At 36.1% G+C, this 94,381-nt stretch carries 92 protein-coding genes, 21 tRNA genes, 1 pseudogene and 3 riboswitches; of the genes and pseudogenes, 90 read left to right on the forward strand and 24 right to left on the reverse strand.

Annotation, left to right across the window (positions count from 1 at the left end; genetic code table 11):
• Position 1 precedes the first annotated feature (1 nt).
• The 19 genes from FS802_RS28395 to FS802_RS28485 all read left to right on the forward strand — a co-directional run bounded on the left by FS802_RS28395 (position 2) and on the right by FS802_RS28485 (position 14,327).
• Positions 2-76, forward strand: a tRNA-Asn gene (locus tag FS802_RS28395).
• 4 nt (positions 77-80) lie between these two features.
• Positions 81-153, forward strand: a tRNA-Thr gene (locus FS802_RS28400).
• 22 nt (positions 154-175) lie between these two features.
• Positions 176-250, forward strand: a tRNA-Glu gene (locus FS802_RS28405).
• 5 nt (positions 251-255) lie between these two features.
• Positions 256-331 (forward strand) — tRNA-Val (locus FS802_RS28410).
• A gap of 17 nt (positions 332-348) precedes the next feature.
• Positions 349-432, forward strand: a tRNA-Tyr gene (locus FS802_RS28415).
• A 65-nt stretch (positions 433-497) separates the two neighbouring features.
• A tRNA-Gln gene (locus FS802_RS28420) sits at positions 498-572 on the forward strand.
• A 5-nt stretch (positions 573-577) separates the two neighbouring features.
• Positions 578-653: transfer RNA gene (locus tag FS802_RS28425), tRNA-Lys, on the forward strand.
• A 5-nt stretch (positions 654-658) separates the two neighbouring features.
• Positions 659-730, forward strand: a tRNA-Gly gene (locus FS802_RS28430).
• A gap of 10 nt (positions 731-740) precedes the next feature.
• A tRNA-Ala gene (locus FS802_RS28435) sits at positions 741-813 on the forward strand.
• Between the two features lie 115 nt (positions 814-928).
• Positions 929-2,074: a glycerate kinase gene (locus FS802_RS28440; protein ID WP_144525655.1), complete on the forward strand. Its 1,146-nt coding sequence runs from the start codon at positions 929-931 to the stop codon at positions 2,072-2,074.
• A 209-nt stretch (positions 2,075-2,283) separates the two neighbouring features.
• Complete coding sequence (gene rocF, locus FS802_RS28445; protein ID WP_000711562.1) at positions 2,284-3,177, forward strand: arginase; 894 nt, start codon at positions 2,284-2,286, stop codon at positions 3,175-3,177.
• 249 nt (positions 3,178-3,426) lie between these two features.
• Positions 3,427-4,248, forward strand: coding sequence for a diadenylate cyclase CdaA (cdaA, locus tag FS802_RS28450; RefSeq protein ID WP_001115707.1), 822 nt, complete (start codon positions 3,427-3,429; stop codon positions 4,246-4,248).
• A complete protein-coding gene (locus FS802_RS28455) occupies positions 4,241-5,722 on the forward strand; it encodes a CdaR family protein (RefSeq protein ID WP_098708926.1) in 1,482 nt (493 codons plus the stop codon). The genes cdaA and FS802_RS28455 overlap by 8 nt, the downstream gene beginning before the upstream one ends.
• On the forward strand, positions 5,715-7,061 hold the full coding sequence (gene glmM / locus FS802_RS28460) for a phosphoglucosamine mutase (RefSeq protein WP_000521480.1): 1,347 nt from the start codon (positions 5,715-5,717) through the stop codon (positions 7,059-7,061). The genes FS802_RS28455 and glmM overlap by 8 nt, the downstream gene beginning before the upstream one ends.
• Before the next feature lie 286 nt (positions 7,062-7,347).
• Positions 7,348-7,533 carry a hypothetical protein gene (locus FS802_RS28465; protein ID WP_001208183.1) on the forward strand — a complete coding sequence of 62 codons (186 nt, stop codon included), beginning with the start codon at positions 7,348-7,350 and terminating at the stop codon, positions 7,531-7,533.
• A gap of 12 nt (positions 7,534-7,545) precedes the next feature.
• A complete protein-coding gene (glmS, locus tag FS802_RS28470; RefSeq protein ID WP_000334152.1) occupies positions 7,546-9,348 on the forward strand; it encodes a glutamine--fructose-6-phosphate transaminase (isomerizing) in 1,803 nt (600 codons plus the stop codon).
• Between the two features lie 285 nt (positions 9,349-9,633).
• Positions 9,634-11,604 carry a S9 family peptidase gene (locus tag FS802_RS28475; protein WP_078183753.1) on the forward strand — a complete coding sequence of 657 codons (1,971 nt, stop codon included), beginning with the start codon at positions 9,634-9,636 and terminating at the stop codon, positions 11,602-11,604.
• A 151-nt stretch (positions 11,605-11,755) separates the two neighbouring features.
• A complete protein-coding gene (locus FS802_RS28480) occupies positions 11,756-12,322 on the forward strand; it encodes a DUF4256 domain-containing protein (protein ID WP_098708927.1) in 567 nt (188 codons plus the stop codon).
• 385 nt (positions 12,323-12,707) lie between these two features.
• The gene (locus tag FS802_RS28485; protein ID WP_000028730.1) at positions 12,708-14,327 is read left to right on the forward strand and encodes an S-layer homology domain-containing protein; all 1,620 of its coding nucleotides are present in this window, start codon (positions 12,708-12,710) and stop codon (positions 14,325-14,327) included.
• Between the two features lie 103 nt (positions 14,328-14,430).
• Here FS802_RS28485 and FS802_RS28490 read toward each other — a convergent pair whose 3' ends face one another.
• The 4 genes from FS802_RS28490 to FS802_RS28505 all read right to left on the reverse strand — a co-directional run bounded on the left by FS802_RS28490 (position 14,431) and on the right by FS802_RS28505 (position 18,129).
• Positions 14,431-15,099 (reverse strand): methionine ABC transporter permease, encoded by a 669-nt coding sequence (locus FS802_RS28490; protein ID WP_000527134.1) that lies wholly within the window; start codon positions 15,097-15,099, stop codon positions 14,431-14,433.
• The gene (locus tag FS802_RS28495) at positions 15,074-16,114 is read right to left on the reverse strand and encodes a methionine ABC transporter ATP-binding protein (RefSeq protein WP_000571344.1); all 1,041 of its coding nucleotides are present in this window, start codon (positions 16,112-16,114) and stop codon (positions 15,074-15,076) included. The genes FS802_RS28490 and FS802_RS28495 overlap by 26 nt, the downstream gene beginning before the upstream one ends.
• A gap of 12 nt (positions 16,115-16,126) precedes the next feature.
• Positions 16,127-16,939 carry a MetQ/NlpA family ABC transporter substrate-binding protein gene (locus FS802_RS28500; RefSeq protein ID WP_098708928.1) on the reverse strand — a complete coding sequence of 271 codons (813 nt, stop codon included), beginning with the start codon at positions 16,937-16,939 and terminating at the stop codon, positions 16,127-16,129.
• Positions 16,940-17,024: 85 nt separating this feature from the next.
• Positions 17,025-17,139, reverse strand: a riboswitch (SAM riboswitch).
• 81 nt (positions 17,140-17,220) lie between these two features.
• Positions 17,221-18,129 carry an NAD(P)-dependent alcohol dehydrogenase gene (locus FS802_RS28505; protein WP_000643894.1) on the reverse strand — a complete coding sequence of 303 codons (909 nt, stop codon included), beginning with the start codon at positions 18,127-18,129 and terminating at the stop codon, positions 17,221-17,223.
• A 145-nt stretch (positions 18,130-18,274) separates the two neighbouring features.
• On the opposite strand from FS802_RS28505, the gene FS802_RS28510 reads away from it, so the two are divergent.
• The 6 genes from FS802_RS28510 (at position 18,275) to FS802_RS28535 (ending at position 25,043) form a co-directional block, all read left to right on the forward strand.
• Positions 18,275-19,039 (forward strand): DUF6612 family protein, encoded by a 765-nt coding sequence (locus FS802_RS28510; RefSeq protein ID WP_000750885.1) that lies wholly within the window; start codon positions 18,275-18,277, stop codon positions 19,037-19,039.
• Between the two features lie 112 nt (positions 19,040-19,151).
• Positions 19,152-20,588 (forward strand): FAD-binding oxidoreductase, encoded by a 1,437-nt coding sequence (locus FS802_RS28515; protein WP_000746270.1) that lies wholly within the window; start codon positions 19,152-19,154, stop codon positions 20,586-20,588.
• Positions 20,585-21,118, forward strand: a complete 534-nt coding sequence (locus FS802_RS28520) for an MFS transporter (RefSeq protein WP_000222364.1) — start codon at positions 20,585-20,587, stop codon at positions 21,116-21,118. Before FS802_RS28515 ends, FS802_RS28520 begins: the two co-directional genes overlap by 4 nt.
• 78 nt (positions 21,119-21,196) lie before the next feature.
• Positions 21,197-22,915, forward strand: a complete 1,719-nt coding sequence (locus FS802_RS28525) for a DUF3981 domain-containing protein (RefSeq protein WP_070169275.1) — start codon at positions 21,197-21,199, stop codon at positions 22,913-22,915.
• Between the two features lie 126 nt (positions 22,916-23,041).
• A complete protein-coding gene (locus FS802_RS28530; RefSeq protein WP_001014693.1) occupies positions 23,042-24,292 on the forward strand; it encodes a multidrug effflux MFS transporter in 1,251 nt (416 codons plus the stop codon).
• A 247-nt stretch (positions 24,293-24,539) separates the two neighbouring features.
• A complete protein-coding gene (locus FS802_RS28535) occupies positions 24,540-25,043 on the forward strand; it encodes a hypothetical protein (protein WP_000756531.1) in 504 nt (167 codons plus the stop codon).
• An 18-nt stretch (positions 25,044-25,061) separates the two neighbouring features.
• Here FS802_RS28535 and FS802_RS28540 read toward each other — a convergent pair whose 3' ends face one another.
• A complete protein-coding gene (locus FS802_RS28540) occupies positions 25,062-25,223 on the reverse strand; it encodes a DUF3951 domain-containing protein (protein WP_098656609.1) in 162 nt (53 codons plus the stop codon).
• Between the two features lie 182 nt (positions 25,224-25,405).
• A riboswitch (SAM riboswitch) is annotated at positions 25,406-25,511 on the forward strand.
• A gap of 134 nt (positions 25,512-25,645) precedes the next feature.
• Here FS802_RS28540 and FS802_RS28545 point away from each other — a divergent pair.
• From FS802_RS28545 to FS802_RS28565, 5 genes are read left to right on the forward strand one after another with little or no spacing between them, the layout of a single operon-like run.
• Positions 25,646-26,563: an ABC transporter permease gene (locus FS802_RS28545; protein WP_000289321.1), complete on the forward strand. Its 918-nt coding sequence runs from the start codon at positions 25,646-25,648 to the stop codon at positions 26,561-26,563.
• A 17-nt stretch (positions 26,564-26,580) separates the two neighbouring features.
• Entirely contained in the window at positions 26,581-27,585 is a 1,005-nt protein-coding gene (locus FS802_RS28550; protein ID WP_000501543.1) for an ABC transporter permease, read from the forward strand.
• Positions 27,542-28,552: an ABC transporter ATP-binding protein gene (locus FS802_RS28555; RefSeq protein WP_000531251.1), complete on the forward strand. Its 1,011-nt coding sequence runs from the start codon at positions 27,542-27,544 to the stop codon at positions 28,550-28,552. The genes FS802_RS28550 and FS802_RS28555 overlap by 44 nt, the downstream gene beginning before the upstream one ends.
• A complete protein-coding gene (locus FS802_RS28560; protein WP_070169277.1) occupies positions 28,549-29,322 on the forward strand; it encodes an ABC transporter ATP-binding protein in 774 nt (257 codons plus the stop codon). Before FS802_RS28555 ends, FS802_RS28560 begins: the two co-directional genes overlap by 4 nt.
• A 13-nt stretch (positions 29,323-29,335) precedes the next feature.
• The gene (locus FS802_RS28565; RefSeq protein ID WP_070169278.1) at positions 29,336-30,946 is read left to right on the forward strand and encodes a peptide ABC transporter substrate-binding protein; all 1,611 of its coding nucleotides are present in this window, start codon (positions 29,336-29,338) and stop codon (positions 30,944-30,946) included.
• Between the two features lie 16 nt (positions 30,947-30,962).
• On the opposite strand, the gene FS802_RS28570 is transcribed toward FS802_RS28565, so the two are convergent.
• Positions 30,963-31,430, reverse strand: coding sequence for a YusW family protein (locus tag FS802_RS28570; protein ID WP_001221562.1), 468 nt, complete (start codon positions 31,428-31,430; stop codon positions 30,963-30,965).
• A 172-nt stretch (positions 31,431-31,602) separates the two neighbouring features.
• Between FS802_RS28570 and FS802_RS28575 the strand changes: the two genes are divergently transcribed.
• From FS802_RS28575 to FS802_RS28585, 3 genes are read left to right on the forward strand one after another with little or no spacing between them, the layout of a single operon-like run.
• Positions 31,603-32,502: a helix-turn-helix domain-containing protein gene (locus FS802_RS28575; protein WP_000544212.1), complete on the forward strand. Its 900-nt coding sequence runs from the start codon at positions 31,603-31,605 to the stop codon at positions 32,500-32,502.
• An 11-nt stretch (positions 32,503-32,513) separates the two neighbouring features.
• A complete protein-coding gene (locus FS802_RS28580) occupies positions 32,514-32,705 on the forward strand; it encodes a hypothetical protein (RefSeq protein ID WP_000922555.1) in 192 nt (63 codons plus the stop codon).
• Positions 32,702-33,049: an ABC-2 transporter permease gene (locus tag FS802_RS28585; RefSeq protein WP_000156937.1), complete on the forward strand. Its 348-nt coding sequence runs from the start codon at positions 32,702-32,704 to the stop codon at positions 33,047-33,049. The genes FS802_RS28580 and FS802_RS28585 overlap by 4 nt, the downstream gene beginning before the upstream one ends.
• 41 nt (positions 33,050-33,090) lie before the next feature.
• On the opposite strand, the gene FS802_RS28590 is transcribed toward FS802_RS28585, so the two are convergent.
• From FS802_RS28590 to modA, 7 genes are all read right to left on the reverse strand, one after another.
• Positions 33,091-34,731, reverse strand: a complete 1,641-nt coding sequence (locus FS802_RS28590) for a peptide ABC transporter substrate-binding protein (RefSeq protein ID WP_000731055.1) — start codon at positions 34,729-34,731, stop codon at positions 33,091-33,093.
• Positions 34,732-35,138: 407 nt separating this feature from the next.
• The gene (locus tag FS802_RS28595; RefSeq protein ID WP_000726490.1) at positions 35,139-36,779 is read right to left on the reverse strand and encodes a peptide ABC transporter substrate-binding protein; all 1,641 of its coding nucleotides are present in this window, start codon (positions 36,777-36,779) and stop codon (positions 35,139-35,141) included.
• 132 nt (positions 36,780-36,911) lie between these two features.
• Positions 36,912-37,016, reverse strand: a riboswitch (SAM riboswitch).
• Between the two features lie 153 nt (positions 37,017-37,169).
• Positions 37,170-38,003: an aldo/keto reductase gene (locus tag FS802_RS28600; RefSeq protein WP_000060175.1), complete on the reverse strand. Its 834-nt coding sequence runs from the start codon at positions 38,001-38,003 to the stop codon at positions 37,170-37,172.
• Between the two features lies 1 nt (position 38,004).
• Positions 38,005-38,808 (reverse strand): pyrroline-5-carboxylate reductase, encoded by an 804-nt coding sequence (gene proC / locus FS802_RS28605; protein ID WP_000956271.1) that lies wholly within the window; start codon positions 38,806-38,808, stop codon positions 38,005-38,007.
• 212 nt (positions 38,809-39,020) lie between these two features.
• A complete protein-coding gene (locus tag FS802_RS28610) occupies positions 39,021-39,872 on the reverse strand; it encodes a GRP family sugar transporter (protein ID WP_000353549.1) in 852 nt (283 codons plus the stop codon).
• Positions 39,873-40,172: 300 nt separating this feature from the next.
• Positions 40,173-40,847 (reverse strand): molybdate ABC transporter permease subunit, encoded by a 675-nt coding sequence (gene modB, locus FS802_RS28615; protein WP_002096926.1) that lies wholly within the window; start codon positions 40,845-40,847, stop codon positions 40,173-40,175.
• Positions 40,848-40,852: 5 nt separating this feature from the next.
• A complete protein-coding gene (gene modA, locus FS802_RS28620; RefSeq protein ID WP_001032227.1) occupies positions 40,853-41,659 on the reverse strand; it encodes a molybdate ABC transporter substrate-binding protein in 807 nt (268 codons plus the stop codon).
• Positions 41,660-41,791: 132 nt separating this feature from the next.
• On the opposite strand from modA, the gene FS802_RS28625 reads away from it, so the two are divergent.
• Positions 41,792-42,739 carry a helix-turn-helix transcriptional regulator gene (locus tag FS802_RS28625; protein WP_000657105.1) on the forward strand — a complete coding sequence of 316 codons (948 nt, stop codon included), beginning with the start codon at positions 41,792-41,794 and terminating at the stop codon, positions 42,737-42,739.
• A 65-nt stretch (positions 42,740-42,804) separates the two neighbouring features.
• On the opposite strand, the pseudogene FS802_RS28630 reads toward FS802_RS28625, so the two are convergent.
• Together FS802_RS28630 and FS802_RS28635 are read right to left on the reverse strand one after the other, a co-directional pair.
• Positions 42,805-42,885 (reverse strand): annotated as a pseudogene (locus tag FS802_RS28630) (DUF3948 family protein); the annotation flags it as partial.
• Between the two features lie 427 nt (positions 42,886-43,312).
• Complete coding sequence (locus FS802_RS28635) at positions 43,313-44,179, reverse strand: LysR family transcriptional regulator (protein ID WP_000423062.1); 867 nt, start codon at positions 44,177-44,179, stop codon at positions 43,313-43,315.
• Between the two features lie 128 nt (positions 44,180-44,307).
• Here FS802_RS28635 and FS802_RS28640 point away from each other — a divergent pair, with 128 nt between their 5' ends.
• Both FS802_RS28640 and FS802_RS28645 read left to right on the forward strand, forming a co-directional pair.
• Complete coding sequence (locus FS802_RS28640) at positions 44,308-45,276, forward strand: DMT family transporter (RefSeq protein WP_001225442.1); 969 nt, start codon at positions 44,308-44,310, stop codon at positions 45,274-45,276.
• Positions 45,277-45,297: 21 nt separating this feature from the next.
• Positions 45,298-45,438 (forward strand): YrzO family protein, encoded by a 141-nt coding sequence (locus FS802_RS28645; protein ID WP_000894064.1) that lies wholly within the window; start codon positions 45,298-45,300, stop codon positions 45,436-45,438.
• A gap of 60 nt (positions 45,439-45,498) precedes the next feature.
• On the opposite strand, the gene FS802_RS28650 is transcribed toward FS802_RS28645, so the two are convergent.
• Positions 45,499-45,594 carry a DUF3948 family protein gene (locus tag FS802_RS28650; protein ID WP_001060007.1) on the reverse strand — a complete coding sequence of 32 codons (96 nt, stop codon included), beginning with the start codon at positions 45,592-45,594 and terminating at the stop codon, positions 45,499-45,501.
• A gap of 336 nt (positions 45,595-45,930) precedes the next feature.
• On the opposite strand from FS802_RS28650, the gene FS802_RS28655 reads away from it, so the two are divergent.
• Positions 45,931-46,536 carry a lysophospholipid acyltransferase family protein gene (locus tag FS802_RS28655; RefSeq protein ID WP_000277785.1) on the forward strand — a complete coding sequence of 202 codons (606 nt, stop codon included), beginning with the start codon at positions 45,931-45,933 and terminating at the stop codon, positions 46,534-46,536.
• 73 nt (positions 46,537-46,609) lie between these two features.
• Here the strand turns inward: FS802_RS28655 and FS802_RS28660 are convergent, their stop codons facing one another.
• Positions 46,610-46,705 carry a DUF3948 family protein gene (locus FS802_RS28660; protein ID WP_001060007.1) on the reverse strand — a complete coding sequence of 32 codons (96 nt, stop codon included), beginning with the start codon at positions 46,703-46,705 and terminating at the stop codon, positions 46,610-46,612.
• 305 nt (positions 46,706-47,010) lie between these two features.
• Between FS802_RS28660 and FS802_RS28665 the strand changes: the two genes are divergently transcribed.
• The 6 genes from FS802_RS28665 (at position 47,011) to FS802_RS28690 (ending at position 53,179) form a co-directional block, all read left to right on the forward strand.
• Positions 47,011-47,988, forward strand: coding sequence for a LacI family DNA-binding transcriptional regulator (locus tag FS802_RS28665; RefSeq protein ID WP_070169279.1), 978 nt, complete (start codon positions 47,011-47,013; stop codon positions 47,986-47,988).
• Positions 47,989-48,135: 147 nt separating this feature from the next.
• The gene (locus tag FS802_RS28670; RefSeq protein ID WP_098720803.1) at positions 48,136-48,465 is read left to right on the forward strand and encodes a PH domain-containing protein; all 330 of its coding nucleotides are present in this window, start codon (positions 48,136-48,138) and stop codon (positions 48,463-48,465) included.
• Positions 48,466-48,582: 117 nt separating this feature from the next.
• On the forward strand, positions 48,583-49,419 hold the full coding sequence (locus FS802_RS28675) for a YitT family protein (protein WP_000248056.1): 837 nt from the start codon (positions 48,583-48,585) through the stop codon (positions 49,417-49,419).
• Between the two features lie 139 nt (positions 49,420-49,558).
• On the forward strand, positions 49,559-49,915 hold the full coding sequence (locus FS802_RS28680) for a YxeA family protein (protein ID WP_000728427.1): 357 nt from the start codon (positions 49,559-49,561) through the stop codon (positions 49,913-49,915).
• A 744-nt stretch (positions 49,916-50,659) separates the two neighbouring features.
• Positions 50,660-51,457 carry a TatD family hydrolase gene (locus tag FS802_RS28685; protein WP_098708608.1) on the forward strand — a complete coding sequence of 266 codons (798 nt, stop codon included), beginning with the start codon at positions 50,660-50,662 and terminating at the stop codon, positions 51,455-51,457.
• 216 nt (positions 51,458-51,673) lie between these two features.
• Positions 51,674-53,179, forward strand: a complete 1,506-nt coding sequence (locus tag FS802_RS28690) for a DL-endopeptidase inhibitor IseA family protein (RefSeq protein ID WP_000532160.1) — start codon at positions 51,674-51,676, stop codon at positions 53,177-53,179.
• A gap of 35 nt (positions 53,180-53,214) precedes the next feature.
• Here the strand turns inward: FS802_RS28690 and FS802_RS28695 are convergent, their stop codons facing one another.
• On the reverse strand, positions 53,215-54,864 hold the full coding sequence (locus FS802_RS28695) for a DUF2334 domain-containing protein (RefSeq protein ID WP_088106810.1): 1,650 nt from the start codon (positions 54,862-54,864) through the stop codon (positions 53,215-53,217).
• A gap of 250 nt (positions 54,865-55,114) precedes the next feature.
• Between FS802_RS28695 and FS802_RS28700 the strand changes: the two genes are divergently transcribed.
• A complete protein-coding gene (locus FS802_RS28700; RefSeq protein ID WP_033657844.1) occupies positions 55,115-55,648 on the forward strand; it encodes a transglycosylase SLT domain-containing protein in 534 nt (177 codons plus the stop codon).
• Between the two features lie 11 nt (positions 55,649-55,659).
• On the opposite strand, the gene FS802_RS28705 is transcribed toward FS802_RS28700, so the two are convergent.
• Positions 55,660-56,454, reverse strand: a complete 795-nt coding sequence (locus FS802_RS28705; RefSeq protein ID WP_000381052.1) for a DUF4931 domain-containing protein — start codon at positions 56,452-56,454, stop codon at positions 55,660-55,662.
• Positions 56,455-56,588: 134 nt separating this feature from the next.
• Positions 56,589-56,717 (reverse strand): hypothetical protein, encoded by a 129-nt coding sequence (locus tag FS802_RS28710; protein WP_002096919.1) that lies wholly within the window; start codon positions 56,715-56,717, stop codon positions 56,589-56,591.
• A gap of 421 nt (positions 56,718-57,138) precedes the next feature.
• Between FS802_RS28710 and FS802_RS31275 the strand changes: the two genes are divergently transcribed.
• From FS802_RS31275 to FS802_RS28740, 7 genes are all read left to right on the forward strand, one after another.
• A complete protein-coding gene (locus FS802_RS31275) occupies positions 57,139-57,273 on the forward strand; it encodes an RAxF-45 family protein (RefSeq protein WP_282914464.1) in 135 nt (44 codons plus the stop codon).
• A gap of 124 nt (positions 57,274-57,397) precedes the next feature.
• Positions 57,398-59,278, forward strand: coding sequence for a ribosomal protection-like ABC-F family protein (gene abc-f / locus FS802_RS28715; protein WP_088106812.1), 1,881 nt, complete (start codon positions 57,398-57,400; stop codon positions 59,276-59,278).
• Positions 59,279-59,428: 150 nt separating this feature from the next.
• Entirely contained in the window at positions 59,429-60,622 is a 1,194-nt protein-coding gene (locus FS802_RS28720) for a sensor histidine kinase (protein ID WP_000902009.1), read from the forward strand.
• Positions 60,619-61,275 (forward strand): response regulator, encoded by a 657-nt coding sequence (locus tag FS802_RS28725; protein ID WP_000619340.1) that lies wholly within the window; start codon positions 60,619-60,621, stop codon positions 61,273-61,275. The genes FS802_RS28720 and FS802_RS28725 overlap by 4 nt, the downstream gene beginning before the upstream one ends.
• A gap of 138 nt (positions 61,276-61,413) precedes the next feature.
• Positions 61,414-62,346, forward strand: coding sequence for an ABC transporter ATP-binding protein (locus FS802_RS28730; protein WP_098655189.1), 933 nt, complete (start codon positions 61,414-61,416; stop codon positions 62,344-62,346).
• Between the two features lie 15 nt (positions 62,347-62,361).
• On the forward strand, positions 62,362-63,558 hold the full coding sequence (locus FS802_RS28735; RefSeq protein WP_000834531.1) for an ABC transporter permease: 1,197 nt from the start codon (positions 62,362-62,364) through the stop codon (positions 63,556-63,558).
• A gap of 12 nt (positions 63,559-63,570) precedes the next feature.
• Positions 63,571-64,716 (forward strand): ABC transporter permease, encoded by a 1,146-nt coding sequence (locus tag FS802_RS28740; RefSeq protein ID WP_000758391.1) that lies wholly within the window; start codon positions 63,571-63,573, stop codon positions 64,714-64,716.
• Between the two features lie 11 nt (positions 64,717-64,727).
• On the opposite strand, the gene FS802_RS28745 is transcribed toward FS802_RS28740, so the two are convergent.
• Positions 64,728-64,925, reverse strand: coding sequence for a hypothetical protein (locus FS802_RS28745; RefSeq protein WP_000369258.1), 198 nt, complete (start codon positions 64,923-64,925; stop codon positions 64,728-64,730).
• Between the two features lie 108 nt (positions 64,926-65,033).
• On the opposite strand from FS802_RS28745, the gene FS802_RS28750 reads away from it, so the two are divergent.
• The 6 genes from FS802_RS28750 (at position 65,034) to FS802_RS28775 (ending at position 71,052) form a co-directional block, all read left to right on the forward strand.
• On the forward strand, positions 65,034-65,141 hold the full coding sequence (locus FS802_RS28750; RefSeq protein WP_000483396.1) for a hypothetical protein: 108 nt from the start codon (positions 65,034-65,036) through the stop codon (positions 65,139-65,141).
• A 234-nt stretch (positions 65,142-65,375) separates the two neighbouring features.
• Positions 65,376-67,103 carry an ABC transporter substrate-binding protein gene (locus tag FS802_RS28755; RefSeq protein WP_000730685.1) on the forward strand — a complete coding sequence of 576 codons (1,728 nt, stop codon included), beginning with the start codon at positions 65,376-65,378 and terminating at the stop codon, positions 67,101-67,103.
• A 103-nt stretch (positions 67,104-67,206) separates the two neighbouring features.
• Positions 67,207-68,163, forward strand: a complete 957-nt coding sequence (locus FS802_RS28760; RefSeq protein WP_000860699.1) for an ABC transporter permease — start codon at positions 67,207-67,209, stop codon at positions 68,161-68,163.
• Between the two features lie 12 nt (positions 68,164-68,175).
• Complete coding sequence (opp4C, locus tag FS802_RS28765; protein ID WP_000451061.1) at positions 68,176-69,099, forward strand: oligopeptide ABC transporter permease; 924 nt, start codon at positions 68,176-68,178, stop codon at positions 69,097-69,099.
• A 10-nt stretch (positions 69,100-69,109) separates the two neighbouring features.
• Positions 69,110-70,090, forward strand: a complete 981-nt coding sequence (locus tag FS802_RS28770; RefSeq protein WP_000030797.1) for an ABC transporter ATP-binding protein — start codon at positions 69,110-69,112, stop codon at positions 70,088-70,090.
• Positions 70,087-71,052: an ABC transporter ATP-binding protein gene (locus tag FS802_RS28775; RefSeq protein WP_001294493.1), complete on the forward strand. Its 966-nt coding sequence runs from the start codon at positions 70,087-70,089 to the stop codon at positions 71,050-71,052. The genes FS802_RS28770 and FS802_RS28775 overlap by 4 nt, the downstream gene beginning before the upstream one ends.
• A 37-nt stretch (positions 71,053-71,089) precedes the next feature.
• Here FS802_RS28775 and FS802_RS28780 read toward each other — a convergent pair whose 3' ends face one another.
• Positions 71,090-71,962: a Cof-type HAD-IIB family hydrolase gene (locus tag FS802_RS28780; RefSeq protein ID WP_000766417.1), complete on the reverse strand. Its 873-nt coding sequence runs from the start codon at positions 71,960-71,962 to the stop codon at positions 71,090-71,092.
• Between the two features lie 451 nt (positions 71,963-72,413).
• Here FS802_RS28780 and FS802_RS28785 point away from each other — a divergent pair, with 451 nt between their 5' ends.
• The 14 genes from FS802_RS28785 (at position 72,414) to uvsE (ending at position 85,580) form a co-directional block, all read left to right on the forward strand.
• Positions 72,414-72,521, forward strand: a complete 108-nt coding sequence (locus tag FS802_RS28785) for a DUF3948 family protein (RefSeq protein WP_000664237.1) — start codon at positions 72,414-72,416, stop codon at positions 72,519-72,521.
• Positions 72,522-72,562: 41 nt separating this feature from the next.
• The gene (locus tag FS802_RS28790; RefSeq protein ID WP_000664237.1) at positions 72,563-72,670 is read left to right on the forward strand and encodes a DUF3948 family protein; all 108 of its coding nucleotides are present in this window, start codon (positions 72,563-72,565) and stop codon (positions 72,668-72,670) included.
• Between the two features lie 35 nt (positions 72,671-72,705).
• The gene (locus FS802_RS28795; protein ID WP_000654250.1) at positions 72,706-72,822 is read left to right on the forward strand and encodes a DUF3948 family protein; all 117 of its coding nucleotides are present in this window, start codon (positions 72,706-72,708) and stop codon (positions 72,820-72,822) included.
• A gap of 44 nt (positions 72,823-72,866) precedes the next feature.
• On the forward strand, positions 72,867-72,974 hold the full coding sequence (locus FS802_RS28800; protein ID WP_000664237.1) for a DUF3948 family protein: 108 nt from the start codon (positions 72,867-72,869) through the stop codon (positions 72,972-72,974).
• A 42-nt stretch (positions 72,975-73,016) separates the two neighbouring features.
• A complete protein-coding gene (locus tag FS802_RS28805) occupies positions 73,017-73,127 on the forward strand; it encodes a DUF3948 family protein (protein WP_001083700.1) in 111 nt (36 codons plus the stop codon).
• A gap of 310 nt (positions 73,128-73,437) precedes the next feature.
• Positions 73,438-74,556 (forward strand): 4-hydroxyphenylpyruvate dioxygenase, encoded by a 1,119-nt coding sequence (gene hppD, locus FS802_RS28810; RefSeq protein ID WP_000810916.1) that lies wholly within the window; start codon positions 73,438-73,440, stop codon positions 74,554-74,556.
• Between the two features lie 66 nt (positions 74,557-74,622).
• Positions 74,623-75,579 carry a fumarylacetoacetate hydrolase family protein gene (locus FS802_RS28815; protein WP_000674018.1) on the forward strand — a complete coding sequence of 319 codons (957 nt, stop codon included), beginning with the start codon at positions 74,623-74,625 and terminating at the stop codon, positions 75,577-75,579.
• Positions 75,545-76,717 carry a homogentisate 1,2-dioxygenase gene (locus FS802_RS28820; protein ID WP_000499910.1) on the forward strand — a complete coding sequence of 391 codons (1,173 nt, stop codon included), beginning with the start codon at positions 75,545-75,547 and terminating at the stop codon, positions 76,715-76,717. Before FS802_RS28815 ends, FS802_RS28820 begins: the two co-directional genes overlap by 35 nt.
• Before the next feature lie 230 nt (positions 76,718-76,947).
• Positions 76,948-78,363, forward strand: a complete 1,416-nt coding sequence (gene bcaP / locus FS802_RS28830) for a branched-chain amino acid transporter BcaP (protein ID WP_000809356.1) — start codon at positions 76,948-76,950, stop codon at positions 78,361-78,363.
• Positions 78,364-78,471: 108 nt separating this feature from the next.
• Entirely contained in the window at positions 78,472-79,743 is a 1,272-nt protein-coding gene (locus FS802_RS28835) for an MDR family MFS transporter (protein WP_000799710.1), read from the forward strand.
• A 369-nt stretch (positions 79,744-80,112) separates the two neighbouring features.
• Entirely contained in the window at positions 80,113-81,198 is a 1,086-nt protein-coding gene (locus FS802_RS28840) for a D-alanine--D-alanine ligase (protein ID WP_078183745.1), read from the forward strand.
• 60 nt (positions 81,199-81,258) lie between these two features.
• Positions 81,259-82,635 (forward strand): UDP-N-acetylmuramoyl-tripeptide--D-alanyl-D-alanine ligase, encoded by a 1,377-nt coding sequence (gene murF, locus FS802_RS28845; protein ID WP_000610688.1) that lies wholly within the window; start codon positions 81,259-81,261, stop codon positions 82,633-82,635.
• A gap of 305 nt (positions 82,636-82,940) precedes the next feature.
• A complete protein-coding gene (gene cshA, locus FS802_RS28850) occupies positions 82,941-84,524 on the forward strand; it encodes a degradosome RNA helicase CshA (protein WP_000206597.1) in 1,584 nt (527 codons plus the stop codon).
• Positions 84,525-84,617: 93 nt separating this feature from the next.
• Positions 84,618-85,580 (forward strand): UV DNA damage repair endonuclease UvsE, encoded by a 963-nt coding sequence (gene uvsE / locus FS802_RS28855; RefSeq protein WP_000961178.1) that lies wholly within the window; start codon positions 84,618-84,620, stop codon positions 85,578-85,580.
• Here the strand turns inward: uvsE and FS802_RS28860 are convergent.
• Complete coding sequence (locus tag FS802_RS28860) at positions 85,573-86,145, reverse strand: rhomboid family intramembrane serine protease (RefSeq protein WP_000906923.1); 573 nt, start codon at positions 86,143-86,145, stop codon at positions 85,573-85,575. The two genes, uvsE and FS802_RS28860, sit on opposite strands and share 8 nt — an antisense overlap.
• Positions 86,146-86,237: 92 nt before the next feature.
• On the opposite strand from FS802_RS28860, the gene acpS reads away from it, so the two are divergent.
• The 6 genes from acpS to FS802_RS28890 all read left to right on the forward strand — a co-directional run bounded on the left by acpS (position 86,238) and on the right by FS802_RS28890 (position 92,181).
• Positions 86,238-86,597 carry a holo-ACP synthase gene (gene acpS / locus FS802_RS28865; RefSeq protein WP_000635044.1) on the forward strand — a complete coding sequence of 120 codons (360 nt, stop codon included), beginning with the start codon at positions 86,238-86,240 and terminating at the stop codon, positions 86,595-86,597.
• A 156-nt stretch (positions 86,598-86,753) separates the two neighbouring features.
• Positions 86,754-87,704: a LolA family protein gene (locus tag FS802_RS28870; RefSeq protein WP_002203768.1), complete on the forward strand. Its 951-nt coding sequence runs from the start codon at positions 86,754-86,756 to the stop codon at positions 87,702-87,704.
• A 118-nt stretch (positions 87,705-87,822) separates the two neighbouring features.
• Entirely contained in the window at positions 87,823-88,992 is a 1,170-nt protein-coding gene (gene alr / locus FS802_RS28875) for an alanine racemase (RefSeq protein WP_000398151.1), read from the forward strand.
• A 309-nt stretch (positions 88,993-89,301) separates the two neighbouring features.
• Complete coding sequence (locus FS802_RS28880; RefSeq protein WP_000004570.1) at positions 89,302-89,589, forward strand: antitoxin EndoAI; 288 nt, start codon at positions 89,302-89,304, stop codon at positions 89,587-89,589.
• Between the two features lie 4 nt (positions 89,590-89,593).
• Positions 89,594-89,944 (forward strand): type II toxin-antitoxin system endoribonuclease NdoA, encoded by a 351-nt coding sequence (ndoA, locus tag FS802_RS28885; RefSeq protein ID WP_000635963.1) that lies wholly within the window; start codon positions 89,594-89,596, stop codon positions 89,942-89,944.
• 68 nt (positions 89,945-90,012) lie between these two features.
• Complete coding sequence (locus tag FS802_RS28890) at positions 90,013-92,181, forward strand: Tex family protein (protein ID WP_000426249.1); 2,169 nt, start codon at positions 90,013-90,015, stop codon at positions 92,179-92,181.
• A gap of 59 nt (positions 92,182-92,240) precedes the next feature.
• On the opposite strand, the gene cmpA is transcribed toward FS802_RS28890, so the two are convergent.
• Complete coding sequence (gene cmpA / locus FS802_RS28895; protein ID WP_001143642.1) at positions 92,241-92,357, reverse strand: cortex morphogenetic protein CmpA; 117 nt, start codon at positions 92,355-92,357, stop codon at positions 92,241-92,243.
• A 195-nt stretch (positions 92,358-92,552) separates the two neighbouring features.
• Here cmpA and FS802_RS28900 point away from each other — a divergent pair, with 195 nt between their 5' ends.
• The 13 genes from FS802_RS28900 to FS802_RS28960 all read left to right on the forward strand — a co-directional run bounded on the left by FS802_RS28900 (position 92,553) and on the right by FS802_RS28960 (position 94,302).
• Complete coding sequence (locus FS802_RS28900) at positions 92,553-93,011, forward strand: SprT family protein (RefSeq protein ID WP_000344252.1); 459 nt, start codon at positions 92,553-92,555, stop codon at positions 93,009-93,011.
• Between the two features lie 114 nt (positions 93,012-93,125).
• A tRNA-Asn gene (locus tag FS802_RS28905) sits at positions 93,126-93,200 on the forward strand.
• Positions 93,201-93,203: 3 nt separating this feature from the next.
• Positions 93,204-93,294: transfer RNA gene (locus tag FS802_RS28910), tRNA-Ser, on the forward strand.
• An 8-nt stretch (positions 93,295-93,302) separates the two neighbouring features.
• Positions 93,303-93,377: transfer RNA gene (locus tag FS802_RS28915), tRNA-Glu, on the forward strand.
• A 4-nt stretch (positions 93,378-93,381) separates the two neighbouring features.
• A tRNA-Val gene (locus FS802_RS28920) sits at positions 93,382-93,457 on the forward strand.
• A 24-nt stretch (positions 93,458-93,481) separates the two neighbouring features.
• Positions 93,482-93,558: transfer RNA gene (locus FS802_RS28925), tRNA-Met, on the forward strand.
• 3 nt (positions 93,559-93,561) lie between these two features.
• Positions 93,562-93,637 (forward strand) — tRNA-Asp (locus tag FS802_RS28930).
• A gap of 87 nt (positions 93,638-93,724) precedes the next feature.
• A tRNA-Gln gene (locus tag FS802_RS28935) sits at positions 93,725-93,799 on the forward strand.
• Between the two features lie 5 nt (positions 93,800-93,804).
• Positions 93,805-93,877, forward strand: a tRNA-Lys gene (locus tag FS802_RS28940).
• Positions 93,878-93,893: 16 nt separating this feature from the next.
• Positions 93,894-93,976, forward strand: a tRNA-Leu gene (locus FS802_RS28945).
• 97 nt (positions 93,977-94,073) lie between these two features.
• Positions 94,074-94,150, forward strand: a tRNA-Arg gene (locus tag FS802_RS28950).
• A 3-nt stretch (positions 94,151-94,153) separates the two neighbouring features.
• A tRNA-Pro gene (locus FS802_RS28955) sits at positions 94,154-94,230 on the forward strand.
• A gap of 1 nt (position 94,231) precedes the next feature.
• A tRNA-Gly gene (locus FS802_RS28960) sits at positions 94,232-94,302 on the forward strand.
• Positions 94,303-94,381 lie beyond the last annotated feature (79 nt).

The following is a 94,381-nucleotide window of genomic DNA, read 5'->3' on the forward strand; positions in this document are numbered from 1 at the left end:
TTCCGCAGTAGCTCAGTGGTAGAGCTATCGGCTGTTAACCGATCGGTCGTAGGTTCGAGTCCTACCTGCGGAGCCATTATGCTTCCATAGCTCAGCTGGTAGAGCACTTCCATGGTAAGGAAGAGGTCACCGGTTCAAGCCCGGTTGGAAGCTTGGGAAGAGTTTTGAAATTTTTGGCCCGTTGGTCAAGTGGTTAAGACACCGCCCTTTCACGGCGGTAACACGGGTTCGAATCCCGTACGGGTCACCACTTTTGGAGGATTAGCTCAGCTGGGAGAGCACCTGCCTTACAAGCAGGGGGTCGGCGGTTCGATCCCGTCATCCTCCACCATATATATTTTAAATGTCGGAGGGGTAGCGAAGTGGCTAAACGCGGCGGACTGTAAATCCGCTCCTTCGGGTTCGGCAGTTCGAATCTGCCCCCCTCCACCATTTTCTTTAAAATAACCTGAGAGGGTTTATTTTTTTGAAAAGATAACCATACTAGTAAATATTAATGGGCTATAGCCAAGCGGTAAGGCAACGGACTTTGACTCCGTCATGCGCTGGTTCGAATCCAGCTAGCCCAGCCATTTACGAGCCATTAGCTCAGTTGGTAGAGCATCTGACTTTTAATCAGAGGGTCGAAGGTTCGAATCCTTCATGGCTCACCATTTTCGCGGAAGTAGTTCAGTGGTAGAATACAACCTTGCCAAGGTTGGGGTCGCGGGTTCGAATCCCGTCTTCCGCTTTATTACTAAGGGGCCTTAGCTCAGCTGGGAGAGCGCCTGCCTTGCACGCAGGAGGTCAGCGGTTCGATCCCGCTAGGCTCCATCTAAATAAAAAAGCTTATATCATATGATGTAAGCTTTTTTTGTATTTAAAAAGACAACTTTCATATTTGTCATTTAAAATGGAGAAAACGCGAAAATAAAGGATGGGGATAATTGTGAAAGTTGTTATTGCATCTGATTCATATAAAGAAAGCTTAAAAGCTATAAAAGTATGTGAAGCTATTGAAAGAGGATTTGGAGCAATTTTTCCTAAAGCAGAGTACGTAAAAATACCAATTGGAGATGGAGGTGAAGGAACGGTTGATTCACTTGTGGATGCTACTGATGGAAGAATGATACCTCTTCATGTGACAGGGCCGCTTAGAGAACGTATACAAGCCTTTTACGGTATGTCTAAAGATAAAAAGACAGCGTTTATTGAAATGGCAGCAGCATCAGGATTACAACACGTTCCGGTTAAAAAGCGAAACCCACTTATTACAACGACTAAAGGAACCGGAGAGCTTATACTACATGCGCTAGACGAAGGAGCTGAGCACATTATTTTAGGACTTGGCGGAAGTGCTACAAATGATGGTGGAGCAGGTATGCTGTCAGCTTTAGGGGTCAGGTTTATAAATGGAAAAGGGGAAGTAATAGAGCCATCTGGAGGAACATTACATTCGATTGTCGCTATTGATTTTTCATGCATGGATTCACGCTTACTGCATATAAAGATAGAAGCAGCATGTGATGTAGATAATCCGTTAGTTGGAATAAGGGGAGCATCTTTCGTATTTGGGAGGCAAAAGGGTGCGAATGCAGAGATGGTGAAAGAGTTGGATGAGAATTTAAAGCATTATGCGAATATCCTTAAACAATACTTATCTTGCGACGTATCTAAAATACCTGGCGCAGGAGCCGCAGGAGGAATGGGAGCAGCTGTTATTGCAGTGTTAAAGGGAAACTTGCGGAGAGGAATTGAAATTGTATTAGACTATACAAATTTTGATAAGCATATAGAAGGTGCAGATTTAATTATAACTGGCGAAGGGAGAATAGATGAACAAACAGCATATGGAAAGGCCCCTGTAGGTGTTGCGGAGCGTGCAAAGCATTTTCGTATTCCTGTCATTGCTATTGGAGGATCTGTATCTCCGAATTATCCAGCTGTTCATGAAAAAGGAATCGATGCAGTATTTAGTATTACAGTGAGTCCTATGACATTAGAAGAGGCATATAAAGTAGCGGAAGAGAATATCGAAATGACAGCAAAGAATATTGCCGCAGTATGGAAAATAGCATCAGAAAAACACTTCTAAATGTAGGAGTGTTTTTTATTATTATTTAATAATAATGATGGTAGTTGTTTCATTAAGTTAACTTTATACATAGAATAGTCTTGAAATTGGGTTTTTAAGGCGAATACAAGTGAATAATTTGTATATCCATACAGAAAAATGTTGAGTTGAGTCAGACTATATAAAAGATTTAAAATATTTAGTGAAGGCATAAAAGGGGGATACTATCTATGAAAAAAGAAATCTCAGTTATTGGAGTTCCAATGGATTTAGGACAGATGCGTCGCGGGGTAGATATGGGGCCGAGTGCAATCCGTTATGCAGGCGTAATTGAAAGAATTGAAGAAATTGGATATGACGTTAAAGATATAGGAGATATACGTATAGAGAGAGAAAAAGAAGTAGATGTAAATACAAACTTAAGAAACCTTACACAAGTTGCAACTGTATGTAACGAATTAGCAAGTAAGGTGGATCATATTATAGAAGAGGGACGTTTTCCACTTGTATTAGGTGGTGACCATAGTATCGCAATTGGTACATTAGCTGGTGTTGCGAAACATTATAAAAATTTAGGTGTTATTTGGTACGATGCACATGGTGACTTAAATACAGAAGAAACTTCACCATCTGGAAATATTCATGGCATGTCACTTGCAGCAAGTCTAGGGTATGGACATCAAACGCTTGTAGATTTATACGGGGCATATCCAAAGGTGAAAAAAGAGAATGTTGTAATTATCGGTGCACGTGCATTAGATGAAGGAGAAAAAGACTTTATTCGCAATGAAGGTATTAAAGTATTCTCGATGCACGAGATTGATCGTATGGGTATGACGGCTGTTATGGAAGAAACAATCGCTTATTTATCTCATACTGATGGTGTACATTTATCATTAGATTTAGATGGTCTTGATCCTCATGATGCACCAGGAGTTGGCACGCCTGTAATTGGTGGCCTATCTTATCGTGAAAGCCATTTAGCAATGGAAATGTTAGCGGAAGCTGATATTGTTACATCTGCTGAGTTTGTTGAAGTAAATACGATTTTAGATGAGCGAAACAGAACGGCAACAACAGCAGTTGCTTTAATGGGTTCTTTATTCGGTGAAAAACTAAAATAAATGTAAGAAAAGCAACTGAGAAGTTGCTTTTTTTATTTGAAAATAAGCGTATAATAATGATTTATATTATACTGTACGATAATAATGTTTGACATCTTACCAATTTAGACTAAAGGAGGGTTGTTTGTAATTGTCGTTTGTTTCATGTATGGTATAATTAACTAGTTGTTGGAAATACATACAGATAGAGCATAAAACAATATTTCAATATATGGATAGAATTGCTCGTAAGTAGGAGGAAGGGTTAGCATGCCTTTTGAAGATACGACCATTTTGAAATATCTTAGTACGGTATTAGATATTGCCGTTGTATGGTTTATTATATATAAGCTAATTCTCATAATCCGAGGGACGAAAGCTGTTCAACTTTTAAAAGGGATTACAGTTATTATTGTCGTTCGGATGATCAGTATTTTCCTTGAATTGCATACGCTTTATTGGCTAACTGAGCAAGTATTAACGTGGGGATTTTTAGCCGTTATTATTATTTTCCAGCCAGAATTGCGAAGAGCACTTGAGCAGCTAGGACGCGGGAGTTTATTTTCGCGTGTTGGAACTCATGAGGATGATGAACCTGAAATCGTTGCAACAGCGATAGCGAAAGCAACGGAATATATGGGGAAACGTAGAATTGGTGCATTAATTACTTTGTCAAAAGAGACCGGTATGGGTGATTATGTGGAAACGGGTATTCCGCTAAATGCACACGTATCATCGGAATTACTTATTAATATTTTCATTCCTAATACACCTCTTCACGATGGAGCGGTTATTATGCAAGGAAGTACCATTAAAGCAGCAGCGTGTTATCTTCCGTTATCGGAAAGTCCGTTTATTTCTAAGGAGTTAGGAACTAGGCATCGCGCTGCAATGGGAGTTAGTGAAGTTACTGATAGTATCACAGTAGTTGTGTCGGAAGAAACAGGTCAAATTTCTTTAACGAAAAATGGTAAGTTGCATCGTGATTTGAAGACAGAACAATTGAAAGATATGTTGTTAGCTGAATTTAGTGCGAGCGAAAAAACGACTTCTTCGTCTTTATGGAATTGGAGGAGAAAGCGTCATGGATAAGTTAATGGAGAATCATTGGTTTTTAAAAGGGATCTCATTACTATTGGCGTGTATGCTTTTTATGTCAGCGACTTTAACTGAAAAAAATACGACATCGGGGATAATACCTTTCGCAAATGATGCGAAAGAAACCTTAACTAATTATGCCATTAACCTTAAGTATGATGAAGAGAAATATATTGTAAGTGGTATTCCGTCAGAGGGCGTTAAGGTGAAGTTAGAGGGCCCAAAAGCAGCAGTTGCTACAGCAAAAGCAAAAAAACAATTTGATATACCAGTTGATTTGAGAGATAGCGAAAAAGGAACTTATGAAGTTTCTTTGAAAACGAACGGGCTTCCAGATGATGTGAAAGGAACAGTTCAGCCATCAACAATTAAAATTACTCTACATGAAAAAGCGAGAAAATACGTTCATGTAGACTTAAAATTATCAAATGAGGATCAAATGCCAGCGGGTTCAACTCTTGAAAAATCAAACATTAAACCTGATACTGTTGAGGTAGTTGGGACGAAAGAAGAAATTGAAAGTATTTCATCTGCTAAGGCGTATATTGATTTAAAAGGTGTTAATAAAACTGTTACAAAAACAGCCGAAGTTACATTATACAATAGAGAAGGAAAACGTTTAAATGTAAGAACGAGTCCATCTAAAATTAGTGTAACATTGAATGTGGCGACGCAAGCTACGGCCAATAATACTGAAAAAACTGTTCCTGTAACGTATACGAAAAAGGGGAGTTTACCAGAAGGATTGGCCGTTACAAATATTAGCATTGAGCCGAGAGAAGTAACGATAGCAGGTCCAAAAGATATATTGGATAATATACAATCGATAGAGGGGGTCGAAGTAGATCTTAGTCAATTGACAGAGTCTACAACATTCGATACCTCTGTTTTATTGCCAAAGGGTGTAACAAGTGCAAAACCGAATCAAGTGAAGGTTTCGGTAGGAGTGCAAAAAACAAAACAAACGAAAACAAGAACGATTGATGGTATATCAATTCAAAAAAATGGACTTTCTAAAGATGTTACGGCCCAGCTACTTTCGCCGCAAGATGGGAAGATAAGCGTTGATATTTCAGGAGAAACAAGTATAGTAGATAAAATAACAGCTGCTCAAATAACAGCAGCCATTAATCTGCAAAATGTATCTCCGGGGACGAAGGATGTTTCTATTCAAGTGAGCGGTCCTGGTAATATTTCAATAGAGCCAAAGCAAAAAAGTGCCAAAGTCACAATTGTGAAGAAAGAAAATCCAGATAAAGAAGTACAGGGTAACGGTGAAAAACCAGATTCAAATAATAACCAAGATAATCAAACTGAAAAACCAAAAAATCCTGAACCTGAACATAAGCCTAAGCCTGACCCTGACCCGGAAAAGGAACAGGAACAAAATAAAGAACAAGAAACTAGTCAAGAGCCAACAGTAGATAATCAAAAAGAGCCAGAAAAAGGAGCGAATCATAATGGGTAAATATTTTGGTACAGATGGAGTACGTGGGGTTGCGAACCAGGAGTTAACACCTGAATTAGCGTTCAAAATTGGACGTTTTGGTGGTTATGTATTAACAAAAGATACAGATCGTCCAAAAGTAATTATCGGCCGTGATACACGTATATCAGGACATATGTTAGAAGGAGCTTTAGTAGCAGGTCTATTATCAACTGGAGCAGAAGTAATGCGCCTTGGTGTTATTTCTACACCAGGTGTTGCTTATTTAACAAAAGCGTTAGATGCACAAGCAGGTGTTATGATTTCTGCATCTCATAATCCAGTACAGGATAACGGAATCAAGTTCTTCGGTTCAGACGGTTTTAAATTAACAGATGAGCAAGAAGCAGAAATCGAAGCTTTATTAGACAAAGATGTTGATGAGTTACCACGTCCAACAGGTACGAACCTTGGACAAGTGAGTGATTATTTTGAAGGCGGACAAAAATATTTACAATATATTAAACAAACTGTAGAGGAAGATTTCTCTGGTTTACATATCGCTTTAGATTGTGCGCATGGTGCTACGTCTTCTTTAGCTCCATACTTATTTGCGGATTTAGAGGCTGATATTTCAACAATGGGAACTTCACCAAACGGCATGAACATTAACGATGGAGTAGGTTCTACGCATCCAGAAGTATTAGCTAAATTAGTAAAAGATAAAGGCGCTGATATTGGTCTTGCCTTTGATGGTGATGGTGACCGTTTAATCGCTGTAGATGAAAAAGGAAACATCGTTGATGGCGATCAAATTATGTTTATTTGTGCGAAGTACATGAAAGAAACTGGTCAATTAAAGCATAATACAGTCGTTTCAACTGTTATGAGTAACTTAGGTTTCTACAAAGCACTTGAAGCTAACAATATCACAAGTGATAAAACAGCAGTTGGTGACCGTTACGTAATGGAAGAGATGAAGCGTGGTGGTTACAACTTAGGTGGAGAACAATCGGGTCATATTATCTTACTTGATTACATTACAACTGGTGATGGAATGTTAAGTGCACTTCAATTGGTGAACATCATGAAAATGACGAAAAAACCATTATCTGAGCTTGCAGGTGAGATGACAAAATTCCCACAATTACTAGTAAACGTTCGTGTAACAGATAAAAAACTAGCATTAGAAAATGAAAAAATTAAAGATATTATTCGTGTTGTAGAGGAAGAAATGAACGGTGATGGCCGCATTCTTGTTCGTCCATCTGGAACAGAGCCACTTATTCGTGTAATGGCAGAAGCACCAACACAAGAAGTTTGTGACGCATATGTACATCGTATTGTAGAAGTTGTGAAAGCTGAAGTTGGCGCTGAATAATTCAATAAACATATGAAAAGGGAGCACAAGAAGTGCTCCTTTTTCATATGTTTTATAGACGATGAAAAAAATTTCATTGACGGTTTATCTATGTTTGTTATAAGATGGTCTTGTTCTTTTTCTCAAAGGAAATATTGTAAATTATAGAAGCGCCAGAACTACAAGTAGTGTAGTTGACGAGGTGGAGTTTATCGAGATTTCGGCGGATGACTCTCGGTTGTTCATCACAACCGCAAGCTTTTACTTAAATCATTAAGGTGACTTAGTGGACAAAGGTGAAAGTGTGATGAGAGAAAAGGAACGGATACAAACTAGCTGTATAAGTATATACGGACTTAAACCCAATCGAGAGGAAGGTGAAAGCCGTTACAAGCTTACAGGGCTAGCAATATGTAATCCGTTTTTTAGTATAAATAAAAATGGTATCGGACTATGTCGTTACATGTTCGCAGAGCAATGTAAGCATTTGTAACGGCGACTAAACATGTGTGGAATCGTAGGATTTATTGGAGAGCAAGATGCAAAGGAAATTTTATTAAAAGGTTTAGAAAAGCTAGAATATCGTGGATATGATTCAGCAGGTATTGCAGTACAAGCAGAGAACGGTGTTGTTGTATACAAAGAAAAAGGTCGTATTGCAAAACTTCGCGAAATCGTAGATGAGAACGTAGCAGCAAGCGTGGGAATCGGTCACACACGCTGGGCTACACATGGTGTTCCAAGCAAAGTAAACGCGCATCCGCATCAAAGTACATCAAAACGCTTTACACTAGTTCATAACGGTGTAATTGAAAACTATGAATTAGTGAAAAAAGAATATTTACAAGATGTAACGTTCGTAAGTGAAACGGATACAGAGATTATCGTACAGCTTATGGAACAACAAGTGAGCACAGGATTAAGTGTAGAAGAAGCGTTCCGTAATACGCTATCTCTTTTACATGGCTCTTATGCGATCGGATTACTTGATGCTGAAAATCCAAACATGATTTATGTTGCTAAAAACAAAAGCCCGCTATTAGTAGGTGTTGGTGACAACTTTAATGTTGTGGCGAGCGACGCTATGGCGATGTTACAAGTTACAGATCAATTTATTGAGTTAATGGATAAAGAAATTGTAATCGTAACGAAAGAAAGTATTACAATTAAAAACTTACAAGGTGAAACGATTGAACGTGCACCGTTTACAGCGGAATTAGACGCAAGTGATATTGAAAAAGGAACATACCCTCATTTCATGCTTAAAGAAATCGATGAGCAACCACTTGTAATCCGTAATATAATTCAAAAGTATCAAGATGAAAATGGCGAGATTGAACTGAATGCAGACATCCGCAATGCGATTTTAGATAGCGATCGTATTTACATCATTGCATGTGGAACAAGTTATCATGCAGGTCTTGTTGGAAAACAATTTATCGAGAAGTTTGCAAAAATGCCAGTTGAAGTGCATGTAGCAAGTGAATTCTCTTATAACATGCCATTATTAACAGAAAGACCATTCTTCATTTACATTTCACAAAGTGGTGAAACAGCTGATAGCCGTGCAGTACTTGTGCAAACAAATGAAATGGGTCATAAAGCATTAACGATTACAAACGTACCTGGTTCTACGCTTTCTCGTGAAGCTGATTACACACTTCCGTTATACGCGGGACCAGAAATCGCAGTTGCATCAACGAAAGCTTACACAGCACAACTTGCAGTACTTTCAATTTTAGCTGCGGACATTGCTAAAGCAAAAGGCGAAGTTCTTGATTTCGATTTAACACACGAATTAGGAATTGTAGCAAATGCAATGGTAGAACTTTGTGATCAAAAAGAAGAAATGGACGCATTAGCAAAACAATTTTTAGCAACAACTCGTAACTGTTTCTTCATCGGACGTAGCGTAGACTTCTACGTAGGATTAGAAGGTGCGTTAAAGCTAAAAGAAATCTCTTACATCCAAGCAGAAGGATTTGCTGGAGGAGAATTAAAACACGGTACAATCGCCTTAATCGAAAATGGTACACCAGTTATCGCACTTGCTACACAAGAGCACGTAAACCTTGGAATTCGTGGTAACGTGAAAGAAGTAGTAGCACGCGGAGCTAACCCATGTATCATCTCAATGAAAGGCTTAGAAATGGAAGGTGACAGCTTCGTATTACCAGCTGTACACGAAGCACTAGCACCGCTAGTAGCAGTTATTCCATTCCAACTTATCTCATACTACGCGGCACTTCACCGCGAATGTGACGTTGATAAGCCACGTAACTTAGCTAAGTCTGTTACTGTTGAGTAGGAGATTGGTAGGTTAATAAATATAGTGTGGATTTGAAATAAATTTACGAATTTGTACCCCTTTAGATATGTTATCTAAAGGGGTATTTTTGTGCCGAAAAAGAACATCTAAAATTGCTAAGTGGATAGAATCCTACTAATTAAAATTTTACTTTATCGGATTTGGAATAGAACCACTTTTATTTATCTGAATTTTCCGTTACTATTTTAAGTATCAGTGAACAATTTTCTTTATTATGAAGAGAAGAGACGATAGATTCATGGACATTACAAGGGGGCTTATTATATGAAAGTGAAAGCAAAAACATATTTAAGTATAGAAGAGATTATTTCATTACCGGCCGTATCAAGTGCAAATATAAGTGATGATGGAAAAAACGTAGCATTTGTAAAGAAGACAGCTAACTGGGAAGACAATACGTATAGAAATCATGTATGGATATATGAGAAAGATAAAGGGCAGAGTTACCCACTAACAGATGGGGATATAGATAGTACACATCCAGTATGGTCTCCAGATTCTAAGAGCATTGCATACCTTAGTCCAGGCGGTGACGGAGCTAATAAAAATCAGATCTTTGTTAAGTTAATAGACGGTTGTAGTGAGGTTCAAATTACGGATGAGAAGGAAGGAGTTAATACATTCAAATGGGAGCCTACTGGTAAAGGTTTTTATTATATTGCACAGTCAAAAGAATGTGAGGAGATAAAGAAACGTAAGGAACGATATGGAGATTTCCATCATGTAGGTAAGGAACATCAGAATAATTGTTTATACTACATTGAAATAGAAAAAGTGAAACAAAACGATAAACAGGAACGGAAGGTTAGCGGTGTTTATCAACTAACGGACGGTAAGGATTTTTATATACATAACTTTGATATTTCAAATGATAGGAAAAAGGTTGTATGTATGGCTACACCAAGTTTAAACGATTATATGAATGGTGATCTATACATATTAGATGTTGAAGCTGGGGAACTACAAAAGATGAATATAGATAAGTTGTTAGGAGCGAGCGTCTGCTTTTCTCCTGAGGGCGATAAAATATGTTACTCAGCAAGCATAAGAGAGAAGGATTACTATAGAAATCATATACAAGATAATACATTAGAGATATATGATATGAATACTAGAGAGGTAATTCAACCTTTAACAAATTTTGATAGTACGGTTATGCCATTACAGTGGACAGCTAAAGGAATTTTAATTAGATGGCAGGATAAAACGAATTACCGTATTGGCTTGTTATGTGAGGATGGCACTGTGGAAATGTTAAGCGAAACAGTAGATGGGTTTATAATGGATGCCTCTATAACAAGGGATGGCAATCATATAACATATACTAAGGCTATAACTATAACAAATGAAACCTTTGAAATCTATTTGGATGATAAAAAAGTAACGAATGAAAATAGCTTTTTCGAAGGAAGGCTTAAAAGTAACAGAGAAATCATCTCATGGAAAAGTAGTGATGGTCTTGAAATAGAAGGTGTTTTATCAACCCCAGTAGAGTTTGACGTAAATAAAAAATATCCTTTATTAGTAGTAATCCATGGTGGTCCATCTTGGGCATCCTTTCCGATATTTTCAGACTGTTTTAATGAAAAATATCCGATTGAACAGTTTATCGAAAAAGGCTTTATCGTTTTAGAGCCAAACTATAGAGGAAGTTCTGGTTATGGTAATGAATTTTTAAAAGCAAACTATAGAAAACAAGGAATTGCTGATTATGATGATATTATATCTGGAGTGGATGAACTAGTTGAAAAAGGGATTGTAGATAAAGATAGAGTAGGAGTTATGGGATGGAGTAACGGAGGATATATATCAGCTTTCTGTTCTACATTTAGTAGTAGATTTAAAGCTATTTCAGTTGGAGGTGGAATTACAAACTGGAGTACCCATTATGTAAATACAGATATCCCTTACTTTATTAGGATGTATTTAGGAGATGCTCCATGGAATGATCCAGAGATATATAAGAAAACTTCACCAATGACATATATTAAATCAGCCTGTACGCCTACCTTAATTCAACATGGGGAAAAGGATGTAAGAATTCCAACTACAAATGCATATGAGCTATATGAAGGGTTAAGAGACATGGAAGTCGATACAGAGTTAATTATACTTAAAGGAATGGCATATAGTCCTAATCAGCCAGGAATGAATGTAGCTATTATGAAACAGAATTTGATGTGGTTTTCACACTATATTCTTGGTGAAAGTATGAAAGATTTTCGTACTATATAATGGATATCCACACAGGGATTTTTCGTTGTGCAATCGGATTAGATTGTTGAAAAAGAGATACAACAAATTATATAATTTGTTGTAAACTGTATGCAAACTATTATTGAAAAGATTTAAATGATTATAAGGAAACGTAATTCGGAGGACTAATATGACAGAGAATAAAAATGAGTTATCTGTAGAAAAACGTGAAGAACTATTAAAAGTATTACAAGCTCGTTTTGAGAAAAACGTGAACCGCCATGAAGGTCTTGAATGGGCTAAGATTGAAGCAAAACTGGCTACTAATACTGAAAAGTTGTGGTCAATTCATGAAATGGAAGTAACTGGCGGTGAGCCGGATGTTGTTGGTTATGATGAAGAGAAGGACGAGTATACTTTCTATGATTGTTCAAAGGAGAGTCCTAAAGGCCGCAGAAGTCTTTGTTATGATCTTGAAGCGTTAGAGGCAAGAAAAAAACATAAACCAGAAAATAACGTTATTGATGTGGCAACTGCTATGGGCATTGAATTATTAACGGAAGAACAATATCGAGAGTTGCAACAGTTTGGGGATTTTGACATGAAATCATCAAGCTGGGTACAAACACCTTCAGACATTCGAGAACTTGGCGGTGCTCTATTTTGCGATTATCGCTTCGGACACGTTTTCGTGTACCACAATGGAGCAGATTCCTATTATGCTGCTAGAGGATTTCGTGGTTCGCTAAAGGTCTAAATTTGAAAAAAGTAAGAGTATGTTTTAATTAATCTTTTTAAAACATGCTCTTTTCTATAATTGTTACTTAGAGTTATTCATATTTGTTTAACCTATGTAAGAACTATAATACTATGTAAAATTAATTAATATCTAGCATATTAGTAAACTTATACCCAGAGGTGTAGAAAAAAAGGATTTCTAAAAATAGGAGTTCTTTTTTATTTGTTGTCAGGATTTTTAAAGAATTTAGAGATTTCATAGAAAACAAACGGGATATCGAGTAAAATGTTAAGTATTGTTTTCAACATTCAAAAGGGTATTTTGGAGGTTCTTTTCGCGAATTTTTATAAGTCTATTAAAGGAGGAAGATATATCTAAAATAGCAAGATATATCAAATTAAACATGAGTATTACATTTCATAAAAAGGTAGTAGCATTAACAGCAGGACTAACGGTATTATCTTCATCTATGGTATCGTTCGCAGAGGAACAACAATCAGTAAATAACTATCAATCTATAAGTGCTCTGGAACAAGGTGGAACAGATCAACTTCAGGTATCAGATGAACAGGCTTTAAAAAGTATTGAAGAGAGTTTTGAAGGAGTAGACGGACGTGGTGGAGGTACTGTCGATAATAAGAAAGTGGACAGTCTTCAAGGTTCAGAAGGTATGTATGAAGAAACAGGTACATTAACGGTTCCTAACAATTCAAATAGAACAAAACGTAGTCTTTCTTTTTCAGCTCCTAAAGTTTCTAGTACTATAAATGGCGTCCCATTCACTGAATGGATTGTCCCAACTGGTAACGAGAATATTCGTCCTCAAAACCATATGGTTCCAAAGTATATTACAATTCACGAGACTGACAATAAAAGTGTAGGAGCAGGAGCTAAAAACCACGCTCAATACTTATATAACCAAGCAGTAGGACAAACAGATCGAGCTGCATCATGGCACTTTACAGTAGATGATAAAGAGATTTATCAACACTTACCATTAAACGAAAACGGATGGCACGCAGGAGACGGTGATGGACCAGGTAATAGAGAATCTATTGCAATTGAAATTGCAGTTAACAGTGATGGTGACTATAATAAGGCAGTAGATAACGCTAAGAAACTTGCAGCTTATTTAATGAAAGAAACAGGTGTACCATTAAATAATATTGTAAAACATCAAAAATGGAGTGGTAAAATCTGCCCTGCTATTATGATTAACAGTGGACAATGGGTTCCATTCGTAAATGGTGTTGAAGGGTATTATAATAAATTTTATCAACCAACAGACGATATAACAGGAGGTTGGTATGAGCCAGCTATTCGTGATTTGAATAGAAGAGGTATTATGGTCGGAGAAGGAAACGGTATTTTTGCGCCTAATAGATCTGTAACAAGAGCTGAGTTTGCTCAATTAATCTCTAATTCTCTAAGTCTTCCAGCTGGAGATGCAACGTTTAAAGATTTAAATGATGTAAATCCAACTTTACGAGATGGTATTAAACGTACTGCAAGTGCAGGCATCATTTCTGGTAGAGGAGACGGTAATTTTGACCCTAACACACCTATTACAAGAGAAGAAGCTGCAGTTATTGTAAATAAAGCTTTACAGTATAAAAAAATAAATGGACCATTGGCAAACTTACCATTTGCAGATAAAGATCAAATTATCTATAAAGAAGCAGTACAAAGATTATACGGTTTGGGTATTGTAAAAGGTATGGGAGATAATCTGTATGTGCCTAAAGGAACGACGACTCGTGGTGAAACAGCAGCATTCATTTTAAACATGCTTCAAGTAATTGAAACTGGTAGTGTTCAAAAAGGAATTGGTACAGTTGAAATTAATGGAATTGGGGTAAATGTTCGTAGCGGAGCGGGTGCTAGCTACTCTGTTGTTAGAAAAGCCAGCAAAGGTGAAAAAGCTACAGTATATGAAGAGAAGAGTGGCTGGTTAAGAATTGGTACAGGTGAGTGGGTTTATAATGAACCTAGTTACATGGTATATAAGAAGGATAAAAATTAAGTCGTTAAGAAGCAGAATGGATTACTGGACAAGTTATTCATTTTGAAGGTGGATTTAAAAGATAAAAAAGAAGGTATCTCATTTCGGTGAGATACCTTCTTTTTTAATCTTTCTTCAATCTTCTTGCAACACCATTTCCTAAAGACTGTAGCCCTTGAACGAGGATAATTAAAATAAAGACTGTTGCATACATTATTTCAGGTTCGTAGCGTAAATGTCCGAATCGATATGCTAAATCACCAAGACCGCCAGCACCTACAAGTCCAGCCATTGCTGTTGCACCGATTAAGCCAATTGTTGCAATTGTCAAGCCGAGTACAAGGGAGGGACGAGCTTCTTTCACCATAACGTGCCAGATGATTTTTATAGTAGAAATGCCCATCGCTTGGTAAGCTTCAATAACACCACGATCCACTTCTAATAATGCTGTCTCCATTAATCGTGCAATATAAGGAGCTGTGAATACGACAAGTGGTACGATAACCCCTTGCACGCCAATGGATGTTCCCATTAGAAACTTTGTAAAAGGTAAAATGAAGAATAATAGAATGATAAATGGAAGAGAGCGAATGATATTAATAATTGTATTAAGAATCGGATAAATGATTTTATTTTCGTGCTGCCCACCAGGTCTCGTTAAAACAAGTGTGACGCCAAGTGGTAATGCAATAAGGATAGAGATGAATAGTGAAATAGATGTCATTTGAAATGTTTGAATGGTTGCTTCCCATATGACTTTACCCCATTCATCCAAAAAGGACTTGTTTCCCATAATCTGTTCTACCTCCTTCTACGATGATCCCTTGTTCTTGTAAAAATGATAAAGCACGGTTTACTTCATTTTTCTCACCCTGCATATGAATGACCAGTTTCCCATATGCTTCATGTTTTAGCTGTGTAATATTACCGGATAAAATATTTGGATACACTTGAAAACGTTTTGTAGCAATAGCTAACGCTGGTTCGCCAGAAGAAGTTCCTATAAATGAAAGTGTTACGATTTCTCCGGTTCTTTGTAGTTCTTTTTGTACCTCTTCTGGAATTCTAGCTGCAAATGCACTATTTACGAATTTCTTCGTTGTTATATGTTGTGGGTTGGTGAAAATATCTTTCACAGTCCCACTTTCGATTACTGCTCCATGTTCCATAACAGCAACTCGGTCACATATACGCTGGATGACATTCATTTCATGTGTAATTAATAAAATTGTGATCCCGATTTCTTCATTGATTTTTAATAATAAGTCAAGGATAGAATCGGTTGTTTCCGGATCTAAAGCGCTTGTTGCTTCGTCGCTTAATAACACTTCAGGTTCATGTGATAGTGCGCGTGCAATGGCAACACGCTGCTTTTGGCCACCAGAAAGTTCACTCGGATAGGCATCTTTTCGATTGAAAAGATCGACAATACGTAAGTATTTTTCTACCCTTTTTTCAATTTCCACTTTTGGAATGCCAGCGAGGCGTAAAGGTAATGCGATATTTTCATAAACTGTCACGGTTTTAAGTAAATTGAATCCTTGAAAGATCATTCCGATTTTTTGTCGCGCTTTTGCGAGTTTTTTTGCTGATAAAGTTGTTAAATCTTGGTTGTTTACAATAATATTTCCTGTCGTTGGCTTTTCTAATAAATTTACACATCGAATTAATGTACTTTTACCAGCGCCACTATATCCAATGATTCCAAATACTTCGCCCTTTTTTACTTGAAGGGAGGTAGGTTTAAGAGCTTCCACATTCCCTTTTTTTGTTGTGAATACTTTGGATACATTTTTTAATTCAATCATTATCGTCAGCTCCTACCAAGACGGTAAAACAGAACCATCAAATTTTTTCTCGATAAATTCTTTCACTTCTTTAGATTGATAAGCTTTCTTTAATTTATTTACAACAGCATCATCTTTATTTTCAGTACGAACAACGACCCAGTTCATATATGGTGAATCTTTTCCTTCACGGAAGATAGAATCTTTCGCAGGGCTTAATTTTGCACCTAATGCAAAGTTTGTATTAATCGCAGCTGCTTTTACTTCACTTAGTTGTGTCGGTAATTGAGATGCCTCTAATTCAACAATCTTTAAGTTTTTTGGATTTTCAATTACATCTTTCGCAGTCGCTTTTTCTGTAGCCTTTGGATCCACTTTTAAAACACCGGCTTTTTCAAATAGTTTTAAAGCTCGAAGTTCATTCGTTGGATCATTTGGTACAGCAATTGCGTCGCCCTCTTTTAAACCCTTTACATCTTTTAAGCTTTTCGAATATACACCCATAGGGAATGTTACTGTTGAAAATACTTCAGTTAATTTCATATTACGTTCAGCTTTAAATACGTCTAAATATGATTTCGTTTGATAGCTATTTACATCGAGGCTTTTTTCATCTAGGGATACGTTTGGTGCTACATAATCATTAAATACTTTTACATCAATTTCGAGACCGTCTTTTGCGGCAACTTCTTTTACCTTTTCAAAAATTTGTTCATGCGGCCCGCCGGTTACACCGACAGTAATCTTTTTCTCATCTAACGCTTTTATTTCTTTATCTGAACCCCCGCTACATGCGCCTAATAATAATACTGCTCCACTTACAATGCTCAATAATACTTTTTTCATCTATAGTTCCCCCTCCATATATGTTCCAAAATAAAAAGCACCTCTCAAAAATAAGAGAGGTGCCGAATAGACAAAATAGGTTCCTCTCTTATCTTCCAAAACGAAAACTCGTTTTGCAGGAATTAGCACCTTAGCTTATACATCATAAGCTCGGTTGCCGGGCATCATCGGGCCAGTCCCTCCGCCACTCTTGATAAGAGTATGTGTATGTAGTTTTTTTAATATGGTACTAATAGTAAATCTTACAAAAAGAATTGTCAATGTTATTTTCTGAATATATTTTATTTTAAGGTAATAGAAACATTCCCTTTCTTATGTCCCTTTTCCACATATATATGAGCTTCAGCAATTTCTTCTAATCGGTAGGTTCTATCAATAACAGGTTTTAAATGTTCTGTTTCAGTTAGTTCTTTTAGTAGAATCATATCCTCTTTACTTACCTTTGCCATCATTCCATTGACAGATACATATTTTCCATTGGATGTTAATGTATTTGTACAAAGGGATTTTTTATACTTCCCAACTGCATCAAATATAATATCGTAGCGCTCGCGCCGCTTAGTAAAATCTTCTTTCGTATAATCAATTACTTTATCAGCTCCTAAAGATTGGACGAGTTCAAAATTTGAATTACTACAAACAGCCGTAACGGTCGTACCGAAATATTTAGCAAGTTGTACAGCAGCTGTTCCTACTGATCCGGAGGCACCATATATGAGCACTTGTTGCCCTTTTTTTATACGGCCCTTTCTCAGGAAATGCAATGCTGAAGTTCCACCAAAAGGAATAATGGCCGCTTCTTCATACGTCACATTGGTAGGTTTTAATGTTATTAATCCACTTTCATGTACGCATGTGTACTCGGCGTAACCACCGAGGTTTAGTTCTGTTAATGCAAAAATTGGATCACCTTTTTTAAATTGAGTTACATCTGTTCCTACTTCTTCGATTTCACCGGATAACTCTACGCCGAGTACAGGTTTTCTCGGTTTTCTGAAACCTAATATGATCCGCATAGGAATCCAAAATAAGAGGGGGCTATTAAAGCCGCGTATTCTACAATCTCCAGTCGTTACACTTGTTGCATGAATTTTAATTAATACTTCGTTCTTTTTAGGTGTAGGTTTCTCTATATTTTGAAGTTGAAGAACGTTAGGTGGTCCATACTGTGTGCAAATGATCGCCTTCATAATGACCTCCTGAAATGAGTTGTTGTTATTTACATCATATTTAAAACCTTCATCAAACATGTCGCTATATAGCGAATAAAGATTAAAAATTATATAGATTTCGTAGGAAAAGAGGTGATATTATTTTGGGAAAGGGGGCGACATTATGAAAAAAACTATTTTTATTTCAAGTTTAGTGCTTGCAATCAGTCTAGGGGTAGGGTGTAGTAATGAAAAAACAGCAAAGACGGATGAGCCGAAAAAAGAATCAGTTCAAAAAGAAAAGGAATTAGCCGCGAAGGATGTTTTCAAGAAAACGAACGAAGCTTTTAAAAATGAAGAGCATGTAACGATGACATATGGTGTAGGGGTAAAAGCTGAGGGAACAGAGATGGATATATTAAAGGCTAAGATGCAATTAGAGCCAAAGACAAAGAATTCTCGTTCTGAAATGAATATTTCCGGTACAGATGTTGTAGTGTATACTGTGGATGGTAAAGTTGCTGGTGAGGTGAAAAACCCTAATACAGGAGAAGTTATAACTGTACCAGAGGAGCAATTAAACGCTGGTGGAATGAAAGCGACTCAAGATATTATAGATAAGTTAGAAGTACCGGAAGTAGTTTTAGATAAAATGAAGATGGAGAAAAGCGGAGATAAATATAAACTGAAATTTACATTAAAAGGGCAAGAAACAGAAAGTATGTTAACTAGCATGGATGAAACACAGAAGAAAATGTTACAAGCACAAAATGCGAAGATAGAAGAAGTGGATGCAGAATATATTATTACAAAAGATTTTAAATATGAATCAGCAAAGATAGACATGATTATGAGTAGTAACGGCAAGGATAAAGCACACATTATTACGAACGCAAAATATACGTCGTACGAAAAGTTTGATCCAATACAATTGCCGGCAGCAAAGTAACAGTTTTGATGAGGGGGGACCTAAAATAAGGTGCCCTCTTTTTTGTATACTTTCTTTATAGGAAAATAGGTACAATATGAAGAGGGAAAACTGTAGAAGAGGAGAGTGTCATTTGAAAAAAAGAAAGATAGCGGCGGTCATTGTAGCTTATACAGTGTTGCTTGCGACATCTATAAATACATATAAAGAGCAACTAGATCATCCTATTATGAGCGATGTAGGAAAGTTGCTTCCAACGAAAATTAAACGTGTTGAAAATGCTGAGGATGAACATTCATTAAAACAGGTAGTGAAAGATGCAAATACTTCTGGAGAGAAAATTTCCATTGCAGGTATGCAACATAGCCAAGGAGGACAGACGTATTATCCAAACGGCACGATGCTTGATATGAAAGGATATAATAAAATATTAGAATTCGATATGGAGAAGAAGAGGATTAGGGTGCAAAGCGGTGTCACATGGAATGACATTCAAAAAAAAATCAATCCATATGGTCTTGCGGTTCAAGTGATGCAATCTCAAAATATTTTTACTGTTGGTGGTTCATTAAGTGTAAATGTACATGGGCGTGATATTCGTCATGAAGCATTGATTGATACAGTAGAGTCATTCAGATTGTTAATGGCAGATGGTACGGTACGTAATGTAAGTAGAGAAGAAAATGCAGAGCTATTTCCATATGTCATAGGTGGTTACGGGTTATTTGGTGTCATTTTAGATGTGACATTAAAGTTAACTGATGATGAATTATATGAAATGCATACGAGAATGATAGATTATAAAGAATACACATCTTATTTCAAAGATAAAGTGAAAAGAGATGAAAATGTTCGTATGCACTTAGCCCGTATTTCTGTTGCCCCCAATTCATTTTTAAAAGAGATGTATGTGACAGATTATACATTGGCGAAAAATCAAAATATGAGGGAAGAGTACAGTGAATTAAAAGAAGAAAATATTATAGCTGCACCGAAATTTTTACTCGGATTATCCCGTTATAGCGATTGGGGAAAGAATACATTTTGGGATATACAAAGAAATTATTTTGAACGTACAGATGGAACGTATGAGACACGAAATAATGTTATGAGGTCAGATAGTGCCTTTATGGAATATGAAAATCCGAATAGAACAGAAGTGTTACAAGAATACTTTGTGCCTGTAGATTTCTTCACGGAATACATAGATGATTTACGTAAAGTATTAAATGAAGAAGAGTTTAATTTGCTCAATATTACGATTCGTTATGTGGAAAAGAATGAAAATGCAGTTTTATCCTATGCGAAAGATGATATGTTTGCGCTAGTTCTTTTAATTAATCAAGGACGCTCAGAGGGTGAAATAAAGAAAACAGAAGATGTCATTCAGAAAATGATTGATGTTACTTTAAAACATAATGGTAGTTATTATTTACCGTACTATTCGTATCCAACGAAGGAGCAGTTAAAGAGGGCATATCCTCGTATAGAAGAATTTCTTCAGAAGAAAAAAGAAGCGGATCCAAAAGAGAGATTTGTGAATTTATTTTATAGGGAGTATACGAAATGACATATAGAAGATTTGTAGCGTCACAAAGCATAATTATGATGGCGGGAAGTATGGTATTTCCTTTTTACATTCTATTGCTTCGGAATGTTGGGAATAGCTTCTCGCAGTTTGGCTGGGCGTATGGCTTATTTGCTTTAACTTCAGCACTTGTATATCCATTAGTAGGAAAGATGTCTGATCGAGTAGGCGATCAAAAATTATTAATTATATATGCTTGGTCCATGGCAATATTAATGCTTTGTTTCCCGATTGCCACGGAAGTATGGCATGTTTATATTCTTCAAATTGTAATGGGAGTTTTAGGTGCTGTGCAGCGTAATACCGAGAAGACGTCGTTAGCACGAAAGGTTGTGCAAGAAAATGCTGGTTATGAGATTGGGAAATATCATGTGTGGACATCGATTGGAGGAGCGGTAGCAATTATTGCAACGGGATATTTAGTAGATTTCTTTACGATTGGCACCATTTTTTATATTGCATCTATCTTATATGTAGTGAGTGGGATTGTATTAAGTAGTAAAAAAATATAATCATCCCCATTTTTACCTGAATACCCTTTATTTGTTATACTAAAAGGGAAAATAAAAGAAAAGGGGACATTGCCTTTGATGAAATTTTTAATTTTAGCTATTCTCACTTTGTTTTTGATTCCATGGACAAGAAGCGGTAGTAAACTTCGAGCAGTGGATAAGAAAGGGGATGAGAAGGTTGTAAAGGGTAAGAAATCATCCATTTTAGTTATTCCTGTATTATTTTGGATAGGTATTGCAATCTATGAATATCTTTGGCTAATCGATGATCGAGCAGATTCGATTCTTACTCATTATGCCGTTGCAGTAGCAGTTTTAATTGGGCTTGTTTTATTTTCACAAAATCAAATAGGGAAATTAGAAGGTACGTTAAAAGGACTTCTAATGTTTGTTTTACTCGCAAGTTACGGCTATTTTGGTTATTTACATGATATAGTAATCACGCAAAAAAAATATGATTCTGTTGTGAAGATCGAGAAAGATATTTCAGAGCCGTTTACTGAAAATGATCAACCGTTTACAGTGCCGCCAAAGACAGCGGAGAATAAAATGAAAAAAGTATTTGGGGATATTCCGAAAGTAGCTTATTTTGAGCTAGGGGAATTAACGCCACAAATGGTAAATGGTGAGGCTTTATATGTAGCACCGATTGAAGTTTCAGGCTTTTTTAAAGCACGTAAAGCTGAAACAATTCCAGGGTACGTAACGATGTCAGGTACGAATCCTGATGCGGAAGCGAAACTGCACCTTGGTTATAAAATGAAATATGTGCCAAGCATGTTCTTCGGGAATAATTTAGAGCGTGTTGTAAGGCAAGCCGAACCAAATCTAATCTTTAAAGGGAAACCTAAATTTGAAGTGGATGATAAAGGGAAACCGTATTATACAATGACGTATGGTGAATTTATTTCAGGAAGATCTGGATTTGAGGTAGAGGGCGTTGTAGTAGTAGATGCACAAACAGGTGAAGTGAAAAGATATGATAAAGGAAAAGCGCCTAAATTTGTTGATGGTGTATTAAATCACGAGACCGCATCTACATTAAATACGTACTTCGGTAAATATATTCACGGATTTTGGAATACGAAATTCTCGCAAACGGATATGAAGATTCCGACTGAGTGGGGAACGAAAGAAGGAGTTACACCAATATTCGGTAAGGATGGAACGTTATATTACTTTACTGATTTCACCTCCCCGAAAGAGGGAGTAGATTCTGCGTTAGGTTACTCGCTTATCGATGCGCGTACAGGTAAGTTGTATTACTATAACGGAAAAGAAGTGAAGGGAATTATGGATGGTTCAGCTGCTTCGGAAGTAGTGGATAATTCCTTTAAGAGAGAGAAATGGCATGGAACGATGCCGGTTATTTATAACGTGTATGGTAAACCTTCTTGGATTGTACCTGTTATTGATGACGGGGGATTAGTACGTGCTCATACAGTTATCTATGCTTCTAATGCGAAAATATTTGCAACAGGTTCGACGCAAAAAGAAGCGCTTGAGAATTATAAAAATGCGCTGAGTGGAAGTGGAGATTCATTTAGACCGACTTCAAATGGTAAAGAAGCACAAAAAGAAGGCGTTGTACAACGTGTATATAAAGAAAAATCAGGTGAAAATACAATTGTGTATGTACTGTTAGAGAATGAACAAAAAGTATTTATGATACCGGTGAAGAAATTCCCATATGCTATGTTTACAGAAGTGGGAGATCCAATTCAAATCACATATTTAGATACAGGAGAGGCGATGTCTTCCGTATCTAAATTTACAAATAGCAATTTGAAAAAGTAAAGCGATAGAAATTCTATCGCTTTTTTTACTGTATGAAACAGGAAAATGCACTATACTTGACGTATGTTTATGTTGTAACTATAATTGTTACGATTTAGTATTTATCGGAAAGGGTGAACGGAAAAAGTGAATGGAGTTAATCACGAAATATATAAACCTGTAAAGACAAATAGGTTATGGATGATTCTTGTATTAGGGACACTTACGGCGATTGGGCCATTATCTATTGATATGTATTTGCCTTCTTTACCAAAATTAACGGATGATTTACAAACAGGCGCATCTCTTGCACAGCTTACATTGACAGCTTGTTTGCTTGGGCTTTCAGTAGGACAATTATTTGTTGGTTCAATTAGTGACATTTACGGAAGGCGCAAACCTCTTATTATCGCTCTTATTATTTATGTTGCTTCTTCTTTACTTTGTGCTATTGCACCATCTATTTGGAGTTTAGTGTTATTACGCTTCTTACAAGGAGCTTCAGGATCGGCTGGGATTGTTATATCACGTGCAATGGTACGTGACATGTATTCAGGTTCTGAAATGACAAAGTTTTTCTCGTTGCTCATGTTAGTAAACGGAGCAGCGCCTATTTTAGCACCGATTATTGGGGGACAATTACTACAGTTCACAACATGGCGCGGTGTCTTCATCGTTCTTGGGGCAATTAGTGTATTTATGTTAATATCAGCTACTTTCGTATTACGTGAAACATTACCTCCTGAAGAAAGAGAAACAGGTGGATTGTCAGGGACGTTGGCGACGTACGGAAAACTGTTAAAGGATCGTCTGTTTATGGGATATGCATTGTCACAAGGGCTAGTAACGGCGGCAATGTTTGCATACATTTCGGGCTCACCATTTGTGTTGCAGAACATATACGGAGCATCACCACAGCAATTTAGTTTATTCTTTGCGATTAATGGTATCGGTATTATTATTGCTAGTCAGGTTACGGGTCGTTTAGCGGGGAAAGTGAATGAGAAAACTTTATTCGTTTCCGGTATTATTATTGCAGCTGTTGGTGGTTTATCTTTACTACTGACAATTGTACTAGGAATAGGTTTAATTGGTGTTTTATGTTCGTTATTCCTTGTTGTATCAAGTGTCGGGGTTGTATCAACAACTGGTTTCTCATTAGCGATGAGAAACCAGAAACAAGCTGCAGGAACGGCATCGGCTTTATTAGGTTTATTACAGTTCATTTCAGGAGCACTTGTTGCACCGTTAGTAGGTATTGGTGGAAGCAACACCGCATTACCGATGGGGGTTGTGATAGCTCTTTGTGAAATTGGTGCTGTGTTATGTTATCTATTTATGGCCAGAAGAAGTGAGAAGCAGTTTGAACTGCAACAAAGACAAAATTTAGAGGCTTAATAAAAAAAGAGCTGATTCAAACATGTGTTGAATCAGCTCTTTTTTCATTTCTTTGAAATAACTTATACAGTGTTGTAAGGTGATGCAAAAGTTATTTGCATAAAGTGACGATACTGTGACAAAAATGTTGGTGTGTATATTAAGGTAGCGTCTTAAGTGTAAAAAGTAGGATGTTCTCGGTATAATAACAAGTGGAGATAAAAGAAACTATAATGAGTAGTAGCTGTAGATAAAAGGAGAAGAAGAGATGAAGAAGGTTTTGGGTATTGCTGTAATGGGAAGTATGATCCTTCTAGCAGGATGTAATGGAAATAAAGATACGAAAGAACCGAAAGAAAAGGTAGAGCAATCTACTGAGCAAACAGAAGAGATGAAAGAATACCGTGCAGTACATGAAAAATACGATATGAAAATGAATAAAGAAATTAATAAAGCACTACAGTTATTTGAAGTGGCAAAAGAAAAGGGCGGTAAGGAAATAACGAATGCTAACTATAAAGAAGATGTGCAAAAAGTAACGACTAGCATGCTAGAAGATATTGATAATATACGTAAAGAAATTCGTGTTCCAAAGTCGAAAGAGCAAGAACATGAGGTATACGCTGGTTTCTTGAATGAATCGGAACAAGCAATGAAAAAATTACAGAAGTTAGCTAAAGAAGAAGACTCATCATTGATTCGTGATATAGAAATTAACTTTGCAACAGCATCAACATACTATAAACGTTTTCAAGCAGAAACGAAAAAATAACCTTGCGCACGCGCAAGGTTATTTTTTCTTCTTACCATCTCCGTCTTCATTCTCGGATACTAATACATTCTGTTCTTCGTGAAATGCAGAGGTTATTTGTCCGGTAATATTATCGAATGGAGTATAAAAAGAAATGATACGTTTCTTTTTAATAAAGAGTTTATCCCGTAAAACCCCCACTGATTAAAGTTTCACTTTATAGAAGCCGATGATGACAAGTATAACGGATTGTTAAGGGTAACTCTATAGTAGTAAGAAATAAAAACTGATTTTTCTAAATATATCCAATTTAATTGACTTTTCATTTTTTCAGAATTATAATTCAAAATATACAATTTGAACCAAATAATAATATAGCAATTTACTTATCCAGAGAGGTAGAGGGACTGGCCCTATGACACCTCAGCAGCGGGTTCTGTAACAGGAACACCGTGCTAATTCCAGCAAGCAAGTCTTGAAAGATAAGTGATGGGCCTTCGTTTATTCAGCCTTGATCTTATTTTTTAAGATCAAGGCTTTTTGTGTTTTAAGAAGCGGAAAAGTAATAGGAACAAATATGTCAATAAAACAAAGTAAATACATTTGTTTAGGGGGTTATTGAAGTGTATGTTATTAAAAAACTATCGGTTATGGTGTTCACGCTATGGGTCATTACAACAGTAACATTTTTGATTATGCATATCATTCCAGGGGATCCATTTTCATCAGATGCGAAAATCTTTCCTGAAGAAGTGATACAAAACATGAGAGCGAAGTATCACCTTGATGAACCGTTATGGAATCAATATGTTGCTTATTTAGATGGCGTAGTTCATTTTGATTTTGGTGAATCTGTTCAATCCACAGGTCAAGGTGTATCAGAAATTATAACGACAGGATTTGGTCCATCAGCGATTATTGGTTTACAAGCACTTGTTATTTCATTATTAGTCGGAATTGCAGCAGGTACATTTGCAGCTCTATATCATGGGAAAGTAATTGATTATAGTGTGAGCTTACTCGCGATTCTCGGTATTTCTATTCCAAGTTTTATTTTAGCACCACTATTTATACAAGTATTTGCTATTCAATTTGAACTTTTACCAGTAGCGTCTTGGGGCACATTCGAACATACGGTATTGCCATCCTTTGCATTAGCGTTAGGACCAATCGCGGTTATTACAAGATTTGTTCGCTCTAATATGATTGAAGTTTTGCAGAGTGATTATATTAAGCTAGCGAGAGCGAAAGGCATACCAATTAAGAAAATCATTATAAGACATGCTCTTCGAAATGCGATTGTTCCAGTACTTACATTTGTTGGACCGTTAATGGCTGGACTTTTAACAGGGACTTTCGTTATTGAAAAAATATTTTCCATTCCTGGTCTAGGAAAATATTTTGTAGATAGTATTTTTAACCGGGATTATCCGGTCATTATGGGAACAACGATTTTCTATAGTGCATTATTAATTTCTTGTATTTTCATTACAGATATTATTCACCGTATTGTTGATCCGCGTATTCGTTCTATTACGTAAGGAGGGGGGACATTTAAATGGGAGCTTATGAAATCAATAAACAGTTATTAACGAATGAGGAGAAAAAAGAATTAACGATAAATAAAGATCAGCAAACGATTAGTCGAAAGAAGGAAGTGTTTCGCAAGTTTATATCAAACCCTATAGCAGTTTTAGGGGCAGTGACGTTATTACTAATTATTATTTTCTCACTGGTTGGCGAAAGTTTAACGTCATTTACTGCGAGTGAACAAGTGAAAGAAGCAACTAATTTACCTCCTAGTAGCGAGCATTGGTTCGGAACTGATGATTTAGGAAGAGACATATGGGCGCGTACTTGGGCTGGTGGAAAAATTTCACTAACAGTTGGATTAGTAGCAGCAGCGCTAGACATAGGTCTTGGTGTACTGATCGGAGGTTTTAGCGGATATGTAAGAGGGCGTAATCGTCTTGGAACGTTAATAGATGAATGGATTATACGAGGGATTGAAGTGTTATATGGTATCCCATATTTATTAATTGTTATTTTACTATTGATCGTGATGAAACCAGGACTTTTTACAATTATAATTGCTCTTGCGTTAACAGGATGGATTGGCATGGCACGTCTCGTTAGAGCGCAAGTCTTGTCTTTAAAACAAAGAGAATTTGTTATTGCAGCAGAGCGATTAGGTACATCGCATATGAAGATTATATACGGACATATCATTCCGAATTTAACAGGCATTATTATCGTAAATTTATCATTTACAATTCCAGCAGCTATTTTCTCAGAATCATTTTTAAGCTTTATCGGACTCGGAGTACAATCACCAGCAGCGAGCTGGGGAACGATGACGAACGATGCACTCGGGACACTACTAAGCGGAGAATGGTGGCAATTATTCTTCCCAGCAATCATGATTGCACTCATTATGTTTGCATTTAATGCAATTGGTGATGGTTTGCAAGATGCAATTGATCCGAAGATTGTAAAACGGAATCGAAAGGAGAAAAAACATGGGACAGCTCTTATCTTTAGAAAACGTAACATTGGCCGTTGAAAAAGAGAATAGTAAGCAAGCAATTGTGAAGCATGTTTCCTTTTCTATTAATGAAGGTGAAATCGTTGCACTTGTAGGAGAAAGTGGTTCAGGAAAAAGTGTTACAGCACAATCTATTGTCGGATTAAATCAAGAATCTATTCACATTGATGACGGAAGCATCTCTTTCCAATCTCAAGGATTGACGAATTTACAAGAATCAGAATGGAATCAAATTCGAGGGGAAGATATTTCGTTTATATTTCAAGACCCTCTGTCCTCTTTAAATCCGACGATGAAAGTAGGAAGGCAAATTACAGAAGTGATTTTGCAACATGAGAAAAAATCGAAAAGAGAAGCAAAAGAAATTGCGATTAACTTATTAAATGATTTAGGGATACATGAAGCAGAGAAACGTTTTGAACAGTACCCACATCAATTAAGCGGAGGTATGAGGCAACGTATTTGTTTAGCAATTGCGTTTGCGTGTCACCCAAAGCTCGTTATTGCAGATGAGCCTACAACTGCATTAGATGTAACGATTCAAAAGCAAATTATGGGGTTATTAAAAGAGCGAAAAGAAAAACAAAATACGAGTATTTTATTAATTACCCACGATTTGGCACTTGTACGTGAAGTAGCAGATCGAGTAGTTGTGATGTACGGGGGACGTGTTGTTGAAAAAGGGACGATACAAGAAGTGATAGGTTCACCTAAGCACCCATATACGATAAGTTTATTGCAAGCTATTCCGAATATGGATGATTCTGAAAAGGTACTTAGGGCCATTGAGGGAACAACACCATCAATTGAAACGTTAAATAGCTTTGGGTGCCCATTTGTAAATAGATGCCCAGTAGCAATACAAGAATGTGTTCATCGTTTCCCTGATAGAACAGCATATTCTGGGGAACACAGTTCACATTGTTGGCAACATGTTCTAGAGCATGACCAAGCGAAATCAAAAGAGAAGGTGAATGCCTCATGACGACAGATTTAATTACTGTAAAGCAAGTAACGAAAACGTATGGAAGTAAAAAGAAAGAAATCATAGCGCTAAAAGATATATCACTTTCTATCCCGAAAGGAACAACGCTTGGCATTATTGGAGAAAGTGGTTCAGGAAAGACAACACTTGGTAAGCTCATAGCTGGGATCGAGAGCCTAACGTCTGGTCAAATTGATTATAACGGTCAAGTTGTTCACAAGTTGAAATCAGCTCAGAAGCGAGATTTCTTGCAGAAAGTACAATTCATTTTTCAAGATTCAACAGCTGCATTAAATCCGCGCTGGAAAGTACGCGATAGCGTAACAGAAGGATATATTTCATTCGGTTTAGGTGATAAAGGATTGAAAGATGAGGTAGCAGGTGATGCGCTAGAACGTGTTGGATTAGATAGACGATATATTGATCGATACCCACACGAATTTAGCGGAGGACAACGTCAACGGATCGCTATTGCAAGGGCGTTATTATGTGAGCCAGAAGTATTAATTCTGGATGAACCAATTTCAGCGTTAGATGTTTCACTTCAAATCCAAATTGTGCACTTGTTGCAAAAGATTCAAAAGGAACAAGGTTATACATATTTATTTATCGCGCATGATTTGCCGATGGTTCACTATTTATGTGAAAAGGTAGCTGTCTTATATAAAGGAGAACTTGTTGAATTTGGAAATACGGATGAAGTATTCCGTAATCCTCAACATTCTTATACAAAAACATTATTAGCATCAACACCAAAAATTTCGGGTTAAAGGAGAATGTAGGATGAAGAAATTTTTATTATTTGTCATTATGACCGTATTAGCAATTACTTCTGTCGCTTGCGGTAAAAAAGAGGCGCAAAAGGCGAGTGCTGGTAAGGGGGAAGGAGATCGATTAGTAACGAATATTGGTAGCGATCCATATACACTCGATTCCGCAATTGCAACAGATAGCACATCAGGTTATGTAATTGGACATTTATTCTCAAGCTTATATACGCAAGATAGTGATGGGAAATATCAAAATGAATTAGCAGAGAAAGAAGAAGTAAATGCAGATGGAACTGAATATACAATCCATTTAAAGAAAGATATTAAATGGTCAGATGGTTCTCCTATTACAGCAAATGATTTTGAATTTGCATGGAAGCGATTATTAAATCCGAAAACGGGTTCTATGAATGGGACAGAAATGTACTTTATTAAAGGTGCAGAGGCGTATAATACTGGAAAAGGTGAAGAAAGCCAAGTTGGTATTCAAGTTGTTGATCCTCAAACATTAAAGGTAACACTTGAGCACCCAGTTGCTTCTATTAAACAAAAATTAGCGAGTTCATTATTTATTCCATTATCTAAAAAATCAATTGATGATAACAATAAATTAAAAACAGATCCAAAAGAGTTAATTACAAATGGACCATTCACGTTAAAAGAATGGAAGCATAACCAAGCAATTACAGTACAAAAAAATAAAGAATACTATGATAAAAAGGTAACATTAAAAGAAATTGAGTTTCGTATTATTCCAGACTCTAAAACGGCGTATCAATTGTACAAATCAAAAGAATTAGATTTATTAAGTGGCTTACCACAAGAGATGATTGAGAAAGAAAAAGGGAATAAGGAATATAAACGTGTTGCAGGATTCTCATCTTATATTTACTCGTTTAACGTAGAAAAAGAGCCATTTACAAATGCGAAAGTACGTAAAGCATTTTCATTAGCAGTTGATCGTAAGTTTATCGTTGAAAAACTGTATAAGAATAATGCGCAAGAAGCATATGCATTCGTTCCAGAAGGAGCAAAAACACAAAGTGGTCGTGATTTCCGTAAAGAAAAAGGTGATTACGTAAAATTTGATACAACAGAAGCGAAAAAATTATTAGAAGAGGGTATGAAAGAACAAGGTTGGTCTACATTACCTGAAGTAACATTAAAATTCACAACGGATACACAGCATAAAAAAGTAGCAGAAGCAATGCAGGAAATGTTTAAGAAAAATCTTGGTGTAGATATTAAATTAGAAAATAAAGAGTGGAAGAGTTACATCGATACATATAAGCAAAGTGATTTCCAATTAGCTTATATGGGATGGGGCGGTTCTTTATTAGACCCAATTACTAAACTAGATTTATATGCAGGTGATGGTCCAAACAACTATGCAAAATGGCATAATAAAGAATTTGACGCTTTAATCAAAGAAGCAGAAGTTGAACAAAATGAAGATAAGCGTTTTGATTTATTGCATAAAGCAGAAGATATTATGTTTACAGATTCACCGTTAATTCCAATTATATTCCCTTCTGATTCTTACTTACAAAAAGGATCAGTATCTGGACTTCAATATTATGTTGGATCTAAACCAGATTTAAGATATGCAAAAATAAAGAAGTAGGCAACCGCCTACTTCTTTATTTTATTTCTCTTTTATATTCTTTTTTCGTTCCATCAGAGAAGACAACTTCTAAATCAAACTTTTGGTAGTCTTTATCAAGTTTGAACACATTTACTACTTGATCGATTACTTCTTGGTCAGGAGTATCTTTATCAAATTTTAATTCTTGTAGAAGTGGGCTTAATTTTGTAATAGCCTCGTCACCTGTAAACTTTGCATTTGATTTGTGGTCTTCAAGTTTTGCTTCCATTTTCTTATCAGCTGCTACATTCTTATAATCAGCCTCGTAGTCTTTCTTCGTATCTTGATAGTCTGCATCTAAACTAAATTCATTGAAGTTAAGTTTTAAATCAGCAGGAGCTTCATTTTTTGCTTCTTCAGTAGTTTTCTTATTAGAAGTTGTATCTTCTTTTGCAGGAGCTTTACATCCTGTTAATACAGGTACTAGCATAAGCGCTAATAAAACTGATAGTAAAATTCTCATTATAATTTCCTCCTTATGTAAATTCGTTCTATACAAGTTTTTCCCAAAATCATGTAATTATGTATGTGTTGAAAATAAATTATTAACTTGTATCCACAAAGTTTAATCCGCAATTTAAATCAAAAATGATTTGTATGTATATGGTAAATTAAGGTTGTGAGGAGGTGCTAAAATGCATGAAGAATATAAAGAGATGATAAAGGAAGCAATTGAATATATAGAGGAGCATTTACATGAGGAGCTTACAACAGAAAGAGTGGCCTCTCACAGTGCGGTATCGATGTACCATTTTCATCGTATTTTTCAAAGGTATATTGGGATGAGTGTAACGGATTATATTCGAAAGAGAAGGTTAACTCATGCTGCGCAAGTCTTAGTGTCAACGGAGAGGGCTGTTATTGATATTGCAGTACAATACGGCTTTTCCTCACAAGAGGCATTTACGAGAGCTTTTAAAAGAATGTTTCAATTGCCACCGAAGAAATATCGAAAGTACTTCCAGTCATTTTATATAGAAAGAGAGGGTGTTTCAATGCAAAAAGGTATACCGAAAGGATGGATCTTAAGTGGAAGTCATCCTGCTGAATATGAGATGGGTTTAGACTATGAAGTTGCCCATCAAGGAAAAGTATCTGCATACATAAAGGCAAAAGAGAATGTTACACATGGAGGATTTTCAACATTAATGCAAATGTTTCGAGCGGATAAATATATAGGTAAAAGATTACGTTTAACAGCATTTATTAAGAGTGAGAACGTAAGAGATTGGGCAGGATTGTGGATGCGAGTAGACGGAAAAGATACAGAACCACTCGCTATGGATAACATGCAAAATCGCCCAATTAAAAATACGAATAACTGGCAATCGTATTCGGTTGTATTAGATATAAAAGAAGGAGCGCTTGGTATTGCATTTGGTGTCTTATTATCAGGAGAAGGTTGTGTGTGGCTAGATAGTATTCGATTTGATGAAGTGGATGAAAAAATTTCTTCAACAGATTTGGCTGAAAACTTTTATGAAACACTACTAGAAGAGCCGGTAAATCTGCAATTTGAAGAGATAGAAAAGTAAGGAGAAAAGATATGCTCAAATATGTAAAACTAATAAGTATTAGTTTAGTAGTATCGTCTTGTATTATGGGAATTAACTATTTAATTAGCTATCTTTGGTCAGGGCATATACCTTCTTTGACGTGGAGAACATATTTGATATTTATCGTTATATTTATGATGAGTTTTAGTTCAATGCAAAAAGAAGGGGGAGAGGATTATTGACAATAGTCTTCTTCGCCTTTCTTTCATTAACACAAATGTTCATAACTGTTTTCGGAAATGCAGGTATGATCTTTAATATAATTTCACTATCGCTACAACTTGTAAGTTCGGGTGTAATTGTACCACATGAGATGCTTTCTAAAACATATCAAACAATCGGCGAATTATTTCCCGCAACATATGCAGCGAATGGCTATTATACAATAATATTTGGGGGAGTTAGTTTAGGAGAAAATATTATTTCGTTATTAGTCATTATATTAGTTACACAATTGGTAGCAGTAATTACTGTATCTATAAAAGAAATAGTAAAGAGAAGAAGTCATGTAGTTAAAGAAGTATAAAATAAAAACGGTATCCGCCGAAGGATACCGTTTTTATTTTATTATTTTGCAACTTCTGTCCACTTGTAGTTAAATTCACCGCCGAAGTCAGTTGTTACAAGTCCTTTAATGAAAGAGCGTTGTAAGTAAGAACGACCTTGTTGGTATAAAGGAGCGACAGCACCGTCTTGTAATAGGATTTTTTCAGCTTGCTTCATTGCTTCAAAGCGAGCCTTTTCATCACCAGCTAAATCTGTTTTCACTTTATGAATGAGCTCATCATACTCTTTGTTAGAGTATTTATCGAAGTTATAAGCACTTTCTGTTGTAAATAAATCTAAGAATGTAATTGGATCAGCGAAGTCAGGGCCCCAGCCATCAATTCCAATTTCATAATCACCACTTAATAGTAGTTTCAACTGTTGTTTACGTGGTTGTGGTTTTAAATTCACTGTTAATCCATCTAGATTCTTTTCTAGTTCACCTTTTAAATATTCACCAGTCTTTTTAGCTAAAGCATTATCGCTTGTTAATAGTTCGATTGTTACTTTGTCAGTACCAAGTTCTTGTTTCGCTTTTTTCCAGTTTTCTTTCGCTGTTTTCACATCATCTTTGACTAGGTTTCCATTTTCTTTACGGAAGTCGTTGCCTTCTGGACTTTTTGCAAATTTTGCAGGAACCATTCCTTCAGCTGGAACAGCGCCGTTATTTAAAATTGTTTCTACGTATGCTTTTTTATTCATTGCTCCGTTAATAGCAAGGCGTGCATGTTGATTTTTTAATGTTTCATTTTTTTGATTGAGTCGTAAAAATTGAATGCCAACTTCAGCGCGGTCTTTGAAATTTGGATCACCCTTATATTTATCAACAAACTCCGCAGTCAAAGCAACACGATCAATTTGTCCTGAATCGTATAAGTTAACTTCTGTAGACTTATCTTTAACGACATTGAAGTTGATTTCTTCTAATTTTACAGTTTTAGCATCCCAATAGTTAGGGTTCTTCTTCAATTGGAAGCTTTGCTCGTGTTTCCAGTTATCTAATGTGAAAGCACCGTTGTAAATTAAATGATTTGTTTCTAAACCATATTTATCGCCCTGAGATTTTAAGTAATCTTCATTAATTGGTAAGAATGTTGAGAATGTCGTTAAGCTTAAGAAGTAGGGAACAGGACGGTCTAGTTGTACTTCTAACGTTTTATCATCAAGAGCTTTGACCCCTAGTTGATCAATTGGTAATTGTTTCTGGCTTATTTGTTTCGCATTCTGTATATCGAAGAATAAGAATGCATATTCAGCTGCTGTATCAGGATTTACGGCACGTTGCCAAGCGAAGACAAAGTCCTTTGCTGTAACTGGAGTACCGTTTGACCATTTTGAATCACGCAGGTGGAATGTATATTTTGTTTTATCGGGACTAAGGTCAACCGACTCAGCAACACCAGGAATTGGTTTGTTATCTTCTCCCATTGCATATAAACCTTCAAAAACATTTCGCATTACGCTCATGGATTCCCCATCCGTTGCTTTTGCAACATCCATTGTTGGAATTTCTGAAGCGAATGATAAGTTAATTGCCTGCTTATCAGGTGCTTTATCATTTGCTTTCGCTCCGCTTGCATGATCTTTATTTCCCCCGCAAGCAGTTAGTAATAGACTTGCCCCTAAAACAGATGCAACAACAGGTACAACTTTTTTCTTCATTGTTCGTTCCTCCCTAAATGTGTTGTTCGTAACGTCGTAATGTCCACGTTTTGAAGTGTAGCTATAGAAGAAGAGAAAACCTATTATAGATATGTGTATGTAGGTAATCAGGTGTTCTATATGTATATACATGTTGAACTATAATCTATCGTTATATGTTTCAACGTAGTAGACGTTATATTTTGATGGTGAAATATTTCGTTTCTTTGATTATTTAGAATATTAACACTGGAAATAACTATATGTCAATAATAAAAATAGATTGTTAATTTCTTAGAATAATATATTAAAAAAGCAGATTTCCTCGTATTAGGGAATCTGCTTTTCATATGTTTTGCTAAAAAAACAATTGGTGTGGGCTAATAATCAGTGGGGATGAAGAAAAACCCACTGATTAAAGTTTCGCTTTATTTTTCAATTTTTGCCCATTTGAAGTTTAATTGACCTGCAAAGTCTACTTGCACAATTCCTTTCACATAAGGACGCTCTAAATAAGATTCGCCTTTTTGGTAAAGAGGAGCGATAACAGAGTCTTTAAATAATATTTTCTCGGATGCTAGTAATGCTTCCCAGCGAGCTTTTTCATCACCAGCTAAAGTTGTTTTTACTTTTGCTATTGTTTCATCAAACTCCTTATTAGAGTAATGATCTAAGTTGTAAGGGTTATTCGTTGTAAATAGCTCAAGGAATGTAATTGGATCCGCAAAGTCAGGGCTCCAGCCGTCAATTCCAATTTCGTAGTCACCTTTTAATAAAAGTGAAACTTGTTGTTTACGTGGTTGCGGCTTTATATTTACCGTTAAGCCATCTAAATTCTTTTCTAGTTGTCCTTTTAAGAATTCACCAGTTTTCTTTTCAAGGTCACCGTCACTTGTTAATAGTTCTAACGTTATTTTTTCAGACCCAAGTTCTTGTTTTGCCTTTTTCCATAATTCTTGAGCAGATTTTGTATCAACCTTTGTTAAATCGCCGTTTGCAGCACGGAAATCTGTTCCGTCAGGTCCTTTTGCAAAGTTTTTCGGCACGAGACTAGAGGTTGGTGTAGAGCCGTCATTTAATAACGTATTTACAAAGGATTTTCGATCAATTGTTTGATCGATTGCTTGGCGTGCAGAAACGTTTTGAAGTACTTTGTTTTGTTGATTCATACGTAGAAACTGTACCCCTACGTTTGGCCGTTCTTTAAAGTTAGCATCCTTTTTATATTTATCAACGAAGTCAGATGTTAGTTTGATACGATCTAATTGTTTTGACTCGAATAAATTTACTTCTGTAGATTTTTCTTTTACGACGTTAAAATTGATTTCTTCCAGTTTGACAGTATCTTTATCCCAATAGGTAGGGTTTTTCTTGAATTTAAAGCTTTGTTCGTGCTTCCAATCGCTTAGTGTAAAAGCTCCGTTGTACAAGATTGTATTGTCTTCTAAAGCGTACTTATCACCTTGTGATTTAAAGAATTCCTCGTTAATTGGTAGAAATGTTGGGAACGCTGTTAAGCTAATAAAGTACGGAACAGGACGTTCTAATTCTACCTCAAACGTATGGTCATCAATTGCTTTTACACCAAGTTGATCGGCTGGAAGTTCTTTGTTGTTAATTTTTGTTGCATTTTTAATATCAAAGAATAGAAATGCATATTCAGAGGCTGTTGCTGGATCAACAGCTCTTTGCCAAGCGAAGACAAAATCTTTCGCTGTGACAGGAGTGCCGTTTGACCATTTTGAATCTCGTAAATGGAATGTGTATTTCGTTTTATCACCACTTACTTCATGAGATTTTGCAACACCAGGGACAGGTTTGTTACCTTCACTAAGATTATACAAACCTTCAAATACGTTTCTCATTACTTGACCAGAATCAGTATCTGTAGCACGAGCTGTATCCATTGTTCGTATTTCAGTAGGTGAAGATAAGTTCAAAACCTGTTTACTAGGCGCCTCGTCTTTTGCATTTGCTCCGCTTGCTTCATTTTTATAACTACCGCAACCAGTTAATAAAATACTTACTCCTACAACTGATGCAATACCGGGTACAAACTTCTTTTTCATTTGATTTTCCTCCTAAATAATTAAGTTTGGATGATGATGAGGGAAATGAAAAATAAAAAATCCCTCTTTTCATATTGAGAAAGAGGGATTTTTACGTACAAGTTATGCACCCGTATATAAACGAAGTCCCTCATTCTATCTTTCAAGCACAAAGCTTGCAGGAAGTGGCACAGTATTCAAAATGAACCTGTTGCCGAGGTTTCAAAGGGCCAGTCCCTCCACCTCTCTTGATACAATGAGTAAACGAATAAATTTTATTAATTTTTGTGTTTCTTTGATAATTCAAAATCTTACACCTTGGATAATGAAGTGTCAACCAATTGGGATATAGTTTAAATTTTCAGTTTTCTTTAACAGGAAAAACCACTGCATATGGCAGTGGTTTTTCTACTAGAAGTTAAAGTTATCTGGATCTGGACCAACGCGACGATCTTCATTTAGAGCTTGAATTGCTTTCATGTCATCAGCACTTAATTCAAAATCAAAGATATTTGCATTTTCAATAATGCGATGTTCTTTAATAGATTTAGGGATTGTTACAACTTCATTTTGTAAATCCCAGCGTAAAATAATTTGTGCAGTTGATTTATTATATTTTGTCGCAATGTCTTGTAATGTTGAGTTATCAAGTAGTTGTCCCTGCATTAATGGTGACCAAGCTTCAAGCTGGATGTTATGTTCTTTACAGAAAGCGTGTAATTCTTCTTGTGCTAAACGTGGGTGGTATTCCACTTGGTTGACCATTGGCTTAATTTCAGCGATTTCAAATACGTCTTGTAAGTGGTGAATGTGGAAATTACTCACACCGATAGCACGAACACGGCCATCTTTATAAAGTTTTTCTAACGCTTTCCATGATTCAGTATATTTCTCTTTTACAGGCCAATGTACTAAATATAAATCTAAATATTCTAGACCTAATTTCTCTAATGTAGTTTCAAATGCTTGAAGTGTCGTTTCATATCCTTGATCGCTATTCCATACTTTTGATGTAACAAATAATTCTTCACGTGAAACACCTGATTCACGAATCGCTTGTCCAACGCCTTCTTCGTTTTGATAGATTGCTGCAGTATCGATGCTGCGGTAGCCATTTTTAATTGCTGATTTTACAGAATCAATTACTTCTGAACCATCTTCTACTTTAAAAACACCTAAACCGAACCAAGGCATTTTCACACCGTTATGTAATGTTGTATAGTCTTTTAAACTTGTTAAACTCATATTATTTCCCCCTAGCTTTTTTGTTTGTTGCTTCTACTGCTTTTTGAATTGCCTCTGAAAAATTATATTCATATAAAGCTTTGAGACCTTCAGCTGTGGAACCACCTGGCGTTGTTACTTGTTCGCGGAGGTTAGCCGGATCTTGCGTTTGTTCAAGCATAGAAGCAGAGCCAGAAATCATTTGAATGACAAGGTGTTTTGCAGTTGCTTCATCGACGCCATAACTTTTTGTTGCTTCAATCAAGCTTTCAGCAAAGTAATAAAGGAAAGCAGGTGCACTTCCAGTAACTGCGGTAAGCTGATGAACTTCTTCTTCAGTACAAAGTTGCGAAGTGCCAATGCCTCTTAAAAGTAGTTGCAGGGTTTCTTGATGCATCTCGTTTACTGATTGTCCCATTGTATATAAAGAGATAGACTTTCCAATTTCGGCAGCTGTATTTGGCATAATCCAAGCAACAGGTGTTCCCTCTGGAAGTCTTTCTTCTAAATAAGATGGGCCAATGCCGGCGGCTACCGTTACGACAAGTTGATTCGATAGTAACGGAGATAATTCTGCTAATAATTCTTCATGTGCAGAAGGTGGCATTGCTAAAACAATCGTATCAACAGATGTAACATGCTGCTTCCAATCTGTTGCAGTAGACACATTATATCGCGCTCGTAATTGTTCTAGCTTTTCTACGTTGCTGCGGTTAGAAACGATAATTTCTTCGATGTATTCTTTGCTTGTTTTAAGTAATCCGGAAAATATAGCTTCTGCCATACGACCAGCACCAATAAATAGAATTCGATGTTTAGTTAGCATATCCTTTATTCCTTTCTAGTGAAGATATGTTATAAAAAACGATACCATCTTTAAGAGAATTTTGTAAAAAGAAAAGACTTGTAGTGAAAAGAATGAAATGTGAGGGAGGAGAGGTGATACAAATAAGGCTATAAAGATTATTATATTTAAAAAATAGTTGTAATAAAAAATCCCTGAAGCAGCTAAGCTTCAGGGATTGATAGATTATAAGTTTATGCTTTTGTCATACCTAACAATACAGCGCCGCCGATAATTAAAACACTACCTAGTGCAATAAAGATCAATTGACGTTTTGTTTTCTTTTCACCTAAGAAGACAATCGCACCGAATGTTGAGATAACGATTCCAGTTTGAGATAATGGGAAGCTTGTTGCTACTCCGACACGTGGTAATGAAAGAAGTAAGAATAAGTTTCCAGTTCCCCATAGTAAACCAGATAAAGCATTACGGATTGCATATTTGTTAAATGGTTTATGTTTAGATGTCAATACAACCGCACCAACAAACATACCAACTGCTTGTGGTAAAATAGCAGACCAACCATCGATATTATACCAACGAATAATAATTACATATACAAGGTAACCGAAAGTAGAAACAATTAAAGTAAGAAGTCCTTTTTTCAATTGTCCTGGTGGCTGTGCATTTTCTTTGTCATCTAGTGATGTGAATACAACACCAACTACGATTAATAGGATTGCAATCGTTCCCAGAACAATCGTTGTTGTAGTAGTCCACTCACGGAAAGCGATAACCCCAAAGATAGAAGTTGCAACAAGTTGCATACCAGTAGAAATCGTTACAGTAGTTGAAACACCTAGTTTTTCAACTGTTTTTAATTGGTTTACTTGTCCTAAAGCCCAGAATAAACCTGAAATAAAACCAACAATCAAGACTGTCATTGTTAAAGCTGGTTGAGTAAATACATACATAATTGTTGCGAAGAATAGAGCGCCGATTGTCATACCTACCGTTTGGCTATATGCACCACCGCCCATTTTTACGCTTACTAATAAGATGTTTCCCCATGCAATTGCAGGAAGAAGCGCTAATAAAATGTCCATTACAAGACTCCCTTCGGTTTTCTATACCAATATAATTACATATCGTTCTAACGATCGGTAATGCCCCACTAATAGAGTAGAAGATTACCGATCGCTAAAACAGGATGAAGAATTCACGATATAAATGCGTTTTCATTTCTTCATTTTTTGAAACACCTCCATATAATAACAGGAAATTGCCTATTTTAGAAAGTGAATTCAAATAAAATGTATATTTTAATAAAAGGTAAAATTCAGTTATTTCTCGACGGTATATTTTATTTCCTGAGAAATAAAGAAGCAGCTTCGAAAAAAGCTGCTTTAAGGGTTAGTAATTCTTTTATTAATAAGCTGAATACATAGCAGAAATAGGAGTGACATACTAATAGTGATAACTACAAGTGTCCAGGCGAGCTGCATATTACTTGCATCAATCGCCATATAAATTGCAGTTGGGATTGTCTGTGTTTTACCAGGAATGTTCCCAGCAAACATGAGTGTAGCACCAAATTCCCCTAGTGCACGAACAAAGCTCAAAATCATTCCACTTAGTAATGCAGGAAATGCAAGCGGAAGTGTGACGTGTAGAAAAACTTGATATTCACTCGCACCAAGGTCACGAGCACTTTCCTCAATTTGTACATTCGCAATAGAAAACCCTGTTTTTGCTGATTGGTACATGAGCGGAAATGCAACAACTGTAGAAGCGATGATTGCAGCAGTAGATGTGAACATCATGGACTGCTGAAATATTGATTCTATCCATGTTCCAATGGGACTATTATTTCCAAAAATGATAATGAGAAAAAAGCCGATTACAGTTGGTGGAAGTACCATTGGTAATAAGAAAATAGTTTCTAATATTATTTTATATCTCCATGAGGAGCGTGCTAGCGCTCGCCCGATAATCGTCCCTAAAATTGTAACGATAATGGTGGCGCATGCAGCTACTCGTAAAGATAGAAAGATTGGTGACAAAATGGCATCAAAGCTCATGGCAATTATGACAGGACTGTAAATCCATATTTCTTAAAGATAGATTGTGCATCTTTTGACTGCAAATACTCATAAAATGAAGTCGCCTCTTTCTTATGCTTAGATTCCTTTATAACACCTAAAGGATAGTGGATTGGCTCATGCGAAGTAGCTGCTGCTGTCTCGCCAATCTTTACTTTGTTTGAAATAAGAGCATCGGTTTTGTATACAATACCAGCATCGACATTACCTGTTTCTACATATGTTAACACTTGGCGAACATCTTTTGTAAATACGATTTTATTTTGAATGTCATTCCATAGATTTTCATGTGTGAGAGAAGCCTTTGCGTATTTTCCCGCAGGTACTGATTCAGGTGTACCAAGTGCGATTTTCTTAATTTTTTCATCTTTTAAATCTTGAATTTTTGTAAGAGAACTATCTTTTGGGACAACTAGAACGAGTTCATTTCCAAGAAGATTTTTCCCTTCTTTTTCATTAATAAATCCTTTTTTAACAAGGGTTTGGAATTTATCTTCGGCTGCTGAGAAGAATAAATCAGCAGGCGCGCCTTGTTCAATTTGTTGTTGAAGTGCACCAGAAGCACCGAAGTTAAAAGAAAGTTTAATATTAGGTTCTTTTTCTTTATATTTTGTTTCAATTTCTTTTAGTGCATCTTGTAAGCTTGCAGCAGCTGATATAGTAAGTTCTACTGCTTTTCCTTCTTTAGCAGTTGATTTCTCTTTCTTATCTCCGCTTGTACATGCAGCACTAAATATAAGAAGAAAAGAAAGTATAAGTGCCCCGATGGATCGTAATGTAAACTTGTTCATAAAAAAATCCCCTTTCGTTTTGACATAATTAATTATAACTAATTATAACTAGATATAACTAGTTATAATTGAATATAATTTGAACGATGTAGTTGTTTTTAATATAGGAGAAATATTCTTTTCTTTGTTACAATGAAGGAAGAAAGTGAGGAATCGTCTATGGATCATCATTCCTACACAACGGAAGAAGTAGCGAAGCGATTAAAAGTATCAAAATTAACTGTATACGATTTAATTAAAAAAGGAGAACTGCCTTCTTATAGAATTGGTAGACAGATGCGCATTGATGCAACGGATTTAGAACAATATATAAAGCAAATGAAAACAGGGAAAATACAAGGTACTCCTGTAAAGAGCGAAGATAGTAGAGGCTTGAATACATGTATTATTAGCGGACAAGAACTAACGTTAGATATGTTGGCAAAACGTATAGAAAATCGCTTGCCAAGTTCAAATATATTAAGGGCATATCAAGGTAGTTTAACGAGTTTAGTAAAAATGTATCAAGGAGAAGGAAGTATCGTTAGTCTGCATTTGTTTGATGGAGAAACAGGTACATATAATGTTCCGTATGTAAAACGTATTTTAGTTGGACAACCATGTACGATGATTAATTTATTAGCAAGAAACGTTGGGTTTTATGTGCAAAAGGGAAATCCAAAAAATATAAAAACATGGGCTGATTTATCTCAATCATCTATACGATTTGTAAATCGAGAAAAAGGTTCTGGCATTAGGGTGTTAGTGGATGAACAATTGCGCATTCAAAAATTAAATAAAGAGCGTATTAGTGGATATGAATGGGAAGAGTCGAATCATCTTGGTGTTGCCACGCAAGTCGCAAATGGAAAAGCTGACGTAGGAGTAGGTTCAGAAAAGTTTTCACAGATTGTAAATGTAGACTTTATTCCAATCATGAAAGAACAGTATGATTTAGTGATTTTGAAGAATAAAGAAAATGAAGAGCTGATCGAAGTCGTGAAAGATATTCTGCAATCGGAAGAATTTCATAATGAATTAAAAGCGATTGGCGGATACGATATGACGAAAACAGGCCAAATTATATATGAAACAAACTAAAAAGCTGCTTGTCTATAAGACGAGCAGCTTTTTTTATATATAAAGGGGTTTGGGGAAACAAAGTATTAAACAAGACCTTGAGCAAGTGTATAAATGAAGGCCGTAAGAAGAGTAGCTCCACTTGCAAGTCCGATAAAGTGAAACTTTAATCAGTGAGGGCGGGGTATCCCTCGCTGATTATTAGCCTTCACCAATCGGGCTTTTACGGGCAGTTGATCCCAAACCTAACTTCTTTGATTTCGTTGAATTTTGAAGTGGGAGTCGTACTGCCCGTTAATGCGGGGAAAAGTCTGATTTGTTGAAAGTAATGTTGTTCATTATAATCTTTCCTTATTTGTTTAATGTAGTTGCGACGGCTTTTGCATCGACAAGTGCGGATAGCACCATGCCCATTGTATTTAAAAATTTGTTTGATTTCATTTTGCTCATCATGCGTATCCGCTCCTTTTCGAATTGTTGTTGCCCTGCTTTATGTCTTAATTATAGGAAATATGATGGCCCGCAACTATCGAATTAGCTTACGGGAGACTTACATTTGTGTAAGAAAAAAAGACATTCATGTAAGAATGTCCGTTAAAGCATATTGATATGATGATGCTCTTCAATTGTTTTTAAGAAGCTGCGCATTGAATTCGTCATGTAGCTATCTTTACGGCGTATGAAAACTGTTGAAATACTACCGTATTTTTCAGGAATTGCATGACAATGTACTTTACCTGCTTTAGAAAGATGATGGACAGCAGACTGTGGTACGAGTGTAATTCCAAGGCCGAGTGCAACACTGTTTAATATTGTCTCTAATATATTAAATTCCATAATTCTTTTTGGGAGCAAACCTTCATCTTTAAGCCATCGTTCTAGTTTGGAACGGTATCCACATCCTTGGTTAAAAACGAGTAGGGGCGTTGTTGTAAATTCTTCTATATGAAAAGCTTTATTTTGTGTTACAAGCATTAATTTTTCTGTACTAACATCGTATTGTTCAATTAGTGGATGTTTAATAGGCCCTGATATAAAGGCGCCATCTAATTGATGATCAAGTACTTCTCTAATCAATGCTTCTGTTAGACCCGCTTGTAATGATAAATCGACATTCGGATAGCGTTTATAGTAAGAAGATAAAATGGTAGGTAATGTACTTACTGTTTCGACTGTACCGATTTTTAATATGCCAGAGGGAGTTTCACTATCTAAAAATACTTGTTTTAGCTCGTCAACATCTTGCAAAATTTTATTAACATAAACGAGCATTTTTCTTCCTTCAGCTGTGAGAGTCATGCCTCGTTTATGACGATAAAAGAGCGGTGTTTTTAGCTCGTTTTCCAGTTGTTTAATACGTGCAGTTACATTTGATTGTACGTAGTTTAATTCCTTTGCTGCACCGCTTACACTACCGCGGTCGGCAACGCTTTGGAAGATTTGTAAGTCTCTTAATTCCATAGTATGATCCTCCTTGATGTTAACTATCATTATAAGTGATAGTTAACATCATTTTGAATCATTTTACGTGATATATTTTTTCTTTTACAATTCTCTTTGTGCAAATAGAAAGAAGCGGGGGAATTGTGTTGAGAAAAGGTCAAATGATAATAGGGGCTTTAGCATGTTTAATTGCAAGTATGTCATGGGGGGCAATGTTTCCGGTTGCTGATCATGCGCTAGAATACATAGATCCATTTTATTTTTCGCTCATTCGCTATGGAGCGGTGGCGATCGTACTTATTGTATTGTTGTTAATGAAAGAAGGAAAACAGGCATTTCGTTTAGAGGGAAGAGGAAAGTTACTCGTCTTTTTCGGAACGATGGCGTTTACTGTATATAATGTACTTATATTTTTAGGTCAAATGTTAATGGGGAAATCAGGCGTGATGGTTGCTTCTATTATGGAAGCACTGATGCCGATGATTTCTATTTGTATTCTATGGGGATATAAGCATGTAAAACCGAAAAAGTATATGATAACGAGCATGATTATCGCCTTTGTAGGAGCTGTATTCGTTATTACGAAAGGTGATATGAGTTTCTTTTTAACATTGAAAGATAACATGTTTTCACTGGCCTTTATATTTGTTGGTGTTGTAGGTTGGGTTATTTATACGATGGGTGGTCAAACGTGTAGCGATTGGTCAACATTACGTTATTCTACGTTGACGTGTGTATTTGGTACGACTGTCACAGGGATTATAACTGTAATCATTACATCGTTTGGATACGTATCGGTTCCGAGTATGGGAACGATTTCTATCGTGAAATATGATTTATTGTTTATGATGACATTACCAGGTATCGTAGCGTTACTTGCTTGGAACTATGGTGTGAAAATTTTATCGTCCATTAATGGGATTTTATTTATTAATTTTGTACCAATCACGACTTTAGTTATTATGATGATGCAAGGATATCGAATAACAATGTTTGATATTATAGGGACTTTACTTGTTATTGCAGCACTTATTCGCAATAACGTTTGTCAGAGAAAAGAAGAAAATATAAACAAGCGAAGTTTACAAGAAGAGCAATTACGTCAAGCTGTTTAATAAGCAATTGGAGGATTTCACATGTTAGAAAGTTTATTGTTTTTCTTCGCCGTCGGAGTTGCCTGCGAGCTTGCAGCAATTAACCGAAATGGTCGTAAAAAGATAAAACAACAAGCTGAGCTGATACAGCTTTTAAAAGAATTGAAAGAAAGAAAAATGTAAAAAGACGACCGGGCATAGACGGTCGTCTTTTTCTATATAAAGGGGAAAGGGGACACAAAGTTATACAAGCGTAGCAGCGTAAATAAAAGCAGTAAGAAGAAGAGAGCCGCTAGCTAATCCTAAAAAATCTAATTTGTTAAAAGTGATGTTATTCATGATGAATTCTCCTTACTTGTTTAATGTGGAAGCAACAGATTTTGCATCGATTAGAGCGGAAAATACCATGCCCATTGTATTTAAAAAATTGTTCGTTTTCATCGTGTTCATCATATGAATCCGCTCCTTTTCGAATAGTTGTTGTTTCTTTCTGACTTAATTGTATGAAATATTTGGGGAAGTAACTATCGAATTAGCTTACAAGAAAATTACACTTTTGTAAGAATTGAAATGTAACAATTAATACTTAAAATTATTACCAACTCCTAAAACTTAGTGTTATAATCGTTGTAAGAGAATGATTATAATTCGGATATTCAGAAAGGAACGAAACAAATGTATAAACCAATTACATTTTTGTTGAAATATATATTTAAAACAGCTGGGAAAGTAGAAGTGCAAGGAAGAGAAAAGTTACCAGAAGGTGGCCCATATGTTGTTGCATGTACACATACAAGTTTTATGGATGTATTAATGTTAGCTACAGGGATGTACCCGACCCAAATTCATTACATGGCAAAAAAAGAGTTATTTGAAGGGAAGTTCAAAAATTGGTTCTTTAAAAATGTGAATGCATTCCCTGTAGATCGTGCGAATCCAGGACCGAGTACACTTAAAATTCCATCACGCCTATTAAAAGAAGGGAAAGTAGTAGGGATTTTCCCAAGTGGAACACGATCAACAGAAGACGTTTCATTAAAAGCTGGGGCTGTTACGATTGCTCTGCGTTCTAACGTTCCGTTAGTACCGGCAGCTTATGTTGGTCCATCAAGTATAAAAGAATTAATAAAAGGGAAAAAGGCGCAATTGATTTTTGGAGACCCAATTCAAATTGATGCTGAAGAACAAATAGATCGAAAGACAGCTATGAAAATGATGACAGATCAATTAAATGAAAAGTTTGATGAGCTAAAGGAAACTTTGCAATCAAATCAAAAGTAAGAAAAGACGACCGGGCATAGACGGTCGTCTTTTTTATTACTATTTATAATAAAGGGGAAAGGGGACACAAAAGTTATACAAGCGTAGCGGCGTAAATAAAAGCAGTAAGAAGAAGAGAGCCGCTAGCTAGTCCTAAAAAATCTAATTTGTTAAAAGTGATATTGTTCATAATGAATTCTCCTTACTTGTTTAATGTGGAAGCAACAGCTTTAGCATCGATTAGAGCAGAAAATACCATGCCCATTGTATTTAAAAAATTGTTTGATTTTATTTTGTTCATCATATGAATCCGCTCCTTTTCGAATAGTTGTTGTCCTGTTTCTGACTTAATTGTATGAAATATTGAGGAGAGTAACTATCGAATTAGCTTACAGGAAAATTACACTTTTGTAAGAAAAACGAATAAAGGTGTAATGATGAGAAAGTTTGACATATGTTCGTGGAATTCATTAAGTTAAAAGTAGAGGTGAGTGTATGGCCAATATTAAAGATATTGCAAAGATGGCGGGAGTTTCAGTTACAACTGTTTCGAGAGTGTTGAATGATCACCCATATGTAAGTGAAGAAAAAAGGAAAGCGGTTATGGAGATAGTTGAGAAGTTGAATTACTCACAAAACGCAAATGCTGTTCATTTATCAAAAGGGAAAACGAATATTGTTGGTGTAATTTTACCGTATATTAATCATCCATGTTTTGATGCGATGGTGGGCGGGATGATGGAGGTGGCGTTAGCTCATAATTACAGAGTGCTACTTTGCCAAACGAATTATAATAAAAAAGAAGAAATGAAAAGTTTACATATGTTAAAAACAAAACAATTGGATGGCCTTATTATTTGTTCTCGTGCGAATGATTGGGAAACGATAGAGCCGTATGCTTCCTATGGGACGATCGTTGCTTGTGAAGATAATGATATTTCAAATATCTCAAGTGTATATACGAATCATTCGGCAGCTTTTCAATTAGGAATGGATTATTTGATTAAGAAAAGTTATAAAAAAATTGGTTATTGTACGGGAAGGAAATTAGGTCCGAGTAGTCAAAAACGTTTTGATGTTTATAAACAGCAATTGCAATCTATAGATGAAGAATTGAATGAAGAATGGATTTTCACAGAATGTTTTACATTAGAAGATGGTGTGAAAGTGGCTCATAAATTAAAGGGGATGCAGCATCTTCCTGAAGCATTAATAGTAGCAGGAGATGAAGTTGCGATTGGGGTTATGACAGAAGCTGAAAAATTAGGTATTCAAGTTCCTGAGGATTTAGCGATTATTGGCTTTGATAATCAACCTATTTCGCAAGTGTTACAACTTACAACCATTGATCAAAATTTAAAGGAAATAGGTAAAAAGGCCTTTGAAATGTTTTACAGGCAAATACGTGATGAAAGTTCTAAACAAGAAAAGGTGGAAATTCCATATGAACTTGTGGAACGCTCTACCGTTTAGCTTCAATCCGTTATGTGTAAATCACATAACGGATTGTTTTTTTGAAATATCTTTGACAGGAAACGCGTTTCATACTTTATAAAGGAGTTACACCGGTCTGTAATAATCCATGGATTCTTTTCAAGAATAGTATTTGGAGGGATATGCATGAATGAACTTTTATTGAGTATGAAAAAGTATATAGAAGATGATGAAAAGATTTTGGCTTTTGTTGTAGGGATATTTGAGAAGGATAATTTTACGCTATCGTATCAACATGGGATTTTTGCTGCTACTACTAGACGTCTTCTCTTTTATGGAAAGTTTCCATACTATCCTGCAACATTTAAAGATTATTCATATTTGCATATAGATAGCATAGATTTTCGTCCGCAGTTCGAATGTACTTGTAATCATGAAACCATTCGAGCTAAGTATATTCAGAAGGGGAATGTGGAGCGATTTGTCCGTACAGTTAGAGCGAATATGAATAATTAATCACCCCTTTGTTTAAACATAATATCCCGATCTTTAAGAGTAAAAATGCGCAATAAAAACAACTTCTAAACCTCTAGGAGATAGTGATACAATGTCAAATGGGGGGAGGTATGAACTATGGTTAATCAACGTATAAAGGAAATAACACTAATTACAATTGGTTCATTATTATTCGCAATTGGTATTAATTACTTTGCAATTCCAAACCGTTTATCAGAGGGTGGAATTATTGGTGTAACGGTTGTTACGTACTATTTATTTGATTGGTCGCCGGGAATTGTGAACTTTGCTATAAATGCAATCTTACTAGCTATTGGTTATAAATTTTTTGATAAAAAAACGATGGTTTATACAATTTTAGGGATTGTAGAAACATCCTTGTTTTTATATGTTACGGAACATATTGAGTATCATGTAAATAGTGATACGTTATTAGCGGCTCTATTCGCTGGCTTATTTGTCGGTGTCGGATTAGGCTGTATGTTCAAAGCTGGAGGTACATCAGGAGGATCGGCAATTTTAGCTCAGTTAGCAAATCAATATTTAGGGTGGAGCGTTGGTAAAGGCGTACTTATTATTGATATTGTTGTAATTGCAGGTTCAGTATTTATCATAGGACAAGAAAAAGCAATGTACACACTTGTTGCAGTATTTATCGGAGCGAAAGTGATTGATTTCATTGTAGAAGGAATGGATACAAAAACAGCTGTTACAATCATCTCAAATCAACCAGATTTAATACGTGAAACTATTACGAAAAACATGACACGCGGTGTCACTGTATTAGAAGGACGCGGCGGATATACTGGTAAAAATAAAGAAGTGTTATATGTTGTTATAAATAAACAAGAGCTTGTTAAGTTAAAGCAGGTTATTAGTCGAGTAGATGAAGATGCTTTCGTTGTTATTCATGATGTACGTGATGTACTTGGCGGTGGCTTTAAAGCGAGCTAAAAGGTGAACGAGTAAATTCGTTCACCTTTTTTTAATTCTTACAAAAATGTAAGTGTAATGTAATGAGATTCAATAGTAGATTTTATTCCTTCTTTTTAAAATGGATGTATATATATCCTGCAGAGGAGGAAGATTGATTATGAAGAAAAAAATGATCACTACTATAATAGCGATGATAGTGATAGTAGTAATGTTACTGCCTACGAAACTTGGACCAGTTATCGATAAATATAATCCACTTTATAAGACGAAAGAATACTATACGGTCGTGAATACAATTGGTCAGCATATTGGTGATGAGTGGTATGAATATGAATTTATTGCGTTTGACGAACGTGGAAGAGAACAAAAAATAAAGAAGACTGTTAAGCATATGTTAAAGAGAGATGAAGCGTTAAAGGTGTATGCAAAAGGACGCTATGGCGAGGCAATTGAAGAAATTGAAGCTGTAAATATTCCTATTAATGCGAAGAGTAAACTTTTAGCGATGAGATAGCGAATTATACCCCCACCTATTTTTTGTCGAAAATAAAAATACTAGGTAGGGGTATTTTGAAATGTGTAAGAAAGCCTTAGTCCATATGGACTAAGGCTTTCTTTATTATATAAAGGGGAAGGGGGTACATTGTAGTAGCATGAGTGAAAGGTATAAGAAGAGTAGCTACTAGCAATATAATTTGGTTATGTGAGTGTTCTTCTTATTTGGCTTGCTTTCTAACTTTATTGTACGAGATGTAGGTAAGAGAAACTATCGAATTACATTACACATAGCTTACAAACATGTAAGTCTTCTGTAATGTAATTCGATGGTTAAAAGATAGTGAATTTCATATAGTGTAATTAGAAAGTCTCACTGTATTACTTTCTGTTTGTAATATTAATGAAGAATGAAAAACCAACTACTTTTTAATAGCCCTCATCTGTATTTAGATGAGGCTCTTTTTATAAACCTTACAACATTGTAAGGTTTACGTAAGTTAATTCGATAGTAAATTTGTCATATTTTTTGCATAATAGATACAAATAGATAAAATAATTAGGGATGTAGTAAGAAGGGAGAAAACTGGGATGCGTAAAGAAGAAGTAGTGAAGTTTCCAATTAAAGATTTCTGTAGCTACTTTACTGTTGCCGTAGTATGTATTGGATTATTTGATATCATAACAAACTTAATTGTTAAATAATATAGATGATAAAACAAGAAGGGAGATCCTTTCTTGTTTTTTTTATGGGGGAATAAAGATGAAATGGATTGATAGTCATATACATGTTGACCAATATAAGGATGAAGAAAAAAGTAGATTACTTAAAGATGTGGAACATAGTAAAGAGATACAGGGGCTTATCGCGGTATCTATGAATTATCAATCATGTAAAGAAACTTTATCTTTAGCAAAGCGATATCCTTTTGTACATCCAGCAATAGGTTTTCATCCGGAGCAACCGATTCATAAAGAAGAATGTGAGCAAATTTATAAATTAATTGAAGAGCATGTAGAAGACATAGTTGCGATTGGTGAAGTAGGCTTACCGTATTATTTAAGAAAAGAAGATGAGCGCATTACTGTCAATTCATATATATCAGTGTTGCAACGGTTTGTTGAACTAGCTAGTAAATATGATTTACCAATTATATTGCATGCAGTGTATGAAGATGCTGATATTGTATGTGATTTACTGGAGAAATATAAAGTTTCACGTGTACACTTTCATTGGTTTAAAGGAAGTGAAACAACAATGAAACGGATGATGAGGAACGGTTATTATATTTCTATCACACCAGATGTTTTATATAAGGAGAAGATTAGAAAAGTTGTTTCGTATTATCCACTTGAATATATGATGGTAGAAACAGATGGGCCGTGGGAATTTCACGAGGACGTTATGATGCATCCGAGAATGATTCGAGAGGTATTAAAGGAAATTAGTGTTATAAAAAATATATCTGTTGATAAGGTTGCGAAAACGATATATGAAAATACGATTCAATTTTACCCCGCATTAACGAGCAGTAAGACTCCCACCTCAAAATTCGACTAATGCGGAGGAGTTAGGTGGGAAATCAACTGCCCGTAAAAACCCGATTGGTGAGGGCTGATAATCAGTGGGGGATGGACAAAACCCCCGCTGATTAAAGTTTCATTTTATTTGAAAGGATAGGAGAGTTACTCTTATCCTTTTTATTATGGATATTTTTTCTAATATTTTCTATAATTTATGATGTGTTTAATTTGATGAAGAAAGTAGGGGAAGAAAATGGGGAGAGCGTATAAAAAAATGGCTATTACAATGATGGTCGGTGCACTTTCACTTGTAGTGTTTGGGTGTGAGGCAGAAAAAAAGGTTATAAACCCAAACACAACACAGGAAAAGAAGGAAGAACAAATTGATCCAGTAGTTGAAAAACAGATGAAAGAAAATGAGGAAAATGGGAATACGGTTGGAAACAGTTCTAATAAAGGGAAGATGGCAGAGAGTGATGGATGGGTTTACTATGCAGTAAATGGTAATAAAAATACAGGAGGCATTTATCGTACGAAAGATCAATTTCAGACTTCGGAACGTGTAGTGGAAGGTGTAAATGCTTCTTACATAAATATAAAAAACAAAGCTTTATATTTTATTCATACGGATGAAGATAAGAATGCGGGATTATCTTCTTTAATGAAGTATGATATAGCTAACAAAAAGCTAGACACTTTAAAAGCGGATACAAATTATGTTTATATAAAAGACCAAACTTTATTTTATCCGAAAAAATATTCTGAGCATGGTGGTTTTGATATTGTAGGGATAGTAAAAATGGATTTGAAAACGGGGCAGGAAGAAGAAGCGGCATTTAAAAACTCAGGTTGGTCTCAAACGATAGACGATAGTATTTTACATTGGAATAAAAATCGTGGAACACAAGTGACAAAAGATAATAAAACTTGGTCAAAAGAAAATTATGCAACAATATCTAGTGCTACTTATAATAATGAAAAATTATATGCTGTTGTCGACTTTTCGTTACCTTTTGAAACAAATGAAGCTGAGCATGGCATATATGAAATAGACATTCAACAAAATAATGAAAAGCTATTAGTAAAGGATGCCTTGCAGATGAATGTGAAAGGGGATACCTTTTATTATTTAAAAAAGGATGGAGTATATAAGAAGAAAATGAATGGCGGAAATGAAAAAGTAATTTATAATAAAGCGGTTGAACCAACTAAATCCTATTTATATTTTGTAGCAGGAGATATGTATCTTTATACGGATAATGGAACTATTTTAAATCTAGATACAAAGAAATCAAATGAAGTAAAAGATAAGAAGCTAGTAGATGAGGTTATGTTACAGAAAGTATGGAATGCACAGAAGGAACTTACTAATATTCAAATGGCTGCACTAACAGGAAACCCAAAACGAGTAGGGGATTTTTCGTACGGGGAATTAGTGAATCCTGCTTATAATACGAAGGACACTTTAGAGGCCACGCTATCTACGTACTTCTCAAAACCATTTATAGCAGAGTATATGAAGAGTAAGTACCTTAAAGAATTAAATGGGAAAATGCACTATGTTATTGGAGATCCAGGATCAAAAGCAGCAACTAAATTCACAAAAATTATTTCTGCCGAGCTAAAGGTTGGAAAAATAAAAGCGCAGGTAGAAACGTATAATGACTATGATAATGTAACAGAAAAAGTAGAAGTTGAATTTATTTATGAAAATAATCAATGGGTTATTAATAATATGCCGCGTTTTGGTTTAAGTTAAAAAAACCACCAAGCAAGATGCTTGGTGGTTTTATTTTAGGATTCTAATTTTTTCGCACGTCTTAATAACAATAGAAAGACAATGATGAAGAAACCAAGTATAAGGAAGAATCCATATTGTTTTACATAGTCCATTACGTCGCTTGCACTTGTTGGTTTTTCAACGTGAATGCCGTCTTTATTAGTAGTAATATGAATATCTTGCATTTTTACTTCATTTGTTTCTTTTTGTAAATCAATCCATTCTATATTTGGAATGCTTTCTAGATCCTTTAATACTTCTTTTAATGGTTTCACACCTAAGTAAGGATGATAGAATGCACCAATAACTCCATCGGATAATTTAGCAACAGATACAGTACGTTCTTTCATCTTTGCAATAGCTTGTGGCTTATCTTCTTCAATAAAGCCAACTGTTTCAGGCATTAATTTCATCCCGTGTAAAAATGATGGGGTACTTGTATAGAATGGTGAGTGCATGGATTTCCAAGTTGTATCACTTAACTGTAGTTGTCCTACATAAGTTGAAAAGTACCTTGATAATATTTCATATCCTTTTTGAGACATCGTGTAATGAGGTGCTTCAAATGCGACAGGATATAGTTTGGCATCTACAAGTTCTTGAATACCTTTTTCAATATGATCAGTCGTATACTTTTCTTCAAACTCTTCCCCTTTTTTTACATATGCATTATATGCTTCGACATTAGGGAAGTCATCTTTTGTTTTTGGTTTTTCATGCTTCGGTTGACGAATTGGTTGATCTGTTTTTACGTCCCAAAATTCAAAACCTTCCCCAGTTTCACTATCATAAAATTGATGCGTATAACCATGCATAATAATTGCTGCACCATCATCTTGCATAGAGCGTAAAAGATCGACTAGTTCGGGTTTATCTTTTAAATGCAGTGTTTTACCTGTCTCGGGATCTGTATATACAGGAATAACAGTGATCATGTAAGGAATCTTTTTCTCTTTTAGTAATTCAGCAATTTCTTTTAATTGATTTATATCTGCGGCCGGATGAACGTCCTCAAGACGCAAATAAGCCTCTACTTTATTTGTCGTTGGCTTTTGTCCAAAGTAAGAAAATAACATTTCACCAACGTAATGAGACATCCAGTCAAAGAGGTGTGGCGTTGCCACGTAATAAGATGTTTCATGCTGAACGATTAGTGGGTTCTTGCTATTTGAACTTACAGCGTTAGCAAGAACAGTTCCATTTGTATCAAAAGATTGAATCAATCGTTCCTCTTCTAAAGTGTTTTTAAGCTTATGGCTTGGATATTCGATTTTATTAACTCGTATATCATCAGCCTTTAGGGTAATGAAAGAAAAGCGATTAGATAATTGTTCAACATTTTGTCCTAAAACTAATACTGGGCCTGAGAAATTTTCTAGAAGTTGCTTTGTTTCAATAGGAAACTCTTCTTTTTGTTCACCGATATAAACAATATGTGTATAAGAAGATGAATTAGTAATTTCATTAGCCTTTTTTAAACTTTTCGTAGTTATATCGTTTGTAAAATGTCCTAATTGAGTATTAAGGATTTGAATGTTATTTGTAATTTTATCGTCTTTTGTACTGTATAAAACAAGTACTTTTGGTTTTGATGATGTTTGTGCAGAGGTGTGGATAGGGATAAGTAGTAAAATGCTGAACAAGAGTATTATGCACTTTTTCATTTGGTCTGCTCCTATTCTATATGTAGAGTTCAGTTTACAATTATATACAAGAAATACGTTGTAGTCTATGAAAGTTACATTTTTGCACGTATTTACCAGCTGTTTTTTCACAAAATCGGTCTAAAGCATGATGATAATATATATAGTTATTTGCTATGATAAAAGGGTAAGAGAATGATAGAATGTGGGTAATTGTAAAGGGAAGAAGGCTGAAAGGGGACAAATTTCAGCGGAGAAAGAGGTAGTGGTAGTGAAGAAATTCTTTGTAGGATTTTTAGTTGTTCTTGGGGTGTACTTATATTTCCAAGGAAAGTCTGAAGGAATGGGCAAGTTAGTGAATGAGACAAGCTATGTTGACTCAGAAGAAGCAAAACAGGTGAAACAAATTATTATAGAGGAAGCAAAGAAAGTCAATCTTCCAGAATGGATACCTCTTACAATTGCCGAACATGAAAGTCGGTTAAATCCAAGAAGTGTTGGAGATAACGGAACTTCATTCGGATTGTTTCAATTGCACCGTGGCGGTGGGCTTGCACCAGATCATTTAACTGATGAAGAGTTGAAAGATCCGCGCGCAAATGCGCAAATTGCAATGCCGCATTTAATGAAAGGATATAAGCGCGGGGTGCAAAAAGGTTTGACGGATTTTGCATTACTAAAATATGTAGCAAATACATCTGGATGGCCAGGTAATCTGGGTCCAGAGTGGACGGATAATAACATGAAGTATAACATCGGATTAGAAGATGTGTACTATCGAAATAAAGGTGTAATCAAAGAGTAGGTTTTCTATACCTACTCTGTTTTTTTATGAATAATTGCATCTTTTTCGCTCGTGAAGTACGCCGCTAGTTGTATTTTTACCTCTTCTAGTTTTGTAGAAACTTGCGGTATTTTATATCCTACATATAACGGTGAAACGACGAACCTAGGAACAACTTTACAAATGATTTTTCCGTTTAAGTAATAGAAGAATAAGTTATAACTACTACATCCTTTATGGAAATCTTTCAGTATGTAACGTACAGTTTGCTGAATATAATTTGCCAGTTCATCTATGTATCCAATATCTGCAATAATGATATTAAATTCAGTAAAACCGATAATAGGACGATCTGAAATATTGAGTTCAATGCGTTCGTTTTTTTGTACAATGACTCCTCGGAAGTTGTCCGGTTCTACGTTACCGAGATAGTCTACATATTTCATTCCGATAATCTGCATGTGTGCATGATGCAAACTCCCGCCTGAGAATGGACCGTGATTTTTGTATAAAATCACAGATGTGAATTCTTCATTCTTCTGTAAGTTTAACCAATGTTGAATGGAGAAACGAATTAGCGATCTCATATGTTCTTCTGTATATGTCGCAATATGGTCTTCACAATTATCTGTTTCGATTAGCACCGTTTGAAATGTATCTTTTAATGTAGGAAATTTGTTTTTTAACCAAATAATTGAGCCCTCAGTTGCTAAAATATCCGTTAAGTTTTCTCTGTCACAAAAAGGACATGCAGCGCTTCTATTCCGAATGCTTTCTGGTTTTTGTTTGCCAATATCGTTTAAAAAGTATAGTTGTTGTGTATCCATTTGTATATATGCCCCTTTAAAATATGTGTAAAAATCCCGCTTAATACATTCGGGAAAAGGAGAAGGAAATCCTTTAAAAGGAATAGGAAAAATAAAAGACAAGATATCCTCATTACAACAGGGTACCTTGTCTTTTATTTTTTCTTTAATAATGTGTATGGATAATATAAAGCATTTTTATTATGTTTCTTTTTTCTATTTTTTATTGTGTATAAGGCAATTGCTGTACTTGCGATTACAATAATGGCTTTCTTCATATTCATTTACCCCTTTTTTATTGTTGGTTTAATTCTTGGCTAACTGCTTTTGCATCAACTAGAGCATGTAAAATCATTTTTACCATGTTCATCATATTCCTTCACTCCTTTTTATAGTTCATTTAGTTCTTTTACAACTGCTTGTCCGTTCACTAATACCTCAAAGATTGCTTTTACGATTTCTTTCATCATGATCGTTTCCTCCTTTTGTTTGGCTCTCTTGTTTACATCTTTATTGTATAGGGAGGCATCTTTTCGTACTATCGCTTTCCATTACGTGAACATAACAGTTTTGTAAGATTTGATGTCACTTATTGAAATGTTTAGTCTATCTTCATTATTTTCAGAAAAATGACTATTCAAACATGAAATGGGAAAGTATAATAAAGAAGTAAGTATTAAATTCCGTACGAAAGAGGTGAATGAGATGAAACGTTCTTTAGCTGCACGTGCCAAATTTTTAGATTATATCTATTTTTGTCGTGCGATTTTTCATGATGTAGTTGTTAACGGGGTACGTCTGTCCTTTTTTAACAATTGCATAGTAGCTATTGAACGATAGATATCTCTTCACCCATTTTTAATAAACGTGTGAAAAGGGAGCTATTTGGCTTCCTTTTTCTATGTCGAAAACCATGGGGAATGTTTCTTTCCCATGGTTTTTTATATTGAAAGGAGTACGGAAAATGACAATTTGTAGTGTGAATAATGTAACGAAATCTTTTGGTGGAAACATCATATTTGAAAATATATCGCTTGAAATAAAGAATGGTGAACGTGTTGGATTAGTTGGTCGTAACGGTAGTGGGAAGACAACAATCTTTCAGCTTCTAACTGGAATGGAAAGTTTGGATGCAGGAGCCATTCATATGAAGAAAGGTACACGTATTGGTCATGTGGCACAAATTCCGAAATTTGATGAGGGTATGACTGTATATGATGTATTGAGTTCCGCTTTTAAAACAGAAAAGGAATTAGAAAGAGAAATGCGTGCTTTAGAAAAAAATATGGCGGAAGAACGGGAACCATCTGCTTTACAAAAATTAATGGAGAGATACGGAGTAATCCAAGAAAAGTTTGCGTTTCTTGGTGGTTATGAAATAGAAGCGAACTTGATGAAGGTAGCAAATGGTCTACAGGTGACAGAACTATTTCCACGATCATTTTTGGAGTTAAGTGGTGGGGAACAAACAAAGGTAAGTCTTGCATACATGTTATTGCAGAAACCAGATTTACTTCTATTAGATGAACCAACCAATCATTTAGATTTATTCGCAGTAGAATGGCTAGAGCAATTTTTAAAAGAATACAATGGAACGGTTATGGTCATTTCACATGATCGCTATTTTCTTGATGAAGTTGTAACGAAGATTTTTGATTTAGAAGATGGAGAGATTCACGTGTATCATACGAACTATTCTCAGTTTGTTGAGGAAAAGGAAGAACGGTTGCTTCAGGAGTTTCAGGCTTATCAAGAACAGCAAAAGAAAATAAAGAAAATGAAAGAAGCAATTAAGCGACTACGTGAATGGGCAAATCAGGCGAATCCTCCGAATGAAGGATTGCATAAGAGAGCGAGAAGTATGGAACGTGCACTGGAACGTATAGAGAAACTAAAGAAACCTATTTTAGAACGAAAACAAATGGGACTTCAGTTTGAAGGGCAAGAGAGAAGTGGGAAAGATGTTGTTGTAATGAAAGAAGTGAGTAAAGGGTTTGCTGACCACCCTTTATTTAACGAAGCGAATTTACATGTTCGTTTTCAAGAGCGTGCGGCGATCGTTGGTCGTAATGGTACAGGAAAGACAACGCTACTAAAGTTATTATTAGAAGAAATAGAGCCAGACGTTGGAGAAATTCGGATTGGTAGTAGTGTGAAAATCGGTTATTTATCACAACATGCGTACGGAAATATGAAGAGTAATGTATTAGAGGCTTTCAGGGAATATGTAGCTGTAACAGAGGGAGAAGCGAGACATATATTAGCTAAGTTTTTATTTTATGGTCCAGCGGTGTTTAAGAAAGTAACGCAACTGAGCGGTGGAGAAAAAATGAGGTTAAGACTTGCGCAACTTATGTATCAAGATATCAATTTTTTAATTTTAGATGAGCCGACAAACCATCTCGACATTGAATCAAGGGAAGTTTTAGAGGAAGCTCTTGAGCAATATAATGGAACGATTTTAGCTGTTTCACATGATCGTTATTTTTTAAATAAGTTATTTGAAAAGACGTATTGGATTGATGAGCATAAATTATTTGAGTTTGCAGGGAACTACGCATGGGCTCGTCAAAAGTGGGAAGAAAAGCTCGAGAAACAAGTAATAAAGCAGCAACGCCAAGGAAGAAAAAGTATGGAAACAGCTCCTGTAAAAAAGAAAGAAGTTAGGAATGTTGAGGATATTGAAACGGAGTTAATGCATGTAGAAGAGGATATATATATGCTTGAGTGTAAGATGGAACATGTAGTTGATGTTGAAATGCTTGAACAATTGTATGAAGAAAAAACGAAGAAAGAGTTGTTACGAGCGGAGTTATATAATGAGTTAGAGAATATTGTGGAGTAAAGAAAATAGAATGAAAGGGCAAGTTGTTTTCTCATATTTTGAGGGAGGGCTTGCTCTTTTTTGTATAAGGAAAGAGAAGAAATGGTATAATTTTCTTGTTATTATTATAAAGAGACGAACTTTAGGTTATTAAAACGTGAGGAGAATTTTATGTTAGGATATGCGCGGATTGCTACAATCGTCATGATTTGTTTCGTTTATGCAAACCATGTTTCACGTGAAACAGCACATTTACAATTTTTTGTCGGCGCTGCACTTTTGATTTATATTGTGAATCATATTTTGCTTGTAAAAGTAAGTGGGAATAAAAAACTTGTTTTTTATACACTATTAGCGAATGGAATTGTCACAGCGTTATTGGGTTTTTTATTTCCCGAGACGTGTTTATATTTAATTATATTTGGAATTGATGCAGTAGGGCTATTTATTCATGAATTTCGTAGAAGCATGAAGTACTTTTTTATTACTTTTTTCTTTCTTTGTTGGCTTATAAATATATTACATGCGTATCAACATACAGGTAGTTTAGAATTGGAGAGTAATTCCATTAATTTCATGTTCATCGTTTTTAGTGCTTTAGCTGGAAGTTTAATAAAAAAACTTACAGCTGCTCGGAAAATGGTAGATGAGCAATATGAGGAATTAGCATTATCTCATACAGCTCTAAAAGAAGCGCATGAACAATTACGGTTATATGCTAAAGAGGTGGAAGAATTGACTGCTGTTCGGGAGCGGAATGATATTGCCCGAGAAATTCATGATACAGTTGGTCATAATATGACTGCCTTACTTGTTCAATTACAACTGGCAGAGGCTTTGTGGAAACAAAAATCGGACACTACGGAAGAGGTTTTACATACATGTCATGGGCTAGCTAGAAAATCACTTCAAGAGGTGAGAGCTTCTGTACATGCCTTAAAAGAAGAAGGTAAACTAGGGAACATAATAGAGAATATGCGTGAAATGTTACATGGATATTCTAAAGCGACGAAAGTACAAGTATCTTTTCAATTACAAGGGGATCCGGTTTTGATTCCGTTGTCACTACAACCCACACTGCTCCGGGTTATGCAAGAGTCTTTAACGAATGCAAAGCGGCATGGGAAAGCGAGTTTATGTGAAGTGAGTTTAACTTGTTCGACGAGACAAGTTAAACTATGCATTTTGGATAATGGCGTGGGAGTTAACGAGGTAAGCCCAGGTTTTGGTTTACTTAATATGAAAGAACGTGTAGAGGAACATGGGGGAGCTATTCAATTTGAAAGTGAGATAGAAAAAGGCTTTCAGTTACAGATTGAATTTCCACTTCAGGAGAAAAAGTGGATAATAGGGGGAGCGGTATGATTCGTATTATGATTGTTGATGATCAATCACTCATTCGTGATGGTTTAGCGATGTTGTTAAATTTACGTCCAGAACTTGAAGTAGTGGGAACGGCTACGGATGGAGACGAAGTGATACAAAAAGTGAAAGAGCTACATCCTGAAATTATTTTGATGGATATTCGGATGCCTCGTATGAATGGTGTTGAAGGAACACGTTTAGTTAGAGAACAGTTCCCTCATATAAAGGTTCTTATGTTGACGACTTTTAGTGATAGTGAGCTTATTTTTGAAGCATTGGAGCAAGGAGCAAGTGGTTATTTATTGAAGGACATGGAGACAGATGCAATCGCTCAAGCAATTTTAACGGTGCATAGTGGAGGGGCTGTGCTTCCTCAGGATATAACAGCGCAAATCATAAAAGAATTAAAAAAGACAAAAGTAGCAGTAGAGTGCACCATACCAGAACAATTAGCGCAATTAACTGAGCGGGAAGTAGATGTTTTAAGAGAAATTGGACTTGGTTTAAATAATAAAGAGATTGCGGAAAAGCTATTTATTACAGAAGGAACTGTTAAGAATCATGTTTCTAATTTAATTAGTAAGTTAGAACTGAGAGATCGAACGCAAGCAGCCATATACGCAGTAAGGTATGGCATCACGATGTACACATGACTTTTGGCATATATAATTGTGAAAAAGCAGCAAAATTTGCTGCTTTTTTATTTTGTATTTCTATCTCAAGGGTGATGGAGAAGAGAAGGGATTTTTCTACAATGAAATTGTAAATGAATGCAAAGGGGCTGAATCAGTATGTTAGTCATAGATCATATTACGAAATCATTTGGTAAGAAGGAAATCATAAAGAATGTTTCTTTTGAAGTGAAAAAAGGTGAAACATTTGGATTGCTTGGTCCAAATGGAGCGGGAAAATCAACGACGATATCAATGATTTGCGGGTTAATTCCATACGATAGTGGTGATATCAAGGTTGGTGGGAAATCTGTAAAAGAATATCCATTAGAGGCGAAAAAGAAAATTGGTATTGTTCCGCAAGATATTGCGTTGTATCCGACACTTTCAGCGAAGGAAAATTTGGTTTTTTGGGGAAAGATGTACGGTTTAAATGGAAAAGTTGCAAAAGAGCGAGCGGAGGAAGTATTAGCTTACGTCGGTTTACAGGACCGTGGAAAAGATAAAATTGAAATATTTTCAGGTGGAATGAAAAGGCGTATTAATATTGGTGCAGCACTTATGCATGAGCCAGAGTTGTTAATTATGGATGAACCGACAGTTGGGATTGATCCGCAATCGAGAAATCATATTTTAGAGACTGTTAAAAAGTTAAATGAAAAAGGTATGACGGTCATTTATACGAGTCATTACATGGAAGAAGTAGAGTATTTATGTGAAAGAATTGCAATTGTTGATCATGGAAAGTTAATTGCATTAGGAACGAAAAGGGAGCTATGTAATCGCCTGGCAGATGGATTTATAGTGAGATTGCAATTAAATCGTTATAGTACGGAATTGCTACAAAAGTTGAAAGCACTATCTGTTGTTGAACGAATTATTTTTGATGAAGATAATAGTACGATTGATATTGGACTAAATGGTGGCGACTCCATTGGTACAGTTGTGTCAGTAGTTGTGGAGAACAACGCTCAGATTTTAAAGCTTGAAGTGCAAGAACCGAATTTAGAGGCACTCTTTTTACAATTAACAGGACGTTCACTTCGTGATTAAGGAGGTTAGTGCGGGATGAAAAGTTTTATTATTGCATGGAAAGATTTAAAAATACGTTTAATTGATCGGCGTGGATTTATTATGATGTTAATTATGCCGCTTTTATTAACAGCGATTTTAGGTTCAGCGTTAAGTAATATATTTGATAATGGTGGACTACCAAAAACGGTGATTGGCTATTATCAAGTAGGAACTGATGAGTTCGCAGATGTCTTTCAAAAAGACGTATTGCAATCTAAAGAATTAAAAGATGATGTGAAAGTAAAGATAGTTAATTCTCAGGAAGAGCTTGAAGGTATGTTAAAGGAAAAGAAAATCGATGTGGGAATTGTCATCCCAAATAAATGGAGCGAACAAGTACAAGATGGAAAATTAAAAGAACCAAAGGTTTTTATAGACCCATCAAAAGATATACAAGCAAAAATCGCTGAATCAATGATCCGTTCTTTTTCAGAGCGTGTTCAAACAGTTGCGGTATCTACTAAAAGTGTTGTGACGGAATTAGCAAAGTCTCAGCATAGTAATGTGGAACAAGTTGCAAAAGAAGTGAGTGGAGATTTACAAACAGTAGCAACTTCGGGTGCAAATAACATTGAAAAAGGAACGATAGGTAAAAAAACAGTTGCAGCGATGCAATATTATGCAGCAGCGATGTTAGTCATGTTTTTACTATATAACATAACAGTAGGTGCAAAGTCAGTTGTAACAGAGCAACGAACTGAAACATTGGCGCGTTTGTTCAGTACACCGACGAGCTCATTTTCAATTTTATTCGGGAAGTTTTTAGGTACATTATTATTTGCTTGTATACAATTAGGAATGTTTATAGTTGCTACACACTTTATGTTTCAAGTGGAATGGGGCGGAGACTTGTCCCAAATAGTAGCGGTGGGAATTTCTTATGCAATTTGTGTTTCTGGTTTATCTATGTTAATTGCAGCTTTTATTCGTGAGGAAAAAACGGCAGATGTAATGGGAGGAATCGGTATTCAAATACTCGCTATATTAGGGGGATCGATGTTACCGATTTATGTATTCCCTGATACACTTCAAACCATTGCGAATGTTGCTCCGAATAAATGGGCACTTACAAGTTTCTTAAATATTATGTCGGGAACACCTTGGGATGTGCTACTCCCTGTTATTTTTAGTTTATGTAGTGCGGGAATTGTCTCCGTTATGATAGGAACATTACGTTTACGTACGAGATAGGAGGGGGAAATGATGAAGAAGGTTTGGGCACTTTGTTGGCTAGAGTTAAAACAAATTTTAATAAAACCACAAAGTTATATACTCATGTTTGGAATGCCTATTATTTTTACACTCATTTTCGGCGGCCTTTTAGGTGGAAGTGGGAATACGAAAGTAAATGTTAGCTTAGTAGATGAAGATGGTTCTGTATTATCTAGCAAGTATTACGAGGACATAAAGAAAAGTGACTTAATTTCTATAGAGAAGGTAACGTATAAGGAAGGAAAACAGAAGATTGAAAACAAAAAATCATCCGGCATAGTTATTATTCCGAAAGACTTTCAAAAGAGTATGCTAGATGGAAGGATAGAAAGTATTCAGTTTCAAGCCAGTGCTGATTTTACTGGTGGAACTTCTGTAGAGCAAGTATTGGCAAGTACGTTAAAAAAAATGGAGATAGAAGTTAGCGCAGCGAGAGATTTTGAGAAGAAAAGTAACACTTCGTGGGAAACAATGTATAAAGAAATTTATACAAAAGTAGAACCTGTTTCGATTCAAAAAGAGTCAATTTCACATGATGATCAAAAGTTAAATGACGTTACAGGACGAGCGGCAGGCTTTTCAATTCTATTCGTTATGATTGTTATGTTAAGTGCGACGGGGACTATTTTGAAAGCTAGACAACTTGGTGTTTGGTCTCGTTTATTAGGAACGCCGGTTTCAAAAGTTCAAATATTAGCAGGGTATATCCTATCGTTCTTTTTAATAGGTTGGATTCAATTCGGTGTTTTAATGATATTAACGCACTCCTTATTTGATGTGCAGTGGGGAAATTTATTAGGGGTTATTATACTCGTTTCCGTATTATTATTAGCTGTCATTGGTATAGCCTTATTATTAGCAAGCATCGTAAAAACAACAGAACAACAGTCAGCGTTAGGAAATATCGTTGTGATTTCAACATGCATGATTGGTGGTCTTTATTGGCCGATTGAAATTGAACCAGCATGGATGCAAACGGTAGCAAACTTTGTTCCACAAACTTGGGCGATGCGTGGCTTTACGGAGTTAATTGTAAGGGGAGGTACATTGGCAGATATAGGAGGATATATTGGTATACTCATTTTATTTGCAGGGGTCTTTTTCATAATTAGTTTAACAAGAATACGTTACGACTGAAAAAAACAGAGTTACAGCTTTACACGCTGAACTCTGTTTTCTTTTTGTGTGGTATCTTCCCTTGTTGAAATGATAATAGCGATCCCGAGCATAATAAAAAAAGCTAAAAAGAGGACGAACTTTGGGAAGAATGGGAATAGTAATAGAGCCCCGACTATCATAATTGTTAATAATACGTAGTGCAGGACGTATTGGAATAGGTTGTCCATGTTTTCGCCCCCTTTTTGGTAATTGGTTATTAGTATTCTATGTTTCATACTGAACGAATAGAAGTGAATTTTTAATTTTTTAATACGAAATAAAAGAGAACGATTGATATGTTTAATAGCAAAGAGGTGTCTGCACATAATGCACGAATTCAAGGATTACAAGAAGATAACTATAACGGTATTTTATTAAGTTTACCTAAATTAAAGATAGAATAAAAATTTTCGAAATATTTTTTTAGAAAGAATTGACAAAATATAACGGACGATATAAGCTAATAACCATAAAGTCTACCGGAAAGGTCGGAATAGGATTGTTACCCCTCAAAAACATCTATTTTTTTACGATTAAAACCGACTTTTCCGATTGGCTATAAAATGTTGCTGTGGGAGGCATACATAAGGCAAGCAGTTCATAAGGTTTAATTATTAAAAAAAGTTAGGGTGGGGACAATGAAGAAAAAGACAAAAAAATGGGCTGGTGTATTTTCAGTATTACTGAGTAGTTCGCTTGTGTTATCTGCTTGTGGGGGACAGGAAGATACGGCTTCTACAGAACCGGTTAAACAGCAAGATTTAAAAAATATAAAAGTTGAAAAAATGGCGGCTACAGATAAGACGAAAGTACCTGATAAGGCAAAAAATAGAAAAGATACGTTTATTTCTGGTATCTCAAAGCCTGGGGGAGTTTTCTTACCTTACTTTCAAGAGAACGGTTGGGATGGCAATGTGACATCGGTTATTTTTGCTTCCCTTGTTACAACAGATAAACAAGGAAAACCTATACCAGATCTTGCTGAGAAGTGGGATGTTTCTTCAGACCAATTAACATATACATTTCATTTACGCAAAGACTTGAAATTTAGTGATGGATCGCCATTAACCGCTGACGATGTAGCATTTACATTATCACTTCTACATGATAAAGCGTATGAAGGCGGAGATGATATTTCACAATATGCAATTAAAGGTGGAAAGGAATATAAAGAAGGAAAAGCAACGTCTATTGAAGGAATTCAAGTTGTGGATCCACAAACAATTAAAATTACGACCGAAAAAGTTAACTCACAAGCGCTAATTGCTTTAGGTGGTCCAGTATTATCGAAAGCTTATTATGGAAAAGAGTATAAACAAAATACTAGTTTAGATTATTTAAAAGAGTTATATGGAAAACCGATAGCTGCGGGGCCATATAAGTTTGAAAAGTATATCCCAGGACAGGAAGTTCGTTTTATAGCAAATGAAAATTATTATGCAGGTAAACCAAAAATCCAAAACTTTATTTATAAGATTACTTCACCGGATACAAAATTCCAATTATTCCAAACAGGTGAGATAGATTATACAGGAGTAGGCTACGGGGATGAAATTTTAGAACAAGTGAAGAGTTTGCAGTTTGCAAATGTTGAAATAGAGACAGCTGCTTCATTTAGTTATATAAGAATGAATAGTAAAAAACCGTATTTAAAAGATAAGAAAGTTCGTCAAGCTCTTATTTATGGATTGGATCGTAAAAAATATGTAGATACAGCTTTGAAAGGATACGGTACGGTAGCAAATGTTCCAATTCATCCAACATCTTGGGCTTATACAGAAGAGGGCATTAATAAGTACGAATATAACTTAGATAAGGCGAAGAAATTATTAGATGAAGCTGGATGGAAAGCTGGTTCAGACGGAATTCGTGAAAAAGATGGTCAAAAACTTAAATTAACGTATTATGGTGCAAGCTCAGCAAAAGAAGGTGATTTATTTATTCCGATAGCAAAAGAGAACTATAAAGAATTAGGTGTTGAGTTCAATCCTGAATTTATGGATTTTAATACGATGCTATCAAAAGTGAAAAAAGGCGATTATGATTTAGCTTCTGTTGCAACACCAATTACAACAGATCCAAGTGAAACTGTAAGTGGTTACTCCTCGGAAGGTGATGATAATACCCTAGGTTATAAAAACGAAAAAGTAGATGCATTAATTAAAAAAGGAATTGAAACTGTAGATATTGAGAAACGTAAACCGATTTACAAAGAACTGTACAAAGAACTAAGTGAGGATCCGCCAGTAATTTTATTAAATTATCGTAGAATCATCACAGCTTACAATGGAAACATTAAAGGAATTGATCCTGAGAAGTATGACAGTATTAGTTCGAACTCGCCAGTATTATCTATTGAAAAATAACGAGAAGAATGTATAAGTAGAAGACATTTTTTCATTCGGCTAGTAATATGCTGATTCGAAAAAATGTTCTTCTATTTTAAGCATAAGATTGGAGAGAAAAAGGGTGAAAACGTATATCATTCGTAGGTTGTTACAAATGATTCCTACACTTTTGGGAACGTCAGTTGTTATTTTTTTCCTGTTTGCACTTCTTCCAGGGGATTATATTGATTCGAATCCTAAGATTACACCGCAAAGGGCGGCAGAGCTTCGGGAATTGTATGGATTAAATAAGCCAATTGTTGAGCGCTATTTTCATTGGTTAGGTAATGCGTTACAAGGAGACTTTGGTTTTTCGCTTCAATATCAAGAACCTGTAACATCATTATTAAATAAATTTATTTGGAACTCTTTTAGTGTAGCAATTATTGCATTGTTTTTTATTTGGTTAATTGCACTTATTATCGGTGTATTTTCAGCGACAAAACAACATTCTTTATTCGATAAGCTTGTAACAATTGGTATCTTTGCAGCAATGTCATTTCCTTCATTTTTTATAGGTCTGTTTCTAATTAAGGTGTTCGCAGTTGATCTTAAGTTATTGCCAATAGGTGGAATGATTGATGTTGGTAGTAATTCAACCGGATTCGCTTATGTGATAGAAGTTGCAAAGCATATGGTTTTACCGGTATTTATTTTGACTCTTCTTGGTGTGGGCTCATTAACTCGTTATTTTAGAACGAGTATGTTAGAGGTTGTAAGACAAGATTACATACGAACAGCACGAGCAAAAGGGTTAAAAGAGAAGACTGTTATTTATAAGCATGCATTAAAAAATGCCATTTTACCGGCTATTACATTGCTTGCGTTTGAGTTACCTGGATTGTTTTCTGGGGCAATTATTATTGAACAAATTTTTAACTGGCCAGGGATTGGTGGTATTCAATTAGAAGCACTAAATTTCCGTGATTATACAGTATTGATGGCATTTACGATGTTTCTTTCTTGTTTAACAATCGTTTCAAATTTTTTCGCAGATATCGTATATGCAGTTGTTGATCCACGAATTCGGTTGAAGTAAGGGGGGAACGAGATGGAAACTGTTACAGCGATTACAGAGAAGAAAGAAAAAAAGAGAAGAAAAAATGAATCATCACCATGGCGACAAGCTATTAAACGGATAAAGAGAAATAAGATGGCACTCGTAGGATTGTATGCATTAATTTTTATGTTTTTATTTTGTTTTATCGGTCCATTCTTTTCGCCATATGCATCAGGGAAAATACAAGTTGCGTTAATTAACAAACCACCTAGTTTTTCTCATTGGCTCGGTACAGATCAATTAGGAAGAGATATTTTAACGAGACTTATGCAAGCGGGACGAATTTCATTAACAATTGGCCTAGCTTCAATGGTTTTATCAGTAATACTAGGAGCTGTATTAGGGGCTATTGCAGGATTTTATCGTGGCATCGTTGATAATATTATTATGCGTCTTGCAGATATTTTAATGTCGATGCCAGGATTACCGTTACTTATTATAATGGGGGCGATTTTATCAGAGTGGAAAGTACCGTCTGATTATCGTCTGTATGTCATTATGATTATTTTAAGTTTAGTAGGTTGGCCGGGGCTTGCACGTCTTGTAAGAGGTCAAATTTTATCGCTTAGAGAGCAAGCGTTTATGCAAGCTGCTGATGTGCTAGGAATAAAAGATTACCGGAAAATTATCTATCACTTAATTCCTAATGTTTTACCGATATTAATTGTTGTATCCACATTAGGCGTTGCAGGTTCTATTTTAGGGGAATCCGCACTAAGTTACTTAGGTCTCGGCGTCGTTCCACCTACACCATCATGGGGGAATATGATTAGTGCAGCTAACTCGTTAATTGATTTCCAAAAGCGTCCTTGGTTATGGATTCCGCCTGGTTTTGCAATTTTTATAACAGTTGTATCCATTAATTTACTTGGTGATGCACTTCGTGATGCGTTAGATCCAAAGATGAGACGGTAGGTGAGAAGGTATGAGTAAAGCGGTAGTGGAGCTGAAAGACTTACAAACACACTTTCAGACAGAAGAAGGAACAGTAAAGGCTGTGAATCATGTTAGTTTTACAGTTCGAGAAGGTGAAACGGTTTGTGTTGTAGGCGAATCGGGTTGCGGGAAAAGTGTAACAGCTTTATCTATTATGGGACTTATTGCTGAATCAGGCAGTGTAGTAGGTGGAGATATCTTATATGAAGGAAAAAGTCTTTTAGGAATGAAAGAGAAAGAGCTTCGTAGTTTACGAGGAAATGATATTGCGATGATTTTCCAAGAACCGATGACATCGCTAAATCCTGTCTTCACTGTAGGTGAACAAATTGTAGAGACGTTAAGAGAGCATGAATTACTTAGCAAAAATGAAGCGTATAAGAAGGCGATTGAGTTAATTCGTAAAGTTGGTATAGCTCGTGCGGATGAAATCGTCCATTCTTATCCGCACGAACTGAGTGGTGGCATGTTACAACGTATTATGATTGCTGTTGCACTTAGTTGTAATCCGAAGTTATTAATTGCGGATGAACCGACAACGGCTCTTGATGTTACGATTCAAGCCCAAATATTAGACTTATTAAGACAAGTAAAAGAAGAATTTAAAACATCCATTTTATTAATTACACATGATTTAGGTGTTGTAGCTGAGATGGCTGATTACGTTGTCGTTATGTATGGCGGGAAAGTTATTGAAGAGGCACCAGTACTAGAAATATTCCAAAATCCGAAACACCCGTATACGAAAGGGTTGTTGAAATCAAAACCGGTGATGGGAAAACGAATAGATAAATTATATTCTATTCCAGGGCAAGTTCCTAATTTAGTTGGTTTGGATGAATTCTGCTACTTCAGCGGTCGTTGTGAGCATTGTATGGAAATATGTAAAGAAGAAGCGCCAAATCTGAATGTACATGATGAGAATCATAAAGTAGCTTGCTGGTTATATGAGGAGCGTGCGGGACAATGAGTGAACCATTATTAGAAGTAAAAAACTTAAAAACATATTTCCCAATTAAAGGCGGCATATTTAGTAGAACGATTGGACATGTGAAAGCAGTTGATGGAGTAAGTTTTACTATTAATAAAGGCGAAGTGTTCGGTCTCGTTGGTGAATCAGGAAGCGGAAAAACGACGATAGGAAAAACAATTTTACGTCTCGTTCAAAAAACGGAGGGAGAAGTGAAGTTTAAAGGACACGATGTTCATTCTCTATCAAAAGAGGAATTGAGAAAACATCGTCCTAATATGCAGCTTGTGTTTCAAGATCCATTTAGCTCATTAAATCCGAGAATGAGAATTGGAGAAGCACTTGGCGAGCCGATGTTGGCTCACGGACTAGCGACGAAAGAAAATGTTCGTGAAAAAGTGACAGAAGTATTAGAGTTATGTGGCTTAGCCCCATATCATATTGACCGGTATCCTCATGAGTTTTCTGGTGGACAACGTCAGCGTATCGTTATCGCAAGAGCTATGGTATTAAATCCGGAATTTATAGTAGCTGACGAACCTGTGGCAGCACTAGATGTATCTATTCAAGCACAGATCATTAATTTATTTAGTGAGTTACAGGAGAAAAAGGGACTATCTTATTTGTTCATTTCACATGATTTAAGCGTAGTAGAGCACTTATGTACGAAAATTGGAATTATGTATTTAGGAACGATTGTGGAAACAGCGCCGCGTGATGAGTTATTTACGAACCCACTGCATCCGTATACAAAAGCATTGTTATCAGCTGTGCCAATACCAGATCCAACAGTGAAGCGAGAGCGGATTATACTAGAGGGTGATATTCCAAGTCCAGCAAATCCACCTTCGGGTTGTCGCTTTCATACACGTTGCCCGTTTGCAACAGATATTTGTAAACAAACGGTACCAGAATTCCGTAATGTTGGTGAAGAGCATTTTGTTGCTTGTCATCATGTATAAAAGAAAAGGGCCCTTTCAAATTGAAAGAGTCCTTTTTTTATTTACTAGATGAAGTTTGTTTCAATACAAATTTCTCGATTGCGTGAGCAACACCATGCTCATTATTTGTTAATGTTACGACATCACATAGTTTTTTTACATCTTCTTCAGCATTTCCCATTGCAACTGATAAGCCAGCTACTTGTAACATTGGCACATCATTAAAGTTGTCTCCGATCGCAATAGTATCTTCAATTGGTATATTGAAATAAGCAGCCATTTCTTGTAGACCGTTCCCTTTATGACCATGCTTATCCATAATTTCTACATTAGTAGGAGCTGATGCCGTAACTGAAATATCAGTGTCTTCTTGTAACATGCTTAATAGCTGTGCACGATGCGCTGCATTAAATGTCAAAATGAAGAATTTAGATATTTCTAATTCTGGATTATTTACAACATCTTCGATTTTTTGGAAATCAGTAATTAAGTTTGATTTCTTTTGTTTTTCTGTAATTCTTTCAAGTTCTTCAAGTGTAACATCTAGTGCATGCTTGTTTTCTTTGAACGCTTGCATGACTTGATCTTGCCATGTATATGGAGAATAAACTCCTTTATTCGTATATAGCTTATAAGGAAAACCTTCAGATTCTAGTAATTTTGCAAGCTTGTATACTTTATCGTTTTGTAAACAACGCGAGTTAATTACTTTTCCATCCACATAAACAATTGCCCCATTGCTCGCTCCAACTGGAAGAGATAGTTTATATTCTTCCAATAATTTTAAAGCATCCTCTTTTGCACGACCAGAACAAATCATGACTATATGACCAGCCTCTTTTGCAGTTTGGATAGCTTGTAAGTTCTCTTTGGAGATTTCAAGATTAGATGATAGTAGCGTACCATCCATATCTAATGCGATTAATTTCAAAATGACCACCTCTTTGCTTTTATTATACATAGTTATATAGAGGAAACATATAAACTTATCTTGGAAAGATCGTATTTTATCTTGCGTGAACCGTCAGTAAAAATTTGATAGGCGCCATCTTATTACTTTGAATATGCACTTTAATTTGTAATAAAAATAGAGGTAGGTATGAGGGTGTTTCGTTATATGACTGTAATATTACAATAACATTACAAACTCCAACTTAGTAGAAAGTGCATTAAAACAAGGTTTTTAAGGGTGTTTATAAAAAAACGTAAAAAAAGTGTAATAAAATTTACGTAATTATATTGCAACGTAACAATAGTTATGTTACATTAATGTTACAAACGTTACGTTAATAACTTTAATGTAACGCTAACATAAAAACTATGAAATAAACATTTCTTAGAAATTACATATAGATAACTTATTAAAAAGGAGGATACATAAAATGAAAGAGCAAGTATTACAAGTAACAAAAGGTGACTTCGTAGGATCAGCAAGTGGAGCAGTAGTATTAACAGCATTAATCGTATTTCTATCAAGCGTATTAGTATAATAGAAGTTTTGTAATAAAAGAAAAAGAGAGGAGAATGCAGAATGAAAGAGCAAGTATTACAAGTAACAAAAGGTGACTTCGTAGGATCAGCAAGTGGAGCAGTAGTATTAACAGCATTAATCGTATTTCTATCAAGCGTATTAGTATAATAGAAGTTTTGTAACAAAAGAAAAAAGAGAGGAGAATGAAAGATATGAAAGAGCAAGTATTACAAGTAACAAAAGGTGACTTCGTAGGATCGGCAAGTGGAGCAGTAGTATTAACGGCATTAATCGTATTTCTATCAAGCGTATTAGTATAATAGAAGTTTTGTAACAAAAGAAAAAAGAGAGGAGAATGAAAGATATGAAAGAGCAAGTATTACAAGTAACAAAAGGTGACTTCGTAGGATCAGCAAGTGGAGCAGTAGTCTTAACGGCATTAATCGTATTTCTATCAAGTGTATTAGTATAATAGAAGTTTTAAATCATACAAAATGAAAGGAGAATGAGGAATATGAACAGTGAACAAGTGTTACAAGTAACAAAAACAGATTTATTAGGATCATTAGGTGGAGCGGTAGTATTAACATCATTTATTTTATTCCTTGCAAATGTATTAGTATGAGACATATAAATACAATCATTCAAAAAAAATAAAGACTCTAGCATATTAGTAAGTAGTTAATATGTTGGGGTCTTTTTTGTTTTCCTCTCATATATATCTTCAAGTATTAATATTCCCTCCGTCATGTAAAGAGAAAAAAGTCGAATTTTATATGTAAGAAAAAAAGAGGAATTTGACAGAAAAGATAGAAAATTTTAAAGGTCAGAATTTGTTAGCTTGCTAACTAATTTCTATTAATTGATGTTGGAAGCGTTTTCGGTTGGTTTTAAGTATGGACCATTTAATCTATTTACAGGGGGATGAGGATTTTATGAAACAAAAATCTATGGATACGCTAGCTGCACAAATGGAGGACTTTTTTCCGGTACGTGATGTAGATCATTTGGAATTTTACGTAGGAAATGCAAAGCAATCAAGTTATTACCTTGCGAGAGCATTCGGTTTCAAAATTGTGGCTTACTCTGGATTAGAAACTGGTAACCGTGAAAAGGTATCTTATGTTCTTGTGCAAAAAAATATGCGTTTTGTTGTGTCTGGAGCTTTAAGTAGCGATAATCGTATCGCAGAATTTGTAAAGACACATGGTGATGGTGTAAAAGATGTTGCTTTACTTGTTGACGATGTTGACAAAGCATACTCGGAAGCTGTGAAACGTGGTGCCGTCGCGATTGCTCCACCTGTGGAATTAACAGACGAGAACGGTACATTGAAAAAAGCAGTTATTGGTACGTATGGTGATACAATTCACACGCTTGTAGAGCGTAAAAATTATAAAGGAACATTTATGCCAGGATTCCAACAGGTGGAGTTTAATATTCCGTTTGAAGAGTCAGGTTTAATTGCTGTAGACCACGTAGTTGGTAATGTTGAGAAAATGGAAGAATGGGTTAGCTATTATGAGAATGTTATGGGCTTTAAACAAATGATTCATTTTGATGATGACGATATTAGTACAGAGTATTCAGCATTAATGTCGAAAGTTATGACAAATGGAAGTCGTATTAAGTTCCCTATTAACGAGCCAGCAGATGGCAAGAGAAAATCGCAAATTCAAGAATATCTAGAATTCTATAATGGAGCAGGTGTACAACATCTTGCTTTATTAACAAGCGATATCGTTAAAACAGTGGAAGCACTTCGTGAAAATGGCGTGGAGTTTTTAGATACACCTGATACTTATTATGATGAGTTAAGTGCGCGAGTTGGGAAAATTGATGAAGAAATTGATAGGTTAAAAGAATTAAAGATTTTAGTAGATCGCGATGAGGAAGGATACTTACTACAAATCTTTACGAAACCAATTGTAGATCGTCCAACTTTATTTATTGAAATTATTCAACGTAAAGGTTCTCGCGGATTTGGAGAAGGGAACTTTAAAGCATTATTTGAATCAATTGAAAGAGAACAGGAACGTCGCGGAAACTTATAAGATTTGTATCCACCAGCAAAAGTCTCTTTGCTGGTGGAAATTTCATTTTTATAGGGAGGAATCATGATGAAATTTGTTACATTTCGTCTTCCTTCGAAAGAAATGCGAGCTGGATGGCTGGAAGGTGACAAAGTAATTGATATGAATCTTGCTAGTGATGGAAAATTACCTTCTTCTATGTTCGCCTTTTTAGAGAAAGCGGATGAGTATGTAGAAGTATTGCGCAATATAGAGAATCCAGAAAAGGGTATATATTCCTTAGAGGAAGTGCAATTAGCGGCGGCAATTCCTAATCCGAGTAGTATTCGGGATTTTTACGCGTTTGAACAGCATGTAAAAACGGCCCGCGGCCGGAGAGGGCTAGATGTTGTACCTGAATGGTACGATATCCCGGTTTTTTATTTTACGAACCATCGTGCTGTAATTGGTCCGGATGATTTTGTAATTGGTCCGAAGAAATCTAAAAAGCTTGATTATGAGTTAGAGATCGCTTGCGTAATTGGGAAAGAAGGAAGAAATATTTCTCGTGAGCAAGCAGAGGAATACATTTTTGGTTATTGTATTATGAACGACTGGAGTGCAAGGGACTTACAAGCAACAGAAATGAAGGTAGGACTTGGTCCAGCAAAAGGAAAAGATTTTGCAACTTCATTAGGAGCGCACCTTGTTACGAAAGAGGAATTGGATGTTTACCGTAACGGTGACCGTTATGCGTTAGAGATGACTGCTCATGTAAATGGAAAGCTATTATCAAAGGGGAACTTCCAAGATATTTATTATACATTTGCTGAAATGATTGAACGTGCTTCGGAAGACGTTACGTTATATCCAGGCGATGTGATTGGTTCTGGGACAGTAGGAACAGGTTGTGTTTTAGAACTGGGTACGGAAGAGTGGCTGCAAGATGGGGATGTTGTAGAACTTACGATTACTGGTTTAGGTACGTTATGTAATACGGTCAAAAAAGAAATGGAAGCAGGTGATGGGCATGTTTTATCGTCACATGGGGGAGCTACCTCATAAACGACATGTACAATTCCGTAAAAAAGATGGGTCGCTTTATCGCGAACAGGTAATGGGAACAAAAGGTTTTTCTGGTACGCAATCTATTTTGTACCATCATTATATGCCAACGGAAGTAGGTCATGCGGCATTATCTCATTCTTGTCAGTTGCAGTATGAAGAAGATGTAGCTCTTGCTCATCGTCATTTTCGCACAAAAGAAAATAAAAAAACTGGCGATGCAGTAAGCGGAAGGAATTTTATGCTTGGGAATGAGGATTTATTAATTGGAGTAGTGGCTCCAACAGAAAAAATGGACTATTTCTACCGTAATGGTGATGGTGATGAAATGTTATTTGTTCATTATGGAACAGGGAAAATTGAAACGATGTTTGGAACGATTCACTATCGAAAAGGTGATTATGTAACAATCCCAATTGGAACGATTTATCGTGTTATTCCAGATGAAGGAGAGACTAAGTTTCTCGTTGTAGAGGCAAATAGTCAAATCACAACGCCGCGTCGCTATCGGAATGAATATGGACAATTGTTAGAGCATAGTCCGTTTTGTGAGAGAGATATTCGTGGTCCTGAAAAATTAGAGACGTATGATGAAAAAGGTGAGTTTGTCGTAATGACAAAGTCGCGAGGGTATATGCATAAACATGTTTTAGGGCACCATCCGTTAGATGTTGTTGGTTGGGATGGTTATTTATATCCGTGGGTCTTTAATGTAGAGGACTTTGAACCAATCACAGGTCGTATTCATCAGCCACCTCCAGTACATCAAACGTTCGAAGGTCACAATTTCGTTATTTGTTCTTTCGTACCACGTTTATACGACTATCATCCAGAATCTATTCCGGCACCATATTATCATAGTAACGTGAATAGTGATGAAGTACTGTACTATGTAGAAGGAAACTTTATGAGCCGGAAAGGTGTGGAAGAAGGTTCTATTACACTTCATCCGAGCGGAATTCCTCATGGGCCGCATCCTGGAAAAACAGAGGGAAGTATAGGGAAGAAAGAAACACTTGAACTAGCTGTTATGATAGACACGTTCCGTCCGCTTCGTATTGTAAAGCAAGCACATGAAACAGAAGATGAAAAATATATGTATAGCTGGATTGAAGAAGGTTCACATACTGTGAAATAGGTAAAAAGAGGCATGCTCAATAAGTGAGCATGCCTCTTTTGTGGAATCGACATGTATAATAATACCAAAAAAAATTACGGAAAGATATATAGAAACAACGATAAGGATATTGTATGTTCCGAAAGATTTCTACTTATTTCGACAAAAGTATTGACTGGGGAAAGTGCAATGAGTAAAATAAAAAGCGAATTAAAAATTTTCAGAAAATTTAAAACTTGGAGGAGCATGCTATGAAGCAAATTTTTCAAAAGAAGCCTATTGCAAAGCTAATGCAAGAGAGTAAGCAAAAGACGTTAGCAAGAACATTGGGTGCATTGGATTTAACTATGCTTGGAATCGGGGCAATTGTTGGAACAGGTATTTTTGTTCTAACGGGCGTGGTAGCAGCAAAACATTCTGGACCAGCTATTATATTATCATTTGCGATAGCCGCTTTAGCCTGTGCCTTTGCTGCATTTTGTTATGCTGAATTCGCTTCTTCAGTTCCTGTCTCAGGCAGTGTGTATACGTACACATATGCGACGATGGGAGAGGTATTCGCATTTTTAATTGGATGGGACTTAATGCTTGAGTATTTACTCGCTACATCTGCTGTAGCAAACGGTTGGTCCGCTTATTTTCAATCTTTATTAAAGGGATTTGGGATCCATATTCCTACCATTCTCTCCTCGGCCCCTGGTACAGGAAAGGGTGGAATAATTGATTTGCCTGCGGTTCTAATTATTTTAGTGATGACAGTTCTTTTATCTAGAGGTGTTCGTGAAAGTGCACGAATAAATAACATTATGGTGTTTATTAAATTAGCGGTTGTTCTCATATTTATCTTTGCTGGTTTTAATTATGTAAAACCTGAAAATTGGACACCTTTTATGCCGTTTGGCTTAGATGGTGTAATGGCTGGAGCTGCTACAGTGTTTTTTGCATTCATAGGGTTTGATGCAGTTTCAACGGCAGCAGAAGAAGTGAAACGTCCACAACGTGATTTACCAATTGGCATTATTGCATCTTTATTAATTTGTACGGTTCTTTATATTGTTGTTTCACTTATTTTGACAGGAATTGTTCCATACGGACAGTTAAATATATCAGATCCAGTTGCTTTTGCACTTCAATTTATTGGACAAGATAGTTTAGCGGGAGTAATTTCAGTAGGAGCAATTACAGGAATCACAACAGTAATGTTAGTTATGATGTATGGGCAAGTACGTGTTTCGTATGCAATGAGTAGAGATGGATTATTGCCGAAGCGCCTTGCTAAAGTCCATCCAAAATTTAAAACACCATTTTTAAATACATGGACAACAGGAATTATTGCAGCACTTATTTCAGGATTAATAGATTTAAATGTGTTAGCGCATCTTGTAAATATGGGGACTTTATCAGCCTTTGCACTTGTAGCTGTTGCTGTTATTGTAATGAGAAGAACTCATCCGGATTTACCAAGAGCATTTAAGGCACCGCTTGTACCATTTTTACCAGCATTAACGGTGATTTTTTGTTTATATTTAATGCTTCAGTTATCCGGAACTGCTTGGATTAGTTTTGGGGTATGGATGGTTATCGGTATTGCGGTTTACTTCTTATATAGCCGAAAACATAGTGCTTTAAATAATAGTAAAGACGAAGAAGATGCAGCAAATTTATAAGTTGAAAAATCCATTCTAATTCTGTTAGGATGGATTTTTTGTTCTGAAAATTTACATTTTTCTGATTGTGTATATAATATAATTGTTGGGGAACTGAGGGGGGAATGTATGAAAAATACGTGGCGTGAGTTAAGGGAGATGGACCGAAACATATGGATTCGGTTTATTGGCGAAACGTTAAATGGAATTGCAATGATGATGTTGATGCCTTTTTTTGCACTATATTTAAAAGATAAGGTGGATTCGTTATTGGAAGTAGGGGTTATTATGGCACTTTCTCCGATTGCCGCAAGTTTCGGTTCTCTTCTTGGTGGGAGGATTGCTGATATATATGGAAGAAAGCCAATAATGATTTTTTCAATGGTGAGTAATGCTTTGTTCATGCTAGGTTTTTTATTTATAGAAGGATTTATTCCTTATGCTATTTTATCTATTTTTTTAGGGCTCAGTAATTCATTATTCCATCCCGCTGCATCAGCAATGGTTGCGGATGTAACAGCACCTGAAAAAAGAACAGAAGCATATGGTTTATTACGAATGGGGCACAATATAGGTGCTGCAATTGGCCCGATAATGGGTGCTTCAGTAGTTATGTTGTCGAAGAACCTTGTGTTTATTATTGCCTCGTCTACGATGTTATTTTATGCATTACTTGTATTCATTCTTATTCAAGAGACAATGCCAAAGAGTGCGAATAAAGAAGAGAATAAAGAAAAGGAATCAGGGGTGGTTTGGAAAATTGTAATGAGAGATAAGGCACTAATGATTTATTTGTTAGCAGGTATCATTATTTCGATGGGATTTTCTCAAACAGAAGGCATGTTGCCGCTGCACTTTGATAATGAAATGAAAGGCATTTTTGGAACTAACAATCCATATCCATATTTAATGGCTTTAAATGGACTATTAGTTGTGTTGTTCCAATTTCAAATTTCAAAATGGGCCACAGATAAACCTGTCGGAAAGACGATGTTATATGGTGCATGTTTGTTCGGAGTTGGTTTGTTCTTTATAGGATGGTTACCGAAGTGGTTTGGAGAATTTGATGCAAATGCTACGATTATTTTAATAACGTTGCTGTTCGTTTATGCCATATATACGTTAGGTGAGATGATTATGTCGCCTGTACAGATGACGTTTGTAGCGAATTTGGCCCCTGAGCACTTGAGAGGGACTTATATGGGAGCTGCCAGTTTGCAGTGGATTACAGGAGGCGCATTCGGTCCACTTCTTGGCGGTTTTTTATTGGATCGATTACTTGGCCACTTTCTATTTACAATTTTAGCTGTAGGATGTGTAGTTGCAGGTATTGTATATGTTTCTTTAGATCGTCTCGTTGAGCAAAGGCAAAAAGGCACACTGACCAAACAATCTTCTTAATGAGTAGATGACATACACAAAAAGGGGATTTCTACATATTTTAGGTACATAACTAGATTGGATTACAATTTTATCCCGCTATTTGTGGGCAGTAAGAATTCCACCTCAAAATTCGGCGGGAGATAACTGCCCGATTGGTGCGGGCTGATAATTAGTGGGGATGGCCCCTCGTTAATTAAAGTTTCACTGTATTTTAGAATTTAATTTTGTATATTTATGAAGAAAGTTAAGTAGAAAAAGTATAGAAAACCAATAAGTGGTGTCATTTAATTATTTGTGGAAGTTACATTTTATTTCAAATAGGAACTACCTATTTTTATAAAAAGTGCTAAAATAGAAAAATGAAAACAATTGGTTAGGGTGATTTCAGTGACAAAAATTAAATTAGGTTTATTATATGGTGGAAAATCAGCTGAGCATCAAGTTTCGCTACAAACGGCTCTTGCTGCTATTAAAGCATTAAATCAAGATAAATTCGAGATTCATCCAATTTATATTACAGAACAAGGTCAATGGGTTCGCGGTGGGCGTATTGAAGGTGAAGTAACAGATGTTGAAGTTCTAAAAATGAGCGGCGCAGAAAATGCGATTTCTCCGTTATCATTAAGCACAGAAATCATTCCATCTGCAGCTTCTGAGGAAAATGCTATCGACGTTATTTTCCCATTATTACATGGACCAAATGGTGAAGATGGAACGGTTCAAGGATTATTAGAATTAATGAACATTCCTTATGTAGGAAATGGTGTTCTAGCATCTGCTGCTGGTATGGATAAAGTTGTTATGAAAAACATCTTCGCAGAAGCTGGATTGAAACAAGCGAAGTATGCATCGTTTATTCGTAGTGCGTGGGAAAAAGATTGTGAAACAGCATATGAAAAAGTAGAAGAAGTTTTAGGATATCCTTGCTTCGTAAAACCAGCAAACCTTGGTTCAAGTGTTGGTATTAATAAGTGTAAAAATCGTGAAGAGCTTGAGAATGCATTTGAAGAGGCATTCCAATTTGACCGCAAAATTATTGTAGAAGAAAATATCGTTGGACGTGAAGTAGAAGTTGGTGTATTAGGTAATGATGAACCGAAATGTTCAGTTGTAGGTGAAATCGTACCGAAAAAGGACTTCTATGATTATAAGTCGAAATATATCGATGGCGATACAGCATTAATTATTCCGGCTGAAATGACAGAAGAAGAGTCTAATGTCATTAAGCGAGATGCAATTATTGCATTCCAATCGTTAGATAGTGCTGGCTTAACAAGAGCTGATTTCTTCTTAACGAAAGATGGAGAAGTATATATTAACGAAGTGAATACGATGCCAGGGTTTACGCCGTTTAGTATGTTCCCTCTACTATGGCAACATACTGGATTACCGTATCCGGAATTAATTGAAGAGCTAATTCGTTTAGCGATTGAGCGTCACGAAGAAAAACAAAAAATTAAATATACAATCTAACAAAAAAGGAGGAAGCACTATTCGCAGGAATAGTGCTTCCTCTATGTAAGGAGTGTTCTCATGATAAATCGAACGTTAAAACAAGTAGAACAGATGGTAAATGGTACGGGATTAGCAGAGCAATATGAGGGAATTACTATACAAGGAGTGTCTATTGATACGAGAAAAGTCGAAAAAGGCAACCTATATGTTCCGATTCAAGGTGAACGTTTCGATGGACATGCTTTTGTAGATAAAGCCGTTGAAAATGGAGCTGTGGCGACATTATGGATGAAAGATGTAGCAAATCCACCTGAGAATCTTCCCGTTATTTTTGTAGAAGACACGCTATCGGCATTACAAATGTTAGCGAAAAACTATCGCGATCAATTGGATGTGAAAGTTATTGGTGTGACAGGGAGTAATGGTAAAACATCTACAAAAGATATTGTAACAAGTCTTCTTGCGACTAAATTCAAAGTTCAAAAAACAGAAGGAAACTTCAATAACCATATTGGGTTACCTCTTACTATTTTAAACTTAGAAGAAAATACAGAAGTAGCTGTATTAGAGATGGGTATGTCGAGCCGAGGGGAAATTGAATTCTTATCTAAGTTAGCACGTCCAAATGCAGCTATCATTACGAACATCGGTGAGGCGCATTTAATGGATTTAGGCTCTCGTGAAGCAATTGCTGAAGCGAAATTAGAAATTGTGACAGGATTACAAGAAGGTGGAGTATTCGTATATAACGGAGATGAGCCATTATTAACAAATCGTGTTCCTGAAATGAATTTAATAGCTGAAACAGTTACGTTTGGTGATGCTAGAGCAAATGATTATTATCCAACGACTGTAGCATTACAGGCGACTGGGACACATTTTAAAATGAATAGAGATGAAAATATTTCATTCTACTTACCAGTATTGGGGAAACATAATGTGTATAATACGCTTGCTTCAATGGCAATTGCGAAACATTTTGGTGTAACATGGGAAGAAATGAAACAAGGTTTAGTAACACTTCAAATGACGGGCATGCGTATGGAAATTGTAAAAACGGATAGTGGATTAACAATTATCAATGATGCTTATAATGCAAGTCCGACAGCTATGGAAGCAGCATTCGACTTAATGAACGGTTTAGATGGATTTGCTAAGAAGATCGTTGTACTCGGTGATATGTTAGAGCTTGGAAATCAAGAAGTACAGTTTCATTATGAAGTCGGTAAATTAATCGATCCAGCAAAAATTGCATATGTGTTCACATATGGTAAATTAGGGGCTCAAATTGCTGAAGGAGCGAAAATTAATTTCCCTATTGAGCGTGTAAAAGCGTATGATAATAAAGAAGAGCTAGTAAAAGAGTTACAAGCAGTAGTTGATGTGAAAGATGTTGTATTAATAAAAGCATCTCGTGGCATGAAATTGGAAGAAGTAATTACGATGTTGAAATAATTGGTGTATATAAATAGGGATGATAGATGCGAAAATAGAAGAAACTTATAATAAGCGCTTACAGTAAATATAAAAAAATAAAAGTGAAGAAAAAAACTCTGAATATGAAAATAAGGTAACAGTTGGGTTTGCTTTTTGCACATACAAAACTTATAATTGATAAAGTGTAATAACGTTTAGAAGTATTTTCGCGAAGAATATACGCCCGTTTATATACGTGAGCATTCAGGAAAAGGGCTTTTCCGCAAATTCGGAAAACGCCTTTTTTTAAATGATAAGTATAGGATAGAAAAGGAGAAGTAACATTGACAACATTTCGAGAATTAGGATTAAGTGAGTCTTTACTACAATCTGTTGAAAGTATGGGCTTTGAAGAGGCTACGCCGATTCAAGCTGAAACAATTCCACATGCATTGCAAGGTAAGGATATTATTGGGCAAGCGCAAACAGGTACAGGGAAAACAGCAGCATTCGGATTACCACTATTAGATAAAGTGGATACAAATAAAGAAGCAGTTCAAGGTATTGTTATCGCGCCAACGCGTGAATTAGCAATTCAAGTTGGAGAAGAGCTGTACAAAATTGGTAAACATAAACGCGTTCGTATTTTACCAATCTATGGTGGTCAAGATATTAACCGCCAAATTCGTGCTCTAAAAAAACACCCACACATTATTGTTGGTACGCCGGGTCGTATTTTAGATCATATTAACCGTAAAACACTTCGCTTACAAAACGTAGAGACAGTTGTTCTTGACGAAGCGGATGAAATGTTAAACATGGGCTTCATTGAAGATATTGAAGCGATTTTAACAGATGTGCCAGATACACATCAAACATTATTATTCTCAGCGACAATGCCAGATCCAATCCGTCGTATTGCTGAGCGTTTCATGACTGAGCCTCAACACATTAAAGTAAAAGCAAAAGAAGTAACAATGCCAAACATTCAGCAGTTCTATTTAGAAGTGCAAGAAAAGAAAAAGTTTGACGTGTTAACACGCTTATTAGATATTCAATCTCCAGAGCTTGCAATCGTATTCGGTCGTACAAAGCGTCGTGTTGATGAATTATCAGAAGCATTAAACTTACGTGGTTATGCAGCAGAAGGTATTCACGGTGACTTAACACAAGCGAAGCGTATGTCTGTATTACGTAAATTTAAAGAAGGTGCTATTGAAGTTCTTGTTGCAACAGACGTTGCTGCACGTGGTCTTGATATTTCAGGCGTAACACATGTATACAACTTCGATATCCCACAAGATCCAGAATCATACGTTCACCGTATCGGTCGTACTGGCCGTGCAGGTAAAAAAGGTATTGCAATGTTATTTGTAACACCACGTGAATCAGGACAATTAAAAAATATCGAGCGCACTACAAAACGTAAAGTTGATCGTATGGAAGCACCGACACTTGACGAGGCATTAGAAGGTCAACAACGTTTAATCGCTGAAAAACTTCAAAGCACAATTGAAAATGATAATTTATCATACTACAAGCGTATTGCAGAAGAAATGTTAGAAGAGAATGATTCTGTAACAGTAGTAGCTGCTGCTTTAAAAATGATGACAAAAGAGCCAGATACAACTCCAATCGCTTTAACATCAGAACCACCAGTTGTTTCAAGAGGTGGCGGTTCTAAAAAACGCGGCGGTAACGGAGGCGGATACCGTGATGGTAACCGTAATCGTAGTCGTGACGGACGCGGCGGTGGCGATGGTCGTAACCGTGATCGCAATCGTGACGGACGCGGTGGTGGCGATGGCCGTAACCGTGATCGTAATCGTGATGGTGGTAGCCGTGGTCGTAAAGGTGAAGGTCAAGGTCGCCCTGGATCTTCAAATGGACGTGGCGAAAGAAAACATCATAGCCGTCCACAAGCTTAATAAAAAAAGAGAATGCCCTTTGCCGGCATTCTCTTTTTTTATTTCTGTAATTGTACATACTACATAATAACTTGTGTAGAAAAGAGGTGCTACATGCTTGTAAGACTTGGGTATGTTGCGATGAGTGTACATTTAAAGAATGCATCTCCATCTCAAACGATGACATATGCGCAGTTTCAACGAATTGATGATAGGGAGGCTGCAATTCGTAAACTCGAAAGAATTGCTAATTCGAATTTAGAAAATTGTTTACGGTTATTAAAGCATAATAAAGGGCATGATATATCTTTCTTTCGGCTTAGTTCCAAGCTTGTTCCTTTAGCGAATCATGGGGAGTTGTTAGAGTGGAACTATATTCGCCCCTTAAAAGAAAATTTAAAAGTACTAGGTGATTACGCTATTCGAATGAATATGCGTATTGATTTTCATCCAGATCATTTCGTTGTGCTGAATTCACCTGAAGAGAATATTTTTAAACAATCTGTAAAGACATTGCAGATGCATAAAAAATTATTAAAAGGTATGGGGATTGAACATAAGCAACGATGCGTATTACATGTGGGTGGAGGTTATAAAGATAAGGAACTCGCATTAGAACGCTTTGTAGAAAATTGGTCAAATGTTCCAAGAAGTATCCAAGAGATGGTCATATTAGAAAATGATGATACGACCTTTTCTTTAGAAGAAACATTGTATTTAGGTGAAAAATTAGATATTCCAGTCGTGTTTGATTTGCATCACCATATGATGAATAATGATCGAGAAGATTGGCATGAAGATTGGGCGCGTGTTGTACATACGTGGGAATCGTCTTTGTTACCAGTGAAAATGCACATTTCTAGTCCTAGAGAGGGAAAAGACCCGAGAGCGCATGCGGACTTTATTGATGTAGATACTTTTTTATCTTTTTTAAAAAAGATAAAGGGAAGTGTTTCGCAAATTGATTGTATGATTGAGGCGAAGAAGAAGGATGAGTCTTTATTTCAACTAATGAGAGATTTAAGTAAACAAACAGATGTAGAAATTGTCGATGGTGCGAGCTTTTATATTAAATAAGCTCTGCACCATCGAATTTTTTTGTTAATAAAGGAGTGCAAATACCGCCAATAATCAATCCTGTTAAATGGCTTATAGGGTTAGCGGAGGGATTGAAGAAAGTGAATAGTAGTAATATACATATCATGATTGAAAAAATGGCAATGTCTCTTGGATTGGAAGAACGATATCGACTATACAATAGAAATAATTGTGCACCTAGCAATCCGAAAATACCACCAGATGCCCCGGCATGAATATATTCAAGAGGCATAATGAGATAAGAAGAAATATTTCCAAGAATGCCAGAAAGGAAAAAAATAATGATGAAAGAAAAGTGCCCTAGTTGTTTTTCAATAGAAGAGCCAAGCACAAATAAACAAATACTATTAGAAAGGAAATGTTGTAAGTCTACATGTACAAGTAAGGAAGTTATGAGACGCCACCATTCTCCTTTAGCGATATATTCATTGTAGGATGCCATGGGAAAGAGAAGAAAGTCGCCTAACATAATCATGACTAATTGTATGAGAAGTAAAGCGATGACGATTGGTTGTAAGGAAATGCGGGCAGAAGGTATTAGCATGTTGTGAGTATCACTCCTTTTGCATCAGAAAGATTCTCTGTTATTCTTACAATATGAAAAAAGAAAGCTAAATAGAAGAAGGGGATTTTGAAATGATTGTAGGGATTGGAATCGATATTATTGAATTGAATCGAATTGAAAAAATGCTAGATGGAAAACTTAAATTTATGGAGCGTATTTTAACTGAAAGTGAACGTAATGTTGCTAAGGAGCTGAAGGGAAGTCGCCTTACAGAGTTTGTAGCTGGAAGATTTGCAGCGAAAGAGGCGTATTCAAAAGCGGTAGGAACTGGTATTGGAAAAGAAGTAAGTTTTTTAGATATTGAAGTAAGGAATGATGATAGAGGTAAGCCGATTCTCGTTACAAGTACAGAGCATATTGTTCATTTATCAATTAGTCATAGTAAGGAATTTGCTGTTGCTCAAGTTGTTTTAGAAAGCTCGTCACGCTAGTCTGCATATTTTATATCTTTGTCTCATATATTTGATGTAGCGATAAGGAAGGTACATCTTCCATTCATTTATAGGGGCAAAGGGGCTGAAGTGATGAAAAGGCGTCTGTTTTTAGTTCTTGTCGGTTTATTAACCGTTTTTGTGTTGGCGGGTTGTATGGAAAAGAAACAAGATGATGTTGTGAGAGATTTAGAGGCGAAAGTAAAAGGGATGAAAAGTTATCAAGCTGAAGCAAAATTATCTATTAAAACAGGGAATGAGCCTCAGGAGTACAAGGTAGAAATATGGCATAAGGAACCTTCTTTTTATCGTGTGAATTTGCAGAATGCGAAAAAAGATCAAAGCCAAATTATTTTAAGAAATGAAGAAGGGGTATTTGTATTAACGCCAGCACTTAATAAGAGTTTCCGTTTCCAAAGTGATTGGCCGCAAAATAGTAGCCAGGCTTATTTATATGAATCCCTTGTGAGAGATATTTTGCAGGATAAGAAAAACCTTACTTTTGAAAAAACAGATAAGTATTATATTTTTAAAACAAAAACAAACTATCAACATCAAAACATGTTGCCGAAACAAGAGATTACATTGAAGAAAAGTGATTTAACACCAGTTTCGGTGAAGTTAATGGATAATGATCAAAATGTTCTTGTGAAAGTAGATTTCTCAAAAGTGAAATTTGATGCGAAATTTGATAAAGGTGCATTTGATACGAAACAAAATATGTCTAGAGCGCGAGTAGATGTTCAAACAACAGCGAAAGAAGACAAACCATTTGCTATTTTGTATCCGCGTGATACGCCGCAAGGTATGGTTTTGAAAGATGAAAAAGAGTTGAAGACAGACAGTGGCAAGCGTGCGATACTCACATACACTGGAAGTAAGAAATCCTTTACTTTGATACAAGAAAAGGCAAAAGTTGCAGAGGCTTCGTCAGCGATAAGTGTGAGCGGAGAATTGGTTGATCTTGGCTTTACAATTGGGGCATTGACGAAAGATTCTTTAACGTGGTCGCATAACGGAGTAGAATATATGCTCGTGTCTAAAGGTTTAGAGCCGAAGGAGCTATTAATGGTTGCTCGTTCAGTTACAGAGAAGCAAGTGAAGTAAACTTCTTAGACGTGGTGATATATGTGCACCACGTCTTTTCTTAGTTTGAAGGGTGGATTTCATAAAAGAAGCATATAAAAGAATAAGCGTCGCATATCGTGTATAAGGAAGTGTATTTATGGAAGGAGCACCATTTTATCGTGACACTTGGGTGGAAGTGGATTTAGATGCGATCTATAACAATATTACACACATTAAAGATTTCATTCCAAGTGATGTAGAGATTTTTGCTGTAGTCAAAGCAAATGCATATGGACATGATTATGTACCGGTAGCTAAAACGGCATTAGAAGCAGGGGCGACAAGGTTAGCGGTTGCCTTTTTAGATGAAGCTCTAGTGCTTCGAAGGGCTGGTATTACTGTGCCGATTTTAGTGTTAGGTCCTTCCCCGCCTCGTGATGTCAATGTAGCTGCTGAAAATGATGTAGCGTTAACTGTTTTTCAAAAAGAATGGGTGGATGAAGCGATCAAACTTTGGGATGGTTCATCTACAATGAAATACCATATTAATTTCGATAGTGGTATGGGGAGAATTGGAATACGCGAACGAAAAGAATTAAAAGGATTTTTAAAGAGTTTAGAAGGTGCACCATTTTTAGAATTAGAAGGAGTTTATACACATTTTGCAACAGCGGATGAGGTGGAGACTTCTTACTTTGATAAGCAATATAACACATTTTTGCAGCAGTTAAGTTGGTTGAAAGAGTTCGGAGTGGATCCTAAGTTTGTCCATACAGCTAATAGTGCTGCAACGCTACGTTTTCAAGGGATTACATTTAATGCAGTACGAATTGGCATTGCGATGTATGGATTATCCCCGTCTGTAGAAATACGCCCTTTTTTACCGTTTAAATTAGAACCAGCGCTATCATTGCATACGAAAGTTGCTCATATTAAACAGGTGATTAAAGGGGATGGGATTAGTTATAACGTCACTTACCGAACGAAAACGGAAGAATGGATTGCAACTGTTGCGATTGGATATGCAGATGGCTGGCTTAGAAGATTACAAGGGTTCGAAGTGCTTATAAATGGTAAAAGGGTACCGATTGTAGGTCGAGTAACAATGGATCAATTCATGATACACCTTCCTTGTGAAGTGCCGCTTGGTACGAAAGTTACACTCATTGGAAAACAAGGTGATGAGTATATTAGTGCTACTGAGGTTGCTGAATATTCTGGGACTATTAATTATGAAATTATTGCAACGATAAGCTTCCGTGTGCCGAGAATATTCATACGGCACGGCAAGGTTGTAGAAGTAATCAATTATTTGAATAATATATAGAAGGTAGTATGATTTGCTTCTTGTCATTTGAGAGGACTGTTCATTGGTTAAGAATAAGCTCATTTTTGATGAGAAGCTTTTTACTTATCATTACTTTTAACATAATTTAATGTGAATTTTGCTGGGAAACTCTTGCGTTTCTTGTTTGTAATAAGATAAAAATAAAAGAATATGAATGTTTTGTTTGTGAATTGGAAAACATAAGCAAGGAATAAGGAAGTCTTTGCAACAGGCTCCATACAATGGTATTATTACAATAGGTGTCATATATATATTTGGGTGTGTAGTTGACGGTGGAGGTGTATTTTTGTGTCCGAATCAAGTGTAACTACTGAAATCGTGGTTCGGTTGCCAAAGCAAATGGTAACGGAATTGGACGGAATTGGAAAACAAGAGAATAAGAATCGCCATGAACTAATTTGCCAGGCAACACAACTGTTATTGCGTCAACATAAGACGAAGAAACGCTACCAACATGAATCAATGCGACGTGGGTACATTGAAATGGGAAAAATTAATCTTGGTATTGCATCGGAAGCTTTCTTAGCAGAGTATGAAGCAGCTCATACAGTAGAACGCTTAGTTAGCGGGGGGTAATATTTTGATTGTAAAACGCGGCGACGTGTATTTTGCAGACCTTTCCCCAGTTGTTGGTTCTGAGCAAGGAGGCGTTCGTCCGGTTCTTGTCATTCAAAATGACATCGGAAATCGTTTTAGTCCAACGGTGATTGTAGCGGCTATTACTGCACAGATTCAAAAAGCTAAATTACCCACTCATGTGGAAATTGATGCGAAAAAGTACGGTTTTGAGAGAGATTCTGTTATTTTACTTGAGCAGATTCGAACAATCGATAAGCAGCGCTTAACGGACAAAATCACTCACTTAGATGAAGTGATGATGATTCGTGTAGATGAAGCGCTACAAATTAGTTTAGGACTAATAGATTTTTAAATCGGCAGTTTAAGTTGCTCTCTTTACAGGGCAACTTTTTTTTATTATAGAGGAGGTTACGGTTGTATATGGAAATGGTAGATAATCGACAAGCGTTAATGAAAATGTTAGTGAAGGAATTAGGCTTTACCGAAAAGCAAGTTCGTCATGTTATTCAATTAACAGAAGAAGGTAACACAGTTCCATTTATTGCTCGTTACCGAAAAGAATGGACAGGCTCTTTAGATGAGGTGCAAATTCGTACAATTTTAGAGAGATGGCAATATATGATGCAGCTTGAAGATAGGAAAGAAGAGGTTCTTCGTCTTATTGATGAGAAGGGGAAACTGACAGGAGAGTTACGTCAGCAAATTGTTAAAGCTGTAAAGTTGCAAGAAGTAGAAGATTTATATCGTCCATATAAAGAGAAAAGAAGAACGAAAGCAACGATTGCAAAAGAAAAAGGACTAGAGCCGTTAGCTGAATGGTTATTGTTATATAAGAAAGAAGATCCAAATCAGAAGGCAGTGGAGTTTATTAATGCAGAGAAAGAAGTGCAATCTGCAGAAGAAGCATTACAAGGTGCCCAAGACATTATTGCAGAAATCGTTTCAGATGAAGCAGCTTATCGTAGTTGGATTCGGAATGTTACTTTTAGAAAAGGTGTTATGTCTTCGTCCGTAAAAGATGAAGAGAAAGATGAAAAGAATATATATGAAATGTATTACAGTTATGAAGAACCGTTGCAGAAAGTAGTGCCGCATCGTGTATTAGCGATGAATCGCGGTGAGAAAGAAGATATATTGAGAGTTTCTGTTGTTCCACCAGTAGATGAGATAGTAACTTTCTTATATAAGAGAGTAATTCGTGATAACGATTCTAAAAGTGCACATTATGTAAAGTTAGCAATTGAGGATGGTTATAAACGATTAATTCAATCCTCCATTGAAAGAGAGATTCGAAAAGAATTAACAGAAACAGCTGAGGAACAAGCGATACATATTTTCTCTGAGAACTTACGTAATTTGTTATTACAACCTCCAATGAAAGGAAAGGTTGTGTTAGCTGTAGATCCTGCATATAGAACGGGTTGTAAATTAGCTGTTGTAGATGATACGGGGAAGGTTCTATATATTGATGTTATTTATCCGCATCCACCTGTTCGTAAATATGAAGATGCAAAAACGAAAGTTCTTTCTATTATAGATAAATATCAAGTTGAAATGATTGCGATTGGGAATGGTACAGCTTCTAGAGAATCGGAAGAATTTATAGTTGATGTATTACAAAATGTGAAACAAGAAGTCTTCTATATTATTGTGAACGAAGCTGGTGCGAGTGTGTATTCGGCCTCTGATTTAGCTCGTGAGGAATTTCCGAATTTACAGGTTGAAGAAAGAAGTGCTGTTTCTATTGGGAGACGTCTGCAAGATCCACTTGCTGAACTTGTGAAGATTGATCCTAAATCAGTTGGGGTTGGACAATACCAACATGATGTATCTCAAAAGAGGTTGAATGAATCATTAACATTTGTAGTAGAGACGGCAGTTAACCAAGTCGGTGTGAATGTAAATACAGCTTCAGTTGCGTTATTGCAATATGTTTCGGGTTTATCGAAAACTGTTGCGAAAAATATTGTGGCAAAGCGTGAAGAAGAAGGGAAATTTACAAAACGAACAGACTTAAAGAAAATACCGCGTCTAGGTGCGAAGACATATGAACAATGCATAGGTTTCTTACGTATATTAGAAGGGGCAAATCCGTTAGATCGAACGGGTATTCATCCAGAACAATATAAAAATGTTGAATTGTTATTGAAGAGTCTAGGGTTATCAAAAGATGACGTAGGGCAATTGCAATTACAAAAGAGCTTAGAAGAAGTGGAGATTTCTAAGTTATCGCAAGAAACGGGAGTTGGGGAGCCAACGTTAGTTGATATTATAGATGCGCTCATTAGTCCAGAGCGAGACATGAGGGATGAGTTGCCTAAACCGCTTCTGAAAAAAGGGATTTTGAAATTAGAAGATTTAAAACGTGGTATGGAACTGGAAGGAACAGTCCGTAACGTTGTTGATTTTGGTGCTTTTGTTGATGTAGGTGTAAAACAAGATGGTTTAGTACATATTTCTAAACTAAGCAAACAGTATGTGAAGCATCCGTTAGATATTGTATCTGTCGGACAAATCGTAAAGGTATGGGTAGATGATATTGATACGAAAAAAGGTCGCGTTGCACTATCCATGTTGCCGATAGAATAGTAAGAGAAGAGAGCAGATGAAACTGCTCTCTTTTTTTATGGGATAAAACGTGTAATGGATTATGAGCTTTGATGTATTTTGCTATAATAAAACCAGCATTCATTTAGTAATTTAATTTGATACCGGTTTTTTTCAAAATATGCGCGTTGCATTTGTTTTTTTAGCCACGTAGGCATAGGAATCCCTCCTTGTTTAATCCTACTCTCAAAAATCTAAGGTACTATTGATGAGAGGTTGGTGAGTGGATTTCTATTCATGCTATATTTTTAGAAACCACGCTTCTTGAATGAGGATGGGTATATGTACTATTTAATATATGTATAAGGGAGGAGAAAAGTGTAAAAATATTTTTTAGTTTAGGAGGAATGAGAGTGGATGAGCAAGAAATACAGCGTCTGGTGGAAGAAGTATCACTACAATACTTCGGAATGCCATTTTTACATAGAGCTATGTTCAATAGTAGGTTGCGTACAACTGGTGGACGTTATCTATTGAATACACACAATATTGAACTGAATTATCGATATTACGAAATGTATGGGAAAGAAGAATTAGTCGGAATCATTAAACATGAGCTTTGTCATTATCACTTACATATTACAGGAAGGGGCTATAAGCACCGGGATAGAGATTTTCGTGAATTGTTAAAAGAAGTTGATGCGCCACGCTTTTGTAAACGAATAATTAATGAAGAGAAGGAAAAAAAGGTTTATACGTATGAATGTATGGGCTGTTTGCTTCAATATGTAAGAAGACGTCAAATAAATACAAAAAGATATGTCTGCGGAAAGTGTAAAGGGAAACTGAACCTGATAAAGAAAACATCTTGACAGTGAAAGCGCAATCCAGTATATTATAAACATGTCACGTTTGTACAAGATGTTGTGAAAAAACATCTTGACTTACGATAAGAAATTTTATAAGATACAAATTGTCTTTATTATTCCGCAGTAGCTCAGTGGTAGAGCTATCGGCTGTTAACCGATCGGTCGTAGGTTCGAGTCCTACCTGCGGAGCCATACAGAGAAGTACCCAAGTGGCTCAAGGGGCTCCCCTGCTAAGGGAGTAGATCGCTAACGCGGTGCGAGGGTTCGAATCCCTTCTTCTCTGCCATACATACTGGCCCGTTGGTCAAGTGGTTAAGACACCGCCCTTTCACGGCGGTAACACGGGTTCGAATCCCGTACGGGTCACCACTTCGGAGGATTAGCTCAGCTGGGAGAGCACCTGCCTTACAAGCAGGGGGTCGGCGGTTCGATCCCGTCATCCTCCACCATATAAATTATATAAATAGTATCATCGCGGGGTGGAGCAGCACGGTAGCTCGTCGGGCTCATAACCCGAAGGTCGCAGGTTCAAATCCTGTCCCCGCAACCAAATGGTCCCGTGGTGTAGTGGTTAACATGCCTGCCTGTCACGCAGGAGATCGCCGGTTCGACCCCGGTCGGGACCGCCATTTTAACTTCTGCTATTTGGCAGTTGTTTTTTATTGGGCATTATGTTACAATAACATTTGTCTTTGAAAAGAAGATAAATATTTCGATGGGCTATAGCCAAGCGGTAAGGCAACGGACTTTGACTCCGTCATGCGCTGGTTCGAATCCAGCTAGCCCAGCCATTTACGAGCCATTAGCTCAGTTGGTAGAGCATCTGACTTTTAATCAGAGGGTCGAAGGTTCGAATCCTTCATGGCTCACTTTTGTTTTTTCCGCGCGGTCGTGGCGGAACGGCAGACGCGCTAGGTTGAGGGCCTAGTGGGGGAAACCCCGTGGAGGTTCAAGTCCTCTCGGCCGCATCAAAAAATCTTTCAAAAAAGTACTTGCATTTGAAAATGTAGTATGATAAGATAATTGAGTCGCCAAAATACAACGACGAAAAAACATCATGAATAAGCGCCCGTAGCTCAATTGGATAGAGCGTTTGACTACGGATCAAGAGGTTAGGGGTTCGACTCCTCTCGGGCGCGCCATAACGGGAAGTGGCTCAGCTTGGTAGAGCACCTGGTTTGGGACCAGGGGGTCGCAGGTTCAAATCCTGTCTTCCCGACCACGCGGGTGTAGTTTAGTGGTAAAACAAGAGCCTTCCAAGCTCTGGTCGAGAGTTCGATTCTCTTCACCCGCTTTTAGTTCTTTGAAAACTGAACGAAACAAACAACGTGAAACGTCAATTTTTATTTTTAGATGCTAGACAAACTAACTTT

Origin of the sequence: Bacillus sp. DE0042, assembly GCF_007680225.1 — a bacterium.
Classification (GTDB): Bacteria; Bacillota; Bacilli; order Bacillales; family Bacillaceae_G; genus Bacillus_A; species Bacillus_A wiedmannii.

What these genes read in the sequence shown, in the direction of transcription:
- rocF (WP_000711562.1), top strand. Translation starts at nt 2,284, where the DNA reads ATGAAAAAAGAAATCTCAGTTATTGGAGTTCCAATGGATTTAGGACAG.
- cdaA (WP_001115707.1), top strand. Translation starts at nt 3,427, where the DNA reads ATGCCTTTTGAAGATACGACCATTTTGAAATATCTTAGTACGGTATTA.
- FS802_RS28455 (WP_098708926.1), top strand. Translation starts at nt 4,241, where the DNA reads ATGGATAAGTTAATGGAGAATCATTGGTTTTTAAAAGGGATCTCATTA.
- glmM (WP_000521480.1), top strand. Translation starts at nt 5,715, where the DNA reads ATGGGTAAATATTTTGGTACAGATGGAGTACGTGGGGTTGCGAACCAG.
- FS802_RS28465 (WP_001208183.1), top strand. Translation starts at nt 7,348, where the DNA reads ATGAGAGAAAAGGAACGGATACAAACTAGCTGTATAAGTATATACGGA.
- glmS (WP_000334152.1), top strand. Translation starts at nt 7,546, where the DNA reads ATGTGTGGAATCGTAGGATTTATTGGAGAGCAAGATGCAAAGGAAATT.
- FS802_RS28475 (WP_078183753.1), top strand. Translation starts at nt 9,634, where the DNA reads ATGAAAGTGAAAGCAAAAACATATTTAAGTATAGAAGAGATTATTTCA.
- FS802_RS28480 (WP_098708927.1), top strand. Translation starts at nt 11,756, where the DNA reads ATGACAGAGAATAAAAATGAGTTATCTGTAGAAAAACGTGAAGAACTA.
- FS802_RS28485 (WP_000028730.1), top strand. Translation starts at nt 12,708, where the DNA reads ATGAGTATTACATTTCATAAAAAGGTAGTAGCATTAACAGCAGGACTA.
- FS802_RS28490 (WP_000527134.1), bottom strand. Translation starts at nt 15,099, where the DNA reads ATGGGAAACAAGTCCTTTTTGGATGAATGGGGTAAAGTCATATGGGAA.
- FS802_RS28495 (WP_000571344.1), bottom strand. Translation starts at nt 16,114, where the DNA reads ATGATTGAATTAAAAAATGTATCCAAAGTATTCACAACAAAAAAAGGG.
- FS802_RS28500 (WP_098708928.1), bottom strand. Translation starts at nt 16,939, where the DNA reads ATGAAAAAAGTATTATTGAGCATTGTAAGTGGAGCAGTATTATTATTA.
- FS802_RS28505 (WP_000643894.1), bottom strand. Translation starts at nt 18,129, where the DNA reads ATGAAGGCGATCATTTGCACACAGTATGGACCACCTAACGTTCTTCAA.
- FS802_RS28510 (WP_000750885.1), top strand. Translation starts at nt 18,275, where the DNA reads ATGAAAAAAACTATTTTTATTTCAAGTTTAGTGCTTGCAATCAGTCTA.
- FS802_RS28520 (WP_000222364.1), top strand. Translation starts at nt 20,585, where the DNA reads ATGACATATAGAAGATTTGTAGCGTCACAAAGCATAATTATGATGGCG.
- FS802_RS28525 (WP_070169275.1), top strand. Translation starts at nt 21,197, where the DNA reads ATGAAATTTTTAATTTTAGCTATTCTCACTTTGTTTTTGATTCCATGG.
- FS802_RS28535 (WP_000756531.1), top strand. Translation starts at nt 24,540, where the DNA reads ATGAAGAAGGTTTTGGGTATTGCTGTAATGGGAAGTATGATCCTTCTA.
- FS802_RS28550 (WP_000501543.1), top strand. Translation starts at nt 26,581, where the DNA reads ATGGGAGCTTATGAAATCAATAAACAGTTATTAACGAATGAGGAGAAA.
- FS802_RS28555 (WP_000531251.1), top strand. Translation starts at nt 27,542, where the DNA reads ATGGGACAGCTCTTATCTTTAGAAAACGTAACATTGGCCGTTGAAAAA.
- FS802_RS28560 (WP_070169277.1), top strand. Translation starts at nt 28,549, where the DNA reads ATGACGACAGATTTAATTACTGTAAAGCAAGTAACGAAAACGTATGGA.
- FS802_RS28565 (WP_070169278.1), top strand. Translation starts at nt 29,336, where the DNA reads ATGAAGAAATTTTTATTATTTGTCATTATGACCGTATTAGCAATTACT.
- FS802_RS28570 (WP_001221562.1), bottom strand. Translation starts at nt 31,430, where the DNA reads ATGAGAATTTTACTATCAGTTTTATTAGCGCTTATGCTAGTACCTGTA.
- FS802_RS28575 (WP_000544212.1), top strand. Translation starts at nt 31,603, where the DNA reads ATGCATGAAGAATATAAAGAGATGATAAAGGAAGCAATTGAATATATA.
- FS802_RS28580 (WP_000922555.1), top strand. Translation starts at nt 32,514, where the DNA reads ATGCTCAAATATGTAAAACTAATAAGTATTAGTTTAGTAGTATCGTCT.
- FS802_RS28590 (WP_000731055.1), bottom strand. Translation starts at nt 34,731, where the DNA reads ATGAAGAAAAAAGTTGTACCTGTTGTTGCATCTGTTTTAGGGGCAAGT.
- FS802_RS28595 (WP_000726490.1), bottom strand. Translation starts at nt 36,779, where the DNA reads ATGAAAAAGAAGTTTGTACCCGGTATTGCATCAGTTGTAGGAGTAAGT.
- FS802_RS28600 (WP_000060175.1), bottom strand. Translation starts at nt 38,003, where the DNA reads ATGAGTTTAACAAGTTTAAAAGACTATACAACATTACATAACGGTGTG.
- proC (WP_000956271.1), bottom strand. Translation starts at nt 38,808, where the DNA reads ATGCTAACTAAACATCGAATTCTATTTATTGGTGCTGGTCGTATGGCA.
- FS802_RS28610 (WP_000353549.1), bottom strand. Translation starts at nt 39,872, where the DNA reads ATGGACATTTTATTAGCGCTTCTTCCTGCAATTGCATGGGGAAACATC.
- modB (WP_002096926.1), bottom strand. Translation starts at nt 40,847, where the DNA reads ATGAGCTTTGATGCCATTTTGTCACCAATCTTTCTATCTTTACGAGTA.
- modA (WP_001032227.1), bottom strand. Translation starts at nt 41,659, where the DNA reads ATGAACAAGTTTACATTACGATCCATCGGGGCACTTATACTTTCTTTT.
- FS802_RS28625 (WP_000657105.1), top strand. Translation starts at nt 41,792, where the DNA reads ATGAAGGAAGAAAGTGAGGAATCGTCTATGGATCATCATTCCTACACA.
- FS802_RS28635 (WP_000423062.1), bottom strand. Translation starts at nt 44,179, where the DNA reads ATGGAATTAAGAGACTTACAAATCTTCCAAAGCGTTGCCGACCGCGGT.
- FS802_RS28645 (WP_000894064.1), top strand. Translation starts at nt 45,298, where the DNA reads ATGTTAGAAAGTTTATTGTTTTTCTTCGCCGTCGGAGTTGCCTGCGAG.
- FS802_RS28650 (WP_001060007.1), bottom strand. Translation starts at nt 45,594, where the DNA reads ATGAATAACATCACTTTTAACAAATTAGATTTTTTAGGATTAGCTAGC.
- FS802_RS28655 (WP_000277785.1), top strand. Translation starts at nt 45,931, where the DNA reads ATGTATAAACCAATTACATTTTTGTTGAAATATATATTTAAAACAGCT.
- FS802_RS28660 (WP_001060007.1), bottom strand. Translation starts at nt 46,705, where the DNA reads ATGAACAATATCACTTTTAACAAATTAGATTTTTTAGGACTAGCTAGC.
- FS802_RS28665 (WP_070169279.1), top strand. Translation starts at nt 47,011, where the DNA reads ATGGCCAATATTAAAGATATTGCAAAGATGGCGGGAGTTTCAGTTACA.
- FS802_RS28670 (WP_098720803.1), top strand. Translation starts at nt 48,136, where the DNA reads ATGAATGAACTTTTATTGAGTATGAAAAAGTATATAGAAGATGATGAA.
- FS802_RS28675 (WP_000248056.1), top strand. Translation starts at nt 48,583, where the DNA reads ATGGTTAATCAACGTATAAAGGAAATAACACTAATTACAATTGGTTCA.
- FS802_RS28680 (WP_000728427.1), top strand. Translation starts at nt 49,559, where the DNA reads ATGAAGAAAAAAATGATCACTACTATAATAGCGATGATAGTGATAGTA.
- FS802_RS28685 (WP_098708608.1), top strand. Translation starts at nt 50,660, where the DNA reads ATGAAATGGATTGATAGTCATATACATGTTGACCAATATAAGGATGAA.
- FS802_RS28690 (WP_000532160.1), top strand. Translation starts at nt 51,674, where the DNA reads ATGGGGAGAGCGTATAAAAAAATGGCTATTACAATGATGGTCGGTGCA.
- FS802_RS28695 (WP_088106810.1), bottom strand. Translation starts at nt 54,864, where the DNA reads ATGAAAAAGTGCATAATACTCTTGTTCAGCATTTTACTACTTATCCCT.
- FS802_RS28705 (WP_000381052.1), bottom strand. Translation starts at nt 56,454, where the DNA reads ATGGATACACAACAACTATACTTTTTAAACGATATTGGCAAACAAAAA.
- FS802_RS28710 (WP_002096919.1), bottom strand. Translation starts at nt 56,717, where the DNA reads ATGAATATGAAGAAAGCCATTATTGTAATCGCAAGTACAGCAATTGCC.
- FS802_RS31275 (WP_282914464.1), top strand. Translation starts at nt 57,139, where the DNA reads ATGAAACGTTCTTTAGCTGCACGTGCCAAATTTTTAGATTATATCTAT.
- abc-f (WP_088106812.1), top strand. Translation starts at nt 57,398, where the DNA reads ATGACAATTTGTAGTGTGAATAATGTAACGAAATCTTTTGGTGGAAAC.
- FS802_RS28720 (WP_000902009.1), top strand. Translation starts at nt 59,429, where the DNA reads ATGTTAGGATATGCGCGGATTGCTACAATCGTCATGATTTGTTTCGTT.
- FS802_RS28725 (WP_000619340.1), top strand. Translation starts at nt 60,619, where the DNA reads ATGATTCGTATTATGATTGTTGATGATCAATCACTCATTCGTGATGGT.
- FS802_RS28730 (WP_098655189.1), top strand. Translation starts at nt 61,414, where the DNA reads ATGTTAGTCATAGATCATATTACGAAATCATTTGGTAAGAAGGAAATC.
- FS802_RS28735 (WP_000834531.1), top strand. Translation starts at nt 62,362, where the DNA reads ATGAAAAGTTTTATTATTGCATGGAAAGATTTAAAAATACGTTTAATT.
- FS802_RS28740 (WP_000758391.1), top strand. Translation starts at nt 63,571, where the DNA reads ATGAAGAAGGTTTGGGCACTTTGTTGGCTAGAGTTAAAACAAATTTTA.
- FS802_RS28745 (WP_000369258.1), bottom strand. Translation starts at nt 64,925, where the DNA reads ATGGACAACCTATTCCAATACGTCCTGCACTACGTATTATTAACAATT.
- FS802_RS28750 (WP_000483396.1), top strand. Translation starts at nt 65,034, where the DNA reads ATGTTTAATAGCAAAGAGGTGTCTGCACATAATGCACGAATTCAAGGA.
- FS802_RS28755 (WP_000730685.1), top strand. Translation starts at nt 65,376, where the DNA reads ATGAAGAAAAAGACAAAAAAATGGGCTGGTGTATTTTCAGTATTACTG.
- opp4C (WP_000451061.1), top strand. Translation starts at nt 68,176, where the DNA reads ATGGAAACTGTTACAGCGATTACAGAGAAGAAAGAAAAAAAGAGAAGA.
- FS802_RS28770 (WP_000030797.1), top strand. Translation starts at nt 69,110, where the DNA reads ATGAGTAAAGCGGTAGTGGAGCTGAAAGACTTACAAACACACTTTCAG.
- FS802_RS28775 (WP_001294493.1), top strand. Translation starts at nt 70,087, where the DNA reads ATGAGTGAACCATTATTAGAAGTAAAAAACTTAAAAACATATTTCCCA.
- FS802_RS28785 (WP_000664237.1), top strand. Translation starts at nt 72,414, where the DNA reads ATGAAAGAGCAAGTATTACAAGTAACAAAAGGTGACTTCGTAGGATCA.
- FS802_RS28790 (WP_000664237.1), top strand. Translation starts at nt 72,563, where the DNA reads ATGAAAGAGCAAGTATTACAAGTAACAAAAGGTGACTTCGTAGGATCA.
- FS802_RS28795 (WP_000654250.1), top strand. Translation starts at nt 72,706, where the DNA reads ATGAAAGATATGAAAGAGCAAGTATTACAAGTAACAAAAGGTGACTTC.
- FS802_RS28800 (WP_000664237.1), top strand. Translation starts at nt 72,867, where the DNA reads ATGAAAGAGCAAGTATTACAAGTAACAAAAGGTGACTTCGTAGGATCA.
- FS802_RS28805 (WP_001083700.1), top strand. Translation starts at nt 73,017, where the DNA reads ATGAACAGTGAACAAGTGTTACAAGTAACAAAAACAGATTTATTAGGA.
- hppD (WP_000810916.1), top strand. Translation starts at nt 73,438, where the DNA reads ATGAAACAAAAATCTATGGATACGCTAGCTGCACAAATGGAGGACTTT.
- FS802_RS28815 (WP_000674018.1), top strand. Translation starts at nt 74,623, where the DNA reads ATGAAATTTGTTACATTTCGTCTTCCTTCGAAAGAAATGCGAGCTGGA.
- FS802_RS28820 (WP_000499910.1), top strand. Translation starts at nt 75,545, where the DNA reads ATGTTTTATCGTCACATGGGGGAGCTACCTCATAAACGACATGTACAA.
- bcaP (WP_000809356.1), top strand. Translation starts at nt 76,948, where the DNA reads ATGAAGCAAATTTTTCAAAAGAAGCCTATTGCAAAGCTAATGCAAGAG.
- FS802_RS28835 (WP_000799710.1), top strand. Translation starts at nt 78,472, where the DNA reads ATGAAAAATACGTGGCGTGAGTTAAGGGAGATGGACCGAAACATATGG.
- murF (WP_000610688.1), top strand. Translation starts at nt 81,259, where the DNA reads ATGATAAATCGAACGTTAAAACAAGTAGAACAGATGGTAAATGGTACG.
- uvsE (WP_000961178.1), top strand. Translation starts at nt 84,618, where the DNA reads ATGCTTGTAAGACTTGGGTATGTTGCGATGAGTGTACATTTAAAGAAT.
- FS802_RS28860 (WP_000906923.1), bottom strand. Translation starts at nt 86,145, where the DNA reads ATGCTAATACCTTCTGCCCGCATTTCCTTACAACCAATCGTCATCGCT.
- acpS (WP_000635044.1), top strand. Translation starts at nt 86,238, where the DNA reads ATGATTGTAGGGATTGGAATCGATATTATTGAATTGAATCGAATTGAA.
- FS802_RS28870 (WP_002203768.1), top strand. Translation starts at nt 86,754, where the DNA reads ATGGAAAAGAAACAAGATGATGTTGTGAGAGATTTAGAGGCGAAAGTA.
- alr (WP_000398151.1), top strand. Translation starts at nt 87,823, where the DNA reads ATGGAAGGAGCACCATTTTATCGTGACACTTGGGTGGAAGTGGATTTA.
- FS802_RS28890 (WP_000426249.1), top strand. Translation starts at nt 90,013, where the DNA reads ATGGAAATGGTAGATAATCGACAAGCGTTAATGAAAATGTTAGTGAAG.
- cmpA (WP_001143642.1), bottom strand. Translation starts at nt 92,357, where the DNA reads ATGCCTACGTGGCTAAAAAAACAAATGCAACGCGCATATTTTGAAAAA.